The sequence below is a fragment of the Undibacterium sp. MH2W genome, from assembly GCF_049340215.1.
GTDB lineage: Bacteria > Pseudomonadota > Gammaproteobacteria > Burkholderiales > Burkholderiaceae_D > Undibacterium.
Genome location: NZ_JBMPPA010000006.1, coordinates 115,344 through 230,686 on the forward strand (window position 1 = coordinate 115,344; position 115,343 = coordinate 230,686).

Annotated in this window: 87 protein-coding genes (2 of these 87 cut by a window edge); 41 read left to right on the forward strand and 46 right to left on the reverse strand. The window is 47.9% G+C overall.

The window, feature by feature from the left end:
• The 3 genes from ACO0K2_RS15245 to ACO0K2_RS15255 form a co-directional block, all read right to left on the reverse strand.
• Positions 1 to 868: the 5' portion of a YncE family protein gene (locus ACO0K2_RS15245; protein ID WP_423020317.1), read on the reverse strand. 119 nt of this gene lie to the left of the window's left edge; the window shows 868 of its 987 coding nt (coding positions 1-868); its start codon is at positions 866 to 868; its stop codon lies beyond the left edge, outside the window.
• A 330-nt stretch (positions 869 to 1,198) separates the two neighbouring features.
• Positions 1,199 to 1,723, reverse strand: coding sequence for a cytochrome b (locus ACO0K2_RS15250; RefSeq protein WP_423020319.1), 525 nt, complete (start codon positions 1,721 to 1,723; stop codon positions 1,199 to 1,201).
• Positions 1,724 to 2,013: 290 nt separating this feature from the next.
• Positions 2,014 to 4,266 (reverse strand): TonB-dependent receptor, encoded by a 2,253-nt coding sequence (locus ACO0K2_RS15255; protein WP_423020321.1) that lies wholly within the window; start codon positions 4,264 to 4,266, stop codon positions 2,014 to 2,016.
• Between the two features lie 466 nt (positions 4,267 to 4,732).
• Here ACO0K2_RS15255 and ACO0K2_RS15260 point away from each other — a divergent pair, with 466 nt between their 5' ends.
• Both ACO0K2_RS15260 and ACO0K2_RS15265 read left to right on the forward strand, forming a co-directional pair.
• Complete coding sequence (locus ACO0K2_RS15260) at positions 4,733 to 5,401, forward strand: response regulator (protein ID WP_423020323.1); 669 nt, start codon at positions 4,733 to 4,735, stop codon at positions 5,399 to 5,401.
• Positions 5,398 to 6,720, forward strand: coding sequence for an ATP-binding protein (locus tag ACO0K2_RS15265; RefSeq protein WP_423020325.1), 1,323 nt, complete (start codon positions 5,398 to 5,400; stop codon positions 6,718 to 6,720). The genes ACO0K2_RS15260 and ACO0K2_RS15265 overlap by 4 nt, the downstream gene beginning before the upstream one ends.
• Positions 6,721 to 6,724: 4 nt before the next feature.
• Here ACO0K2_RS15265 and ACO0K2_RS15270 read toward each other — a convergent pair whose 3' ends face one another.
• The 5 genes from ACO0K2_RS15270 to ACO0K2_RS15290 form a co-directional block, all read right to left on the reverse strand.
• Complete coding sequence (locus ACO0K2_RS15270; protein ID WP_423020327.1) at positions 6,725 to 7,336, reverse strand: sensor histidine kinase; 612 nt, start codon at positions 7,334 to 7,336, stop codon at positions 6,725 to 6,727.
• Positions 7,333 to 8,958: a response regulator gene (locus ACO0K2_RS15275; protein ID WP_423020329.1), complete on the reverse strand. Its 1,626-nt coding sequence runs from the start codon at positions 8,956 to 8,958 to the stop codon at positions 7,333 to 7,335. The genes ACO0K2_RS15270 and ACO0K2_RS15275 overlap by 4 nt, the downstream gene beginning before the upstream one ends.
• A gap of 190 nt (positions 8,959 to 9,148) precedes the next feature.
• Entirely contained in the window at positions 9,149 to 9,682 is a 534-nt protein-coding gene (locus ACO0K2_RS15280; RefSeq protein ID WP_423020331.1) for a GNAT family N-acetyltransferase, read from the reverse strand.
• 87 nt (positions 9,683 to 9,769) lie between these two features.
• Complete coding sequence (locus tag ACO0K2_RS15285) at positions 9,770 to 10,801, reverse strand: Leu/Phe/Val dehydrogenase (protein ID WP_423020333.1); 1,032 nt, start codon at positions 10,799 to 10,801, stop codon at positions 9,770 to 9,772.
• Between the two features lie 304 nt (positions 10,802 to 11,105).
• Positions 11,106 to 11,732 (reverse strand): hypothetical protein, encoded by a 627-nt coding sequence (locus tag ACO0K2_RS15290; protein ID WP_423020335.1) that lies wholly within the window; start codon positions 11,730 to 11,732, stop codon positions 11,106 to 11,108.
• 312 nt (positions 11,733 to 12,044) lie between these two features.
• Here ACO0K2_RS15290 and ACO0K2_RS15295 point away from each other — a divergent pair, with 312 nt between their 5' ends.
• The 10 genes from ACO0K2_RS15295 to ACO0K2_RS15340 all read left to right on the forward strand — a co-directional run bounded on the left by ACO0K2_RS15295 (position 12,045) and on the right by ACO0K2_RS15340 (position 28,639).
• On the forward strand, positions 12,045 to 13,217 hold the full coding sequence (locus ACO0K2_RS15295) for an efflux RND transporter periplasmic adaptor subunit (RefSeq protein WP_423020337.1): 1,173 nt from the start codon (positions 12,045 to 12,047) through the stop codon (positions 13,215 to 13,217).
• A 3-nt stretch (positions 13,218 to 13,220) separates the two neighbouring features.
• The gene (locus ACO0K2_RS15300; protein ID WP_423020339.1) at positions 13,221 to 16,415 is read left to right on the forward strand and encodes an efflux RND transporter permease subunit; all 3,195 of its coding nucleotides are present in this window, start codon (positions 13,221 to 13,223) and stop codon (positions 16,413 to 16,415) included.
• 234 nt (positions 16,416 to 16,649) lie between these two features.
• Positions 16,650 to 18,206, forward strand: a complete 1,557-nt coding sequence (locus tag ACO0K2_RS15305) for an oligopeptide:H+ symporter (protein WP_423020341.1) — start codon at positions 16,650 to 16,652, stop codon at positions 18,204 to 18,206.
• 439 nt (positions 18,207 to 18,645) lie between these two features.
• Positions 18,646 to 20,400: a methyl-accepting chemotaxis protein gene (locus ACO0K2_RS15310; RefSeq protein WP_423020343.1), complete on the forward strand. Its 1,755-nt coding sequence runs from the start codon at positions 18,646 to 18,648 to the stop codon at positions 20,398 to 20,400.
• 430 nt (positions 20,401 to 20,830) lie between these two features.
• Positions 20,831 to 22,555 carry a methyl-accepting chemotaxis protein gene (locus ACO0K2_RS15315; RefSeq protein WP_423020345.1) on the forward strand — a complete coding sequence of 575 codons (1,725 nt, stop codon included), beginning with the start codon at positions 20,831 to 20,833 and terminating at the stop codon, positions 22,553 to 22,555.
• 306 nt (positions 22,556 to 22,861) lie between these two features.
• The gene (locus ACO0K2_RS15320; RefSeq protein ID WP_423020347.1) at positions 22,862 to 24,616 is read left to right on the forward strand and encodes a methyl-accepting chemotaxis protein; all 1,755 of its coding nucleotides are present in this window, start codon (positions 22,862 to 22,864) and stop codon (positions 24,614 to 24,616) included.
• 169 nt (positions 24,617 to 24,785) lie between these two features.
• Positions 24,786 to 26,060 (forward strand): sensor domain-containing diguanylate cyclase, encoded by a 1,275-nt coding sequence (locus ACO0K2_RS15325; RefSeq protein WP_423020349.1) that lies wholly within the window; start codon positions 24,786 to 24,788, stop codon positions 26,058 to 26,060.
• 220 nt (positions 26,061 to 26,280) lie between these two features.
• Positions 26,281 to 26,658: a TraR/DksA family transcriptional regulator gene (locus tag ACO0K2_RS15330; RefSeq protein ID WP_423020351.1), complete on the forward strand. Its 378-nt coding sequence runs from the start codon at positions 26,281 to 26,283 to the stop codon at positions 26,656 to 26,658.
• Positions 26,659 to 26,844: 186 nt separating this feature from the next.
• Positions 26,845 to 28,071: an NO-inducible flavohemoprotein gene (gene hmpA, locus ACO0K2_RS15335; protein ID WP_423020353.1), complete on the forward strand. Its 1,227-nt coding sequence runs from the start codon at positions 26,845 to 26,847 to the stop codon at positions 28,069 to 28,071.
• Between the two features lie 115 nt (positions 28,072 to 28,186).
• Positions 28,187 to 28,639, forward strand: a complete 453-nt coding sequence (locus ACO0K2_RS15340) for an RrF2 family transcriptional regulator (RefSeq protein ID WP_423020355.1) — start codon at positions 28,187 to 28,189, stop codon at positions 28,637 to 28,639.
• Here the strand turns inward: ACO0K2_RS15340 and ACO0K2_RS15345 are convergent.
• From ACO0K2_RS15345 to ACO0K2_RS15365, 5 genes are all read right to left on the reverse strand, one after another.
• On the reverse strand, positions 28,636 to 29,784 hold the full coding sequence (locus ACO0K2_RS15345; RefSeq protein WP_423020357.1) for a DUF3667 domain-containing protein: 1,149 nt from the start codon (positions 29,782 to 29,784) through the stop codon (positions 28,636 to 28,638). The two genes, ACO0K2_RS15340 and ACO0K2_RS15345, sit on opposite strands and share 4 nt — an antisense overlap.
• 88 nt (positions 29,785 to 29,872) lie before the next feature.
• Positions 29,873 to 31,294 carry a DHA2 family efflux MFS transporter permease subunit gene (locus tag ACO0K2_RS15350; RefSeq protein ID WP_423020359.1) on the reverse strand — a complete coding sequence of 474 codons (1,422 nt, stop codon included), beginning with the start codon at positions 31,292 to 31,294 and terminating at the stop codon, positions 29,873 to 29,875.
• Between the two features lie 187 nt (positions 31,295 to 31,481).
• Positions 31,482 to 34,307, reverse strand: coding sequence for an ATP-binding protein (locus ACO0K2_RS15355; protein ID WP_423020361.1), 2,826 nt, complete (start codon positions 34,305 to 34,307; stop codon positions 31,482 to 31,484).
• Positions 34,308 to 34,362: 55 nt separating this feature from the next.
• Positions 34,363 to 35,094, reverse strand: a complete 732-nt coding sequence (locus ACO0K2_RS15360) for a hypothetical protein (protein WP_423020364.1) — start codon at positions 35,092 to 35,094, stop codon at positions 34,363 to 34,365.
• Positions 35,091 to 36,443: a hypothetical protein gene (locus tag ACO0K2_RS15365; protein ID WP_423020366.1), complete on the reverse strand. Its 1,353-nt coding sequence runs from the start codon at positions 36,441 to 36,443 to the stop codon at positions 35,091 to 35,093. Before ACO0K2_RS15365 ends, ACO0K2_RS15360 begins: the two co-directional genes overlap by 4 nt.
• A 485-nt stretch (positions 36,444 to 36,928) precedes the next feature.
• Between ACO0K2_RS15365 and ACO0K2_RS15370 the strand changes: the two genes are divergently transcribed.
• Both ACO0K2_RS15370 and ACO0K2_RS15375 read left to right on the forward strand, forming a co-directional pair.
• Positions 36,929 to 37,078, forward strand: a complete 150-nt coding sequence (locus ACO0K2_RS15370; RefSeq protein WP_423020368.1) for a hypothetical protein — start codon at positions 36,929 to 36,931, stop codon at positions 37,076 to 37,078.
• A gap of 951 nt (positions 37,079 to 38,029) precedes the next feature.
• Positions 38,030 to 38,389, forward strand: coding sequence for a CZB domain-containing protein (locus ACO0K2_RS15375; protein ID WP_423020370.1), 360 nt, complete (start codon positions 38,030 to 38,032; stop codon positions 38,387 to 38,389).
• A gap of 309 nt (positions 38,390 to 38,698) precedes the next feature.
• Here ACO0K2_RS15375 and ACO0K2_RS15380 read toward each other — a convergent pair whose 3' ends face one another.
• The 4 genes from ACO0K2_RS15380 to ACO0K2_RS15395 form a co-directional block, all read right to left on the reverse strand.
• Positions 38,699 to 39,478, reverse strand: a complete 780-nt coding sequence (locus ACO0K2_RS15380) for a CPBP family intramembrane glutamic endopeptidase (protein WP_423020372.1) — start codon at positions 39,476 to 39,478, stop codon at positions 38,699 to 38,701.
• 462 nt (positions 39,479 to 39,940) lie between these two features.
• Positions 39,941 to 40,636, reverse strand: coding sequence for a type 1 glutamine amidotransferase domain-containing protein (locus ACO0K2_RS15385; protein WP_423020374.1), 696 nt, complete (start codon positions 40,634 to 40,636; stop codon positions 39,941 to 39,943).
• Between the two features lie 580 nt (positions 40,637 to 41,216).
• On the reverse strand, positions 41,217 to 42,971 hold the full coding sequence (locus ACO0K2_RS15390; protein ID WP_423020376.1) for a S41 family peptidase: 1,755 nt from the start codon (positions 42,969 to 42,971) through the stop codon (positions 41,217 to 41,219).
• Positions 42,972 to 43,249: 278 nt separating this feature from the next.
• Positions 43,250 to 44,092 (reverse strand): cupin domain-containing protein, encoded by an 843-nt coding sequence (locus ACO0K2_RS15395; RefSeq protein ID WP_423020378.1) that lies wholly within the window; start codon positions 44,090 to 44,092, stop codon positions 43,250 to 43,252.
• 172 nt (positions 44,093 to 44,264) lie between these two features.
• Here ACO0K2_RS15395 and ACO0K2_RS15400 point away from each other — a divergent pair, with 172 nt between their 5' ends.
• From ACO0K2_RS15400 to ACO0K2_RS15410, 3 genes are all read left to right on the forward strand, one after another.
• Positions 44,265 to 45,242 carry an alpha/beta hydrolase gene (locus tag ACO0K2_RS15400; protein ID WP_423020501.1) on the forward strand — a complete coding sequence of 326 codons (978 nt, stop codon included), beginning with the start codon at positions 44,265 to 44,267 and terminating at the stop codon, positions 45,240 to 45,242.
• A gap of 284 nt (positions 45,243 to 45,526) precedes the next feature.
• The gene (locus ACO0K2_RS15405; RefSeq protein ID WP_423020380.1) at positions 45,527 to 46,069 is read left to right on the forward strand and encodes a hypothetical protein; all 543 of its coding nucleotides are present in this window, start codon (positions 45,527 to 45,529) and stop codon (positions 46,067 to 46,069) included.
• A 241-nt stretch (positions 46,070 to 46,310) separates the two neighbouring features.
• Positions 46,311 to 46,700 (forward strand): GFA family protein, encoded by a 390-nt coding sequence (locus ACO0K2_RS15410; RefSeq protein ID WP_423020382.1) that lies wholly within the window; start codon positions 46,311 to 46,313, stop codon positions 46,698 to 46,700.
• 64 nt (positions 46,701 to 46,764) lie between these two features.
• On the opposite strand, the gene ACO0K2_RS15415 is transcribed toward ACO0K2_RS15410, so the two are convergent.
• Both ACO0K2_RS15415 and ACO0K2_RS15420 read right to left on the reverse strand, forming a co-directional pair.
• Positions 46,765 to 47,352, reverse strand: a complete 588-nt coding sequence (locus ACO0K2_RS15415) for a TetR/AcrR family transcriptional regulator (protein ID WP_423020384.1) — start codon at positions 47,350 to 47,352, stop codon at positions 46,765 to 46,767.
• Between the two features lie 17 nt (positions 47,353 to 47,369).
• On the reverse strand, positions 47,370 to 48,035 hold the full coding sequence (locus ACO0K2_RS15420) for a cupin domain-containing protein (protein ID WP_423020386.1): 666 nt from the start codon (positions 48,033 to 48,035) through the stop codon (positions 47,370 to 47,372).
• Between the two features lie 318 nt (positions 48,036 to 48,353).
• Here ACO0K2_RS15420 and ACO0K2_RS15425 point away from each other — a divergent pair, with 318 nt between their 5' ends.
• A complete protein-coding gene (locus ACO0K2_RS15425; RefSeq protein WP_423020388.1) occupies positions 48,354 to 49,406 on the forward strand; it encodes a hypothetical protein in 1,053 nt (350 codons plus the stop codon).
• A gap of 29 nt (positions 49,407 to 49,435) precedes the next feature.
• Here ACO0K2_RS15425 and ACO0K2_RS15430 read toward each other — a convergent pair whose 3' ends face one another.
• The 4 genes from ACO0K2_RS15430 to ACO0K2_RS15445 all read right to left on the reverse strand — a co-directional run bounded on the left by ACO0K2_RS15430 (position 49,436) and on the right by ACO0K2_RS15445 (position 52,480).
• Entirely contained in the window at positions 49,436 to 49,915 is a 480-nt protein-coding gene (locus tag ACO0K2_RS15430; protein ID WP_423020390.1) for a hypothetical protein, read from the reverse strand.
• Positions 49,908 to 51,062 carry an MGDG synthase family glycosyltransferase gene (locus tag ACO0K2_RS15435; RefSeq protein ID WP_423020392.1) on the reverse strand — a complete coding sequence of 385 codons (1,155 nt, stop codon included), beginning with the start codon at positions 51,060 to 51,062 and terminating at the stop codon, positions 49,908 to 49,910. Before ACO0K2_RS15435 ends, ACO0K2_RS15430 begins: the two co-directional genes overlap by 8 nt.
• Positions 51,063 to 51,263: 201 nt before the next feature.
• Positions 51,264 to 51,899, reverse strand: a complete 636-nt coding sequence (gene pdxH / locus ACO0K2_RS15440; RefSeq protein WP_423020394.1) for a pyridoxamine 5'-phosphate oxidase — start codon at positions 51,897 to 51,899, stop codon at positions 51,264 to 51,266.
• A 47-nt stretch (positions 51,900 to 51,946) separates the two neighbouring features.
• On the reverse strand, positions 51,947 to 52,480 hold the full coding sequence (locus ACO0K2_RS15445; RefSeq protein ID WP_423020396.1) for a hemerythrin domain-containing protein: 534 nt from the start codon (positions 52,478 to 52,480) through the stop codon (positions 51,947 to 51,949).
• Positions 52,481 to 52,593: 113 nt separating this feature from the next.
• Here ACO0K2_RS15445 and ACO0K2_RS15450 point away from each other — a divergent pair, with 113 nt between their 5' ends.
• Both ACO0K2_RS15450 and ACO0K2_RS15455 read left to right on the forward strand, forming a co-directional pair.
• The gene (locus ACO0K2_RS15450; protein WP_423020398.1) at positions 52,594 to 53,442 is read left to right on the forward strand and encodes a tRNA threonylcarbamoyladenosine dehydratase; all 849 of its coding nucleotides are present in this window, start codon (positions 52,594 to 52,596) and stop codon (positions 53,440 to 53,442) included.
• 247 nt (positions 53,443 to 53,689) lie between these two features.
• The gene (locus ACO0K2_RS15455) at positions 53,690 to 54,193 is read left to right on the forward strand and encodes a chemotaxis protein CheW (RefSeq protein ID WP_423020400.1); all 504 of its coding nucleotides are present in this window, start codon (positions 53,690 to 53,692) and stop codon (positions 54,191 to 54,193) included.
• A gap of 122 nt (positions 54,194 to 54,315) precedes the next feature.
• On the opposite strand, the gene ACO0K2_RS15460 is transcribed toward ACO0K2_RS15455, so the two are convergent.
• The 6 genes from ACO0K2_RS15460 to ACO0K2_RS15485 form a co-directional block, all read right to left on the reverse strand.
• Positions 54,316 to 55,080: an energy transducer TonB gene (locus tag ACO0K2_RS15460; protein WP_423020402.1), complete on the reverse strand. Its 765-nt coding sequence runs from the start codon at positions 55,078 to 55,080 to the stop codon at positions 54,316 to 54,318.
• Positions 55,081 to 55,562: 482 nt separating this feature from the next.
• The gene (locus ACO0K2_RS15465) at positions 55,563 to 56,603 is read right to left on the reverse strand and encodes a GMP reductase (protein WP_423020404.1); all 1,041 of its coding nucleotides are present in this window, start codon (positions 56,601 to 56,603) and stop codon (positions 55,563 to 55,565) included.
• 173 nt (positions 56,604 to 56,776) lie between these two features.
• The gene (locus ACO0K2_RS15470; protein ID WP_423020406.1) at positions 56,777 to 57,709 is read right to left on the reverse strand and encodes a metallophosphoesterase family protein; all 933 of its coding nucleotides are present in this window, start codon (positions 57,707 to 57,709) and stop codon (positions 56,777 to 56,779) included.
• A 162-nt stretch (positions 57,710 to 57,871) separates the two neighbouring features.
• Positions 57,872 to 60,493: a heavy metal translocating P-type ATPase gene (locus tag ACO0K2_RS15475; protein WP_423020408.1), complete on the reverse strand. Its 2,622-nt coding sequence runs from the start codon at positions 60,491 to 60,493 to the stop codon at positions 57,872 to 57,874.
• 199 nt (positions 60,494 to 60,692) lie between these two features.
• Positions 60,693 to 61,802 (reverse strand): alkene reductase, encoded by a 1,110-nt coding sequence (locus ACO0K2_RS15480; RefSeq protein WP_423020411.1) that lies wholly within the window; start codon positions 61,800 to 61,802, stop codon positions 60,693 to 60,695.
• Positions 61,803 to 61,906: 104 nt separating this feature from the next.
• Positions 61,907 to 62,509, reverse strand: a complete 603-nt coding sequence (locus ACO0K2_RS15485; RefSeq protein WP_423020413.1) for a TetR/AcrR family transcriptional regulator — start codon at positions 62,507 to 62,509, stop codon at positions 61,907 to 61,909.
• Between the two features lie 326 nt (positions 62,510 to 62,835).
• Between ACO0K2_RS15485 and ACO0K2_RS15490 the strand changes: the two genes are divergently transcribed.
• From ACO0K2_RS15490 to ACO0K2_RS15510, 5 genes are all read left to right on the forward strand, one after another.
• Entirely contained in the window at positions 62,836 to 65,133 is a 2,298-nt protein-coding gene (locus ACO0K2_RS15490) for a putative bifunctional diguanylate cyclase/phosphodiesterase (protein ID WP_423020415.1), read from the forward strand.
• Positions 65,134 to 65,460: 327 nt separating this feature from the next.
• Positions 65,461 to 67,383, forward strand: a complete 1,923-nt coding sequence (locus ACO0K2_RS15495) for a PrkA family serine protein kinase (RefSeq protein WP_423020417.1) — start codon at positions 65,461 to 65,463, stop codon at positions 67,381 to 67,383.
• Between the two features lie 126 nt (positions 67,384 to 67,509).
• Positions 67,510 to 68,781 (forward strand): YeaH/YhbH family protein, encoded by a 1,272-nt coding sequence (locus ACO0K2_RS15500; protein ID WP_423020503.1) that lies wholly within the window; start codon positions 67,510 to 67,512, stop codon positions 68,779 to 68,781.
• Positions 68,782 to 68,789: 8 nt separating this feature from the next.
• Positions 68,790 to 70,328, forward strand: a complete 1,539-nt coding sequence (locus ACO0K2_RS15505) for a SpoVR family protein (protein WP_423020419.1) — start codon at positions 68,790 to 68,792, stop codon at positions 70,326 to 70,328.
• A 51-nt stretch (positions 70,329 to 70,379) separates the two neighbouring features.
• The gene (locus ACO0K2_RS15510) at positions 70,380 to 70,703 is read left to right on the forward strand and encodes a hypothetical protein (RefSeq protein ID WP_423020421.1); all 324 of its coding nucleotides are present in this window, start codon (positions 70,380 to 70,382) and stop codon (positions 70,701 to 70,703) included.
• On the opposite strand, the gene ACO0K2_RS15515 is transcribed toward ACO0K2_RS15510, so the two are convergent.
• The gene (locus tag ACO0K2_RS15515) at positions 70,670 to 73,051 is read right to left on the reverse strand and encodes a heavy metal translocating P-type ATPase (RefSeq protein ID WP_423020423.1); all 2,382 of its coding nucleotides are present in this window, start codon (positions 73,049 to 73,051) and stop codon (positions 70,670 to 70,672) included. The two genes, ACO0K2_RS15510 and ACO0K2_RS15515, sit on opposite strands and share 34 nt — an antisense overlap.
• 130 nt (positions 73,052 to 73,181) lie before the next feature.
• On the opposite strand from ACO0K2_RS15515, the gene cadR reads away from it, so the two are divergent.
• Positions 73,182 to 73,613, forward strand: coding sequence for a Cd(II)/Pb(II)-responsive transcriptional regulator (cadR, locus tag ACO0K2_RS15520; protein WP_423020425.1), 432 nt, complete (start codon positions 73,182 to 73,184; stop codon positions 73,611 to 73,613).
• Positions 73,614 to 73,616: 3 nt separating this feature from the next.
• Here cadR and ACO0K2_RS15525 read toward each other — a convergent pair whose 3' ends face one another.
• Positions 73,617 to 74,300 carry a MarC family protein gene (locus ACO0K2_RS15525; protein ID WP_423020427.1) on the reverse strand — a complete coding sequence of 228 codons (684 nt, stop codon included), beginning with the start codon at positions 74,298 to 74,300 and terminating at the stop codon, positions 73,617 to 73,619.
• A 360-nt stretch (positions 74,301 to 74,660) separates the two neighbouring features.
• Between ACO0K2_RS15525 and ACO0K2_RS15530 the strand changes: the two genes are divergently transcribed.
• The gene (locus ACO0K2_RS15530; protein ID WP_423020429.1) at positions 74,661 to 75,743 is read left to right on the forward strand and encodes a calcium:proton antiporter; all 1,083 of its coding nucleotides are present in this window, start codon (positions 74,661 to 74,663) and stop codon (positions 75,741 to 75,743) included.
• A gap of 98 nt (positions 75,744 to 75,841) precedes the next feature.
• On the opposite strand, the gene ACO0K2_RS15535 is transcribed toward ACO0K2_RS15530, so the two are convergent.
• Positions 75,842 to 76,432 (reverse strand): response regulator transcription factor, encoded by a 591-nt coding sequence (locus ACO0K2_RS15535; protein ID WP_423020431.1) that lies wholly within the window; start codon positions 76,430 to 76,432, stop codon positions 75,842 to 75,844.
• Positions 76,433 to 76,569: 137 nt separating this feature from the next.
• Positions 76,570 to 78,555 carry an ATP-binding protein gene (locus tag ACO0K2_RS15540; RefSeq protein ID WP_423020433.1) on the reverse strand — a complete coding sequence of 662 codons (1,986 nt, stop codon included), beginning with the start codon at positions 78,553 to 78,555 and terminating at the stop codon, positions 76,570 to 76,572.
• A gap of 182 nt (positions 78,556 to 78,737) precedes the next feature.
• On the opposite strand from ACO0K2_RS15540, the gene ACO0K2_RS15545 reads away from it, so the two are divergent.
• From ACO0K2_RS15545 to xerD, 4 genes are all read left to right on the forward strand, one after another.
• Positions 78,738 to 79,730, forward strand: a complete 993-nt coding sequence (locus tag ACO0K2_RS15545) for a TRAP transporter substrate-binding protein (RefSeq protein WP_423020505.1) — start codon at positions 78,738 to 78,740, stop codon at positions 79,728 to 79,730.
• Between the two features lie 817 nt (positions 79,731 to 80,547).
• Entirely contained in the window at positions 80,548 to 80,727 is a 180-nt protein-coding gene (locus ACO0K2_RS15550) for a hypothetical protein (RefSeq protein WP_423020435.1), read from the forward strand.
• A gap of 340 nt (positions 80,728 to 81,067) precedes the next feature.
• Positions 81,068 to 81,565 (forward strand): methylated-DNA--[protein]-cysteine S-methyltransferase, encoded by a 498-nt coding sequence (locus ACO0K2_RS15555; RefSeq protein ID WP_423020507.1) that lies wholly within the window; start codon positions 81,068 to 81,070, stop codon positions 81,563 to 81,565.
• A gap of 29 nt (positions 81,566 to 81,594) precedes the next feature.
• On the forward strand, positions 81,595 to 82,524 hold the full coding sequence (gene xerD, locus ACO0K2_RS15560) for a site-specific tyrosine recombinase XerD (RefSeq protein WP_423020437.1): 930 nt from the start codon (positions 81,595 to 81,597) through the stop codon (positions 82,522 to 82,524).
• An 87-nt stretch (positions 82,525 to 82,611) separates the two neighbouring features.
• Here the strand turns inward: xerD and ACO0K2_RS15565 are convergent, their stop codons facing one another.
• The gene (locus ACO0K2_RS15565) at positions 82,612 to 85,350 is read right to left on the reverse strand and encodes a TonB-dependent receptor (RefSeq protein ID WP_423020439.1); all 2,739 of its coding nucleotides are present in this window, start codon (positions 85,348 to 85,350) and stop codon (positions 82,612 to 82,614) included.
• Positions 85,351 to 85,720: 370 nt separating this feature from the next.
• Between ACO0K2_RS15565 and ybaK the strand changes: the two genes are divergently transcribed.
• Together ybaK and plsY are read left to right on the forward strand one after the other, a co-directional pair.
• Positions 85,721 to 86,215 (forward strand): Cys-tRNA(Pro) deacylase, encoded by a 495-nt coding sequence (gene ybaK, locus ACO0K2_RS15570; RefSeq protein WP_423020509.1) that lies wholly within the window; start codon positions 85,721 to 85,723, stop codon positions 86,213 to 86,215.
• A gap of 153 nt (positions 86,216 to 86,368) precedes the next feature.
• Positions 86,369 to 86,974 (forward strand): glycerol-3-phosphate 1-O-acyltransferase PlsY, encoded by a 606-nt coding sequence (gene plsY / locus ACO0K2_RS15575; RefSeq protein WP_423020441.1) that lies wholly within the window; start codon positions 86,369 to 86,371, stop codon positions 86,972 to 86,974.
• A gap of 76 nt (positions 86,975 to 87,050) precedes the next feature.
• On the opposite strand, the gene tsaD is transcribed toward plsY, so the two are convergent.
• The 4 genes from tsaD to ACO0K2_RS15595 all read right to left on the reverse strand — a co-directional run bounded on the left by tsaD (position 87,051) and on the right by ACO0K2_RS15595 (position 95,088).
• Positions 87,051 to 88,079 (reverse strand): tRNA (adenosine(37)-N6)-threonylcarbamoyltransferase complex transferase subunit TsaD, encoded by a 1,029-nt coding sequence (gene tsaD, locus ACO0K2_RS15580; protein WP_423020443.1) that lies wholly within the window; start codon positions 88,077 to 88,079, stop codon positions 87,051 to 87,053.
• An 85-nt stretch (positions 88,080 to 88,164) separates the two neighbouring features.
• Entirely contained in the window at positions 88,165 to 91,533 is a 3,369-nt protein-coding gene (locus tag ACO0K2_RS15585) for a PAS domain S-box protein (protein ID WP_423020445.1), read from the reverse strand.
• Positions 91,534 to 91,857: 324 nt separating this feature from the next.
• Positions 91,858 to 93,444 carry a DUF3369 domain-containing protein gene (locus ACO0K2_RS15590; protein WP_423020447.1) on the reverse strand — a complete coding sequence of 529 codons (1,587 nt, stop codon included), beginning with the start codon at positions 93,442 to 93,444 and terminating at the stop codon, positions 91,858 to 91,860.
• An 84-nt stretch (positions 93,445 to 93,528) separates the two neighbouring features.
• The gene (locus ACO0K2_RS15595; RefSeq protein WP_423020449.1) at positions 93,529 to 95,088 is read right to left on the reverse strand and encodes a sensor histidine kinase; all 1,560 of its coding nucleotides are present in this window, start codon (positions 95,086 to 95,088) and stop codon (positions 93,529 to 93,531) included.
• A 648-nt stretch (positions 95,089 to 95,736) separates the two neighbouring features.
• On the opposite strand from ACO0K2_RS15595, the gene ACO0K2_RS15600 reads away from it, so the two are divergent.
• Together ACO0K2_RS15600 and ACO0K2_RS15605 are read left to right on the forward strand one after the other, a co-directional pair.
• Positions 95,737 to 97,047 carry an aspartate aminotransferase family protein gene (locus tag ACO0K2_RS15600; protein ID WP_423020451.1) on the forward strand — a complete coding sequence of 437 codons (1,311 nt, stop codon included), beginning with the start codon at positions 95,737 to 95,739 and terminating at the stop codon, positions 97,045 to 97,047.
• A 141-nt stretch (positions 97,048 to 97,188) separates the two neighbouring features.
• Positions 97,189 to 97,374: a hypothetical protein gene (locus tag ACO0K2_RS15605; RefSeq protein ID WP_423020453.1), complete on the forward strand. Its 186-nt coding sequence runs from the start codon at positions 97,189 to 97,191 to the stop codon at positions 97,372 to 97,374.
• A gap of 13 nt (positions 97,375 to 97,387) precedes the next feature.
• On the opposite strand, the gene ACO0K2_RS15610 is transcribed toward ACO0K2_RS15605, so the two are convergent.
• From ACO0K2_RS15610 to ACO0K2_RS15630, 5 genes are all read right to left on the reverse strand, one after another.
• The gene (locus tag ACO0K2_RS15610; protein WP_423020455.1) at positions 97,388 to 98,026 is read right to left on the reverse strand and encodes an FMN-binding negative transcriptional regulator; all 639 of its coding nucleotides are present in this window, start codon (positions 98,024 to 98,026) and stop codon (positions 97,388 to 97,390) included.
• Between the two features lie 8 nt (positions 98,027 to 98,034).
• Complete coding sequence (locus ACO0K2_RS15615) at positions 98,035 to 98,496, reverse strand: OsmC family protein (RefSeq protein WP_423020457.1); 462 nt, start codon at positions 98,494 to 98,496, stop codon at positions 98,035 to 98,037.
• Between the two features lie 157 nt (positions 98,497 to 98,653).
• Positions 98,654 to 100,378 (reverse strand): 2-isopropylmalate synthase, encoded by a 1,725-nt coding sequence (gene leuA / locus ACO0K2_RS15620; protein ID WP_423020511.1) that lies wholly within the window; start codon positions 100,376 to 100,378, stop codon positions 98,654 to 98,656.
• A gap of 110 nt (positions 100,379 to 100,488) precedes the next feature.
• Positions 100,489 to 100,629 (reverse strand): hypothetical protein, encoded by a 141-nt coding sequence (locus ACO0K2_RS15625; protein WP_423020459.1) that lies wholly within the window; start codon positions 100,627 to 100,629, stop codon positions 100,489 to 100,491.
• 370 nt (positions 100,630 to 100,999) lie between these two features.
• Entirely contained in the window at positions 101,000 to 102,850 is a 1,851-nt protein-coding gene (locus ACO0K2_RS15630) for a glycoside hydrolase family 13 protein (RefSeq protein ID WP_423020461.1), read from the reverse strand.
• A gap of 818 nt (positions 102,851 to 103,668) precedes the next feature.
• On the opposite strand from ACO0K2_RS15630, the gene ACO0K2_RS15635 reads away from it, so the two are divergent.
• The gene (locus ACO0K2_RS15635) at positions 103,669 to 106,509 is read left to right on the forward strand and encodes a TonB-dependent receptor (RefSeq protein WP_423020463.1); all 2,841 of its coding nucleotides are present in this window, start codon (positions 103,669 to 103,671) and stop codon (positions 106,507 to 106,509) included.
• Between the two features lie 104 nt (positions 106,510 to 106,613).
• Entirely contained in the window at positions 106,614 to 108,146 is a 1,533-nt protein-coding gene (locus ACO0K2_RS15640) for a tryptophan halogenase family protein (RefSeq protein ID WP_423020465.1), read from the forward strand.
• 144 nt (positions 108,147 to 108,290) lie between these two features.
• Here ACO0K2_RS15640 and ACO0K2_RS15645 read toward each other — a convergent pair whose 3' ends face one another.
• Both ACO0K2_RS15645 and ACO0K2_RS15650 read right to left on the reverse strand, forming a co-directional pair.
• On the reverse strand, positions 108,291 to 108,764 hold the full coding sequence (locus ACO0K2_RS15645; protein ID WP_423020467.1) for a hypothetical protein: 474 nt from the start codon (positions 108,762 to 108,764) through the stop codon (positions 108,291 to 108,293).
• A gap of 82 nt (positions 108,765 to 108,846) precedes the next feature.
• Positions 108,847 to 110,172 carry an alpha-amylase family glycosyl hydrolase gene (locus tag ACO0K2_RS15650; protein ID WP_423020469.1) on the reverse strand — a complete coding sequence of 442 codons (1,326 nt, stop codon included), beginning with the start codon at positions 110,170 to 110,172 and terminating at the stop codon, positions 108,847 to 108,849.
• 393 nt (positions 110,173 to 110,565) lie between these two features.
• Here ACO0K2_RS15650 and ACO0K2_RS15655 point away from each other — a divergent pair, with 393 nt between their 5' ends.
• From ACO0K2_RS15655 to ACO0K2_RS15670, 4 genes are all read left to right on the forward strand, one after another.
• Positions 110,566 to 111,537, forward strand: a complete 972-nt coding sequence (locus tag ACO0K2_RS15655) for a sugar ABC transporter substrate-binding protein (RefSeq protein WP_423020471.1) — start codon at positions 110,566 to 110,568, stop codon at positions 111,535 to 111,537.
• A 1-nt stretch (position 111,538) separates the two neighbouring features.
• The gene (locus ACO0K2_RS15660; RefSeq protein WP_423020473.1) at positions 111,539 to 112,534 is read left to right on the forward strand and encodes an ABC transporter permease; all 996 of its coding nucleotides are present in this window, start codon (positions 111,539 to 111,541) and stop codon (positions 112,532 to 112,534) included.
• 3 nt (positions 112,535 to 112,537) lie between these two features.
• Positions 112,538 to 113,326, forward strand: a complete 789-nt coding sequence (locus ACO0K2_RS15665; RefSeq protein ID WP_423020475.1) for an ATP-binding cassette domain-containing protein — start codon at positions 112,538 to 112,540, stop codon at positions 113,324 to 113,326.
• Between the two features lie 82 nt (positions 113,327 to 113,408).
• Positions 113,409 to 114,995 (forward strand): glycoside hydrolase family 13 protein, encoded by a 1,587-nt coding sequence (locus ACO0K2_RS15670; protein ID WP_423020477.1) that lies wholly within the window; start codon positions 113,409 to 113,411, stop codon positions 114,993 to 114,995.
• A gap of 119 nt (positions 114,996 to 115,114) precedes the next feature.
• On the opposite strand, the gene ACO0K2_RS15675 is transcribed toward ACO0K2_RS15670, so the two are convergent.
• Positions 115,115 to 115,343, reverse strand: the 3' portion of a protein-coding gene (locus ACO0K2_RS15675) for a hypothetical protein (RefSeq protein ID WP_423020479.1). 233 nt of this gene lie beyond the right edge of the window; the window shows 229 of its 462 coding nt (coding positions 234-462); the start codon falls outside the window, past its right edge; it ends in the stop codon at positions 115,115 to 115,117.

Consider the following 115,343-nt stretch of genomic DNA (forward strand, 5'->3'; position numbering starts at 1 on the left):
CTACCGGCGCATAATGATCGGCATCGATTTGCTTTATCACCGATAACGACCCCTCACCATTCGACGAATACACCATGCCATTCGTTGCGTCATAAATCACCGCATCTGGACGACCACCAATCGCGGCAGTCGCGACTTCCTTACCAGTTTCAGCATCAGTGACAACCATCGTTTTGTTCTGACACACGGAAAACAGTCGTTGATTTTTTTTATCGATCGCCAGACCGGTCGGCTCTTCACAATGTGTTAGTGGCCATTGGGCGATGAGTTTGTTTGTTTTGACATCGATCACGTGTACTTGTGATTTGTCTTCGACATTGAAATAAATCTTGCCAGTGTCATTACTTGCTGCGAACTCAGGCTTTCCGGTCGTTGCGATCGTGCCTGTGACTTGCAATGTTTTTGCATCGATGACGGTGACGTTTGCTGTTTTACCGTTAAAGGTATAGAGCTGTTGAGAAAAAGCATCATACAAAATGGCATCAGGGTTGACCCCAGTGACTTTGATTTCTTGTTTCACTGCGAGTGTATCGAGGTCAAATACTGTGACTGTATTGGCTTTGCCATTACTCGTAAATCCCAGCTTTAGATCCTGCGCAAACGCAATACCATGTACCCCCAGCGTATTGGTAATCTCACCGACAGGCTGACCAGAGGGGAGATCGAGCACTTGTACATGATCCCCGCGGCTGAGAAACAAACGATGACGAACTGGATCGATATCAATATAATCCCAATGGCTTGGCGCACCTAATTGCCAATTTTGCAGAAAAACCGGTGCGTTTTCGGCAGCTAATGAGACGGAAGTGATCGCGCCGAAGCCAATACTGAGACCGAGGACAATAGCGGCTTTTTTTAAGTTCATCATGATGTCATGACCTTTACTGTTGCTAGTAACGTTTAAAATAATAAAAATTCGTTCGCTGAAATGACAAAAAACTGAGATGCCTGATCCACAAAAAAAACAATCTTCTTGCCTGCAATGCGTCCATTACTACATCACGCATGATGTGCACTTTATGTATGGATGTCGGATGTTTCAGATTAAAAGCAAGCGTCAACCTGTCTTAGAGGTCATCGAGGCGTCTGGCGAGTCATGTCATGGTTTCAAGGCTAAACCACAACGCCAGTAGCAGGCTTAAAATCGGATTAACCTTCATAGATAAAAGCGTGCTACCGGGTGTAAAAATGGTGACGCTTACTTTTTTGTTGGCAGCATGCGCGCTAAGACTGTGTCTTTCAAAATAAAATGATGTGCCAATCCAGCCGCCGAATGCAACGCTGCTAGCACCAGCAATATATTCGCTGCGAGGCCATGTAAATCTTCTACTTCATGACGTAAGTCTTTATTCCCCGGTGCAAATTCTGGAAGGCGGAATAGGTCAAATAAGTTATCACCTCTGACCCATGTATTGAATAAGCCGAGCAACACGGTGGCGAGAATAACCAGGTAGAGCATGTGCTGCATGGATACAGCGAGCGTTTGTTGCCATCCCGTAGTTGCAGGCGGAAGCTTCGTGCTACCTGTTAATTTCCACCAGAGGCGGTAGACGATCGTGATGGCCAGTAGCGTACCGAACAGGATGTGCAAACTACGGACCCAGACACGCGCCGATCCTTTCGGAAACCAATCGATACTCTGACCGGCACACCAAAGGCCAATAATCAATAACGCAGAGAGCCAATGGAGGGCGATTGTTTTTTTGTCGTACACATTATTCATAAAAATACCTAATAAAGAAGCGATATTACGTTGATGAAGGACTAGAGAAACCGATACTGTTTGAGGCTATCGCTGAAGCGGTGTTTCACGGCTTCGCTTATATTACGCCCTTTTTGTAACCTTTTTGCACACTTATTGCACCCTTATTGCGCTCTTATTGCGCCGTTTTTTATAGCACATTCTAAAAAATAAAAAAGCACCGGGGTAAATTGCTATCCCGATGCTTTTTCTATGAACGGTCGGTGATATCTTGCTTTAGGCAGACATCACAACGGTCTCAGAAGGTTGAATTAAAAATAGCCTTTGACTGACACCATGTAGCTACGTGGTGCCTGCCATTGGTATTGGTCCAAGCTTGCGTTCGAGCCAGTGGAGATCGACGTTACTTTTTGGCTATTCGTCACGTTATAGGCACTCACCTGAACTTTGACCTTTTTGAGGAATGTCTTGGAGACGTCGCCCAAAGTATAAGAAACGTTCAAGTCGGTATTGCCATACGCCTCAATTTTGTATGCTGCTGGCTCATTGTTGACAGCGTATTGTTCACCAACCTGTTTGTAGATCAGAGACGCATTCCAAGGACCTTGGTTAAACAGCAGACCCAATGCTGCAGTCGATTTTGGCGCTTTTGCAATCGTTCCCACACCTGCAGCATTACCCGACTTGAATTTTGCGCTATTCAAGGAGTAGTTCGCATACACCGCAAAGCCACCATCAACTAAATAAGTACCTTCTGCTTCAAACCCTTTATAGGTCGTGCCACCTTGGTTGACGAAAACAGTTTGACCTGCAACGACGGTGGAAGCGATTTGGTTGTTGAAGTCAATATAGTAAATATCAGCAGCGACTTGGAAACGATCGGATTTATGAACGCCACCGAATTGATAGTTCGTTGTCGTCTGTGGATCTGGCGTATTCGCAGGTGTCGCTACCTGGAGTGCTGTACCTAACACTGGTACTTGCATCCCTTTTGCATATTGGGCATACAGCGAATCGTTTTGACCAATCATTTGGTTCACTGTCAGGTATGGCAAACTTGCTGTGAATGTTTCAGAGAAGTGCGCTGCCACGCTTGATCCCTGATTTTTGACAGCATCAACACTCCGTGTGAAGTGCATGTACTTAAAGCCAGGTGTGACGGTGGTCGATTCAGTCGCTGCCCATTCAAATTCGGCGAATGGTTGATATTGCTTCCAGCTTGAACCCTGGTTGAATTTAGTACCGGTTCCAGACATCGTTGGATCGAGCAATGTCATTGTCGTTAAATCCAAGCCAAACTGATGACGGGACGTATTAGCGTCTTCCAACCAAATACCTGTACGCAGCAAACCAGCAGAGAATTCTTTAGTTGCTTTGAAAATATCACCATTGACACGGTATTCATTGAGCTTGTCATAGCCAGGTACGTCGCCTGCACGCACTTTAGCACCGGCGTAGGAACTGGTGTTCGTGCTTGATCCTGTCGCGATAACACCATGACCTAAGTAACCTGTTGCATCAAGTCCGGCGATGGTTTTATTGTTATAGAAATAGGTGTAGAGATTGTTATCAGTCTGGAAGCCATCACCCCATTTGGTTTGAAGGCGGATATATTCAAAGTCGGTTTCTTTATGAACCGTGTTGTAGCCGTAATAGCCTTGGCTTGATGGGTCGTTATTCAGACTGTAGTTTTTTCCAAATAGGGAAGCTTGTGCCAATGTCGCGCCGGAGGTCGAATCAGGCAATGCCGTTTTGATGTCGTTATAGGTCGCAAACAAGGTGAGGCGGGAATCACTGCCTACTTTTTGCTGGTATTTGGCGACAAAATTTGAGCCATTCATGGTGTTGTACGTCAGGTAGCCATCGCTCTTGATTTGTTGTGCATTCAATTGCAATGTCGCGTCGTTCGGACCGTACTTACCGGTCTCTAATGCCATACCGTACAGGTTAGTGTTCCAGTTACCGTGCGATAAATAGAGCTCAGCGCCGGCTTTTGCTGCAGGTGCCTTAGAGAACAAATTGATGCTACCGCCATAAGTAGCTTGGCCGAGGTTACTTGCGTTACCTGGACCGCGCTCTACAACGACGCCACCAATGACCGCCGCTGGGAAGTACGCTGTCGAATGATGGGTTGGGTCATTTGTGTCGCCGAAAGGGATACCGTCCCAAGTGACGTTATATTGTGCATCCTGAAAACCGCGCAACACTGTTTTGGTGTCGGCTGCACCAGGACCATTTGAGGACGGCTGTGTCGATGCGCCTGGTGCAATACCAGCGATGGTATTGAAGTTACCTGTTGGTGCAACAGATTGTTCGATAAAGGCGCGGGAGATAACAGACTGTGGTTCTGTCGCTGTCAGGTTAGCCTGTGTTGGCGCGACGGCGGCAACTGTATCTTTTTTCGCAGTGACTTCGACAATTTGTCCAGCGCCAGTTTGCGCACCGACGGCACCAAGATCAACCGTTTCTTGAGCGAATACGGCACCTGGGACAGCAAGAGATAACAAGGAAAGAGACAACGCATGGCTCAAATAGCGCTTAGGAAACGGAAGTGCTTTAGACATAAAAATCATCCTAGGGTTGAAATAGGTAAAAATCGAATCATCAAACATCAAAATAAAGTCGAGGTAGAAAAGCGCACTAAGGATTGGAGCGAAAAAGATTCTCCGTTGATCACTTTCAAAATGTTTTACTTAGTTTTGTTTTTCATACGATGGCTCGCATGCTAAGAAAGTTTTGTGACAAGAAAAAGACATGTGACAATATGCAAGCGTCTTGTTGTTTTTCGCTTTGATTAAGCAAGATTTAATTTTCAAGAGAAAAAAATATGCCTCAATCTGGGGGCGAAAAATTTAAGGTTTTTTTAAGCATTTAAACGGTCTTGTATCAGTGATGCTAAAAATTGCCTTGGTGAAATTATTTTGTCATTGGCGTGAATTCTGCGAAGATAGCGACCTTCGTGATTAAATTTTTGCTGGTGTTATACAACTTGTACGCGTAGAAAAACTGTCGGTGAAAGAACGGAAGTACATGAAATTATTATTGATTGAGGATGACCTGATGATTGGCGAAAGCCTGGTAGAGGGCTTGCAGAAAGAAAAATATCAGGTTGACTGGGTCAAGGATGGGCATGCGGCGCAGTCCGCGCTGATGAACGGCGATTATCACGTTGTACTGCTCGATTTAGGACTACCGAAAATGCAAGGCTTGGAAGTGCTCCGGCAATATCGACAACAGAATGGTACTGCTGCGGTATTGATCATTACTGCCAGAGATGCGACCTTTGACAGAATCAAAGGGCTCGATACGGGCGGTGATGATTATCTCGTCAAGCCATTTGATCTCGATGAGTTATATGCACGTATTCGTGCTTTGCTTCGTCGCTGTCATATTGCGCAAGACCCTGCCTTGAGCCATTGTGGCCTGACGATCAACACATCAACCCATGAGGTATTTTTTCATGGCGTGGAAATACATTTATCGCTCAATGAATTCAACCTGATGTTGGCGTTAATTGAAACGCCGGGTAAAGTGATCTCCAAAGCGAAATTAGAAGAAAAAATATATGGCTGGGATGAGGATATCGAAAGTAATACGATCGAAGTTTATATTCATATGCTACGAAAAAAATTAGGCGCAGAGTTCATTAAAAATGTCCGCGGTGTTGGCTATAAATTGATGAACCACGTTGAACAATGAGAACGATTCGACAGCAACTGTTAATCGGCCTGATGTCGGGTATGGTCGTCACGATCCTCGCAGTCGGCATAGGTAGCTATCTCAAAGTCAGACATGAAACCAATGAGTTATTTGACTACCAGTTAAAGCAAATCGTCCGCTCGTTTCCAGCAAACATGACCTTTCAGCAGAGTGAGACGGCAGATACCCATCCCGGGAAAAAAATTGTTGTGCAAGTATGGGACAAAGACCGTGCAATGGTGTTTACTTCTAATCCCAAAAAAAATCTCCCTCTCTATACTCAGCGGGGATTTTTTGAAGTGCAAGTAGCAGATAAGGCATGGCGAATATATAGCGAAGAAAATAATCGCCAAGTCGTACAGGTGGGACAGCTTATTCGTGACCGTGAAAAAATTGAATTCAGTTTGGCACTGAGATCCCTCATCCCGTTTCTTATTCTCATTCCCACCTTGGCATTGCTGATTTGGTATGTGGTAGGTCGCAGCCTGCAACCATTGACACGTTTGGCAACAGCATTGGGGGAGCGTTCAGCAGATGCATTGCAGCCGCTCGATACGCATGGTTATACCCCTGAGATGATGCCGATTGTGAATGCTATTAATGCTTTATTTTTTAGGGTGGATAGCTCAATTCAATTACAGAAAATGTTTGTCGCCGATGCCGCCCATGAGTTGCGTACACCGCTGGCCGCACTGAAATTGCAGTTACAGTTAGTGGAGCGAACAGAGAATGAAGATGAGCGTAAATCTGGAATTAAAAAGTTGCACGAGCGCCTCAATCGCGCTACCCATTTAGTGCAGCAGTTGCTCATTCTCGCTCGTCAAAGCGACATGGATGAGCAGAAGATCGATCAAACAATTTCCCTGCCAAAGCTTGCTCGTCAGGTCGTAGGTGATTTTTCATTACTCGCCGAAAATAAAGATATTGATCTGGGTGTGGAAGTGCAAGACGAAGATATCTGGATTAAAGGAAACCACGATGCATTGCGGGTGATGTTAGGTAATTTGGTCGACAACGCGATTCGCTATACACCCAAAGGAGGTTGTGTTGACGTCAGTGCGACCAAGGAGGATGGAGCACTAATATTACGCGTCAGCGATAATGGTATGGGGATCCCCTCGCAGGATAGAGAGCGTGTTTTTGATCGGTTTTATCGCTGTGAAGGAACGGGAGAATCAGGTAGTGGACTTGGATTAGCGATTGTTAAAAATGTCGCTGATCTCCATCATGCCAAGATCAGCGTTTCGGCGCCTGACGATGGGCGTGGATTGATTGTGACGATTGCATTTGAGGCTGCAGCCCGAATGACTTCTGTTTAGTTACTTACGCTGGTAGCCGCAACATAAAGACCGCGCCGTTTTCATTAAATAAATGAATGTGACCTTGGCGCTCGCCCTGCTGATGTAAAGCGGCCACGCGCTTGGCGAGCATGAGACCTAATCCTGTGCCATGTGCACTGACTGGCGCTGAGAATGCTTCGTTGGCGATGAGTTCAGACGGAAAGCCAGGACCATCGTCCTTAACGCAGATCTCTAGAAAATCACCTGTTTGCTTTGCACTGATAGCGACGCCACGGTGCGCATAACGCAGCGCATTTTGCAAGGCGTTCATCAGAATCATGCGAATTAATGCTTCATCATACATCCAGATCGCAGGTGCGTTACTGGTATCGGTACACACGACAATTTGGCGCTTTGTGTATTGGTTAATCGCAATTTCAGCGATTAAGTCTTCGGGCGTATGTGGCGCGATATTGAGTGCTAAATCATGATGTTCTGCACGGAAAAAGACCAAGAGTTGTGTCAATAATTCTGACGCATGCAACATGGCGCGTACGGTATCTTCGTCACCATGCATTTCGGCGACACCAGCGATACTTGCTAATTTATTTTTGACATCGTGAATCGTCAAACTAGCAATAGCGATCATACTCATGATACGGATTCAGAGGGATATTTAGTTTGAATTTTCAGTAAAAACTGGGCAATTTCCTTGAGCTTTGGATGATCTTTGTTGGTTTTTCTGATGGTGTTGGTGAAGAGTTTTGACTGTTCAATTTTATCGATATCAAATTCATTCATCAGTACATCAACAAGCAAAGCCAAGGAGGCGTTGGCGAGAATATGAAGGTTGTTTGGTAGTCGAAGCGCTGCGTCAGTCAACATGCGCGCAGCTTCTGAATACGCACCCGCTTTCGCTTTGAGAACCGCGTCATTATTGAGTTTGACGACTTCTTGTGCGGATTGCTCAATCAATGCTTTTGTCGCCTCTTCACCACCGTAATCTTTGTATACGTGAGAGATCGCGTTGATAATGACCTCCGATTCGGGATTGTTCTGCAAGAGGTGTTTCATCATGCTGGCTGCTTGCGCCGTTTCACCATTAACGAGGCATGCTTTTGCTATTGTTAATGCCAAATCATCAGAGATACCGTTGGTGCCACCTTCCAGCGCTTGTTGTAGTGCTTGAGCGGCAAGATCTGGTTTTCCTATTTTATGCATCACTTGCGCCTCCACCGCTGATAAGGCGCGCATTTTTGAGGATTCTTTAAAAAACGTTTTACCCTCATCAATTGTGGCGGCTGCTTTTTGAATGTCGTCCTGTTCCAAATATGCGTTACTGAGCTTTGCGTAATCAGACGGATTGCGAAGGGGGGAATTTTTTGTTTTTTTGACGACGGATGTCAGAATCGACTCGACACGCTTGAAGTCGCCTGTCCGTTCCGCTAACTCGACGATAGACCGCTGTCGCTTTAAGGAGTTAGGAGCGATATCACTCGCTTTTTCAAGGATCGTCATTGCATTGGCGGTGTCGCCACTGTCGTTATAAATTTTTCCGAGCAAGTCGTACGCTGACAGTAGCTGTGGTGTATCGTTGATGAGTTCATTGAGGATTTGCTTTGCGATGGCAAATTCTCCTTCCGCTTTGTTTGCGCGGGCCAGTCCTAAGCGCGCCCAAGGGAGTCGGCGATGCGAGAGCACTTCCTCATAAAAGCTAATTGCATCCTTGCTTCGATCAGCCATCAATAATGCATGACCTTTGATACGCATGGCATCGAGTAAAAACTTATCTGGCTGCTGAATCACTGCATCACAGGCGTTCGCTACCTCTGACCAGTCTGCAATATCGTAAAAATGGTCAATTTTTTGCAGACGTATTTTCTTTTCGACTAAACGCTCAAAACGGAGGCGCAGTGTTTCGGCGGTAAATGGTTTGAGTAAATAGTCATCGGGCAGACATTCTGCGGCTGTGATGATGCTGCTATATCCCGTTTCTGCTGTGATCATGATGAATACCACAGTGCGCTTAATGAGATTTTCGAGTCTCAAATATTCCAGAAACTGCTGACCATCGGTGGATCCACCGAGGTAATAGTCGCACAGAATAACGTCAAATTGCTTATGTGTAAGTAGTTCCAGTGCCTCGCGGACAGTGGCGATAACATTGACCTGCGTAATTTCTAGCGCGCTCATCTGGCTGCGCAATGAGTTTCGCATGTCTGCCATGTCATCAATGATGAGGATGCGTTTGTCGCGGTATGAAATTGGTTTTTTCATTGCTGTCGATGCCGCAGTACTCTTTTTCTGACGTTGTATTCAAAAGGATCAGGGAGTCTGGCGTGCTTGTTATGTCTCTATTAATGGAATGACTCTGACCATAATTGAGGCATGTAGCGGTGTACATCGCTAGGATTAGCGATAGTTGATTAGAGTGGCGGAGTAAGAGGGTGTTGGGGCGCTTTTTCGGCTATTTCTGTGCGGAACGTTTTTTCCAATTCTCTCTGGAAATAGTATAGACGGCCGTGTCTTTCTCATGCCAGCGTTCCATCCCCTTATACGTCATGCCTAGTTTTTGCATGACATGGGATGAGGCGGTATTTTCAGGTAAACAAATCGCGCAAAGAAGCGGCGCGTGGAGGTCGTCAAATGCAAAGCGTGCCATCGCGTAGGCAGCCTCAGTGGCATAGCCTTGGCCCCATTTGTCGGTACTTAGACGCCATCCAATCTCTAGGGGATTGGCGCGGTCGCGACCGAGATGTTGAATGCAGCCAGCACCGATGAGATCCTCGGTCTGCGCATCAATAAAGGCCCACCATGAATAGCCAAATTCAGCCCAACGGTCTTTGACTCGGACAATCATTTCCATGGTTTGCTCGCGTGTTTCAGGGACACCAGAAATAAAGCGCATGACTAACGGATCGCTATTTAAACGACACAGTCCCTCCAGATGATGGTCATTGATGGGCTCTAAACGCAAACGTTGTGTGATGAGGATGGTCATGAGGAAGTCCTTTCCATACTGCGAACATACCAAAAAAAATGCCACCTGTTTTGCACAGGTGGCGTCATAGCAGTCGCAGTGTCGTGCTTAGCGTTTGAACTTCAGCTCAGCGATACGATCCGCAACAACACTTGTTGCTTGACCCTCAGCATCAGCACGAGCAAAGATTTCGGCTAACGTGTCGCCAATACGACGGACATGCGCATCCATGCCATCTTCTGGTGTATTGAGGTATTCGTAGCAAACCTTGATAATGCCGCCTGCATTAATGACGAAATCTGGAGCGTACAAAATGCCCTTTTGACGGCAAGCTTCACCGATCTCTGGTGTTGCTAACTGGTTGTTGGCGGCACCAGCGACGATTTTTGCTTTCAGTCGTGACAGGGTATTGTCGTTTAACGTTGCACCCAGTGCACATGGCGCGTAGATGTCAGCGTCAACATCGTAAATCGCATCGATGCCAACGACTTCTGCATGTAATTCTTCTTGCGCACGTTTGAGTGCTGCCTGATCAATATCTGCAACGATTAATCGCGCACCCGCTTCTTTCAAGCGGCGGGCATAGTCGTAGCCAACGTGTCCCAGACCTTGAAGTGCAACAGTCAGGCCTTCCATTGAGTCACGTTTCAATTGATGTTTAACGGCTGCTTGGGCACCAACAAAGCAACCTAGGGCGGTAAATGGCGATGGGTCACCACGATCACCGAGGCCGGCCACATACTTTGTCTTGCTCGCAACGCTCGCCATATCGGCTGGGCTGGTGCCGACGTCTTCGGCTGTCACATAACGACCACCGAGACGCTCTAGTGCTTCACCCAATGCTTCAAACAAAGCAGGGGTTTTATCTGTTTTTGGATTGCCGATGATGACGCTTTTTCCGCCACCAATGGGCAGGCCAGCAACGGCATTTTTATAGGTCATACCGCGGGAAAGGCGCAGCACGTCACGGACTGCTTCGGCTTCGCTTGCATAGTTCCACATCCGGCATCCGCCCATAGCAGGGCCAAGATTGGTGTTGTGAACGGCAATAATTGCTTTCAGGCCAGATTTCGCTTCGGACGCGAAAACGACTTGTTCGTGGTTGTCAAAATTAATTTCGTTAAATACAAAAGCGGTCATGCTTATGGCTCCGCGCGGAAGGCTGACTCACCATGCCGGGTAAGGCTGAATCGTATTCCGCAAAAAGTGAATGAAAGTAGAGGCAATGGGTAAAAACACTGAAACAAACAATAGTGACTGGTTGTTGTCAATATTGCTACTGCTTGGTGATTGTGTCACGCGCGGCGAAGTATAAAGGAGGACAGGGCTTTTACTCAAATATAATTGTTAATTTGATATTTAATTGGTGTGTACAAACCATTGCTTTGCGGTTTCTTATTGGGCGTGTCATCGACGAGGGTGTGCCGCTGGTCAGGCAGCGCTCTTAGGCGGCAGCCTTGTTATTGGTGGCGTTTAACCAGTGAACGAGCTCTGCCGTCAGCTTTGTTTGCGATTTGACGCAATAGCCGCGTGAGTAGGCATTCATAAAACCGTGTTTTGTGCCTTTCACAAGCTCTGCCTGATGGCCACGTTGATGGAGGTCACTTACCAGTTCTTGGACGGAGAAGGCAGCTTCTTGTTCTGCAAAAATCAACCGTGTTGGGAATGCTGGTGTGATGTCGCGATAGTCACGGATCCGTGAGCCGTAAAACAATACTGCGCTGTGAATGTGCTGCATGCCTTCCGATACGCTATTGATCCAGAGCGCACTCGCGCCGGCGCTAAAGCCAATGACAAACTGGAGGGAAGGGTGTTGCTGGCAAACGGTGCGCAGCTTTTCTGCATACCGCGCGATGCCGCCATGGATGATGAAGGCTTGATAGGCATCTTGCTCTGTTCTAAATACTGTTTCTTCACTCTCCCACGGACTGACGACGATGGCATCGACGCCGAGTTGGCGCACCAGTCCAGAGACTGACGGCGTATGACCGAAGACATCTGTCGCAATTAAGAGGGTCGCTTGAGAGGGAGACGGACGTGAAGAGGTAGAAGCGTTAATAGAGGCAGACACAAACATAGACAGAAAAGCAAAGGAGGGCGGAGACTACCGGACTTAGACTGAATTTGCAAGTGCTATCAACGTGAGACGGTGGCGCGGCGCGGGTTGTTTATGTTGTATAAATCGGCATTCCAATCGGTTGCAGGCCGCTTGATTTTTGAATATATCAATGCTTGATTGACAAGGTATTCCGCTCTCAGTGATACTGCTTAGTTATCAAAAGGCAAGCCAAATATATTTATTTATTTTCTGATGATGCCGGCAATACAGCATGCCTCACGCCGCTTATCAATGAACACCTCATCTCAATTTCGGAGACTTACCATGTTACGACTAAGTTTGATTGCGTTAGCCATGACCATCGCACTGGCGGGGTGCAGCAAGGAGGCACCAAAAGAAGCGAAGGCGAGTGCCACTGCCACGATCAGCGATCAGCCTTTATTAGTGACAAAGGAGGACCTCCTCCTGATTCATAGTAATGCCTTATCCTCGGGACCAGTCATTACCGGTTCCGTTGAACCTGAGCGCAAAGCCGATTTACGCGCGGAGCTCTCATCGGTTGTCCTCCAGGTGTTTAAAGAAAACGGCGAAACCGTCAAACGTGGAGATTTATTAGTCCGTCTTGATGACACGTCAATCAAAGATAGCTTGCATTCTGCCGAGGAGGCTGAGCGCGCCGCAGTGCAGACCTTCGACCAGGCAGAACGACAGTTTCAACGTCTGAAGACCTTGCGCGCTTCGGGTATGACGTCGACACAACAACTTGAAGACGCAGAAATCCGTCGCAATAATACCCAAAGCGATTTGGTTGCCGCAAAGGCGCGAACCGTACAAGCACGTCAGCAACTGCAACGTACCGAGATTCGCGCTCCATTTGATGGCGTGGTCAGTGAGCGTAAGGTATCCCCAGGTGATACGGCGCAACTCGGTAAAGAACTGGTGAAGGTCATTGACCCGACTAGCTTGCGATTTGAAGGCTTGGTCTCGGCGGATAAAGTTAATAAAGTCCGCATCGGCCAAGTGGTCAGATTCCATATCAATGGTTACGGCGACCAGGAGTTTAGCGGTAAAGTGAAACGGATTGATCTCGCTGCCAACGCCACAACGCGCCAAGTCGAGGTGCTTGTCAGTTTCGACGCCAATACGTTGCCCCGCGTCTCTGGTCTTTATGCAGAGGGCATGATTGAAGAAACGAGTACGCAGTCCTTGACGATTGCAAGTTCAGCATTGGTGAGAGAAGGCGATAAATCGTTCGCTTGGTTAGCGAAAGACGGACACATCAATAAAGTCGCATTGCACATCGGTCAGCGTGATGCGCGCCACGGTGAATATGCCATTTTGGCTGGGTTAAAAGAGGGCGATCAGGTGATCCGTAATCCGATTTCTACGCTCAAAGAAGGCCAGAAACTATCGATGGTGGCCTCAGCAGCAAGTCAAGTACCGCAAGCTACACCAGAAATCGCACCGCAAACTGTGACCAATCCTGCAGGGAAATAAACCATGTTCCTCTCCGATTTCAGTATTAAACGCCCAATTGCGATGATCGTGATCATCATTGCATTGATGGCGCTCGGTTTACTGGCACTCAAAAAGCTCAAAGTAAATCAAATTCCCGACGTACAGCAACCTGTGTTGGTGGTCAGCATTCCTTACCCTGGCGCATCACCAGATACCGTTGAACGCGAGATTATCAATCGCGTTGAAAAGGCGATGCAGAGTATTACCGGTGTGTATCAGTTACGATCTACGGCCAATGAAGGCTCGGCGACCATCGTCCTGATCTTTAATTTCGGCAAAAACATGGTCGAAGCCTCGGATGAGGTACGTAACTCGATTGCCTCTGTGCGCTATAAGTTACCGGTAGAAATGCGTGAACCCGTTTTAGAGCGCGTTGATCCTTCTGCACAACCAATTATGCAACTGGCGCTCTCCTCAGATTCATTGAGCCATGCGGAGATTTCTCGCAAAGCAGAAGATGAGCTGGCAGATAAATTCCGGGCCATTGACGGCGTCGCGACAGTAACCGTCGACGGTGCTTTGCGTCGAGAACTGAGCGTCTTACTTCATGCGCAAAAACTGCGCGAATACAATGTCTCCGTATCCGAAGTTGTGAATGCGGTACGTAATCAAAATACGACAGCGCCTGTCGGTAAAGTGACAGGACATTTGACCGAGCAGAGTATTCGTTTGATTGGGCGTATCGAGTCCCCCCAAGAGTTTCAGTCTATCGTTGTCAAAAAGCGTGGTAACGAAGTGATCCGACTGGCACAAGTCGCTGATATCGCCGATGGCTTTGCTGAAATCGGTGGTTTTAGTATGCATAACGGTCATCCCAACGTGGGGATTTCGATTACACGTTCCCGCGATGCGAGTACGGTATCCGTGGCGAAGCGTGTGCGTGATCTTGTTGATGAGATGAACAAAAACCTGCCTGCTGGTACAAAATTGGAAGTCACACAGGATGGTGGTAAGGATGCGGAAAGTAGTCTGGACAACGTCATTGAGTCCTTAATGTTTGGCGCGGTACTGACGATTTTCGTTGTCTATGTTTTCTTAAATTCATGGCGCTCCACCTTGATTACCGCACTGAGTTTACCGACTTCCGTGATTGCTGCTTTTATCGCGATTTGGTTAAGTGGATTTACGCTGAACTTCATGACCCTTTTGGGCTTGTCGCTGGCCATTGGTGTTTTAATTGATGATGCGATCGTGGTTCGTGAAAACATCGTTCGCCATATGGAAATGGGTGTCGACCGTCGTACGGCGGCGAGCAACGGTACCAAAGAAATTGGCTTAGCCGTCGCTGCGACAACATTTTCAATTATTGCGGTATTTATCCCCGTGGCCTTCATGCCTGGCATCTCTGGCGAGTGGTTCCGCCCATTTGCATTAACGGTGGCAAGTTCGGTGCTGGTGAGTTTGTTCATCTCTTTTACGCTGGATCCTATGTTATCCGCCTACTGGGGCGATCCAGTGGGACATCATCTCGCGCCAAAAAAGGGCATCAGCTTAGCCTTATCAAAGTTTAACGACTGGTTTGATCACCAAGCAGACCGTTACGGTAATGTGATTGCTTGGGCATTGCATCATCGTCGATGGATGGCTGTGATTGCTGGAGCGACCTTTGTTGGTGCGATTGCATTGCATGCGAAGTTTGGTGGATCGAGCTTCTTGCCGAGTGCTGACAATGGCACGATCTTTATTGACATCCGCACACCATCGTCGTCGAGCTTGGAATATTCTCGCCTCAAAGTAGAAAAAGCGGCTGAACTGGCGAGAACAATGAAAGTCACAAAGGCAACCAATAGTACGGTCAATAGCGGTGGTGGCCGTGTTTATGTCGATATCGGTAAAAGTACAGAACGTAAGCAGTCGGCTGCTGAGGTTGCCGTTGATTTACGTAAGTTGCTGGCGCAGATTATTGGTGCTGAATATATCGTTCAGGATGATTTGGGCAATGGCGGTGGGAAACCGGTACAGATTAATTTCTCTGGTCCTGACGCGCGTAAACTCCTGACGATTGCGAATGAGTTTATGGATAAGCTACGTAAGGTCAATGGTGCAGTGGATGTCGGTCTATCGCAGCAAGAACCGAAAGATGAATTGCAGATTGAGCTCAATCGCGGTCTCGCTAATTCATTGGGTATTTCTGTGAATGACGCTGCGCAGGCTTTGCGCGTTGCCTTTGCCGGCGTCGAGGTTGGTGACTGGGTTGATCCAACGGGCGAAGCAAGGGATGTGGCCGTACGTTTGCATCCTGACGATCGGATTAATGCTGAAAACATTGAACGTCTGCCGATTGCTGTCAACAATAGCGACACCATGATCCCATTGGAGCAGATTGCGACGATTACCATGGGTAAAGGTCCGTCTCAAATCAAGCATACGGATGGCAAACGGATGATGGCGGTCTCTGCGAATACACAAGGTCGCTCGCCCGGTGAAGTCACTGCGGATGCCTTGAAGATTGCCAAAGCGATGAGCTTCCCACCGGGGTATGCGCTTGACCTTGGTGGCGCTGCTCGCGATCAGAAAGAGTTATTTACCGAGATGACGATTGCGCTTGTGATGGGTATCGGATTGATGTATCTAATTCTGGTCATGCAATTTGGCTCGTTCACGGCGCCAGTGGCTGTCATGCTCTCCCTCCCCTTGAGTCTCATTGGTGTGGTGGTCGCGCTGTTGTTAACGCACGGTACACTGAATCTGATGAGCTTTATCGGCATCATTATGCTCATGGGCCTTGTCGCGAAAAATGCGATTTTGCTCCTTGACTGTGCACGCAAGCGTGAGGAAGAAGGCTTTGACCGCGAAGAGTCGCTCATGTATGCCGGTCGCAAGCGTTTGCGTCCGATTCTGATGACGACGTTTGCGCTGATTGCGGGGATGTTACCGGTAGCGATTGGCTTGGGAGAGGGCGGTGAGTTTTATCGTCCGTTGGCGATCGCCATTATTGGCGGCACGATCACATCCACCTTACTGACGTTATTGGTGGTGCCGACATTTTATGACAGCATTGAAATTGCGCGTGATCATATGGTGGCGAAATATCGTTATCGTGAAGAGAAATGGAACGCGGTCATTGCCGTTGTGCTGACGGCCTTAGAGGCGCTCTTAACGCTGGTTTTCATTCGCTTTATCTACCGCATTCCATTCCGCTTTTTTCGTAAAAATAAATCATCAGTAGTGATTTAAATGGGGTGTGACTAGGTGGCGTGGTTCTGCCGTCTGGACGAGTGAGGTACTTGGGGCGTATTGCTTGACTTGCTTGTCTAGAATCTGGATACTGCGTCGCCTTTCCCGATCGGGGCAACGGCATGCAAATTGCTATGAACATGTCTGAGAGCATCGTCTCAGATCGATGAATAAGCGGCCTTACTCGGGCCGTTTGTTCATTATTCAACAACAATAAATGAAATGGAGAGACCTATGAGTCAGACAACCGCTTCTGTCGCGGCACCAAAAATGCCATCGCAGATACCTTACATCATTGCCAACGAGGGATGCGAGCGATTTAGTTTTTATGGCATGCGGAATATTCTCACCGTCTTTTTGATCAGTAGCCTTCTACTATCCATGCCTGAAAGTGCGCGCGCTGGGATGGCGAAAGAAATTTTCCATACATTCGTCATTGGAGTCTATTTTTTTCCATTGCTTGGTGGCTGGCTGGCAGATCGTTTCTTTGGTAAGTACAACACGGTCTTTTGGCTGAGCCTCGTCTACTGCGCAGGTCATGCTTGTTTGGCGATGTTTGATGATAATCCGCGAGGATTTTATGTGGGTCTTTTTCTGATCGCATTGGGTTCGGGTGGTATCAAACCCTTAGTTTCATCGTTTGTTGGTGATCAGTTTAACCAGAGCAACCGAAGTCTTGCGCAAAAAGTGTTTGATGCATTCTATTGGATCATTAACTTTGGTTCCTTTTTCGCGTCGCTCTTGATGCCGATTTTCTTGAAAGAATTAGGCGCGAGTGTTGCCTTTGGTATTCCGGGCATATTGATGTTGATTGCGACGATTGTTTTTTGGAGTGGTCGTACAAAATACGTTCACGTTGCACCGGCAGCCAAAGACCCGCATTCTTTTCTGAATGTCGTACGCACGGCATTATTAGCGAAAGCCGAAGGCAAACCACGCTCTGGACTGATGATCGCTGTGATCGGCGTGGTGGCAGCGGTGATTGCTTTGGCGCAGACGCCGACGCTCGGTCTGGTACCCGCATTCTGTCTTGCGCTTGTGACCTTGCTTGGTTTTGGTGGTGTTGGCACATGGATGCAATTAGATCGTGCCTATGGTAGTCATCCTGATGTGACGGTGGATGGTGTGCGCTCTGTCCTCCGAGTGTTGGTGATTTTTGCCTTAGTGACCCCTTTCTGGTCCTTGTTTGATCAAAAAGCATCCACCTGGGTTGTGCAAGCGAACTCCATGACGAAACCGTCTTGGTTCCAATCGTCACAGATGCAAGCGTTGAATCCGATGCTGGTGATGCTGCTGATTCCATTTAATAACCTGATTCTTTATCCATTGTGCAAACGGTTGGGATTTGAATTGACGGCATTACGCCGCATGGGGTTGGGGATTGCTTTCTCTGGCGTTGCATGGATTGTGGTCGGCTTCATGCAATTGAGTATGGATGGTGGCAACGCCTTGTCGATCACGTGGCAAGTGCTGCCTTATGCCATTCTCACGATGGGTGAAGTGTTGGTATCGACGACTGGTCTGGAGTTCGCGTATGGTCAGGCACCTTTAGCGATGAAGGGTGTCATTATGAGTTTCTGGAGCCTGTCAGTGACGATCGGTAATTTATGGGTGTTATTGGCCGATGCCAGTGTCAAGAGCCCTGCTGTCTTAGAACAGATCAAATCCACTGGGATGAGCTCGAACGCATTTCTCATGTTTTTCTTTGCCGCTTTTGCCCTCTTGGCAGCATTGATTTTTGGCATTTATGCGAAAAGTTACAAAATGCTTAATAACTATAGACCCACCTAAAAATAGGTGACATTGGTCGCATAAAACAAGTGATAGGCAGCGAGTTGCCGTGTCGATATGATCTACATAAGAGATAAGTACGCTTATCTCTTATTTTTTTTGACCGTTGTATGTATCCATTGCTGTTACGAAAATTATCCTCAAGTAGCGATTCTTTTCTTTGGTTCTCACAATTTTTAGCTAAAGTAACAAAGACAGCTTAAGCCTTTATGTCTTTCAATGATGTTCAATGATCGCATCGAGATGTTGCTCGATATGTTGCCGATGAGGTGGTCGCCGTAAGGATTGTGTCTTTGTATTAAAAATAACATTATTTATCTATTTCCGTATGGAAAATGATTTACTGTTCTTTCTGTTAGTGTCATCGCCGGAAAAGTACGCCGCTTTTTCGCCCACACCGCACCAACGTTGTAATACCAATATTTGAGAGGATGGAAAAATGACCATAGCAAAACGACTTTATCTGCTGATTATTTTTGTCGGCATCATGATGAGTGTATTGGCGGGTGTGGGGATCTACCAGGCAAATCGTGTTTTCACCGCTGCAAACTTTTCTACCGTCAACACAGTACCGAGTATTCTCGATCTCGATGTCGCCGTGGTCGCTGTGTGGGATATCCGTCGCTCGTATTGGCAAAGTATTGCAAATGCTGATCCAGAACAAAAGAAAGAAGCGCAAAAAAGAATCGCAGAGAATAAAGTTAAATTAACAAATGCTTTAAATAAATACGAAAAAGATGATCTTGTTGACGATAAAGACAAGGCGATGCTTGAGGCAGATAGAAAGACATTCGCTACATTTGGTGCTGTTGTTGATCATGTCATGGCGCTGGATTTCGACGGCAAGTCTGACGAAGCACGTGCGGAACTGAGTAAAGGACAACCGGCTGTTGATGCTTTGTTTGCAGCATTGGATACGCATCGAGATTATAACTTGCAACTAGGAAACGCTGGCTCAGAGGACGCTCAAAAGACATTGAGCAGCGCCGATTGGACCGCAGGTCTCATTGGTCTTCTATCATTGATGGCGGTTGCGATCATGGGCATCACCTTGATCAAGAAAATTGTCGGTTCCTTGAATGAGGCAATTCGCGTGACCACGGCAGTTGCTGCGGGCGATCTTACCCAACATATTGACGTTACAGGCACTGACGAAATTGCACAGCTGATGGGGTCCATCAAGACCATGGCAAGTAGTCTAGAGGTGATCTGTACTGAGATTCGTCATGGCACAGATGCGATTGCCACAGCATCATCTCAAATTGCGACGGGTAATATGGATTTATCTTCCCGTACCGAGCAACAGGCCGGGGCCTTGGAAGAAACAGCGTCTTCCATGGAAGAGCTCACGAGCACCGTACGACAGAACTCTGACAACGCCCGCCAAGCAAATACACTGGCTAGCTCAGCATCAACCGTTGCAGTAGAAGGCGGTGCGGTCGTGTCGCAAGTCGTTGAAACGATGGCTGCTATCAATGATTCATCGAAAAAAATCGTTGATATTATTAGTGTCATTGACGGTATTGCGTTCCAGACAAATATTCTGGCATTGAACGCGGCGGTCGAAGCAGCAAGGGCAGGTGAACAAGGGCGTGGTTTTGCGGTTGTTGCTGCAGAGGTCAGAAATTTGGCACAACGTTCCGCTTCGGCGGCAAAAGAAATTAAAACACTCATCGATAATTCTGTAGAGAAAGTCGATTCAGGAACGCGCCTCGTTGACCAGGCTGGCGTAGCGATGACTAATATTGTGACGAGTATTCAGAAGGTGAGTGACGTCGTCAATGAAATCAGCAATGCGAGCCACGAACAAAGCTCGGGTATTGATCAGATCAATCACGCTGTGATTCAGATGGACGAAAGTACCCAGCAGAATGCGGCGTTAGTTGAGGAAGCAGCGGCGGCGGCATCATCGTTACTGGATCAGGCGAACCGCCTGACTCAGGTTGTTTCTGTGTTTAAATTAAACAATAACCTAATGGGTAGCGGTCCGACGCCCCAGTCACGTCAAGCACAACGTCAGCCCTCTAAAGTGAGCTCTACGGCAAGTGCCGGTCGTTCTCACACGCCGTTAATCAGTACAAACACAAGAAAAGCAACGACAAAGTCGAGTCCAAAGTTTGAAACTCCTTCTGCATCTTCATCAAATCCAAGTAGCCAAAGCGCGAGTGGAAAAGACGATTGGGAAGAGTTTTAAAATGGCTTGATCGCGGCTTTACAGAGCTCGCCTCTGATTGATTGCTTGCTTTAATGCATGATGAAGGAATGTTCTTCATCATGCATTTTTGTTTTACGGCCTCCATGTTTTGTTCATGTTGAGGAAGTGATGCATCACCTCCTCAGATATTGGTAACGTTCTGTTGGCTCGCTCGGTTCACTCACTCCATCATCGCTTTTCTTAGCGATATGCCAAATTTTTAATCCTCTCTATAGTCAAATTCATCTTTCTCTTGATCCACGTCATTCGATCATCTGATGAATGCTGTCAAGAGGGGCATTTGTCAATGTCGATGATGACTGTCAGTCATTTTTCCTGTCGCCATCACATAGGTAAAAGCGCGGTGCTCAACAGATCGCATCAAGAGATACAGCTGTTTCTTTTTATAATCACTTTATTGGAGTAAGTGATGACTATCGCAAAACGGATTTATCTGCTCATTATATTTGTTGGCGTCATGATGACGTTGCTGTTAAGCGTTGAGCTGTATCAGACAACACAGGTCTTCAAAGCATCGAGTGTTTCATCTGAAAACGTTATTCCCAGCATGAAACATCTTAATGTGGCCATGACGGGTATAGGGGATATTCGGAGAACCTATTGGCACAGTCTTGCGGTTTCTGATCCGACAAAAAAACAAAAATTACATGAAGATATTTTAGTGAGTAGATCAGTCATCGCCGATGCATTAGACGCTTATGAAAAGCATGATGTCTACGATGAAAAAGATAGATCACTGTTAGAAGAAGACCGCGCACAAATCGCTCTTTTTCATACGATCGTCGATAAGGTGCTTCTACTTGATAGCCAAGGTAAAACGGAAGAGGCGATTAATGAAATTGCGAACCAACAGCCGATATTGAAAAAAATATACCGTACGTTTGAAATCCATATTGATTACAACGTCGATCTCAATCAACGTATTGCAGTAGAAGCACAATCAACCCTCGCAGCGGCATATTGGGTCGGTGGTGGTATCGGGTTACTCACACTAATCGGAATGGCACTCATTGGTATTAATCTAGCCCGACAATTGGTGGCTGCACTCAATGATGCTATTAAAGTGACCGTTGCGGTGGCAGAAGGTGATTTAACGCAAAATATCGTTGTTACTGGTCACGATGAAATTAGTCAGTTGATGGGCTCCGTCAAAAGCATGGCGACTAATCTCGAAACGATTTGCATGGAAATCCGTCAAGGAACGAACGCTATTGCCAGCGCCTCCGCGGAGATCGCTTCAGGAAATGTTGATCTTTCTGATCGAACCGAACAACAGGCAGGTGCATTAGAAACAACAGCATCTTCAATGGAAGAGTTAACGAGCACCGTCAAGCAAAATTCAGAAAATGCACGTCAGGCGAATGCTTTAGCCAATGCGGCATCGGAAGTCGCAGTTGAGGGTGGGGCCGTGGTTTCTAAAGTGGTCGATACAATGGCAGCGATTAATGATTCATCGAGAAAAATCGTGGATATTATCAGCGTCATCGATGGCATCGCTTTTCAGACGAATATCCTTGCACTGAATGCCGCTGTTGAGGCGGCACGAGCAGGTGAGCAAGGACGTGGCTTTGCAGTGGTTGCTGCCGAAGTCAGAAATCTTGCCCAGCGTTCAGGCTCAGCGGCGAAAGAAATCAAAGCACTGATCGATAATTCTGTTGAAAAAGTAGATTCAGGGACGAAGCTCGTCGATCAGGCGGGCGAGGCCATGGTGAAGATTGTGAATAGTATTCAAAAAGTGAGTGACGTTGTTGGTGAGATTAGTAGCGCCAGTCATGAGCAAAGTGCAGGTATCGATCAGATCCATCAAGCGGTGATCCAGATGGACGAGGCAACACAACAAAATGCGGCATTGGTGGAAGAGGCTGCCGCTGGCGCTTTGGCATTAAAAGACCAGGCGGCTCGCCTAACGGATGTTGTTTCCGTGTTTAAACTCAGAGATTCGACGAATTTGATCCCCGAAAAAAATAGTTATTCGTCCTCCCCACAGGAGCATAGTCGCCATCCATCCACACATCGTCATCAAGGCCAACATAAATCAAAAACGGTGATTAAACCTGCTCCACAAAAAAATTCACCGCCACATCATGAGGCACTGCCATTGCAAATATTTAAAGCCAATGATGTGCAGGAGTAAGGGGAAGAGTGGCGCTTGATACGCTCTCCTTTCGTTACTTGGTTCTACTAACCAAATAGACCTTTTTATCCGGTTCTCCCAGTCGACATGGCAGGGAGATTCCATTCAACGATGTGGCGATCATGGGTGATCACATCGCTTATCTTAGCGATATGCCGATGTGATAAATGTCCTTAAAGTTAATCTTGTAGTTCTTTTTCAAACAACACTCGCTGCTCATCGGCGTAGGTTCAATCATTTGCAATGGGATTGCGACGACCTTGATGTCGTATTTCACTGCCAGTACAAAAATCAATGGAGTGGAAAATGAGTATAGCAAAACGTCTTTATATGCTTGCCTTATTCGTGACTTTCGCGATGGTCGTCGGCGCAGCGATCAATATTTTCCAGATCAATCGTGTCTACGGTGTACTAAATTTTATTAGTACGAATACCGTCACAAGTCTTAACCAATTAGACAAAATTGCGGACTCGATTGCTACAATCCGTGTGAAAGTCTGGCAAAGTTTGCTCGTCAAAGACGAGGCGCAAAAACATAACTTACGCCTTGAAATTAATCAAGAGCGCCAACGTGTGAACGTCGATCTTGATGTCTACGAAAAAAAATTTATTGCGGATGCTAAAGATTTAGCTTTATTTCGTGACGCAAAAAAATCGATCGTTACCTATGATCAGTTCATTGATCACTTATTAGCAACCGATTCAACTGGGAAGAACGAATTAGCCGTTCAGGACATTTTTTCGCATCAGGATATCATTGTCAATATGATGAACGCGATTTGGGCCCACCGAGAATACAATATTCAAATGGGCGAAAAATCGTCCGTTGAAGCTAGAAAAATTGAGTTTGAAAGTGCAATCATCACGAGTATTCTCAACGTGGTCTCCATTATCGTTGTCGTCTCGGTGTTGTTGGCCTTGCGACATAAAATGATCAGGTCGATGAGATTGGCGATTACCGCTGCACAGTCTGTCTCAGCGGGTGATCTCACGCTTCAGATTAACATTGATGGGACCGATGAATTTGCACAACTCACGCGCGCGATCAAAGACATGGCTACCAGTCTTGAAAGTGTCTGCACGCAAATACGCCATGGTACAGATGCAATTTTGGTGGCGTCGGGAGAAATTGCTGTTGGTAATATGGATCTGTCCGTCCGTACGGAACAGCAAGCCAGTGCATTGCAAGACACGACGGGGTCGATGGATAAACTGACCAGCATCATTAAGCAAAATTCTGATAATGCAAGACAGGCAAATACCTTAGCAAATACCGCATCCCTTGTCGCTGTCGAGGGTGGTGCGGTTGTGTCTCAAGTGGTAGAGACGATGGCTGCGATCAATGATTCCTCTCGAAAAGTGGTTGATATCATTAGCGTGATTGATAGTATCGCTTTTCAGACCAATATCCTTGCGTTGAATGCTGCTGTTGAAGCGGCACGTGCAGGTGAGCAAGGGCGTGGTTTTGCAGTCGTTGCGGCAGAGGTCCGAAACCTTGCCCAACGTTCAGCGTCTGCTGCGAAAGAAATTAAAACGCTCATCGATAATTCTGTTGATAAGGTAGACTCAGGGGCTCGTTTGGTCGATCAAGCGGGTATCGCAATGAACAATATCGTAACGAGTATTCAAAAAGTAAACGATGTTGTTGGCGAAATTAGCAGTGCAAGTCAGGAACAAAGTTCTGGTATTGAAGAGTTGAATCGCGCTATCTTTCAGATCGATGAAAGTACGCAGAAAAATGCAGCGTTAGTCGAAGAGGCCGCTGCGGCATCGACGTCACTTGAACAACAGGCGAATCGTTTAACAAGTGTCGTTTCTATCTTTAAATTAAAGTCTGTGGTGCGTGACAACGTCGCCAAGGTGCATCCTCAACCACCCGTGAACAAAGTATCTCGTGGGATGAAATCCCCACGACCAATATCTAGCGCTGAGAGCATACAGTCAGTACCGGTGGCGAAGCAAAACGTGTCGAAAAATCTCGATGTAGCCACCCTCCCAAAAAGTAAATCGATTGATCATGAAGAGCCAAGTGCACATGGCAATGATTGGGATGAATTTTGATGTGGACACATCCTTGGCGCTGATGTGATATCGAGAAAAATAAAGAAGCGAAAAAATAGTTGTTGAATTTGTCAAGCAAGGCGAATCTGCTCGTACCGACGTTTTTTACGTTCAGTGGCCGTCCTTGTTCGATGTTCTTAGTAACCTGGGCGAGGTCAGCTGTTGTTTAATGTTAAAGCCCCCTGAAGGTATTTCGGTGAATAGTATTTCAGACCCCTCTTTAAATATCGATATCCTCCCGTCTGCCGTATTGATCATAGGAGAAGGTTGTATATTGGATGTGAATTCGGTGGCCATCAAAATGTTTGAGGCTGACTCAAAAGCGCAGCTCATCGGCGTGATGTTGAATGATCTAGTTTTTCAGCTCGATTATTCTTTATCACCAGATAGTCCTGACTTCGCACTCGAACAATGGTGCCACGCACCAGCAAAAATTCGCGTCCGGACACTGAAAGATACGTTTCGTGTGCTGCTGGTCTCGGCAGCCTTGAAGCGTGTTGACGGGCGAAACGCGATGCTTCTTCTTGCACTCGATATGACGGAGCTCAGTACCATCGAAGACAGCTTGCGTCGAAGTGAAATGGATTTCCGTCGATTATTTGAAAATATGCAGGATGTGTATTTTCGAATCAACAACCAAGGTGCGTTGACAAAGATCAGTCCTGCGGTAAAGCGTATGCTTGGGTATGAGATCGTTGAAGTCGAAAAGCTGATGGAGAAGTCATTTTTCCCTGAAGAAAACGATAGCAAGCTCTTCGTTGCGACCAGCTTGGTGAACGGTAGCGTGAGTAATTTTCCTGGTGTGTTGCGGTGTAAAGACGGAAGTTTTATCGATATTTCGATCAATAGTCAGGCGCTCTACGATGACAAAGGCGAGTTTTTTGGTGTTGAGGGCATTTTTCGTGATGTGACGCACCATAAAGTCATGGAGCGTGAGTTGAAGCGGCTGGCAAGTACGGATTCGCTCACGGGGATAGATAATCGTCGGGCGTTTCTTGAGCACGGTCTGCATATTTTTAAAACGTCACAACGCTACCAATATCCAATGAGCCTTCTCATGCTCGATCTGGATTTTTTTAAATCCATTAATGATAAGTACGGGCATGCCACAGGCGACCGTGTTTTGGTTGATTTTGCAGCGGCAGTGAAATGCGACATGCGGCAAATCGATTTGTTTGGACGCTTAGGCGGGGAAGAATTCTGTCTTTTATTGCAGCAGACAAATCGACGTGATGCGATCTCTGTTGCAGATCGAATACGTCAGCGCGTACAAAATATGACCCTTTTCGAGGCCAATGCTGAACCATTGAATGTCACGGTAAGTATTGGCGTGGCTGTGATCGAAGATCACGACTTAACGCTCGAAAATGTTATAGAGCGCGCAGATAAGGCACTCTATAAAGCGAAAACGAGCGGTCGCAATTGCGTCGTATCGTTACCCTGATCGTTGCTGCTTCGTCTAAGTATTGCGTTGAATCAAAGCCTTTCATCATGGTTGGCGTAGTCTGATCTTCATCGCCAATGATCGTCTGAGTCGCTGTACTGGCAACTTATGATCGTCATGTGGTCACTTCTGGGGCTCAGCGTCACCTGCTATCCGTCGACTCCAATGACTGGATTGATGTTTCTGTTGAGCCCTTTTCGACAGAATAGACGGAGAAATCATGCATCTCACCCTTGCCCAACAAGCCCTTTTAAAATCAAAACTTGACGCGATGAAGCAGGATATCCAAGCCGAATTACGTCAGCATAACCCCCAGCAATTTGCCCAGGATGGCGGCGCGGGTGATGGCGTTGTAACGGATGTTTTACATCATGATGCGATGTCGCAATACCTACACCACCATGCAGAATGGCAAGCCTTGCAGCGCGCTCAAGCCAGGCTAAGCGAAAATATCGCTGATATCTGTCGTGAATGCGGTGCGCCTATTCCCTTTGCCCGCTTGGAAGTGGAACCGACTGCGGAGCGATGCATTCAATGTCAGGCCGCCATCGAATCCGATGATCAACGTTTACACCTGCATCCGCATTCCAGCATGTAGGACTTTTTAAATCGAGAGGGCGTCAGAGAGATCTGTTTCGCTCTCACTTTAAAAATGCATTGCAAATACATGTTTAAAGCAGTATGATGTTTTCGCGCCATTAATGGCACAAGACAAAGTAAAGAATGCACACGTGATGTGCTGCATTTAAAAATGTATTTAAAATATATCTTAATAGGTGATCTGATGTTAGACAATGCAGCCCGTGAGTTAGTGAAAGCCACTGTCCCCGTATTACAGCAACACGGCGTGACACTGACACGCCATTTTTATGCCCGTATGTTTGCGCATCATCCAGAACTGATGCCAGTGTTTAATCAAACAAGCCAAAAAACAGGCAGCCAGCAGCAAGCCTTGGCGATGGCCGTTCTGGCTTATGCCGAACACATTGATCACCCCGAGGTACTACTTCCGGTATTGAAACTGATCGCCAATAAGCATGTCAGTCTGGGCATTCGCGCGGAACACTACGCAATTGTTGGGAAGCACCTACTCGCTTCGATCAAAGAGGTGCTCGGTGACGCCGCCAGCGATGCCTTAATTGATGCTTGGGCTGCTGCCTATACGCAATTAGCAGATATCTTGATCGCGCAGGAGCAACAGTTGTATCAGCATGCCGTCAATCAAGAAGGTGGTTGGAGTGGATGGCGCTCATTTATTGTGGAAAAAAAGGTCAAGGAGAGCGATGAAATAACCTCGTTTTACTTGAAACCCCGAGATGGTGGCAAAGTGCCACTGTATGCAGCCGGCCAGTATATTTCGGTCAAGTTACCTGTTCCCTCGATGGAAATGACGCAGACACGTCAATACAGTCTGTCTGCTGCGCCAGGGAAAGCGACATTACGTATTTCGGTTAAGAATGAACGTGGGACAACATCGCGTCCTCGCGGCGTGGTGTCATCTTTATTGCACGACTCGGTCGAGGAAGGGAATCTGATCGATGTTGCGCCACCGATGGGCGATTATTATCTGCATGAAGACCGCGACACCCCTGTGGTATTGATCAGCGCTGGCGTCGGGATTACACCACATTGGGCGATGTTAGAGCGACTCATCGAGACCCGTTCCCCACGTCAGATTTTGTTGATTCATGCGTGCCGCCATGGTGGTGTGCATGGCTTTAAGCAGCAACTTCAACAATGGCGGCAAGCGCCTATCGCCTCGTGTGCGCTCAATACCATCGTCTATTATGAAAACCCAAGAGATAGCGACCGATTAGCAAGTGACTATGATCGTTCGGGTCGTCTCCAGCTCGATGAGATTGCGTCATCACACCTGCCTCCTGATGCGGATTATTATCTCTGCGGTCCAGTCGCTTTTATGCAAGAGCAAATCGGGAATCTCAAACGCCTAGGCATTGATCCACTAAAAATTTACTCTGAAGCTTTTGGGAGCGGTGGCGTTGTCGCCTAATGCCTGTCAGCAACGATCTGTTGATGATTAGCGGAAAGCGTATCGGCTTGCTGCGGTGAGCGATTTTAATGAGACAATGTCGCACTAGTGCCTTGAACCTGAAGAATCCTCATCTATGCAACTGACACACTTTACCGATTTAGGTCTGCGCGTTCTGATTTATTTGACCTACCCAGATCGTACCGAGCCAGTGACAATTACTGAGATTGCCACGCAATTCGCTATTTCGCGGAATCACTTAGTGAAGGTCGTTCACTTTTTGGCGCAGCAGGGATGGATTGTGACCGCACGGGGAAAAGGCGGCGGTATGGCCCTATCACAGCCGATAGAGACGTATCGCCTCGGGCACTTGATTTCAACCTTAGAGGGGCACACCGAGCTGATTGATTGCGCCAAACCAGCCTGTGGGCTCAAAGGTCAATGTCAGCTCAAACACATTTTAGATCAAGCGCAAAAGAGTTTTTATGCCGTGCTCGATTCATACACGCTGCGGGATGCCGTGGCAACGCCAACCCGCGAAGCGATTATCAGTTTGCATCAATTACGATTGCAAGCGACCGTTTCTTAAGTGCTAAGTCCAGCGACGATCAACGCATATAAAATCAGCGAGATCATTGCAATAAACAGCAGCGCGACTGTGCGCCACAATGCTTCCATATTGGTCAGATCATACGTGCCTCGGAGTTGAATAAACATGTGCACTGGCGGCACAAGCACGGTGATCAATCCAGCAATCGCAGTCAAATTGAATTTTCCTAGCACGGTAATTAACATCATTAAGATCGCCATAAAACACAGCGAATACAGTGAGAACACGGCGTGATCAAACATCACATATTTGCGTTTCAATGCAAACATGAGCCACAAAAATGGCAGAGAGATAGGCATGAGTAAAAATGCAAACTTTGACGCCGCGCTCTTCATTTTGTAGAGCGTCAATTCAGGGTTTTCAGCGGCATGGCGGAGTCTCTTTTCTATCCATGGAACTGAGGAACTCATGTTTTTATCATCGATATTGAGGTCGAATGTCGATTGTCCCTCTTGATCCGTCTCTTTATTCTCGGCAGAGACGGTCTGATCGTTGGACTTATTTTTCGCCAGAGAGGTTTTGTCACCATTGGCTTTACCCGCCATTTCGATGGCGGTGATTTCTATCACTGTTGAATTGATTTCGTCATTGATATCTTCCAGCGCTTGATCTCCCTCCGGCAAGCTCGCGCGCTTTTGCGTGAGAACTTGAAGTTTTTCTTTAGCAAGCTTGAGATCCTTATTGAGATCCGCTTTTTCGGCGACCAAGTCTTTACTTGCTGTAGTGCTGCTATGGTCACTGGTCAGTGAAAAAACAAAAAACATCAGAAAGATTAAAAACAAAAACAACGCCAGCGGCGAGACATACCGTGTTCGCTGTCCTGCGATGTAATTACGGGTGAGCTTGCCTGGCGTCAGAATGAGCGCAGGGATTGTTTTCCATGCTTTTGTTTCAAAGTGGAATATGCCATGCAGGAGTTCTTCCACCATGTGCAGCAACGAACGATGGATATGGGCCGATTGCCCACAGACATGACAATATGCCCCTGTCAGTGGTGTCTCACAGTTGGCACAGATTCCGTGGTCTTCTGGTGCGTAGTGCGGGTCGCGCTGATCGCCACTTTTTTCAGACACAATGACTGCTTCGGCCAGCGCATCTGTTCCCATTCCTGCATCGACGTTCATCGTTTCTTCCTGTAAAAATATAGTCTGGATTGTGCCTGATCCCGAACTACATCTCAAGAAATTGCCCGACTGTCATCCATTTTTGTTGCTAAGCGGTCCCTTTACTGACACTTTCACCGTCCTCTGGACGGAGAGTCCAGAAGGTAATGGATGAAATTAATGTCATGACGCCGAGCGTCAGAAAAGCATTGTGAAGTGCACTGGTCACCGCAATTTTGTCAGATTGGGGCAAACCGCTCAGATACCATGCAGTGACGAGTGAGCCACACGCCAGACCAAAACTCATCGACATTTGCTGTAAGGTGCTTGCAATGGTGCTTGCCATACTGGAGTCGACGGGCTTGATATCCGCGTAGGCCATCGAATTCATGCTGGTAAATTGCAAAGAATTAAAAAAGCCTTGGGTCAGACTCAAACACACAATCATGGTCCAATGCGTTGATGGCGTGACCAGCGAGAAGCTACAAATCGTGACACCGATCATCAAGGTATTGACGATCAATACTTGTCGATAACCAAACCGGCGCAAGACGCGGCTGGCAATCAACTTCATGAACATCGCCGCCGCAGCGGCAGGCATCATCAATAACCCAGACTGCCAGGCCGGAAGATTAAGCCCTAATTGGTAAAGTAGCGGTAGCAAGAATGGCAAACCGCCGAGCCCTAAACGAGTGATAAAACCACCAACCACCGATACCCGGAAGGTTCGCACTGCGAATAGTTGGAGTTTTAATAAAGGTGTCGGCGTGTGCTGTGAATGCCAGCCATACCAGCCAAGCAAGCTCAGGGCGAGAGCGAATAAGGCGATGGTTAATGTTGCTGAAATAGAATGTTCACCAAAGATTTCCAACAACCACGACAACAGCGCTGCGCCTGTGCCGAATAAGATCAAACCTTTGACATCTAGCGGGCGCGCCACCTCACCGACATAATCTGGCATATGTCGATGAATCAGGTATTGCGCTGCCAGACCAACGGGCACGTTGACAAAGAAGATGACCCGCCAAGAAAGCCAGTGGACAATAAGACCGCCGACGGTGGGGCCTAGCAAGGGACCAATTAATGCCGGAATAATCACAAAATTCATGGCATTGAGGAGTTCCGATTTCGGAAACGTACGCACAATCGTCAATCGCCCGACAGGCATCATCATTGCCGCGCCCATCCCTTGCAGTACGCGAGCGGCAACAAGCATCGGTAAATTGAGTGACAAGCCGCATAGCACCGATGACAAGGTAAAGATCGCCACTGCCAAACTAAATACCTTGCGCGTTCCAAATCTGTCTGCAATCCAGCCGCTGACCGGTATGCCCACCGCCAGACTCAAAATATAACTCGTGACGACGGCTTTCAAACTAAGAGGGGTCACCTGCAGGCTCTGCGCCATCGCTGGAACGGCCGTATTGATAATCGTGGAGTCGAGTTGCTCCATAAAGAGGGCAATCGCGACGACCCAGGGCAGGTACTTTTTAACGGAGGCAGTTTGCTCGACGATAGCTGGACTTGGCATAGGCACAATAAGGTAACGAGGCAATGCAGAATCGATGAAGAGCCTGCATGATAACACTGCTACGGTAACAAGTTGGCGACCAGAAAAAAATGGCGTGGGGCAAAGTCCTCCGCCGAGGCGGAGGGGGAACGAGCAGGGATGAGCAGGAACGGGGAGAGAGCAGACCGAAAAGCAAGCAACGAAGCGACTAAGCGCGTTCTTTTGCTTTTTCAGTTTTTCGTTGTAGCACAAAGATTGGCTGTGCCCATTCCATCTCTTTTTTCTTCTTACTGGTGATTAAGGTCAATTCAGACGGATCATAGACGTCGGTGTTATGCGTTAATGGCGTCGTCATCAGGTACTGTGCATCGGTATTCTTGAGGAACTCACCCACGAGTTGAATATTGCGGATATCCAGATGGGCGAAGGGTTCGTCAATAAACACAAAGCCACCAGAGCCATCTTCAGATTTCAACAAGCCAATGAGTAGAATCAGCGATTTCATCACCTGTTGACCGCCCGACGCTTCACCGTCGTTCATGCCAATAGGACCTTTTCCGTCGAATTTGAAGCGGACATGCAAACCAGCTTGTGCCAGTTGGATATCATCATTCTCTAATTTCACAGGATCGGTATGCACTTCGATTCCCGCTAATTCGCCCAGCTGCTTGATATTTTTGCTATACGACTTAATGGTAAAGCGCAGTCGATCCATGTAAGCGGCGCGGGCATTGACGGTGGCTTCGATCGCACGGTTATTCTGATAGCGACGTTCGTCGGTTTCTGCCTGACGCCCTTGTAATAGGGTATTTAAGCGGGTGTACTGATCCACTACCGTGGCATCGGTTTCCCAATCATCACGTGCCAAGTTGTTGCTCAGGCTACGGATACGCAGTTCGATCTGGTGCACGTTTTCGTGTTCAGCGACCAACTCCTTACGGTGCGAGCTCCGCTTCCAGTTGGACGGCAATGTTTGCCACGTGGTTCGCATCGCACGCAATGTTTCAAACTGCGCTTGCCGCTCTTCGGCATGCCGTTTTTCTGCTGTACGCAATTGGTTCTCTGCGTCCGCAATGGCTGCTTTGGCTTGTTCCCATTTCAGATGAGCGATAGAACGTTGCTCAGTCGCCGCTTTGAGCAACGGTGATAACTCGCCAAGACGGCTACCAACTTCAATCCGCTGTTGTTTCAGCGGCTGGGTATTGCGGGTGGCTTCTTCAAATTCAGCATGACGGGCGCTGAGTTCTTTTGCAGCATCGACACCCGCTAAGCGCGCTTTGTATGCACTGATTTCACCGGCCAATTTGCTGATATTCATGGTCAGCACATCTTCTTGGGACTGCAAGCGTGGCAACGACTTCAACAACGCTTCGAGACGTTGCGTGCGGCCCGCATTACCAAAACGATAGCGCGAGGCCTCGACAAACAGGGAACGTCCACCACGGCGCTCAAAATGGTACGCATCCGGCGTAATCCATTCTTGCGAACGCGGCAGTTTCATTCCCGCTTCAATGGACGATACCGTATGAATCCGTTGTAACTGCTCGATCAACCAGCCCGGCGCTTGGGCGGTGAAATTGACCACTGAGAGCAAACTTTGGTCTTTGACGACCGGGGCGCTGATACGGTCTGGTACGATAAAGTGGCTGTATTTCTGCTTTTCACCAATCCGATACGCGGCGGCGGCATCGCTGGCTTTATCGAGCAAAATCACCGAGGTATAACCGCGCAACACCCCTTCGACGGCACCTTGCCATGTCGGATCAGTGACTTCGACGATGTCAGGTAACATGCAATGATCGATGTGTGCCTCGGTCAGTGCACGGCGCATTTGGCGAACGTTTTCAGGATCAGGTAGGCTCGATTTGCCTTGCAGCGCGGCGATGGTGTCCATTTCAGCCGCGATACGCTGACTTAAGCTATCGCGTTCTGCTTTTTGACGTGAGAGCTCCGCTTCTTTTTTCTCCAAATCATCAGCGATGGTTGCGACATCGGCGTCGGCCTCTGCGGCCAGCTTCTGCAGACGTGCTTTTTGTTCTAACAAACTTTCTTGCGGTTTGAGTTTGGCATTGATGTGCGAGAGTTTTTCGCGCAATGCCGACTCTTCTGACTCCAGCGCCGCTTCCGCTTGTTTGGCTTCCGTTACCAGTTGTGCCTGATGGGCAAGATGCTGACGTCGTTCAGACAAGGCTTCATCTTGCGTTTTCAGAAAACGTTTAGAAGCGCGTAACGCATGGCTCGTCGCGTTCGCTTTTTCCAAATCTTCGTGGTACTGCAGGGTAGGTAAAATCTCTTCCTGCAGATCGCGTTTTTCTTTGCTCAGACTTTCATACTGATGGTAGTTCGCGACTTTGAGGCGCAATCCTTCCAGATTGGCTTTTGCTGCTTCGAGTTCGGTTTCAAACCGTTGTAACTCTGTCTCGGTATCGCGTTGATGACGCTTTGCATCGTCATAGGCATCGAGGACTTCTTTATCGCCAAATACCTGAAACACCAGATCAAGCAACTGGCGTGGTGCGTATTCGCAGAGCTTATCGGTTTCACCTTGTTCAAGCGCGAGCACTTTGCCCATGGCGTTAGAGAGACCGGCATGCGATAGACGTTTGCGATAGCTTTCCACACCCAGCCAATCATTGGCATCGGTCACTTCTTCGATCTCTACTTTGCCACCACGCATCAAATATTGGCGCTTCCAATCGCCGCCATTTTTTTCGATTTTACAAAAAAGCGTGACTTCATCGTCGTACAAGCCGGACATGCGGAAAGGGCGATTCGAGATTTGCGGTCCAACGGCGCTGTTATCCACCACAGAGCGAATCCATGCTGTCTGTTGACCAGAATGGCGCGCATAGTGTTTGTACGAACGCCCCATCGAACATTCGAGACCAAACAAGGTGCGCAAGGCATCGAGCAGGGTCGTTTTACCAGAACCATTTTGACCTGCAATGGTGATGATCTTGGCATCGAGCGGAATATTTTTAATCCGCTGCCAGTAATCCCAATGAACCAACTCTAACGATTTAATATGAAACATGGTGTGTATTCTTTTGTCTGGTGAACGTTGCTAGGCACAGAGAAGCAATGGCGCGTCAGTCGTGATCGGACGCTTCTTCTTCATCGCTTTCCGTTGCCGTCGCCTCTGTGATCGCCGTCTCGGTGGCAGTCGTTTCGGAAGCGATGATGGCTGGCGTACGCGGTGCAGGGATATGGAAGATATCGGACAGCGCACCGTTGATGATCCGATCTTTCAGCGTATCGGTATCCATCAAAAGATCGAGTAACGGCCCCTCTAAAATCATGTCGCCTTTACGCTCAATAAAACCGACCCGTGCTAGTTGACCGAGGTTCATGTCCATCCGGGTTTTTTTCCCAAGCTTGTCACCAAAATCCGCCAACAACGCGCGATAGGAAATACCAATCGACGTATCCTCGGCACGTGGCAACGGTTTCTCTTTGCCAAACATGTCGTTCTGATCTTCTTCCGCCAGTTGATGGGCTTCTTGTCGCTCACGCTTCGGTAAAATAATTAATGACCACAACACCACCAAGAGCGCGACGCCATCCCGTGCCAGCCCAAAATTATTGTTCTGCCAGGTTTCTTTGGTGCCGAATACTTTGGATTCACTATCGCGAGTTAAGGCCAATGTGACGTAGTCAGCGTAGACGTTATCAACAAACTTCATGCCACAGGCTTTGAGTCGCGTATCGAGATCAGTGCGGAAGTTTTCATCTGACAAGGCACGCTTAACGAGCTTATCCTCGCGGCGCAGCGTTTGGTGCGCCAACAGGCGGGCGATCAGAATTTGTGCATCTTCAGTCATGGTGTTTCACTATTTGGTATGGAGGACGCGGCGAGCGCCGGGTCATTGTCATGGCGATTGCTGATACTCAGGCTGGCAATGGACATCGCGGCAATATGCGGGTCATTGATTTTTTGCATTTTGTCTTTAGACTGAAAGACGAGCGGCAGTCGTGCCAGCGTGCCTGTCGCGCCTTGCAATGCCGATTCATTGGCATCACCAAGAAGCGGCAACATAGAAGCGCGATAAGAGGCAATGGCAAAGCTTGCAGGGAGCAAAATGTCTTGCAGCGCAACCGGTTTTTCTTTCACATCGGTTTGATGCAATAATCCCAGCCAGTGGTCAAGCTCATGTAACGCGTCACTATCGTCATTGGCAACCGAAATCGCGTTTTCACCGACAGGCAGAGCGCCAGCAATCGCCGATACACGATGGCTTAGTAATTCACTTTCCGCCACGTCAATCATTTCAGATGGCGTAATAAATAACGGGGTAACCGGTTGAGCTAAAGCATCGTCGGCCAAGGCAGCGAGATCTTCTTTTTGCAGCAACCAGGTCTTAATATCCGTCGTGGATAACCCAGATTGGCCAAGGTGAACGCGTTGGCGCTCAATTTGGTTCAATGCACGAGAAAACATCCCTTGCATGTTCAGCAGGGCACTCTGCGCCCGACCAATGGCTTGTGCCGCACGGTGTGTGGCAGCATCTGCACGCTCATCATGTGTAATGGCATGAATAATCTGCGATCCTTTTTCCACCCAGTCACATGCCGTATGCCACTTTTGTTGTGCGGTGCGCAATTGAAACTCAGAACCCGAGGCAATCGCATCAGAAAATTCTTCGGTCAGCTCAATCAAACGCCCCAAAAGATGATGCAATTGCTCAACCGACACGCCGCCCACCGCCTGTGCCCCCGCAACCTGGGTCAGCATGTAGCTCATTTCGGCTTGGTCGTTGTTTTCTTCGACTTGCAACAAAGATTCGACCGCAGACAGCACATTCCTTGCCGTTGGTGCAATCCGATAGACCGATTGACTGGCATCCCAGATTAATAATCCTGTAGAGCGCAAGCGTGCCAGTACCGTTTCGAGTGCTTCTGGCTCCAGATAGCCGAGTTTGGTATTGATATCAGCGCGGGTTAGCGAGGGGGAATCCACATCCGCTGTCAGTTCGCGTAAAACCAACAAGCGCAACAATACCCCGTTCAATCCCCCATGAAACAACGCCGTAAACGCCTGCAATACAGGCTGGCCGCGCCTCAACGGGAAGATGGCAGAAACGTCATCAGGGCTAATACCGGTTTTAAAGTACGTCTGCAGAGCAAGGTCTTCCTCATTCTGCACGTGGGAGTCGTCACTAAAATTTTGCATGCACTTTTATCGAATACCTTACACTTGCTATTTTAATAATTATATAAATCTACAAGCACATTATACCTGCATCAAAATCGTGGGCAAAACGTAGTGTTATTTTAACAATATTTATTTTTTGATTAAAATTGAAACGGCGACGTTCATGTGCAAGGTCATCGTTACCTTGATATTCAGCATTTTTACCATCGATATTCAGAAATGAAAATCGCCTGTGCCAACACCACACTAAACTCCCATCGCAAGCGATTGAATATTTATTACAGATTGACATCAAATAAACCACCGATTGGCATTTGAAAAAGCTGCTCATTCATATGTGAAACACGGCATTAATTGGCATCTCAGGAAACGCATCCTATTGACTTTCAATACATGGGGTGTTGTCTGATAACCCTGTATTCAATAATGCTTCAAGAAATAGAGGGGTATTACTTACTACGCTTAAGTAGTCTCATATTAAGTTTTTTTAGGCAGATAAAAAAATGAACGATGTCGAGGATGAGTATGTAGGAGCTAGAGGATTTTTAGATGAATATGCGGTAGATGGTGACAAGAGTTACGGTCTGTTTATTGATCTGCTAGATCGTGCGGTTTTTGTTGATATTAAGATTGATCGTTTGTTTAAAAAATAGAAATTCTTCAAACCTGTCTTGGGACAAGTTACTCGCTTGATGGCTCTATGGTCTTGCTCGAGCATGTGATGCAGATTTTCTTCTGGCGCATTTGATTGGTAGCGCCGGTGTACGCGATGATATTGAGGATGGTTACGCTCTTATCGCCGCCTTTGCCAATCGCGTTTGAATTAGGTAAATCGCGTTGTCTACTGGCATGTCCAAATACGCGACGCGCAGTGGCTAAATTTCATTTAGCTGTAAGCGAAAAATCGAAGATTTGTCCCTCTCGGTCAGCGGCGCGATACAAATATTTCTATTGCACCCTCAACTTGATCAATGTCTCATCCCTTCGTTTACGCTGACTTACGGACCGCTTACGTGAACGAAACATCTAGCTTGCGCAGGCGATATCTTCTCGGCCTATCGACGTACTGTGGCGTGATCAACGATAACGCCACATTCGTGCATCGTTTCGTCGTTATGACGAAAACTCAATGGGATTGCACTTGCCGAACGCCAATTGTTTCATCAACCTCAAACTCTAGTGAGACCAAGTACTGATTAGAAGAGCATTACAAAAGGTACATAGTTTTTTGTTTTCACGCTGATATTTTTTATTTGGCTTAGATATATATCAAGCAGAGAAAAAATATAGATATATATCTTAATCATTATGGTAAGGTTTCCATAAATTATCAGTAATGCAAGAAGATTGCTATCTTTACTGACCTAGATTCATTAATAGTTACATGGTTAGTGTCGGTTGCAGATATCAAATTTAGGCGCATTTTTATAAAAATTTATCTCCCATTTGATAGATGTTATGAACATGTGAGCAATCTATTTGTCTTTTCTGAAACTTGAAAATATTTATATTTTTTGTAATTCGATTTTATTGAATAAACAATTTTTATAGATAGAAATTACGATTATTTTGACGTTAAATTTTTAACTACTTGAAAGCGAGAGATGATGATGAATTTGGAAAATGCAGTAGCCAAGCATGCAGAATGGAAGACAAAATTCAGAGGAGCAATTTCAAAGCAAGAGCAAATGGATGTATCCACAATAAGTAGAGATAACTGTTGTGACCTTGGGAAATGGCTACATGGAGAGGCAAAATCCAAATATGGAGCCATGAGTAGTTACAAGGACTGTTTAGCGAAACATGCAGTATTTCACACTGAAGCTGGGAAAGTTGCCAAGGCGATTAATGCAAAAAAATTCGTTGAGGCAGAAGCAATGATTAGTGCCGGCACAACGTATACCATTGCCTCTAGCTCTGTCGGAGTAGCAATTATGAAATTAAAAAAGGAAGTTAATATTTAATTTTGCTATTCAAAATGAGATAGAAGTGTCGTGATTCTAATTTTAATTACATAGATGTCCTTGTCTCTATCGCGAATTATGTAAGCATAAATAATCGTGTCTACATGTTAAGTGGACACTTCTCCATAATGGAAGACGGAATCAATACGCCAAGACGGCGTGGACAACTTGGTGCCGAATTCATGTCTCCAAACAATCGGTATTTAACTGCAGTCTCTCGCTTTGTGTTACCAGTCAAGCGTCAATGAGATGTGTAAGCATCCCGTAAAATCAAGCCGTACATAGCTATAATTCTTGACGCAAACTTATCTATCGAAAGTTAACAGAAATGCGTTCGTCAGGCCCATGCCCGCTGATCAGTTTTGATGCAAGAATTGGATTGTCCTGCAGCGGTTTGTACATCCAGAGCATTTTCACATCCATGAGTATATGGAGCAGAATCGGTATCAGGAGGCTTCCCGTCATGATCGCTAACACGCCCAAGGCCATGCCAATCAATAGCGATGACAACATGCCTTGCCAGCCTTGATATAGATGGCTGGATCCGAAGGACAGGGACGTGAGAATCAATGCCGCAATCGCGCCTAATTGCATGCCTATTGGTGGTGCGCTGTGGAGGAAATTGAACAGAAAACCGCGAAACAGGATTTCTTCGCACACACCTGCTGAAACGCTAACGACGATCCACCAGCGTCGCTCAATGATTGAAACCGGCAGTACAAATTGCATTGAGGCCAAAGCCGGCGCGATGCGTTGTCTGATAGTATCGTTCCAGAGGCATTGGAGGCCCGATAAGGAAGACAGCAAGAGCAGCGCGCTTGCCGCAGTGAATGCAATGCCCGATGAAACTGGATGAGCAAGCATCCAGTCTGATTCCGTGGTATCGAGTTGTACTCGTACCAAACTTGATAAAGGAGAAGTGAAGAACGCTGCGGCCACCGCGAGCCACAAAGAGGCGATGATTTTTCGGTACCAGTTGATGCGCCTCATGCAGGAAGTGAACGTTCGCATCAAGCGCGTTTCTTTCAGATCCAGAATCGGAAAAATGACTACCACCAACAATGCCAACAGGATTTGCCACGGGTTCATGGTGTAGTCCTCAGTCAATATGTGAATATCTATTAACATTCGCATACTAGGGCCGATTTGTCTATTATTGAATGCATCCCTGATCACAAATTGGAGAGCAGTGCATTTCTTTCGTGAATTCTGTTAATCATGTGGGCTGGTCTGTGAAGCCTATCCTTTACGTATGGTGTAGGTCGCAACAGAAGCGACAAACCACAAAAATGGAGTAATGGACTGCCCTATAACGGTCTCTGTGACGCTGGATGAATTTCAGTAAGACGCGTTTGCTGTTGGGGATCCCACAGTGGTATTGTCAATCGCGGGAGCGTGTTTGGTCTTGGTGTTGACTGCTTTCTACATCTTTAAAAAGTAGCCCAACTTATCGATTTATTCGGCCCATGAAGGGCGCGGGTGCCGTCGCATTCACTGAAAAAACGAACTCAGATTTGCTTAGCACCTTACCCTCCATCCATCGGAGACCGATCAAGCCAATAGGGCGTCGCGCAAGACTTCGCCCAAGTGCGCGGCGGACTGAGGGTTCTGTCCCGTAATGAGTCGGCCATCGACGACGACGTTGTTTGACCAGTTTGGTGTGTTCTGATGATGTGCACCGCGTTCGTTGAGCGTGGATGCCAACAGGAAGGGGACAATGTGCGTGGACTGTACTTCTTCCTCTTCTCCGTCGCTAAAGGCTGCGACCCGCTTTCCTGCTACCAACAAGCTGCCGTCGATGCGGCGCGCATTGATCAATGCCGCTGGTCCGTGGCACACCGCAGAGACGATTCCACCCGCCGCATCAATTTCTCGAATGGCCTTTTGCGCGGACTGGTTATCCGGAAAGTCCCACATCGTACCGTGACCTCCGGCAAACATGATGGCGGAGTAACGTGAGGGATCCACATCATCCAAGCACAATGTATGGGAGATGGCATGGCGGAAGTCTGTATCGGCCCAGTAGCGGGCAATAACTGGATCTTTCATGTCTTCTAACCCGTCCAATGGAGCGTCGCCGCCCTTAGGCGAGGCAAACTCTACCTGAATGCCTGCTTCTTGCAATTTCTCTAGTGGGTGCGTGACTTCAGCAAGATTGAAGCCGGTTGGAATACCTGTTGCCCCCTTTACAGCGTTGCTTGTGACAACGAAAAGGACGGGCTTGAGTTGATTGGCGTTTTTGGTCATGATTGTCTTTTTAAAGGTTTAGTGGGCGGTCAACAGCGCGATTTTGCCAAGGGTCAGTAGCTGAATAGGGCCAAAAACGGCCCAATGTTTCTCGCCGTACTTTCCCGCTTTCAATGACATCGGCATGGTAAGTTAAAAAAAGACCGTCTCATGTAGAGATTTATTCCCGCTATTGAAGCTAAAATTTCGCCAATACATTCGGTTGCTACTATCTCGTAGCGAGAGAAGTGATGCGATGGTATTACTGGCTTTGTGGAGGTCGTACGTTCAACCGGCTTTGCTCGTATGCAGGACATCTGGGTCTGACGCATTCGCCGGCGTGCAGTGAGATGGCGCGGTTAGATCATGAAGGGCGGTTCGCCTGCCAACAGTTGACCTCGAATGTGTGATTGCATCCGAACCAAATAAAATGGTATTTACAGCTCAACCAGAGCATTTCAATTTGAGTGGAGTACTCATCACTGACGGGATCGCAAGAGATTGATCGGCAGGCCTGGTCCCTTTTTTTTGCGGAGGGACTGCCGATTTTTACTGAAATACGTAGTGCCAAGGTAATATAAAAAGTGAGGGCAGATGGTGTTTAGTCACGTAATAATTCGAGCGCATGCTCAAGCACCGTATCACGCGCCGACCTAATTCCGCTTACCGTTGGGGCCACGCTAATATCCGGTTGAATTCCCTTACCAACGAATTCTCGGCCGTCTGGAAACAGATCCCGTTTCACACAGATGCGGGCTTTACCGCCTCCTGGCAGTGCAAAGAGTAGTGGTTGGCCCGTGCTGCCTCCGGTAGGTTCCCCTATCGTCTTCCCGCGCTTCATGGTCTGAAATGCGACGACAAAATCTTCTCCCGCAGAATACGTCTGCGCGCTGGTCAGCACCTCAACCTTGCCTGTAAAGATGTGTTCGTGCTTTGGAGATTGAAACGGTTGACTGTTGCCAGTTAACGGTGCCCATTTCACGAATGCTCCAAGCCGCGCGCGCATCACCGCGTCCTCAGAACGCTGATAGCTAGTCTCCGTATAAATCGGCTTATCACTCAAATAGCTCAGTATGTCGTAGCCGTAATTGCTTGATCCGCCGCCATTTTGGCGCATGTCGATGATTAATGACTTGGCCTTCATGATCTGGGGTAATGCCCGCTCGAAAGCTTTAACACTCTCATCTGATTCGAAATGATCTAACGCGAAATAAGCAACGTCGTTTGGCAGCATCTTGAAAGTGAATACTTCAGGAGTTTGAATGTCAGTATATCCAGACCTTTTCACTGTCGCCGAATATTCCTTGCCCATACTGTCACGCATACGTAGCGTGAGCGGCTGGTTGGCATCACCGTCGAGCAATTGATATCCAAACATGCGCAAGCGGCGGTCCTGCGACGTCGAGCTACTGACATAGGGAGCAATTTTCTCTTCGGCATAACGCTGTACATCTATGCCATCAATCGAGATGATTTCGTCACCAGTTTTCACGAGCTTGGCAAGCGAGTCACTCTCTACCGATAGTACCAAGACCTTGTCTTCGATCATGGCGGTCGTCATTGGTGGCTTTGAATAAAATGAATCAATCAACTCTTGCGGCGGGTAGATGTTGGTGTGGCCATCATGTAACTGCGCAGCAATCTGGATCATAACGTTGTAATAGTCACTGGTTTTCTCCGTCGCCATCACCTTTGTCAGATACTCCATATAGAGCTTGTCCCATTCCAGTGTTGGTACGTGGTCAAAGTAGACGAAATTTTGCCTTGCTTCGGCCCAAAACAACGAGAGGCCAGCTACTCTTTCTTCTATGCTCAGGGTTGGCTTGAATGGTGTCGCGATCGAGGGTACATTCCAGAGGTGGTCTGGTAGTCTCGCGTTTGCGATTACTGCTTGAAAACGGGGTTCGTCCTTGAGTTGTGCCAATATTGGATCTTTGAGTATCAATTCACCAAGCGGTGGCACCCAAACGAATTTCTGCATTGCTTCAAGCTCGGTCATCGCTTTATCCTTCATCCCCAATTGCATGTAGATGCTTGCAAGATCAAATCGTACGTCATGCCCTCGCGAATAAAGTGAAATATTGCCAGTAGATTTCGCATAAACATCGGGCTGCGCCAAATAGGCCAGCGCAGATTCCAGCTTGTCAGCAGCCTGGTGCAACTTGGTCTTGTCTGAACCATCGCCAGCCAACTCGCGCGCCTCAGAGCGCATTTTTTGGGCATGCGTATATTCCGTTTCTACTGATGAGCAGCTCGTGTCCGGTGCAGCATGCACTGTTGAAATCATCGGTGCAAGGACCAACACTGAAAGAAATAGCCAACGCATTGCCTGATTCGAAGAAACGAGTCGTTGCATAGATTTTTATCTCCATCAAATGGTCAGGAAAAATTACGGATTTGCATTAAGAAGGCGTTAACTAGGACTGTCCGGTGTGCACCATAATTTGTCATTATTATAATAACCCATATTGCAGCATTTTCCTTAGACGATCGGTCGAGGTTATACGTAAATGACATTGACCTGCAATTTGATGGAGAAGAGGGCGCTGTATGCTGCAGATTTGCAGCATACGCATTAAGCGATCGACATCGGCAACTACTGATCTATGCGTGTCGTATGCTTGTCCAATATTCTCAAGCTCCCAAGTGTTCGTTTCTCCATTCACGAGGAGTCGTTCCGCATTGTGCCTTAAACGCTCTTGATAGCGCTGCTTCGCTGCCATAGCCAACTTCAAACGCGATAGTTTTTAGTTGCTTCCCTTGTTTTAAGTGTTGTTGCGCTAAGCGCACGCGCCATCCCTGTAGATAGACACCCGGCGTGCATCCTACAACATGATGGAAAGTGCCTGCAAAAACGCTGCGTGACATTCCAGAGATGTCAGCAAGTGCATCCAATGACCAATTTTGGCTGGGTTGTTCGTGCATCGCAATAAGGGATTTTCTTAATTTGGGATGTGAAAGTCCTGCCAACATCCCAGTTTCAATTTTTTCAGATTCCATTAATTGACGGAGAACTAAAATTAGCACTACCTCGAACAATCGGTCTACGAGCGCATGTCTGCCGCACTTGTCACTAAATGCCTCACCAAAGAGCAGTGCCAACGTTTCACTTGCACCGTCAATCCGTGACAGTGGTAGGCAAACTATCTTGGGCAAGGCGCTCACTATCGGGTTTGCATTACCGCCATCGAACTCAATCTCGGCACAGACGGATGTTGCGACCTCAATGCCATCGGTAACAAATTGACGAGCAATAGGCCGGGGGTAGAGCAGCAAACTCGGTTCTCTTACTTCTATTGTTTCGCCGGAGGAGTGAGTAACGTTAATCTTTCCTTCTTTGATCAAATGTAATTGGCCGTTTTTATTTGACGAATGGTCATCAATGCTCCCACACAGCGATCCAGCGTGAAATGTGCGCGCTCTGACGGGAAAGTGAACAAGCAACGCTTCTAGACGATCAGTACAAACTTCGCTCATTTGATACTCCTAATCAAGTTAATGATATTTTACGTGATATTTAGTATTTTTTCTGCGGTTAGAATTCTACTTGCGGGTTGTAAGAGTGCTGCCGCATTAAACATCAACTTCTAAATCGCCTAAAAGGATCAACATCATGAAATTTGCACAAAAACTCATTGCCACATCAGTTATGGCCCTCGCTTCCTCCTTCGCCGCTGCCCAATCAAGCCCTGGCGTTGAGCATCAAACCCAAGCTTTTCTTGACGCTTTGGCGAAAGGTGGCGGAAAGCCGATCGAAACGCTTAGTATCGCAGACGCACGCCAGGTTCTTATTGGCGCACAAAAAGGTGCAAAATTGCCAGATGCTGATGTGAGCGAGAAGACCATTCATGTTGATGGTAAAAATATCGTACTTCATATCGTACGTCCCGCTGGTGTGAAGGGAACATTACCAGGTTTCGTTTTCGTTCATGGTGGAGGTTGGATTTTGGGAGATTTCCAGACGCATGAGCGTTTCGTACGCGATTTAGTTGCGCAATCTGGTGCCGTCGCCATTTTTGTGAACTACACACCTTCCCCAGAAGCGCGCTACCCAGTGGCGATCAATGAGATTTATGCGACGACGAAGTGGGTTGCCGAAAATGGTAGCCAAATTGATGTCGATGGAAAACGATTGGCAATTGTTGGTAACAGTGTCGGTGGCAACATGGCGACGGTTGTAGCGCTGATGGCGAAAGCCAAAGGGGCTCCAGCTCTGAAGGCGCAAGTACTATTTTGGCCTGTCACTAATGCTAACTTTGAAGACTCTTCCTACAACGACTATGCAAATGGACACTTCCTTACTAAAGACATGATGAAGTGGTTTTGGGATGCATACACGACCGATCCAGTCCAGCGCCAAGAAATCACTGCGTCTCCACTCTTAGCGACGACCGCGCAGCTGAAAGGACTTCCTCCAACGCTTATTCAAACCGCCGAAAAAGACGTATTGCGTGATGAAGGCGAAGCTTATGCACGCAAACTTGATGCTGCGGGTGTGAGCGTTGTTTCTACACGGTATAACGGCATGATTCATGACTTTGGCCTACTTAATGTTCTCGCAGACCTCCCAACAACACGGGCTGCCTTACATCAAGCAGCTGAAGAGTTGAAGTTGCGACTGAAATAAAAAGGGGAAGCCCCCCGTAAGGACGTGAATCAATAAAGCACGCGTCCACCTCGACGACACCTCCCCCACATGCTGTAAGTTGGGGGAGATTTTTGTTGGTACGGTCACGTTCGCTTTCAATTGGCTATTTTGTACACAGCTTTAATGTCATTCTGAGCAATAGATACATCAACATAACTTGACAAGCCCCCACCAGACGACTAGTATATCTACCAACTAGTCGGTCGATAACATTTAATATAAAAGCACACCCACACCGTCATCATTTCAGGAGAATGAAGATCATGAATGAACATAGCCATCATGCGCTGCAGCGTTTTGCTGCGATTCAACAAACAATGCACCGTGCGCCAGCGTTGACGATGCTTCATATTGGTGACGAAGAGAGTGTGATTGTCAGTGGGGCGCTTCAACGTGACAGTGATGAGCCGCCTGTGCTCATGACGATGTCTATCGGTGCAGTCAAATCGGCGCGTGAGTTGCTGCGGCATACGCCTCCTCGGCCTCGTGAGTTTGAATTGGCGATCGAGCCCATTGAGGACGAGATCACGCGACACCATCGGGCGGTGAGGCAGCCATCATTACTGGTGACGGAGAGCCGAGAGATCAAAGCGATTGCACTACTTGCTGGGGTGCCGGAATCACGAGAGATGGTGCTATCGATTGATGCGATGGAGGGTGTTTTTAGCCGTCTTGCGGCGGTGATTCAAGGTCAGCCAGCCCACACGCAAGGGATTCCAGAGGACAATGTGTTTGCGATGCGCTTACTGATTTTGCGCGAATTCATGCACCACGTGCACTTTGAAAAAATTCTCATTCTGACTTGAATTACCGTCGGTTACTAAGGCGGTTTCTGATCGGGTGTAAGAAATGAGCTTGACGTTCTGTGGCACCCAGCTCAGAATCAAATGAACATAAATAGCACGTTCAGCGCGCCGTTTTATGGTGCGACATCTTGTGAAGATGGAGGATGCGCGCTGAAGGTGAGATGTTCATTTTTTTGCGTTGCTTCACTGGTGATCGTGCGATCACCAGTCTTCAATGCATTTGTGAGGATGGGAGACATGAATGACTGAAGAACAAGCTGAACGCAATCTGTTGACGGGCTCGTGCCATTGTGGCGCGTTACGTATAACGCTGCCAGTGATGCCAACGGTGGCGACAAAATGTAATTGTTCGATATGCCGACGATTAGGTGGAATCTGGGCCTATTTTGAATTGGGCACGGTGCAATTCGAAGGGCATCCGGAACATACGACTGACTATATCTGGGGAGATAAAACACTCAGAACAATTCGGTGCCGCCATTGTGGTTGTGCAACACATTGGGAGCCGCTGGATGGTGTGCTAGGAGCCCGGCATGGCGTCAATCTCAATAACTTTGATCCAGCATTACAAGCGCGCGTCAAAATACGCCATTTCGATGGTGCGGAAACATGGACGTTCATCGATACCTGAATAGCCGTTTCACATTATCGCTGTTGGCGGTCGTGCAGGGATACCGCAGTATCCTCGCCTTTGTTTATGGTTTGACCAGCGTTTTCAGAAAATGACTGGCGATCTGCGATGGACCGCTTCCTTTTTGCATGCCGCGTCCTACAACCATCGCACCTTCCAACATCGCGAGAAAAGTCTCTGCCATACTTTGCGCAGGAATGATCGTTGTTAAGTGCCCTGCACGCTGTCCTTCTTCGATCACTTCGGTGAGCCATTGCAGATTAACCTCAAAGAAGCGGTCGACCTCGTGATTCACGATATCAGGCAGAGAGCTCATTTCAGCGCCAAGCATGCCACACACGCAGAGGTGTTTATCGACACTGTAGGTTTTTTCAAAGAGACCTGCATAGGCCGATAAGCGGTCATCTGCTTTGACAAATCGTCCTTCAATCTGTAGCAGGGATTCTTTAAAACGGTGTGTATACCGTTGTGCAATGACAGCGGCCAGTTCGCTTTTTGTGGCGAAATGATGGTGGATACTCGGCTTTTTGATACCGACCAGTTTGGCGACATCGTCATAAGAGAATCCGTTGTAGCCGCGTTCCTGAATCAGGCCTTCTGCGGCATCGACAACACGTTCTGCCGTTGGAGAAATTTCTGAAAAATGTTTCATAGGTTAATGCATATCAGTTAAAGATCAGTCGAGGGGAGATGTCCCACCTTGACGAGAATCAGACAGCCTTGTTCACTGTAGGGAACATGGGCGCTCATGTGGGGACTCCGGATCCAGGTACCTGCTGGATAGTTGCCCAAGTCATCTTGGAACATGCCTTCGAGTACAAAAATTTCTTCGCCGCCGAAATGTCGGTGCATTTTAAATTGTGTACCAGGCTGCCACCGTACCAACGCTGTGTGGCTGGTGCCAAATTCCGATAACGGTAATACCGAGAGACCAGGCGCGGTACCAGGGTACCATTCGGCCGTGTTGGTATCGATGACAACCCGCTCAGTGTCGTCGATTGAGAGATGGCGCAGTTTGACGAGGATGGTGCAACCGTGCACCGTGAACGGTGTATGCGATGAGCCGGATGGATTTTTGACATACGTACCCGGGCCATAAGTCCCGAACTCATCGTTAAAATCGCCCTCCAGCACCAGAAACTCTTCGCCGAGAGCATGTTGGTGGGCAAAAAATTGCATGCCAGCCGCATAGCGGACGATGGATGTCGCACGGGCAACCTCATCGCCATCGCGTTCAATAAGTTTGCGCTCAACCCCAGCCACAGGAGAGGCCGTCCAGGGTAAGTCGTTGGTTTGCACGACAGCGCGAAGTGAGTAATCTGCATGTAAATTCATGATTGTGTAATTGTACCAACTAATTGGTAGATATCCTAGTTGCTTAGTTAATCCTTGTCAATATGGTTGAGGAAAAAATAGGGCTGAGCTTGGTTCAAGACGGCACTTGGTTTGCTCTTTCCTCGTCGTCAAATGCCTACATATTTTGCAATAATACTAACCTCATTAGACCATTTTTGGTACTATGTGCGACGAAAAAGCCATCGTATCATTGGTCTGAGAGAGATGGTTATTGGCGGCGCGGCGTATCGTGGTAGAGGAGTGGGTTTCTTTGTCTAGTCTAGGGTGAATGGACCAACTACAAAATAGAAAGAATGTATGAAACTGCAATGCAAAACGGGGTGCGTCTATGTTTCTTTTTTTGTCGCGATGTGGTCGTTGTTGCTGTCCCTTCACGGTGCCCATGCTGCGACGCCGGTATTGACGGCAAATAATGATGTCGTTTCACTCCGAATCAATGCGCCGTTTACCATCGGCAATGCCGAGATCTGTCGCCAGTTTTCTAGTGATCAATTGATGCAACTGAGTTTGCGCATCAATGGGATATTGACTCCCCTGAAAGCGAATGATTGCAATGGAATCGTCAACAACGAACAGCGAACTGGATTGATCTATTTTTTACCTTCGCTCGATACGCCGGACATGGCGCATGTTCGTGAATCGTTATCGGGCTTTCCATGGCGAGATGCGCGGCAACATTTCCAGCGTGAGGTGATGTATGCCGTGTCGTTCAATGATGGACATAGCGAACAGACGCTTGCCGTAGGTACGATGCGATACCAAATGTTCGAGACGTCTAATGTCATTCTTGGCTTTATTTTTGTTGCTATCGTTACTGCACTGCTGCTGCGTCTAGGGCGCTTTTCTGCATTGCTTCGCGATGCTCCATCTGGAAATTCGGCGATACCAGTCGGCTCACGTTCATTTAGCATGGCGCGCGTACAAATGGCGTGGTGGTTCTTTATCGTCTTGATTTCGTATGTGTGGTTGTGGATTGTTGTTCAGGGAATTCCGGCGATGTCGGTCAATGCACTGGGCCTGATGGGGATTGGTAGCGCAACGTACTTGATGGCAGCTGGGGTGGATGCGAGTAAGCAAGTGGATGTTTGTCAAAGTCAGGGATTATGGCGCGACATTCTGAGTGATGCCCATGGCTTGACCTTGTATCGCTTTCAGTTACTCGTCTTTAATGTGTTGTTTGGTTTCTTATTCTTAGTCTATGTGGTGCAACATGTCACCATGCCCGAGTTTGACACCAATATCTTGGCGTTGCTCGGCATCAGTGCTGGCACTTATGCAGGATTTAAGATCCCAGAAAAACAAAGCCAGAGCACGCCCGGTACGGATGCGGCAGCATCAGGTCAGTCCTGATGCGTCCATGGTTGATCGCCGCAACAGCATTATCGTTGCGGACGGAATGAATAGCGGAACAAAAAGGCTGCCACAACGCCGCCGATCCAGTAATCGATCGGCGTGCCCCACATCCAGTGATGATGCCATGTGACGATGTCGGGATTAAACCGTTCTAAACCATAAGCAGGGTTAAGAACAAACCACAGAAAGTCTTCTAAAATCCAAAATTGAATCACGCAAGCCACGACTCGCGCTTGCAGTTTTCCTGTCCATGGCTCACCAAAGAAAAATGGAAAATGAAAGAACATGGCAATGAATGGGAACACCCACGCGTGGTAGCCCGTCATGGCTCTTCCGCCCCAAAATAAATCAAGTAGCCAATGTTTTTCGATACGCCATGTCGGGAGATTGGCTCCCCAGCCTGCTGCACCTTCAATCTGAATTTCTACTTCGGAAAAGAAAAATGCAAGAAGAGCGACCCAAATAAACGTGAGTAAAAAAGCGCGGATGGGATGTGGTTTAGACATGAGGATGATCTTTAGGTGTGATAGGGGTATGGAGCACAATCGAGATCACATCGGCTGCAGCATTGGGCTTGCCGAGCGCGATGGCGGCTGATCGTAGCGAGCGTAGTTTTTCGGGACGAGACAAAAGCAATTCAAGCCGATAAGCGAGACTCATGTCGTCGTAGGCCTTGAGTGCTGCACCTTGCTCTAGCAGATAATCGGCATTGCGTTCTTCTTGGCCGGGGATCGGCGAATTAACGATCATCGGCAATCCCATTGCGAGACATTCCGAGGTAGTCAGGCCACCAGGTTTGGTGATGACCAAATCAGAGCATGCCATTAAGCGCTCTACTTGATTGGTAAAACCGAGTGCCACGAGGCGACCCGGCAGTTGTTGCATCATCTCTTGTAATGCGTGGAGCGCGGATAGATTTTTACCCGCTAATACAATCAATTGAAAATCGACGTTCAACGATAAAAGGCGTCGTGCCACCTCATCAAGCCCACCCAACCCAGCACCACCCCCCATTAACAAAACGGTTGGTTTATCCGGATCAAGACCGATCTCTGATGCGCAATCGGCTCTGGATGGATGGCGCGTAAATGCCGGCATGACGGGGATACCTGTGATATGAATGCAATCATGTGGAATACCACTTAAGCGCATACGATGGGCGATCTCTTCGTTGGCAGCAAAATAGCCGGACATATGATCGTGAATCCACATGCGGTGTAAGTCGAAATCTGTCACCTGAACCCAGACAGGGCAATGCAGTCGGTTTTTGTAGATGAGGCGAGACAGCATTTCTGCGGGCAAAAAATGGGTGCAAATAATGGCATCGGGAGCGAATGCTGCAATGGCGCGCAGCAATGGTCTCGCATTGAGCCGCTCGATACTGCGTCGCAAACGCTCCATCGTACCGTCTGGTTGCGCCTCGTTGGTCGCATGATATAAGTAGCCCCACAAGGTAGGCGCTTTATTGACGAGCTTGATATAAAAATCGGTATAGATTTTACGAAATCCTGCTGTCACAAAATCCATCACATCGAGATGGCATACCTCGAGTTCTTCACTGTGTTGCAAGGCGCTGAGATGTAGCGCTTCAGCAGCCCGCTTGTGGCCTGACCCTGCTGAAACACTCAATAACAAGATTCTGCGTTTATCCATGACATGTTGGTCAGTACGTAAAGCGCAGAGAATAACATGATGTCTATGTGACGTTACGTTGGCTTTCGTAACAGGGAGTTTCTGAAAAATGACGGCTGTATGACACACGAAGGCGACAGATACTTTTTCTGCCGCAAAAAAATACCGCCCGGTGTCCATCGACTCGGGCGGTATCCAGAAACATTACTGAGGAGTAGGGTGTTATGGTTGTAAGCGACCAATCGACCAAGTGCCGTCGGTATTCTTGGTATAGACGATACGGTCATGCAGGCGTGAACTACGTCCTTGCCAGAATTCGATCTTTTCGGGGACTAAACGGTAGCCACCCCAATGTTCAGGACGTGGTGGTTGATCGCCATATTTTTCAAGGACAGCGGCCAATTGTTCTTCTAAGACACCACGGTGGGGAATCGGCTGACTTTGCTTCGACGCGAGGGCACCCTGACGGCTGCCGAGAGGGCGGCTGTGGAAGTAAGCATCATTTTCTTCTGCGGTAATTTTTTCCACTTTACCTTCAATGCGGACCTGACGTTCAAGCGCCGTCCAGAAAAAGAGCAACGAAGCGTAAGGGTTTGTCGCGAGATCATTTCCTTTTGCACTATCGTAGTTAGTGAACCAGCAAAAGCCGCGTTGATCGAACTCTTTAATCAACACGATACGTGAAGAAGGACGGCCCGCAGCATTGACGGTTGATAAGCTCATGGCGTTGGCTTCAGCAACATCGGCTTTGAGTGCTTGGTCGAACCACGTGCCAAACTGCTGCATAGGATCTGCAGCCACATCCGTTTCGGAGAGACTCGCTTGTTGATAATCTTTACGTATATCAGCGATAGACATAGATTTCCTTTACTTTTTTACTTACATTCTCGTCAATCTGCGGCGATCTACGCGGTAATACCACGACGTGCTTGCATCGCCGCACCTAATTTTTTCATTTGCGCTTCATTTAAGATCCGCGATGCCATCGGCGCAATATGGGTTTCTTCGATATGCAAATGAGCTTCGTAGAGCGCCGTAAATTCGTCGACATCCGCAGCGGATAAATCAGCAGCTTCACCATCTTCAATGTCTTGTAATTGTGCTTCCAATACCTTCCACTGCTGCCCCATTTGTTGATGATGTTCAAGGATCTGGGCAGTCAAGGATTTCAAAAGCACAGCATCTTCACCAACGGCTGTTGACGCCAACTCTGGCAGCAAATCAATCTCCTCATCGTCATGATGCTGAGGCGCCGCTTTGCGGAAATAGCGCAACACCGCTTTCGCTGCGTGTTGGGCGTCCTCATCAATGCCAATGTCATTGAGATGGTTCACCAGCTTCTCCATCGTCGCCAATTGCTTACGAATACGTTCATGACAATGTTTTAATACTGCCAACGGCTGGTCAAAGCCTGGTGCACTGTCGAATAAGCTATTCATGCTGACTCCCTTTGGAGAGGTTGATCACATTATGCTATACGCATTTTAACGCTACTTGCGACACATCAATCGGCGTCTTGTAAAATGACGCATAATTTTCAAATAAGCTCATTATGCAACAAAATTCAGATATCGATTTTGAACGACGTTTTGGTGGCGTCGCCCGTTTGTATGGCGCTGCAGCGCTAGAACGCTTCAAAGGCGCCCATGTTGGCGTGATTGGTGTTGGTGGTGTCGGGTCATGGGTGGTGGAAGCATTAGCGCGTAGTGCTATTGGCCACATTACCATGATCGATCTTGATAACGTGGCGGAGTCGAATATTAACCGTCAGATTCAGGCCAATAGCGACACCCTTGGTAAAGCAAAGGTGACCGCGTTATCGGAGCGTATCGCATTGATTAACCCGTATTGTCAGGTGACCGAAGTTGAGGATTTTGTCACTCCTGATAACTTAGAGGAGATGATCGGGACGGACCGTTTTGATTATGTCATTGATGCGATTGACAATGTCAAAGCGAAAACGGCACTGATTGCGTACTGCCGCCAACATGCGGTGCCTTTAATTACCATTGGCGCAGCCGGTGGACAGACAGATCCCGGAAAAATTGAAATCCGCGATCTCTCGCGTACGGAACAAGAGCCACTGCTGGCGCTGGTGCGCAAACGGTTACGACAAAATCATGGCTTTCCACGCGGTGCCAAAAGCAAATTTGGGATTGATGCGGTGTTTTCGATGGAAGTGCTGACGATGCCTGAAACGGCGGAGGTGTGTGAAGTCCCCCCTAACACAGACAGCACAGACAGCACAGATAACACAGGCAGCGGCGATGTAGCGACGACGCCAACGCAAGGCGTTACGGGCCTCAACTGCGCGGGTTTCGGGTCATCGATTGTCGTGACAGCTTCGTTTGGCATGATGGCTGCTGCTTATGTCTTACGCCGTTTGGCAGGACTAAAGTAGCACGGTCTTCATGGGAAAAGAGCGTGGTCATTGTGATACGGAAATGTTGCAAATTGAAAATAAATCGGTTTATCGCTCGCTAACTGTGAGCGAATGTTTCCTGACGGCATGTATTGTGTCGTCTTTATGCTAAATTGATCGCAACAGAAACCCGTTCATTGTTGGCGCCTGCAGCAGCATGTGCGTGACAATGGGGCATCTGACATTATTCGCTATCACCTGATTTCATCATTGAGGAGCAGTCGCCATGAGTGAGTTTGATCTCGCCACCCCCGTTGCAGATACGTCACATCCACTTCAAAGTGAGATTGATCAGGAGTTTCTCGCATTTCGTCTCGGCACAGAGGAATATGGGATCCATATTCTGCAAACACAAGAAATTCGCAATTACGAAGCATTAACGCGGATTGCCAACGCACCGGATTACCTGAAAGGCGTCATGAACCTGCGGGGTGTTATTGTTCCAGTCATCGATATGCGTCTGCGCTTTAATACCGGGACGGACCACTTTGACGAATCCACCGTTGTGATCGTCCTCAACATCAAAGGGCGCGTCATTGGGATGATTGTTGATAGCGTATCGGATGTGGTGACATTGTCGCCATCGACCATCAAGCCAGCACCTGAATTGGGATCCACGTTTTCGACAGATTATTTGATCGGCTTGGGCGATATTGATGGTCGCATGATTATTTTGCTCGACATCGAAAAATTAATGTCGGGACCAGAACTGGGACTGATCGCCGCTTAACTCTCGCTGTGGGTTGAAGTAGCGAGTAGCCATTAGCATTGGCATGCTATATTCAGCGCGATGTGCTCACTGCTCTTAAAGAGCTATGTTGGGGCATCATCGTGCTGAAGAGAGATCGCTGCTTATTGTTCACTCTTAAAGCTGAACTCCAGCACGGCGGTCTGTGGTGTTGGAACCGGTGCATACTTCCATTGCGATACCGCACTGATGACCTCTTTTTCAAAGGTTCGTGTTGGATTCGCTTTCAAGATTTCCACCTTTGATACTTTGCCGTCGGTTTCGATATGTACGCGGGCACTGACCATTCCCTCCGTCACACCTGCTTTTGCCGCACTGATTGGAAACTTTGGCTGAACATTGTTGACTAATTTCAGAACGACTCGTTCAGGTGTTGCGTTCGCCTTTGGTGCTGGTGCGGCGCTGGCAACAGGAGGCGGCGTGCTAACTGCAACGGGTGTGGGTTCGGCAGGTTTTGTTTCTATTGTTTTGGGCGCGGGGGGCGGTGCCGTCGCAACGGCGGAGCTCGCCTCGTTTTTGAGGTTTTGCGGCTTACTTTCCGCTAAACGTTTTGCATCAAGTAACTGTTTTTCTTTCGCATCTTTTTTTTCTTTTGCAAGTTTTTCCTCTTGCGCTATCTGAGCCGCCGTTTTTGTTGACGCTTGGTCCATCCACTGCGTCACATCAACGACCTTGCTATTTTTCACTGGGTTTTTGACCAGACCCGTTGGCTGTGCTGTAGGCACGGATGCGCTGCTTGCGGCGGATGCTTCTTTGGATTCTTCGACGGGGGCATTTTTAGAGCATCCGCTCATCAATGATCCAACGCACAACAGGCTGATCGTGACTGAAAAAACCTGAAACCAATGATTCTTAACTACCTTATTCATATCTCTCCACATATAAATCGGTTGCTACGCAAATTTTTAACGGTTTTTGAACAGTGCATGACAAGTCGTTGTCGTGTCATGTCTGTTTTTTGTGTCTTTTGTACCTTTTGTGTTTTGTGCTTTGATAGCGATTTGTTAGCACTTTTTCTGAAACAGAATATTCATGCTGCCATGGATAGTGATGGGTCGCAATATATTAAGCACTAAAATGGACAGTAGACGCCTGTTTTGTTGTATGCACTGCAAAAAACATGCCACGTAGGGCAATTGCTATTGGCGTATAAGTTAGCGTATGAGTTGCTGTGTTAGTTGCCGTATTGATCGCTGTGTTGATCCGTAGCTTGGATCGCAATGGAGAGGGGCGGAGGGAAGACCCTACGTCATCTAGTCGACGACATGAGTAGGGCTAATCGCGTTGTAACACTGGATTAGCCCTGATGGTAGAACAGCAAAGGCCTCAACGCGGAGGCCTTGAGTGTCAATTAAGACTTACCAAATACTTCGTTCAGTTGCTGTGTCACGCGGATGAACGTGGTGCGCTTGGTCAGTTCTTTGAGTTTGTGTGCGCCGACATAAGTACATGCAGAACGTACGCCACCTAAGATATCCTGCATACTATGATCAACAGGACCGCGATAGGGGATCAGCACTTCTTTTCCTTCTGATGCGCGGTATTTCGCGACGCCGCCTGCGTATTTATCCATGGCGGCACGGCTGCTCATGCCATAGAACCGTTTGAATTTTTCGCCGTTACGCTCAACCAGATCACCAGCGCATTCGTCATGCCCTGCCAGCATACCGCCGAGCATAATGAAATCAGCACCGCCACCAAATGCTTTGGCGAGGTCACCCGGAACAACGCACCCGCCGTCTGCACAGATCTGACCGCCAAGCCCGTGCGCTGCATCCGCACACTCAATGATCGCTGACAATTGCGGATAGCCAACGCCCGTCATTTTGCGTGTGGTACAAACAGAGCCAGGACCAATCCCTACTTTCACGATATCGGCACCAGCGAGTATTAATTCTTCAGTAATATCACCTGTGACAACGTTACCTGCCATGATGGTCAAATGGGGATACGCAGTGCGGACTTTTTTTACAAAGTTAATAAAGCCTTCGGTGTAGCCATTAGCAACGTCGATACAGACGTATTCGATCGCATTGTGCGCGCGAGCCATGACCGCAGAAAATTTTTCGAAGTCCGATTGGGTAATGCCCATTGAATAGAACGCCGTCGATTTTCGTTGCAAACCAGTAAAGTAATTGACGAGCGTCTCTTCATCGTAATGCTTGTGCAATGCGACAGATAATTGATGGGCTTCCAGGGCGCTCGCCATTTCCATGGTACCGGTTGAGTCCATGTTGGCTGCGATGATCGGGATGCCGCGATACGTTTTGCGTGAATGGTGAAAAACAAATTCACGCTCTAAATCGACTTGGGAACGGGAGGTAAGGGTAGAACGCTTGGGACGGATTAACACGTCTTTAAAATCAAGCCTCAGGGTTTCTTCGATATGCATAACGACTCCGTAATGCGTCTGGCGGACGCGGAAAGGAACAACTTAGGCGAAAAGACGCACTAAGCTGTTGAGCCGTAGTTGATTATAGTCTTAAAAAAACACGGTGCTTCCATTGAATTCGGAATGTGCAACATCATTGAATCCATATGAAGGGACCTTGCCCTTCCGATAACTCAATGGCAGCTACCGGCACCTTTGTCGGTAAAAGTCACACCCTGAACTGGTACAAACTCCCATTCATACGATTTGTCATGCAGACTTAGTTTCAGTACGCCGTTGGCAGAATTGCTTCGGATTTCGGTCGTTAATTTGGGTAAAAACATCGGCGTTAATTGTGCACCGCCGGTACCGACAACAAAACTTCGGATACCGTTTTTGTCATCGCGGTCTCCGTTTTCATTCATCGGCACAAACCGTTCGTAATCGTGATCATGCCCGCTGAGGACAACGTCTGCTTTGGCTTGTACCAGGATTTTCCAGATCGGCTTCATATTGTCATTGTTGCCGTGTCCACCGGAGCTGTAAGCAGGGTGGTGCCAAAAAGCGAGCGTACATGCTTGTTTGTTGCTGCTCAATTCGGTTTGCAGCCACGCAATTTGTTTCTGCATATCTTGTTTATTGAGATTGCTATTGAGCGAAAGAATGCGCCATGACCCCAACGTGGTCGCATAGTAGCCGCGACGATCTGGTCCAGCGATGTCACCAAAATAGTTGAAATACCCTAAGGCTTTTGGCATGCCGTAATCATGGTTGCCCGGAGAGGGTAAGGTGCGCTCTTTAAATCGGCCCCAAGTAGGATCGTAGCAATGACTGAATTCTTCTGGTTGACCAACGGGATAGGTGTTGTCACCGAGCGTCACGGCCATCGCATTTTTATCGGCGTCTAAACCGTGCACAATGATGTCGGATGTGCGTGCCGCCATACTTTTTTCTGCGGGTATTTTTTTGCACTCAGCGATGTCACCTGCGGCGTAAAGGGTGTAGGTAGGGTTGCTGTGAGACTTATTGAGACTATTCTTTGACGCCGTTGTCGCATCTGTTGCCTGACCCAGTGGGGTGAGTAGTACAGTCGCCGCGGCGAAAATAAAAGAAATGGGCTTACGCATAGAGGTCTTTATAAAAGGAAAAACCAACAAAAAGTGTCTGTTGACGTCGAGGTTGCTTTGAGGATGAGGTCGTCATTTTACCGCCTTAGCAGACATTGTGCGTTGCGGCATGTGCGTCGTCTATTCGGCGTCTCGCCACGTCTGTCTCCGCCTTATTCTGCCTTATGTGGTGTATCTCCCCCCCAGTTTGACCGAACGAAGTCGGAGAGCGTTAGTGATCACCGACACGGAACTCAAGCTCATCGCTGCACTGGCGATCATGGGGCTCAATACCACCCCAAACCATGGATAGAGAATGCCAGCGGCAACGGGGACACCAATGAGGTTATAGGCAAAGGCAAAAAATAAGTTTTGCCGAATATTGTTCATCGTGGCGATACTGAGTTGTCGTGCTTTGGCAATCCCCCGCAAGTCTCCCTTGACGAGAATCACTTGGGCGCTGTTCATCGCAATGTCGGTGCCTGTTCCCATGGCAATGCCAACGCTCGCTTGCGCCAAGGCAGGGGCGTCATTGATACCATCGCCCGCCATCGCTACGCGATGTCCTTGTTGCTGTAGCGTGGTGATCAAGCGGAATTTATCCTCCGGTAACATCCCTGCATGGACGTCATCGATATGGAGTTCTCGCGCTACTGTTTCTGCCGCATGGCGGTGATCTCCGGTCAGTAACACGACGCGAATCCCAAGTGCTTGCAGCTGACGGATCGCACTTGCACTGGTTTCTTTGAGTTGATCGGCGATACCAAACAAGGCCACACTGCGCTGGTCGATTGCCATCATGATGATACTGTGGCCTTGCTCTTCTAGCGTGGTGAGTGCTGGTTGGAACTCGGTGATGGCGACTCCTGCTTCACGCATCAAAGTGGGTGTGCCAAGCAGGACTTTGGCGCCATTGACGATGGCTTCGACACCTTTACCCGTGATGGCGTGGAAGTTGTTCACGTTGACTGCGACGGACGAACTTTCTGTGGATGTTTCTCGCACAAACGTCAGTATCGCCTGCGCCAGTGGATGCTCACTTTGTCGCTCAATCGCCTGTGCAATGGCTAAGATCTTGGTGATGTCCTCATCATGGGCTAAATGAAATGCCCGCACCGTTGGCTTGCCTTCGGTGAGGGTTCCCGTTTTGTCGACGACGAGGGTATCGATGCGGGCTAATGCTTCAAGGGCTTCGGCATTTTTAATCAATACACCTTCGATCGCACCGCGACCGATTCCGCCTGTCACTGACATCGGTGTTGCTAACCCCAAGGCGCACGGGCATGCAATGATTAATACTGAAACTGCTGCCATCAGACCATTTCCTAACGCAGGTGCTGGGCCGAACCACGCCCACACGCCAAATGCCACCAATGCTGTGACGAAAACACCAGGGACAAACCAAGCAGCAACACGATCGGCAAGTTGCTGCACTGGGGCGCGGGAACGGCTTGCTTGATTCACCAAATCAATGATTTTTGCGAGCAGCGTTTCTTTACCCACTTTGTCTGCGCGCATGGTCAGGCTGCCATGTTGATTGATGGTTCCTGCATGTACGCGTTCACCTATTGATTTTTCAATGGCGATGGGTTCGCCGGTGAGCATCGATTCATCGATCGATGAATGCCCATCCAACACCGAACCATCGACGGGAACATGGGTGCCCGGTTGAATGCGTAATACGTCGCCCTTCATCACATCGGCGACGGGTATTTCTTTTTCTGTTCCATCTGCGCTGACACGGATCGTCGTGGTGGGTGTTAATCCTAAGAGTGACTTGATGGCCGAATTTGTTTTGGAGCGTGCTGTTAATTCCATGACTTGTCCCACGAGGACAAGGCTAATAATCACCGCAGCAGCTTCAAAATACAAAGGTGCCATGCCATCGACCTTGAATGCTTCGGGCAATAACCCAGGGAAGAGTAGTGAAAATGTGCTGAACAGGTAGGCCGTTCCTGTGCCAACGCCAATGAGGCTAAACATATTGAAATTGCGACTCTTGAACGAAGCAATAGCCCGTTCAAAAAACGGTTGTCCTAGCCATAGCACGACCGGCGTTGCTAGGCCCCATTGCAACCAGTTCAGTACTCCCATCCCCAGCCATTTATGGAAGGATACTCCCGGCATCATGTCGCCCATACTGAGAATGAGTAATGGGATGCAAAATGGGAGACTGCGTTGAAAGCGTCGACGCATGTCATCGAGTTCGCTCGTATCTTCTTCGGTGCTGGCTTCTTTGGGTTCAAGTGCCATGCCACAGATAGGGCAGATGCCCGGACCGACCTGTTCGATTTGCGGATCCATGGGACACATGAAGATCGCGTCTTTCGCTACTGGCTTTGGTGCAGGACGTTGTGTGGGATCGAGCCACGCGACGGGATCTGCTTTAAATTTGTTCAGGCACGATGCACAACAAAAGTAATAAGACGTCCCCGCATGGTCGGTGTGATGAGGGCTGTTCTCGTTAACACGCATGCCACACACCTGATCGGTGTAGCTTCCTTTCTTATCCTCTTGCATGGCTTCGCCCGCCGCTGTCTTACTAGCCATCGCCGGTGCCGCGCTGAGACCAATTACACGTTTTGCCTTGACATAGGTCGTGGGCGACGCATTGAATTTGTTGACGCAGGAAGTGCTGCAAAAGTAATAGGCAACACCTTGAAAACGGCTGGCTTTCTCATCATTTTTACTGACTTGCATACCGCAGACCGGATCAGTGTATGTTTTTCCTTTCACCGTGTCAGCGCCTGCTGTTGGTTGACAGCAATCGCCAGTGTGGGAGGACTTTTGATGAGATTCGTTCATGATGTGCGCTTTCTGATGTTGACTGAGCATCGCTCGGGTACCTGACTGCAGAAGGCTGCAGTTTAACCGCAATGGGCTATGAGTATCTGATAGTGATCAATCGTCGATGACGAAAAAAAAGCATCTTGCCATGTCTGCTGGAAAGATGCTTTTTTATCGCTGGGGGAGCAGCGATCTGGGGTGCTACCGAGTTACTGCATTACGCTGCTGCTTGTGCCAGCGTTGGGTAGTCGGTGTAGCCTTTTTCTTCGCCACCGTAGAAGGTTGTGCGATCAGGTGTATTCAATGCGGCACCTGCTGCAAAACGCTCGACGAGGTCTGGATTGGCGATGTATGGACGACCAAATGCCACTGCATCGGCGAGGCCGCTTTGGATCAGGGCCTCTGCTTCTTCCGCTGTGTAGCCACCGCAGCAAATCAAGGTACCTGGGAACGCTTGACGCAATTGCTCACGGAATGCCGTGGTCAATTCTGCACCGCCAGCCCAATCTGGTTCTGCGATGTGCAGGTAAGCAATGCCGCGTTTTGTGAACTCTTTTGCCAGGTAAAGCGCAATCGCTTCAGCTTCGGTGTCATGAATGCCATGGGCAACAAAGTTCGGTGACATCCGCACGCCCACACGGTCTGCGCCGATTTCAGCAATCGCTGCGTCAACAGCTTCGAGCGTCAATCGTGCACGGTTTTCGAGGCTGCCACCGTAGGCATCTGTTCGCACATTGCTATTGGTGGACATGAATTGTTGCAACAAATAGCCATTCGCTGCATGCACTTCGACCAAATCAAAGCCGGCATTTTTTGCACGGATAGTTGCTTGACGATATTGGTCAACGATACCAGGAATTTCTTCTAACAACAGAGCACGTGGTTCTGCTGTCTGTACGTTGGCTGGCGTGCCATCTTTTTGAATGACGAAACATTGGCTGTTTGCTGCAGTAATCGCTGAAGCGGAGACCGGTGCTGCTTCGTTTTCTTGCAGCAGGTTATGGGAGATACGACCCACATGCCACAATTGCAATGCAATTTTGCCGCCCTTCGCATGCACCGCGTCAACAACTGTTTTCCAGCCAGCTTGCTGCGCATCGGTGTAAATACCTGGTGTCCACGCGTAACCTTGGCCTTGGCGAGAAATTTGGCTCGCTTCCGTCACGATCAGACCTGCACTCGCACGTTGCACATAGTATTCAACGTTCAAAGCGCGGGGTACGTCGCCAGGTTGGCCTGCACGAGAGCGTGTCAACGGAGCCATTACAACGCGGTTATTCAGGTGTACGCTACCTGCCTGAACGGGGGAGAGTAACTTGCTATACATAGAGTTTCCTTTAAATTAGACCGGTCGTCTAGTTAATGCTTCAAAAAAATGGGCAATTGCCCATGTCCTTCATTCAATCCTGTGTGCTGCGCTATCACTAGCGACTAGGATTGGAGTAATGCTTCTGTTTGTGCGTAAGCGAGTTGCAAAGGGCGCATCTGACGATTTACTTTGGTCAGCAACGATGCCCCAACCCACATGCTGTACAACGACTCAGCGGTGTCTTCTGGATTGAGTTGCCCGGACACACTGCCTTCGGCTTGTGCAGCACGAATCGCTGCTGCAATCTGACCGACGATGCCCTGCATTCCCACCGCTAACGCTGCCCGCATCGGTTCTGAGAGGTCAGCGACTTCGGCTGCTAACTTCACGGCCAAACAGAGTTTATGACATTCACTGGTTTCTGTTGTCACTCGCCAATGATTGAAATACGTCAATAAACGCTGGAGTGCGGGCGTACGGTTATCTTCAAATAACGTGGTCAGCCGTTCTTGGTATTCGGTGAAATAACGTTCCAGCATCGCAACGCCAAATCCTTCCTTGGATTGGAAATAGTGGTAGAAGGAACCTTTCGGTACTTCTGCCGCGCCAAGGATTTCACTCAGCCCTAACGCTGTGAAACCACGACCGGAAATCAGGTCTTCACCTGTTGCCAGAATGCGTTCACGTGTGTCTTGATGTTGAGGGCGAGGGGATATTTGATTCATGGAGACAAATTTTAGTAGACCAGTCGTCTAGTGTCAAGCATAATTCTGTGTTACGGATGTAACATACCGCAGTTATCTGCTGCATTTTGTAGAAAAAAATGTAAGAATCTAGGGCGCGTAAACCTATGTAAGATGGTCTAGACTCGAGATGATCCTCCTGTCAGCGATAACTTGAGTGTCGAAAGACCGACTTGATAGTACTGATAAAGACAAATTTCCAAAAAGAAATATTGTAGGTGTCATGGATGGCCGTTTTTATTATGAAAGACGATACCGTTCATTGGTATATTGTTGTTTCCTCGTTTTTATATTGATAAACAGAACCTATGTTTCGCTGGCTTTTCCTCAATGAGACTGCTCTCACGCCCGCCGAACATGCTGCCTGGAAAATCAGTGCCTTGCGGATTATTCTCGTCTCCAGTTTTCTTCTGGAGGCGTCGATTGCAATTCACAGTGCAATGGATGCGGCTGCTCAGGGGTTCTATCGGGTCATTGGGGTTGTCGCGCTGTTATATGGCCTGAAATCTTCCGCACTCCTTGCTTCCCGCCGTTCCGTCAAATTAGGTGCCAGCCTGTTGATTGCCAATGTGTATGCAACGGCGGCAGTGGTGGTATTGGCGGTTCAAGATCCTTCGGTTGCGCGATTAGGATTCATTCTGGCCTATATCACTCCGATTCTTGCGAGGGTATTTTTTGGAACACGTTTGGCACTGGTTCTCATGCTACTCAATAGCGCAGGATGTCTGATCGCGCTGTCTGATGTGTCGATTCCCCATTTGATTGAATTGAAAACGTCCACACTGTATGCTCCGCAATACATACACGCTGTGCTGTTCTTGTTCATCAATGTGTGTATGCCGCTAGCAGTGTTCCGTGTCTTAAACGCGTTCGATCTCTCGTTAGCGCGTTATCGCGATGCGAGCGATGCCCTCTCGGTGAGTTATACCCAATATCAAGAAATTTTTGAAAACGCCGGGACAGCGCTGTTGCTGACAGATGCTTTTGGTCAAATTTTACAGGCGAACCGGCAGGCAAATTCCCTACTTGGCCGCGATCCCCACAACGATGATGAGCTCGCGCTGTTTAATTGGCTCTCGCTAGAAGACAGTGTCCGCATCCACCCCGGTGAGGTCGATGACGAAGGGCAATTGCGCTTGTCCGCTTACCGCACGCGCGACGGCAAAATGGTTGCGTTGGACAATATTTCACAGACATCGGCGGACCATTACATCGTCGCCTTGCGTGACGTATCCAATTTGCACAGCATGCAGCACGAGTTGAAACTCAGTCAAGAGCGGCAGGATTACCTTAGTAACCACGATGCACTGACCGATCTCCCTAACCGCGGCATGTTGAAACAGTATTTGCAGGCGTTACTGATTAATCCAGATCCCGCGCAACTCAATGTCACCGCTGTTGTGTCGTTCAGGCTGAATAGTATTCGTCATGCCAATCAACAATATGGCGCACAGACGGGCGACGTTTTGTTGCGACGCTTCGCCGATGAACTGACACAAGTCCTCCCCAAAAACTGTTTCTGTGCACGCTTACGCAGTATTGTTTTTTCGTTTGTTGTTGATCATTTACGTACACCACAAGACGTGATCCAGTTTGTCGATCAGGTACGTCAGCGCTTACCGACAGAAGTTGAACTTAATGGTGAAATTTTATTAGTGCAGTTTTCTGCCGGTATCGCTATTGTGCGGCCGGAAGATGATGATCCGGATGATGTGTTACGCCGCAGCGAAGTGGCGTTGGACACGGCACGTCGTTCAAATGACCAAAGCGTCACGCTGTTTGATGAAGATGATGCGCTTCAAATTTTACGTGGAGTAGAAATTGAGGTAGGAATCGTCAATGGTCTGCGGCAGAACGATTTTTACATGATGTATCAACCCAAGGTCACCCATGATGGCACGGTGGTGGGTGTTGAAGCACTGTTGCGTTGGAAATCACCAACATTGGGCAAGGTGTCGCCGGCAGAATTTGTTCCGATTGCCGAGCGTTCGGGCTTGATACAACAAATCAGTGAATTTGTTTTACAACAAGCGTGTGCCCAGGTGCGTAGTTGGCTGGATGAATTTGGCGAGAGTCCAGTGATTGCGCTGAATCTCGCAGCAAGTGATATCGCGCAACCGGGCTTGTTGGCGTTAATTGCGAAGACGTGCCAGGACTACGATGTCCAACCGCAATACCTTGAATTTGAAATTACCGAAACCGGGTTAAGTGCAAACGAGGCTTTGTCGATTCAGCATCTACATGCATTAAAAAACCACGGATACCGTATTGCTATTGACGACTTTGGAACAGGCTATTCATCCTTATCTAAACTCAGCCATTTCCCTGCGCACACCGTCAAAATCGATCGTTCTTTCGTTGCACAAATCGGCTATAACCGTAAGAGTGAAATGATCATTAAAGCGATTGTATCACTGGCAAAAATTCTTGCATGCACAACGGTTGCAGAAGGTGTAGAAAACGAGAGTCAGGAACTGTTCCTGAAGGAAGTGGGTTGCGATTTATTCCAAGGTTACTACTACCATCGTCCGCTCGACATTCAGCATATGAACACGCTGTTGCGTGCATCCCACTTCAAAGCGAACCAGCTCGGACAGGTCGCCTAATCACCGCTTCCTATGTCGTTCTTCAACGACACAATATAGATGAATTCCAACCAAGAAAATACGTGTTTTGTTCTGTTGAGCAGCACATGATGTGACACATCTTTTGACGCATTTTTGATAAAAGCGCATCACATTATTATGCATTTTTTATCCTCCTTGTCGTTGTCTTTTACGTTGCATTAAAAAAAGAAAATATTTAATCAACATAAATTTCAATTTTCATCTACACTAAAACTGTAGTGTGCTGGCAGGCATGCCAAATTAAGTAGATCTGTGTCGCCAGTACGATCGGTATTCGCATGTGATTGCTTAACCAAGGAGGTCGAGATGAACATCTTTGACAACTACGCCGCAAGGTACGAACGGACTCGTGAAGAAGAATATTCTATGCAGGAATATCTTGAGCTCTGTAAAAAAGACAAGCTTGCCTACGCAAGTGCATCTGAACGTTTGCTGGCAGCGATCGGTGAACCGGAATTGGTGGATACACGGCACGATCCTCGGCTATCCCGCATTTTTTCCAATAAAATCATCAAAATTTATCCTGCCTTCCGTGAGTTTTACGGCATGGAAGAAGTGATCGAGCAAGTCGTATCCTATTTTCGGCATGCGGCGCAGGGACTCGAAGAGCGCAAGCAAATCCTCTATCTACTGGGCCCTGTGGGTGGCGGTAAATCCTCCATCGCTGAAAAGCTTAAAGCATTAACGGAAAAAATTCCGTTTTATGCGATTAAAGGTTCGCCCGTGAACGAATCTCCCCTTGGATTATTTAACGAGGAAGAAGATGGTGTATTGCTTGAAGAAGATTTCGGCATTCCACGTCGGTATCTGAAAGGCATTCCTAGCCCATGGGCAGTGAAGCGCTTGCATGAATTTAACGGTGACATTAATCAGTTCCGCGTGGTGCGGCGGTATCCTTCCGTACTCAAACAGGTCGCCATTTCCAAAACCGAACCTGGTGATGAAAACAATCAGGATATTTCTTCGCTCGTTGGGAAAGTAGATATTCGCAAGCTAGAAGAATATGCACAGGATGACCCTGATGCGTACAGCTATTCGGGCGGACTCTGTCTTGCTAATCAGGGTCTGATGGAATTTGTCGAGATGTTTAAAGCACCGATTAAAGTGCTACATCCCTTGCTGACCGCCACACAGGAAGGAAACTTCAAAGGAACGGAAGGCTTTGGTGCGATTCCATTTGAAGGTGTGATCTTGGCGCACTCCAATGAGTCTGAATGGAAAACCTTTAAAAACAACAAAAATAATGAGGCTTTTTTAGATCGGATTTATATCGTGAAGGTACCGTATTGCTTACGTATCAGCGATGAAATCAAAATCTATGAAAAGTTAGTAAGGACATCCTCTCTGTCTGCTGCGCCGTGCGCACCGGGGACATTGAAAATGATGGCGCAGTTTGCTGTCTTATCGCGCCTAAAAGAGCCTGAAAACTCCAGCATTTTTAGCAAAATGCTCGTCTACGATGGAGAAAATCTCAAAGATACCGATCCCAAAGCAAAATCGCATCAAGAATATGCCGATTATGCGGGTGTTGACGAAGGGATGAATGGCTTGTCGACGCGGTTTGCGTTCAAAATTTTATCGAAAGTATTTAACTTCGATAATACCGAGGTAGCAGCCAACCCTGTGCACTTGCTGTACGTGCTGGAACAGCAAATCGAGCGCGAGCAATTTGCTCCTGAGATTGAACAAAAATATGTGTCCTATCTCAAAGAATATCTCGCTCAGCGGTACGCCGAGTTTATTGGTAAAGAGATTCAAACAGCGTACCTAGAGAGCTATTCCGAATATGGACAAAATATTTTTGATCGCTATGTGACCTTCGCTGATTTTTGGATTCAGGATCAAGAGTTCCGAGATCCAGATACCGGTGAGAGCTTTGACCGTGATGCGCTTAATAATGAACTGGAGAAAATTGAGAAGCCAGCAGGCATTTCTAATCCGAAAGATTTTCGGAATGAGATCGTCAATTTTGTGTTACGTGCCAGAGCACAGAATGCCGGTAAAAATCCTGCTTGGACGAGTTACGAAAAATTACGGACCGTGATTGAGAAGAAAATGTTCTCGAATACGGAAGAACTGTTGCCAGTCATTTCGTTTAACGCAAAAGCCAGCGCCGATGATGCTAATAAACATCAGGCATTTGTCGATCGCATGGTCAGCAAAGGCTATACAGCGAAACAAGTGCGATTGCTGTGCGAATGGTATTTACGTGTACGGAAATCGTCGTAGCGCAGAAGAGCATGATGCAACGGTGATTGCTACGAAGACAGCGATATGCTGGAGTCCTATGGACACCGTTGCAGTGTAAGTTGCAGTGATATTGGTAGTGACATTCAGGGCAAACGGGAGAGCATTTTGGTTCATCTGATTGACCGACGTATTCAAGGTAAAAATAAATCTGCCCCCAATCGCGAGCGATTTTTACGACGCTATAAAGGGCAGATTAAAGAGGCGGTTGCGCGGGCAGTAAAAGGGCGTTCGATTACGGATATCGAAAGCGGAGAACGTATTTCTATTCCGGTCAAGGATGTCAATGAGCCCAATTTTGGTCATGCCCATGGTGGTGTGTGGGAGGGAGTGCAGCCGGGGAATGAGGAATATCAAAAAGGCGACCAGATTGCGCGTCCTAAAGGGGGCGGAGGGGGAAGTGGTAAAGGGCAGGGTGGTAATAGCGAGGATCCAGCGGAAGACGATTTTGTCTTTCAGCTGAGTCGCGAAGAATTTATGAACTATTTCTTCGAAGACCTCGAATTACCGAATATGGTGAAAACACAACTGACATCAACCACCGATTTTAAAAGCCAACGTGCTGGCTATAAGACATCGGGAACGGCCTCTAGTTTGCATGTATTGCGTTCCTTACGTGGTGCCATGGGGCGTCGGATTGCGGTCGGTGGTAAGTCGTCACGGCGCTTGAAAGAGGCAGAATCCGAGCTCACTGCATTGCTGGATACAGGCGCAACGTTCACTGATCCTCGTGTCGTTGAATTGAAACATGAAATACATCATCTTCGTACGCGGCTGTTGGCGATTCCATTTCTAGATCCGTTAGATCTCCGCTACAGTAACCGGATCAAGGTGCCCAAACCTGCAAGCCAGTGTGTCATGTTTTGCTTGCTTGACGTGTCCGGCTCGATGGATGAACAAAAAAAAGATATCGCAAAACGCTTCTTTATTTTGCTGTATTTGTTCCTTACTCGCGCCTATGAAAAAATTGAGGTCGTTTTTATCCGACATCATACGACGGCACAAGAAGTCGATGAAGATGCGTTTTTTCATTCGCGCGAATCCGGTGGCACGATCGTGTCGTCTGCGTTGAATTTGCTGACGCAAACCATTCAAGATCGTTACGCTGCCAGCGATTGGAACGTGTATGTTGCACAGGCATCGGATGGTGATAATTGGGACAACGACTCAATTCAATGCCGCGAATTATTGGTGAGCAAAGTAATGCCACTTGTGCAGTATTACGCCTATGTTGAAATCACCGAAGGCGAACCGCAAAACTTATGGCTTGAATACGAGCAAGTGGCGGCGCGACATGCGCACTTTGCGATGCAAAAAATAGAGTCCCCCGCCGATATTTATCCTGTATTTAGAGAACTCTTCAAAAAACAGCCGAATTGAGGTTCATCATGGAAACCGTACATGACACGCCTAAGCTTAGACATCCGCGTGCATTACCAGAGCAATCGGAATGGACGTTTGAACTGATCGAGCAGGCGCATGAAGAAATTCGTCGGGTCGCAGAGCAATTCGGCCTTGATACCTACCCCAATCAACTCGAAATCATTACCGCCGAACAGATGATGGACGCGTATGCCTCGGTAGGCATGCCCGTCTCCTACAACCACTGGTCGTTTGGTAAGCATTTTTTATCCACCGAAAAAAGTTATCGACGTGGTCAAATGGGCTTGGCCTATGAGATTGTGATTAATTCCAATCCTTGCATTTCGTATCTGATGGAAGAGAATAGTCTTACGATGCAGGCCTTGGTGATCGCCCATGCCGCTTATGGGCACAATTCGTTTTTTAAAGGCAATTATCTTTTTCGTACATGGACCGATGCGGATGCCATTATCGACTATATGGTATTTGCAAAAAACTACATCGCTGATTGCGAGCAGCGACATGGCGCTGAAGCAGTAGAACTGATCATCGATTCCTGCCATGCATTACAAAATTATGGCGTCGATCGCTACAAACGTCCTGCGCGGATTTCATTGACGGAAGAACGTGAGCGTCAGGCCGAGCGCGAAAATTATTTGCAATCCCAAGTCAATGACCTGTGGCGGACCTTGCCTCGGCGGCCGGAAGTTGTAGAAAGCGTCCAGGAGCGGCGCTTTCCGCAAGAGCCGCAAGAAAATTTACTGTATTTTATTGAAAAATATTCGCCGCTCTTAGAACCGTGGCAGCGTGAAATCGTGCGCATCATCCGGAAAATTTCGCAGTATTTTTATCCGCAACGACAAACGCAAGTGATGAATGAAGGATGGGCGACTTTTTGGCATTACACCATTCTCAATCAGCTCTATGATGAAGGCATTGTCGGTGATGGCTTTATGATGGAATTTTTACAGAGCCATACCAATGTTGTCTACCAGCCGCCAGTGAGCAGTCGTTATTTTAACGGGATCAATCCTTACGCCTTAGGGTTTGCCATGATGCGGGATATCCGTCGCATCTGTGAAGAACCGACGGCTGAAGATCGCGAATGGTTTCCTGATCTGGCAGGGAGTGATTGGCGGCAGACCTTGCAGTTTGCGATGCGAAACTTTAAAGACGAGAGTTTCATCGCTCAGTACTTATCGCCGAAGCTGATTCGCGATTTTCATTTCTTTGCGATTCTCGATGACGACAGCAAGGACAAGTTGCAGATTTCTGCCATTCATGACGAGAGCGGTTATCGCTATATTCGTCAACAGCTCGCTGGGCAATACAATCTGGGAAACCGTGAACCGAATATCCAGGTCTGGTCGGTGGATATGCAAGGGGATCGTTCATTGACGCTGCGACACATGCAATACCTGCGTCGTCCACTCAATGCCCAAACGGGTGAAATGCTCAAGCATGTCGCACGCTTGTGGGGGTTTGATGTGTTTTTAGAAACTGTCGATACGCAAAATAAAGTGTTGGCACGCCAGGAATGCAAATGGGAAAAACGTAGCCGTTAAGGACTGCTTCAGATAGAATGAAGCGGATACCAACACGATGGAGAAAGCATTATGTTTTTGGATTACCCGAAGATTTCTGCAACGAACAGCGAAACCGAGCCAGATCGTATTGAGCGTCTCAGCCGCGTGTATGGTTATGCGGCCGGCTTAGCCGATCTGGACGGCAATACCACATGTATCGAAAAGCTCGCAAAGCTTCATGATCACAAAGGGACGCTGATGGTGATCTGGCATGTAGCACCGACTTCCCAAGAAATCGGCTACTTTTTGCGCGCTTGGCAGAGCCGCATCGGTGACGAATCGACCCAGGTCGAACATGCCTTGATGATCAGTGAATCCGCTCAGCGTGCTGGAGATGCGAGCGAATCCGAGTAAGTCAGAAGCCGCACACCATTGAGCACCACCAACAAGCTGGTGCCGGTGTCGGCGAAGACCGCCATCCACAGGCTCGCGTGACCACTTAACGCCAGCGCAAAGAAAATAAATTTCACTACCAAGGCAAAGCCAATGTTTTGCCACAGGATGGCGCTGGTTTTTTGAGAAATCCGAATAAACTCTGGCAGCTTTCGCAAATCATTTTGCATCAGCGCCACGTCGGCGGTTTCTAATGCAGTGTCGCTTCCTGCTGCCATCGCAAAACCAATATGCGCACGAGCCAAGGCGGGCGCATCGTTAATCCCGTCTCCTGTCATGCCAGTCACACCCTGATCCGCAAGTTGTTTCACGGCATCGAGCTTATCCTGTGGCAACAACTGACTGCGTACATCCGTAATGCCCGTCTGCGCAGCAATGGCTTGCGCGGTGTGATCGTTATCGCCAGTCAACATCAGCGTTGAAATACCAAGAGCATGCAATTCTTCAATGGCTTGCTTGCTGGTAGCTCTGACTTGATCTGCAATGGCGAGCAACCCCAGTAAGGATTGATTGCTGCATAGGAAAATAATGGTGTTACCTAATTTCTCTAAGGCAGCGACTTCCCGGTCCAATAATTGCTGCTGATCCGTGCTTATATTGATCGCTAAGGCTTCCACCAAAGCACGATTGCCTAATTGATAATGAATGCCATCGATGGTGCCGCTGATACCGCGACCACGACCTTGTTCCACGAGGGTGATTTCTGATGCGGGTAAGAGCCCCGTTGTGCAGGCTTCAACCAGCGCATGCGCCAAAGGATGACTTGAATTCGCATCCAGACTTGCCGCCAGTTGCAGGAGAGTGGCTTCACTTTCATTGCCCAAGCTGATGGTTTTTGTGAGCCGCGGTTTGCCTTCGGTCAGCGTGCCTGTTTTATCAAAAGCCAGCGTTTTCAGTTGCCGCCCATGTTCTAAAAATAACCCCCCTTTCACCACAATACCGCGCCGCGCTGCAAGCGCAAGACCACTGACCACCGTGACGGGAGTCGAGATTACCAGGGCGCAAGGACAAGCGATCACCAGTAATACCAGAGCGCGATAGAGACTCTCATGCCAGCTATGGTGTAAAGCAAGGGGTGGTACGAGGGCCATCAGGACAGCAAAGAGAAAAACACTGGGTGTGTAGACGGCTGCAAATTTGTCGACAAACCCTTGCATCGGGGCACGTTGGCTTTGTGCATCTTGCACGGACTGGGCGATACGGGCGAGCATCGTTGCATTGGCAGCAGCGGAAACGCGAATCTGGATCGCACCCGATTGATTCAGGCTTCCCGCATAAACGATATCACCGATACGTTTCTCAACGGGAATACTTTCACCAGTGATGGCTGCTTGATTGACATGCGATTGACCCGCTTCAATGGTGCCATCTAATGCGATACGATCACCGGGACGACACTGCACCAAGGCACCTACTGCAACCTCGTTAGTGGGAATCGCTTGCCAGCTAGCATCGACTTGCTGCACAAGGGCGGTCTCAGGTGCATGGGCTAGCAAACCACTGATGGCGTCACGGGCACGTAAGAGACTGGCCGCTTCGATCATTTCTGCCACCGCAAATAAGCAAATGACCATCGCTGCTTCTGGCCATTGTCCGATCGCCAGCGCACCCATCACGGCGGCTGTCATGAGTAAGTGAATGTTGAGCGTGAAATGGCGCAATGCAATCCACCCTTTTTTGAGCGTCGGCATACCGCAAGCCAAGATCGCTGTGACTGCTAACAGGGCAACCGGCAGCGAGGTATCGTTGCCTGTCATCCAAGCAGTGATTTCTGCGGCCGCGGCAGTAATGACGCCAACTGCCACTTTCCAATACTGCGCTTTGGATGGCGTTGCGGGAGCAGCGGCTTTCTCACCTTCAGCTAATTCGGTACCAGACATGCCTAACGCTTTGAGCTTAGCGTGGATTTCAGCGGGTTCCTGCTGGTAGTGATGCACCGTCAGAATGCGGTTGAGTAAATCGAAATCTAACCCTAGCACATGAGGCATTCCCGTCATTGTGCGACGAATTAAGGCTTCCTCGGTCGGGCAATCCATATCAGCGATGTGCAGTCGAAGCCGTTTGGCATCGGCTGGCACGACGGCTTTCTCTGACGCAGACGGCGCGGCGTGTGAATGGTCATGACTACATGCGTGACCGTGCTTGTGATCATGCCCATGGTGATCGTGATGTTCATGATGTTCATGTTTCTTCTCGTGACTGTGACCATGATGATGCGCATGACCATCGTGATGATGATCATGTGTAGGAGCGAGAGGATGGTCGACAAGCCCGTGATCGTGGCCGCAGCAGGAGGAGTCTTGCGTCATGGTAGTTCCAATTCAGAGAAGTTAAAACTAGTGTAGACTCTGGAGTCACTACAGGGTCAAGGAAATTGTTTGTCGCGTTGTTAGGAGGATGTTGTCATGTGCTTAATGATAGAACTACAGAGAAAACACCATGCGTATCAGTGAATTAGCCAGTGCGACAGGCGTTGATCTTGAAACGATCCGCTACTATGAAAAGCAAGCGCTCCTGCCGGCTCCTGCCAGGGAAGAAAATGGTTATCGCAGTTACACCGCGGAGCATTTAGAGCGTTTATCGTTTATCCGGCACTGTCGGGCACTCGATATTCCGTTAGCGGATATCCGGCGGCTGGTGTCGTTTATCCAAAGCCCGGCAGAAGATTGCGGCGATATTAATCATTTGATTGATCAACAGATCGCCCGTGTGAAAGCACGTCTTAAAAGTATGAAGGCACTAGAGAAGCAGTTGAGCCAACTGCGGGCGCGGTGTGATGACCGTCACCACGGGAAAGAATGTGGGATATTGCACGAATTAGTGTCGGCCGCGCATGGCGAGGCGTGCGCCTGCCATGCGGAGAGCAAATAAACCTTACTGTGCAGCGAGTTCAGCGAACAAATCGGAAATACCCGCCCAGCCGATAGCGATGCCGATACACAACAAAATAAACGCCGATAAGCGCATTAAGACCGTTGCACCCACGTCGCCCAAGAATTTTTCCATATTACGGGCAAAGCGATAGCACAGATAAATCACCAGCGTCGTCAACAACACACCAATCGCGGACGCGAGGCTGGTCAGCAAAAAATCGACGGGTTTATGCGGCATTTGTGCGCCCAGCGTGATGGAGGCCGCGATGGTCCCCGGACCAACGGTGAGCGGAAAGCTAAAAGGATAGAAACTACGGCGACGTAATTCATTCTGGCTCCAGGTGCCACCATGACTGGCTGCAACCGAGTTGAGCAATTTATCCTCACTTTGGTCGTTGAGCAGTTTCCAGCCTGCCATCCCGACAACAATACCGCCAGCGACACGCACGATAGGAATCGAGATGCCAAAAAAATCGAGCACATAAGAACCAATAAAGACCGCACCCATCAACAAGAAAAAGCAATTAAGCGCAATCCGTTTTGCGAGGCGATTAGACAAGGCAGGATCGATTGGCCCTGTCATCGATAGAAAGATAGGCGCTACGGCAATAGGATTTAAAATAGGCAAGACCGTGATCGGCACGACGACTAATGCTTTTAAGAATGCGTTGATCGCAACACTCATGAATGACTCCAGAAAACGCTTAGCGTGTGATTATAAAGTCCGCGTCGGTACTCGTGTTCATCTTTGCAACGTGTATCGCTTTAAATTGGCAAATTCCTCGGTATTATCTTCATTTTCGTTGTGCTGACGGTGGCGCGCTCTGGATCGATGAGCGATCATGGCATGCGTTGCGGTGCCGGTGACTGGGTGTATTGATCGACGATTCATTGAACAAAACGCAACTAAAAAGGTCTGATAACAAGGGAAGCCAGCTAGAATTGGCGGCATTGTTTGGCAAATAGTGCCAATATCACGGTTGAATTTGCCGTAGTTTTGCGCAGTGTTTCTGTGCATTCCATCTCATGACAAAAGGAAGTAACGATGACAATTACCCCCGTTTTGCCGCGCTGGTCAGTATTGATTCCGGTGTTCTCCTGGCTTGCATTGGCTGGCAATATGCTGCATCTGGGCTCAGTGTACGCCGTGGTGCTTACGATTGCCCTCTTTGGTGGCGTATTGACTGCGGTTTATCATGCTGAGGTTGTCGCTCATAAAATTGGCGAGCCATTTGGCACATTATTGCTGGCGCTCGCAGTGACCCTGATTGAGGTGGCGTTGATTGTTTCGCTGATGTTATCGGGCGGTGCCACGACGGCGGGTCTCGCGCGCGATACGGTATTTGCGGCCATTATGATTATTCTCACTGGAATCATCGGCCTGTGCCTGTTATTTGGTGGCCTTCGTCACCGCGAGCAAAGTTTTGGCTTGCAGGGCGCGAGTACGTCTCTGGCAACACTTGCTGCACTCGCTGTGCTGACCTTGGTGTTGCCCAATTTCACGTCTACGGTGACGGGGCCTTTTTATAGTCCTAGCCAGTTAGCGTTTATCGCCATCGTTTCTGTCGTCCTGTACGGTACCTTTGTGTTGATCCAGACAGTAAGACATCGCGATTACTTTTTACCAGAAGTGGCTGTCAGTGATGAAGAAGTGCATGCACCCAAACCATCGAACAAGGTTGCGTGGTGCAGCGCAGGCCTGTTGATTGTGTGTTTGGTCGCGGTGGTGCTGTTGGCCAAATCGCTCGCCCCCGATTTAGAGTTCGCTGTGGCCGCAGTGGGCGCGCCAAAAGAATTGGTCGGTATTATTATTGCGATGATCGTCTTGTTGCCTGAGGGAATTGCGGCCCTGAGTGCAGCACGCGCTAACCGGCTGCAAACCAGTATTAATTTGGCGTTGGGATCGGCGTTGGCCAGCATTGGCTTAACCATTCCTGCTGTAGCGATTATTTCCTTGATCACTGGCTGGCAGTTAAGTCTCGGGATCGATGCGAAATCGACCGTGTTATTGTTGCTCTCACTGATGATCACGACGCTGTCGCTCGGCACCGGGCGTACAACGATTATGCAAGGAACGATTCACCTTGTGATTTTTGCGGTCTATCTGTTCACAACGATTGTGCCGTAGCCTAAGGATGCACAACGCTCCCGATGGGTCCCATGTGTGCTATGTGTGCTATGGGTTAGCCATCGCCTGACCAGACATTTTCAATGAAAGCGAATGGCTTATTTGAGGATGCCTGCGAGTTCTACGGCTGTCTTGACTTGCATTTTGTCAAAAATATGTGCCCGATGTACTTCAACGGTTCGCATACTAATGCCAAGGTGATCGGCGATCACTTTGTTCATTTTTCCTTGCAAAATCAGGTCGAGCACTTCTTTTTCACGGGCTGACAGGCTGGCTAGTCTGTCGTGTACAGCCGCCGCTAAACCAGCCTCACGTGACAAAGCGAGTGCTTCTTGTACGCGATCCATGAGTTTGTTGTCATTGAACGGCTTTTCAAAAAAATCGAATGCACCGCGTTTTAAGCTATCAACCGCCATCGGCACATCACCATGCCCTGTCAGAAAAATGACCGGTAATCGTTTGGTGAGTTTTTTTTCAGAGAGAATGTCAAATAGTCCAATACCGCTGAGTTGAGGCATGCGCACATCGAGCAATAGGCAGTCGCCAGCCTGATCAAAGCGTAAAGGCTGGGCAAGGGCTGTCAGAAATTGCTCGCCGCTGCTGTAGCCAACGGCAGCGATCTGGCGTGAACGTGCCAGCCATGACAGCGAGTCACGGATGACATCTTCATCGTCAATAATGTGTAGCATGGTGTCTCCCCAACTTCTTTGAATTTCAATACTTTGTGGTGTGAAAGCTTGCTATTGTATGCCGCGAAGGCCCGCGCCCGCTCACCCTGTTGCCGTGGCGCGTCTGGACCTTGGCTAGCCGCGGCATTACCGCATCGTTAATCGCGATATGCCGGTAAGGCAAAGCGGAAGATAGTACCACCAGCAGGGTTATCGCTGTGCGTGAGTTTACCACCATGAAATTCTATCGCAGTACGACAGATATTGAGTCCCATGCCCATTCCCGACGCTTTTGTCGAAAAGAAAGGCGAAAATAAGCGTTCTGCAATGGCTTCTGAAATACCAGAACCGCGGTCAACAACCTCGACCACGACTTGATCGACCTCTTTATCCAGACTTGCCTGAATCCGCAGATTGCGCTGTCCGGCAGGTGTTTCGTGCATTGCTTCGATGGCATTGCGGGTGAGATTTAAGAGAACTTGCTCAATGAGCACTTTGTCGGCGAGTACTTTGGGTAAATTTTTTGTCGGTAGCCATTGCAGAGAGATATGCGATGCCTGCCCTTGTAATTCTATTAATGGCATCGTGTTTTGTATCAGCTCGCAGATATCGACTTGCTCGCGGGTAGGTTCCCGTTTTTTAACGAATTCGTGCACGCTACGAATAATCTGCCCGGCGCGCTGGGCTTGGTTGTTGACTTTGCTCAGTGCACCGATGAGCAGATTATTGTCTGCATTCTCGGTCTCGAGGATATTCATCGCCCCAGTGGTGTAGCTAGAAATGGCGGCCAAAGGCTGGTTCAGCTCGTGGGCGAGCATCGAGGCAATTTCTCCCATGGTGGCAAGACGTGCGCTCGCATGCAATTTTTCTTCTTGTTGGCGGGTCAGTTCTTGTGCGCGTTTGAGTTCAGAAATGTCGAGAATGGAGCTCATCCATCCCGTCTGATTGCCAGTTTCATCAATCAGCGCTGATTCGTAAATCAAAACGGAAATTTTGGTACCGTTGGCGTGCTGGTAAATGGTTTCAAAGCCATTGGATGGAACGGTGCCAGCAAGGAGCTCAGTAAAGCGCTGTTTGTACTCCGCAAAGGCTTCAGGTGCCCAGTAGGGCATGGGGGGGAGACGACCGATAATTTCTTCCGCAGGGAAGCCGACCATTGTGCAAAACGCGGGATTGACGTACGTCAGACGACCTTGCATGTCACGCGCGCGCAAGCCTGTGACAAGCGAGTTTTCCATGGCGGTACGGAAAATCACCTGTTGTCGGAGTGCCCCCTCAGTGGCTAAGCGACGATTAATATCGCGCCAAAGCGCAGCGAGGCTCCAGATGAGGCCCAGCGACAAAACAATCACCACCGAGACCAGCAGATTTGCTAGGAGCTTCGGTTCGCTTTTGTTGCTGTTGGTATGCAAAACAAGCGGCAGATCGGGTAGATCTAACGTGCGGTTATGGGTATAGACGTTTTTCCCCAAGCCAGCAGAGGCGCGTGTTGCATAGACTTTATCATCGATATCCACCAACGAGATTTGGTTGTCTTGCGCAAACCACCAAGGAACCAGCTCTTCTAAAATGCCATTGGCGCGATACGTAATGATAATGCGACCAAAGTGCTTGCTGCCTTTAATGAGGGGAATTTGGCAGTTGATGATGTAGGAATTTTTCTCCGCTTTAGCAAATTGATCATCTAATGTTGGTGTAAAGCAACGAGTACGGATATCAAATTCTAAGGTCCCAGATTCTTGGTATGGCAGATCAGGCACGTGCTTTCCCGAGGGGCCATCCTCGGTACTAGCGGTCACAAGCGCGTTATGATGGTTAAACCACGCAAGACTAGAAATTTCGTGATTGCTGTTACGCAAACGCTCAAAACGTTCAAGGACTTCTGCCGGTTTTAAACCAATACCCATAATGTCAGCACCAATTTGGCGTAACATTTCGTCGTTGCGGTCTATTTGAAACTGAATTGCATGCTCGACCCACAAGGTGTCCGCAATGAGTTGCTCTTGGCGCTCATTGGCTTCCATCCTTTGTGCTTGTAATGGTAACCAGATCAGGGTGGCAAGAAAAAGTGAAATGAGCAGGATCGGAATGATCCAACGCCATTTTTCTCTTGACCAGGTACGCGTAATGTCGAAAATCTTCATGCGTTACAGTGTAATGGACAAGTGCGGTGAGCACTAGCGACAAACGACCGCTGTCTCCGGCATGCGCTTGTGGTTTTCCACACTTGTTGGTTAAACTTTATTTCTGAATAATGAATCAGCCAATGTACTTGGCAATTACATTGGAGACAGTTGTGAAAATCAAATACGCTTTCTTATGTTTCATCACTGCGTTCACCACTCACATCTCCGCCTATGCGCAATCGATACCGTCTGCGCAGTCACCACTTGTCATTAAATTCAGTCACGTTGTCGCCAGCAATACGCCTAAGGGTGAAGCAGCGCAGCGGTTTAAAGAACTCGCCGAAAAAGCCACCCACGGTCGCGTCAGAGTAGATATCTTTCCCAATAGTAGCTTATACAAAGATAAAGAAGAATTAGAAGCGCTGCAGTTAGGGGCGGTTCAGATGCTGGCGCCGTCGCTGGCGAAATTCGGCCCGCTGGGGATTAAAGAGTTTGAAGTATTTGATGTGCCTTACATTTTTCCTTCCAAGGAAGTGTTGTACAGCGTGACACAGGGGCCGATTGGGCGCAGTCTGTTAAGCAAATTAGAGCCCAAAGGGATCACGGGACTCGCGTTTTGGGATAATGGTTTTAAAGATATTTCTGCAAACCGCCCAGTGCACTCGCCAACCGATATGAAGGGCTTGAAGGTTCGTATTCAATCTTCCAAAGTGATTGACGTACAAATGCGGACCCTCGGTGCCGTGCCGCAAGTGTTGGCGTTTTCCGAGGCGTATCAAGCGCTGCAAAGTGGGTTCGTCAATGCCACCGAAAACCCACCCTCCAATTTTTATACCCAAAAAATGTATGAAGTCCAAAAACACATGACCTTAACGGGCCATGGGTATCTTGGCTACGCCGTCATTGTGAACAAAAAATTCTGGGATGGGTTACCAACAGACATTCGTGATGAACTCAACACGGCGATGGCAGAGGCAACGACCTACGCTAACACGATCGCGCAGCAGGAAAATGACCGCGCCTTAGAGGCCATTAAGAAGACAGGGAAAACAAAGGTCTATGCGCTGACGCCGCAGGAGAAGAATGCGTGGCGAAAGGAACTATTGCCTGTGCAGAAAGAATTTGAGCAACGGATTGGCAAAGAACTCGTGAGTAGTATCAACAAAGAAGCTGCTAAATTTGGATACCAATAACATTGTTAAAGGAACCCTTTTTTAACGGAGCGATGTTTACCAAGGTGTTTCTATATGGCAATCGATGAAAGTGCGCCCGTATTTCAGATGGTTGAGAGTCGTGTGAAGCATTGATTTCACTTGATAAGGATCGATAGATCACCTAAAGTTGATTTAACGCAATAAAATGAAAATCGAAAAATGTTTACCACATTTTCTGGGTTTTTTAATGCGTTTTACATATATGCAACACATGCGTGTTTTTACTTAGTTTTTTTGTGTCACTGGTATTAGGTCGTGCTATATTCTGCGCAGATTTGAAATTTGCAGTTGATCAAAAGACAGGATTAAAAGGCGGTAGTGCGAAAAAACGGTACTCATACCGTACACTGAGGAGACGCGCGTTTTTATTACAAGCTGAGTTGATGTGGTACCACATCAAACTAAACAGCCGAAAACGCGAGATAAATTTTAAGGGCGCATCGATGATGCGCCTTTTTTTCTTTTTGGGCTGTTTTTTCATTATTCCTACCGCTTCCGCCTCGACTTTCCCAACTACAGCGCCGCTATCACGTCGCTTACGCCGTCCTTCTCCTCACTTCCGCTCTCGACCTCTTCGCTCACTCCGTCATTTTCGTTGATTTCTCCATCACTTTCGTCACTTTCGCAGTTATTTTCGTCGCTCCCGCGTAGGCGGGAGCCCAGTGGCGCGGTAGCGCCTTTTCGTGATTAGCGCCTGCAAAAGTGGCAAAGCGCGTTCGCGCACTGGATCCTCCGCTTTCGCGGAGGATGACGAAAGAAATAGAGGTGGAGGGTGACGAGAAAATAGATGTAGAGGATGACGAAAGAAATAGAGGTGGAGGATAACGAATCGATAGAGGCAGAAGATGATGAAAAGATAGAGATGGAGGATGACTTTTTCGCTCCCTCTGGCACTTTCGTTGATTCCCCCATCAATTTCGTTACTCTCGCAGTTATTTTCCTCGCTCCCGCACATATTTTCGTCGCTCCCGCGTAGGCGGGAGCCCAGTGGCGCGGTAGCGCCTTTTCGTGATTAGCACCTGCAAAAGTGACAAAGCGCGTTCGCGCACTGGATCCTCCGCTTTCGCGGAGGATGACGAGAAAAATAGAGGTGGAGGATGACGAAAAGATGCAGGCAGGGGATGACGAAAGAAATAGAGGCGGAGGATGACGAGAAAATACAGGTGGAGGATGACGAGAAAATAGAGGTAGAAGATGACGAAAAGATAGAGGCTGAGAATGACGGGATAATAGAAATCCCTTCACAGGTCGTTGCGCGATTCCCTTTTTTCACAATGATCCGCTATGCTGTGAGCTTTGATACGCTGAAATACACTATGTCAGACCAGGAAGCCGCCATTTTTTCTGCAGTGATCCATGCCCCGTTCGGCGCGATGGGAATTCGGACAGAAGAGCAGTTCATCACTGAGTTGGTCTATTTGCCACCTCGGTTTAATGAAAAGGCACCGAGAGATCCCGTTGCGGAGGAGGCGGCTCGTCAAATTTTGGCTTATTTTGCAGATCCTGATTTCCGATTCACATTACCCTTAAAGCCGGCAGGCACTGCTTTTCAAGCGCGGGTGTGGCAGGCGATCTCTGCGGTTCCAAGGGGGCAGGTTGCTACTTATGGACAAATTGCGAAACATATCCGATCTGCGCCGCGGGCTGTTGGTCAGGCGTGTGGTGCTAACTGGTATCCTCTGGTCATCCCTTGCCATCGCGTGACGGCGGCTGGAGGCTTGGGGGGATTTGCGCACCATGACGATGAAACTGGTTTTCATCTGGGCGTGAAGCGCTGGCTATTGGCACATGAGGGTGTCACGGCGTATCTTTGAACAATGCTTTCACCATAACGCCTACCTCGATGACTCAAGTTCAACAACCCTTACCCATTCTTTTGCCCGACAAGGTCACTGCGCAGATTGACCAGTTTTGTGATCTATTATGGCTGGAGGATGGTTTAGCGAAAAATACGGTCGATGCTTATCGGCGTGATATGCGCTTATTTGCTGAGTGGCTGCACATTAACGCAGAGAAAGATCTGTACCAAGTTCTTGCCACTGATATCGCCGACTATATGACCTCAAAACATGCCACGTCGAAGGCAACATCAGCCAATCGACGTTTAAGTGTTCTCAAGCGGTTTTATTTGCAGGCACTAAGGCAACGTCTGATCGCGGTGAATCCCTGCAGCAAACTGAAATCAGCAAAGCAGGCAACCCGTCTTCCTAAGTCACTGAGCGAAAGCCAAGTGGAGGCATTGTTGGCGGCACCCGATGATAGCCCGCTTGGTATACGTGATCGCACGATGCTGGAATTACTCTATGCATGTGGCTTGCGGGTGTCGGAGTTGGTGAATCTGCAGTCTGTCGAGGTGGGTTTAAATGAGGGTGTATTGCGTGTCACAGGTAAAGGCGACAAAACGCGTTTGGTGCCCTTTGGTGAGGTGGCGCGTGTCTGGCTTGAAAAGTATCTGAAGCAAGCGCGTCCTGTTATTTTGCAGGGACAAGTGGACGATGCATTGTTTGTGACCGCGCGCGGTGGTGCGATGACGCGGCAAATGTTTTGGGTCTTGATTAAGAAATACGCGGCACAAGCGGGGATTACACTACATTTATCGCCTCACACCTTGCGTCATGCGTTTGCGACCCATCTACTGAATCATGGTGCGGATTTGCGGGTGGTTCAGTTGTTGTTGGGGCATGCAGATATTTCAACGACCCAGATTTATACGTATGTGGCAAAAGAACGTTTGAAGAAACTCCATGCAGACCATCATCCGCGAGGGTTGTAAAGAAAAAATGGCCATCCGTCGATGGCCATTTTTTTGGTCAGTAGAACGTTGTTCAAATCAATTTAAATTAAAGTAAATTAAATTAAATTAGAACTTATATTTACCAGTCACGTAGAGCGTACGCAAGAACGAATCAGTGTAGCGCGCATCGTAACCCGCCTGCTGACCACCACCTGCGGATTGCAATGACATCGGTGGTACGCGGTTAAACAAGTTTTTGATGCCGGCACGCAGTTCCACTTTTTTGCTGTACTCGTAACGACCTTGCCAATCCACCGTGGTGTAGGAAGGAACGTGTAAGGTAATGCTTTCGTCCTTACCTGTGCCAAGATTGCGGACGGTCGCCGGTGCATCTTGATAGCCAGAACGGTAATTGAAACTCAGAGAGTTCGTGAATTTACCGGTTTCGAGCGTCGTCGTTGCACTCATGATGTTACGGAAGCCGACACTGTTGTAGATACTGAATTTACCCAAATCGGTATCCCATTGGTTGTCCGTACCTGGTTTCGTAAAGTTAGACACCAGCATATACGTTCCGCTGATATTGCCTGTTAATGTGCCGAAACCCAGCTTTTGACGGCCAGTCAGGTCCCAGTCGATACCACGGTTATGTGCTTTACCGATGTTGATCGCCAGATCCTTGAATGCCCAGTAGCTGTTTCCTGTCGCCACTTCTTTCGAGAGGGTGAACAGTTGCGCATACTTGGCTGGATCACCAAAAGCTAATTGCTGACTGACGGACGATACCTGATCACGCATCTCTACGTCCCAAAGATCGAAGCCAACAGAGAAATCAGCGGTTGGCTCATAGCGTGTACCGATACTGAATTGTTTGGATTTTTCTGGTTTCAATTCCGCATTGCCACCGGTTAAGCGGTCATATTGCGCAATACCTGGTTTGCAATAATCCGTTCCTGGGAATGGACATGCCCAGTTATTGGTAACACCTGCGGATACGAGCGGTTGCGCAATCGCGAGCATGGAAGGTGCTTTAAAGCCTGTGCCGTATGAACCACGAATCAGCCAAGTATTGGTTGGCTGGTAACGCAAAGACAATTTATAGGTCGTTGCATTTTTACCTTCACCAACTGATTTATTGTTCACGCTATCAGTGATCGATGAATACTGATCAAAACGGGTCGCAGCAGTGAATTCGACTTTGTCCAAAACAGGTGCCAAGAACTCGGCGAATACGCCAGATGTTTTGCGCGATAAATCATACGTTGGTGGAACGGCTAAGTTATAAACCGCGCCTGCTGCAACGCTATCAGACGGTGTTTGCTGAAAATTGTATTCACGATAGTCACCGCCAACACCCAAGCTAGCATTACCGCCTGGTAATGCAAACAATTCACGTGAGCCGCGTACGTCGATGCCTTTCAGTGTGGTCGATGCGGTGCGGATCGATCCATTGAAGAGGGAGCTTTGAATTGCTTGCTTTACGGCATCGGATTGCTGCCCAGCTGGCAAGAAGGGGTTGAAACTGCCCGCTTTGAGCATGCCACGGAAGGTGCTATCTAAAACGTAGCCACCAGTGTATCGCTCGTCAATCGCATTTTTGGAATACGTTGCGCCACTGTTGACAGACCATCCCAGATATTCACCCTCGACACCGACAACAAAGTGCTTGGTGTCTGTGATGGTATTGTCATCACGTGTTCCCCAGTCGGACATACGATAGCTCGCAGACACGGTTTTGATTGATGCTGCTTGGGCCGCTGTCAAGTAAGGCAACACATAGGAGTTGTAATACGCGGAGCCTGGTGTGATCGTCACTGGGACTGGATTTGGTGCAATACGTGCTGTTAAGTTCACGCGCGACAGGGCGATGTCGGTGAACAATGTCCAGTCGTTGTTGAGCTTATAGCGCGCTGTCGTGAACAAGCTATCACGTTGAGATACAGGCACAATCTCCAAAGTGGACGCATAGTCAAACGTACAGCCTTTTGGGTTGTTCAGATTGACGACGTGGTTTGCTGGGCAAGTGCCATTGGCGAGCAGGTATGGATTAAACGTAATGCCTGGCAAGTTTTTGTCTTTAAAGCTCGCAGTGACGTTCGCAGGAACCGTTGAGCCACTTGTACGATCAAATACATACTTGTTGCCGTTGGCAGAGAAAGGCAGGTAAGCCGTTTTGGCGAAGTCGCGATCAGTTGCTTTGAGTTGTTGTTGATCGTCATGACGGTAGCTGACCAATACGTTGTAGCCTTTTTCGACTAGATCACCAAAACCATAGGTCAAGCTTGCGTTATAAGACTGGCCGCCACCTTCTAATGGCGCATTGTAGCCGGCCTCGACCGTGCCACCTTGTTCATTTTTCTTCAGAATAAAGTTAACAACCCCAGCAATGGCGTCCGAGCCATAGAGAGCGGACGCGCCATCTGTCAGAATTTCAACGCGTTCAACGGCGCTCATTGGAATGGCGTTCAGATTGACCGAGCTTCCGGAGCCTTGTGGAGCAACACGGCGACCATTGAGCAAAACCAGTGTGTAATCTTCGCCAATGTTGTGGATGGAGGCGCTCACGCGACCACCAGAGTTGGTACCGACGGCAGTCGATTGCGTTGTAAAGCCTTGCATCGCTGGTAACTTCTGGATCAAGTCCGCAACAGTCGTCGCACCAGTACGGGCAATGGCTTCTTTATTGAGTTGTTGCACAGGCAGCGCGCCTTCTTTGTAGATGCGCTTGATACTGGAGCCAGTAATTTCAATTTTTTGAACGGTTTCGGTTGCTTCTTGAGCGAAACTCACGGCACACATGCTGCCTGCAAGGAGGCTTAATGCCAATTTGACTGAGGTTACGACGGTTTTTTGCTTCAGGACCATTACTACTTCTCCAAAGAATTTATTTATTTTTCATTTATTTTTTGCATGTAACTGAACAGAAAAGCGGTGGCAATGTGCTGTTCGTTATCTTTTGTGTGCATTACTCGCCGAAATGAATAGATACAAATTGAAATATAAAAGCGAGTTGCGTTACATTATGCCCACAAATGAACTTCAAAGAAACAATAAGTTACTTACAGTGATTTTATTGTTGCATTCGTGTGACATGAAAAGTAAATTTATTTTCAATTTTGATTATTGCTGCAACATATTTGTGCAAGAAGGTCAGCGATATGCTGCGCAAATGTCGCTGCTGCCGCAGGAGTGAAGCTATAATTCGTCTTCGTTTTTTGAGTTTTGACGGGGAAACATTTTGGCAAAAAAAGAACATGTTTCAGAAACACCTGCAACGCAATGGCTGAAAAAAAACAAGGTGGCGTTTTCTGAGCATCCTTACGCGTACGAAGAGCATGGTGGAACGTCGGTCTCGGCGCGTGAACTTGGGGTGGATGAGCACAGCGTCGTCAAAACGCTCGTGATGCAAGATGAACTCGCCAAACCATTGATTGTGCTGATGCATGGTGACCGTAAAGTGTCGACCAAGAATTTAGCTCGTCAGATTCCCTGCAAGTCAGTCGAACCTTGCAAACCCGATGTTGCACAAAAACATTCGGGATACTTGGTCGGGGGGACATCGCCGTTTGGTACCAAAAAAACCATGCCTGTGTATGTCGAGCGAAGTATTTTGGAGATTCCCACCATCTATATTAATGGTGGTCGCAGGGGTTACCTTGTTGGCATCGCACCCACCGTCTTGGTGGAAGTGCTGCAAGCACGAGCCGTTGATTGCGCGATAGAAGAATAAGAACCGCAAGCAGCAACTGAATTAGTTGTTTTCTTCAGTTCATCGCACGATCGAGCTTGTGTGTGATTAAATCTGCCTATGCTCATTCGATCAATGAGATAGTTAACATGACTGAAGGGAAACGAACATCCCTTCGCAGCTTATAGGATAAAAATGAATACGATTCTGGCAGCGGTAATTGCTTATTTGATTGGATCAGTGTCTTTCGCAGTGGTAGTGAGCAAGTTATTCGGGTTATCTGATCCGCGTACTTATGGCTCTAAAAATCCTGGCGCGACGAATGTATTGCGCAGCGGTAATAAAGCAGCTGCTGTGCTGACCCTCCTTGGGGATGCGGTCAAAGGTTGGTTTGCCGTTTGGTTAGCGATGAAATTTGAGGCGCAATTTAACCTCGACGATGGCAGTATCGCTGTCGTTGCGATTGCTGTTTTTCTGGGGCACTTATGGCCTGTATTCTTTAAGTTTGTGGGCGGTAAAGGTGTAGCGACGGCAGCGGGTGTGCTTATCGGTATCAATCCATGGCTGGGGCTCGCAACCTTGGTGACATGGATCGTGATTGCGTACGCGTTCCGCTATTCCTCGCTGGCAGCGCTGGTGGCTGCGGTCTTTGCGCCACTGTATTACGGTTTATTGTTTGGCCCAGACATCAAGCTGCTGGCTGTGTTCGTGATGAGTGGCTTGTTAGTGTATCGTCACCGTCAGAATATTGCTAATCTGATGGCAGGAAAAGAAAGCCGTTTGGGAAGTAAGAAGACGTAAGCTTGCCATCGCTAGGCGATGTGTTTCGATCAGTGAGCGACCAGAAAAGTCCGCTCACTGGTCAAGACCTCATCGCTTAGGCTGCGTCAAGCTCATGCAATGGCCAACGTGGTCGCACATTAAAAGCATAATCCCGTGTCGCTAGCGCGGGATTTTTTTTGAGCCGCATCGCACCAGCAAAGGCAATCATTGCTCCATTATCGGTGCAGAATTCCAGCTCTGGGTAGTAGACCTGAAAGCGTTTTTTTGCTGCTGTCGCGTTTAATGCTTGCCGTAGCTGTCGGTTAGCGCCGACGCCACCTGCGATCACCAGACGTTTTAATCCGCTTTGTTTGATAGCAGTGGCGCATTTCGCGACGAGCACATCCACAATCGCATCGACAAACCCGCGGGCCACATTGGCTTTGTCGATTTCGCTCATTTCATTGGGATATTTTTTGACGGCAGTGAGTACCGCCGTTTTTAATCCAGAAAAACTAAAATTAAAATCTTTCGAATGCAGCATCGGGCGCGGGAACTGATGCACCGTCGGGTCACCGCGCTCTGCTAGCAGGGAGATGGCCGGACCGCCAGGGTACGATAACCCCAAGAGTTTTGCCGATTTGTCAAAGGCTTCTCCAGCGGCATCGTCTAGCGTCTCTCCCAAGAGTTGGTACTGCCCGATCCCATCGACGCGCATCAATTGCGTATGACCACCAGATACCAATAATGCAATAAATGGAAACTCTGGCGGCTGACTGGCGAGTAAGGGCGACAATAAATGTCCTTCGAGGTGGTGTACGCCGAGGACGGGGCGATCAAGCGCCAGACCGAGACCACAAGCAAATGAGGCACCCACCAGCAAGGCACCTGCCAAGCCTGGACCTTGCGTAAATGCAATGGCGTCGATCGCTTCCTTTTGAACGCCCGCCTGTTGAATGACTTGATTCAGCAATGGCAAGGCGCGACGAATATGGTCCCGTGACGCCAGTTCAGGGACAACACCACCGTACTCTTGATGCATTGCAATTTGTGAATGCAAGGCATGCGACAGCAAACCACGGTCGGTGTCATATAAGGCTAGTCCTGTTTCGTCACAGGAAGATTCAACGCCAAGAACTATCATGAAGCTACTTTAAAAAAAGGGAGAGGTACCGATTGGGCACAAGGACAAGGCGTGATTATAACTTTCCTTGGCGATTCAGGGCGATTCAGGGCGATACGGCGATGTCTGATACCAAAGGCAATTCAATATAGAAACTCGCACCGGCGCCATCAACCGACTCAAAACCGATGCTACCCCGCATACTTTCTATTAATTCTCTGGAAATCGCCAGACCGAGGCCCGTTCCGCCTTTTTCACGGGTATCCGATGAATCGGCCTGCGCAAATTTCTGAAAAATACGGTCTCTGAACTGAGCCGGTATTCCTTTGCCTTGATCAGTGACCGTAATCCGGACGCGCATCTCCAATACCATGGCATGAATATCAACAGTCTCATTGGCAGGAGAATACTTAATGGCATTGGAGAGCAAGTTCGAAATGACTTGCATGAAACGTTGGATATCAATCGAAATCGTCACCTCCGGCACCGGCTGATGCAAACGGAGAGTCACGCCACGCTCCGCACCAAATGTCACATTGGTGTCGATTGCTTGTTGAAGCAGAGGGGCGAGGGCATAGTCCTGCATGTCAAAATGCATTTTGCCCGCGCTGAGTTTTTCCATATCCAGCAGATCATTGATCAGGAAAGTCAGGCGTTGGCTATTTTTGCTGGCAATATTCAGAAGCGGTTTCAGGTTGTCTGGTAGCGCACCTGTTGCACCGCCAAGAATCAAGCCCAATGCACCAGAGATCGAGGTGAGCGGCGTTCTTAGTTCGTGACTGACGGTGGAAATAAACTCATTTTTGATCCGCTCGACACGTTTTCTTTCGGTAATGTCACGCACCAGTCCAATGTACAGCGCGCGACCTTGGCGTTTCACGGCAGATACCGACAGGTCCAGTGGGAACACGGTTCCATTTTTTCTTCGTGCTTCAATCTCTTGCGCAATGCCGATCATGGATGAGACATTGTCTGCTCTGAGTGGAAACGATGTGTTGGGGCCATCTTCGCCCTCTGGCAGCAGTATGGTGTAGTGTTTCCCGATGAGTTCTTCTTTGTAATAGCCAAAGATCTTGGCCGCGGCGAAGTTAAACGCATCAATAAAACCCAAATGATCAACGGTAATGATCCCGTCTAACACGTTATCAATGATTGCTTGTGTGTGGGCGGCCTGATCTCTTAAGGCCTGGGCACTTGCCTTGCTGTCGCTGATATCCTGAAGTGTGCCGTAGATACCGCGTATTTGCCCTTCTTTCATCTGCGGTAAGCCAATGATGCGCACCCAACGTTCATGTTTTTTTGCGGTAATGATTTTAAATTCCGCATCAAAACGTGTTCCTTTTGTTCCGGCCTCGGTCAACAGGTGGTGGATGTGTTCTCTGCTATCTCTTCCTTTAAAAAACGAGAGGGCAAGTTCCGCGTTGCACTCAAAGTCTGCATCGACCTCATGAATTTGTCTGGTAACAGAACTCCAGTTGATTTCTCTGCTGGTGAGGTCGTATTCCCACGTGCCGATACGTGCGGCGGCATTGGACTGCTCAAGTAATTCGTAAGCATGCGCCAGTTTTTCCTCGGCGATTCGTTCTTGCGTGACATCCTGATGGCTACCAGACATGACAAGCGGCTGACCGTTATCATCCCAGCTGACGACGCAACCGCGATCTCTGATCCAGATCCAGCTTCCGTCTTTATGGCGCATACGACTGACAAGATCAACGTAGGGTATTTCACCCTTAAAGTGTTTGTCGATCAAATCAGCGGTGATTTTTGCGTCATCTGGATGGCATAAATCAATCCACGTCTGGACATTGGTGGGGCTAAGTTCGTCGAGGGTATACCCCAACATTTCCGCCCATCTTTCGTTGAAAATCGTCATGCCGGAGGGGACGTGGCACTCCCATGTGCCAATATTCGTTCCCTCGATGATGTTGGCGAGACGTTGTTCGCTTTGTGCATGCTGGCGCTGGATTCTCGCGGCGTTCACCAATTGACCTACCGCAATTGTCACGGGTTGCAAAAAGTCGACCGTCATTTTGTCAAAAGAGGAGGGACTATTTGCTATTCCCATCATCGCGACAATCTCCCCATCATATTCGACAGGTAGTGCCAGAAAGTGTCGTAAGGGCGGATGGTCTGGTGGTAAATCGCCTACATGGCGCTCAAAAGCGAGATTATTCGAAATAATCGGTAACCGCTTCTCTGATCGCAGATCAAATAACGAATTCAGATCAAAGAAGTCGATACCGTTTTGAACGTTCTTTTTATTGAGTTCAACCGTTTTCTCATCCCAGCCGAGATCGAGGATAGAGCACACTTTGAGATAAGGCACGTTATCTCGATTTTGGAGCACTTCGCAGATGAAGCCATATTCACTCTGCGTCAATCGCAAGCTGTTTGAGAGCAAGGTATCGAAACCCTTGCCACGGTCTTTTCCTTTAATAAATTGCGATTGCGCTTTGGCAACAGCATCGTTGAGCTGTTGTTGTCGCTGTAAGCTCAGATTCAAATATTGTCGTTTGATCGTGCCATTGACCCAGTCACCCAGCACATTGATAAACTCGATCTCAATATCTGTGAATCGGTTAGATCGTGCATGTGGGTCTGAAAAACCGAGGGTACCAAATCGTTTTCCTTCTACGAATAAAGGCAGGCCGATATAGGTTTCCTGTGAAAACTGTTGATAACTTGGGTGGTTGGCAAAGCTACTTTGGCTTAAATGTGTTTCACAGAAGACGTCGTGTTCTTTATTGAGTAAATCGGAAAACGTCGTTTCTTTACGAAAGCGCTGTCCTTCTTTAATCAATCCTGTGTTTGAATGGCATACCTGAATGACCGTTTCGTTTTCTTGGATCTGCGATATCACGCCAGTCGAGACCTGCAGATATTGGCAACCAAGTGCCAGGGCTTCACGGAGCAAAATCTGCGGATCTTGAAAAGTGAGGGAGGTGATTCTGGTTAAGGTCAGTAGCGCATTGCGTTGTCGTTGTGATTGCGTGTTACTGATTTCGTGTTCGATACAATCTGCCAAATGCCGCAGGAGGTCTTGCTCTTCGGCGTTCAGTGTTCTAGGGGTGGGGTCAATGATACAGAGCGTGCCGATTCGCTGTCCATTCTGTGCATGGAGTGGTGCCCCTGCGTAAAAACGGATATGCGGTGCACCGACCACCAGCGGATTGTCAAAAAAGCGTAAATCTTGGCTGGCATCCGAGACATGCAAAATGTCATCGGAGAGAATAGCGTGTCCGCAAAAGGAAATATCTCTGCCTGTTTCAGCGACATCGAGACCCTGGCGGGACTTAAACCATTGGCGATCACTATCGATCAAGGAAATTAATACAATTTCCGTTTGAAAGATTTTTTGAGCAAGTAGTGTTAACCGGTCAAATCGCTGTTCAAATGGCGTGTCGAGAAGCCCGCATTCCTGGAGGGTTGATAGCCGAAAATCTTCTTCATCCGGGCGCCGTGGCGATTGCATAGAGAGTATTTCTTCGTAAAAGAGAACAAACAGCATCGGTGTCGATTGGGGTACTGCTCACCGCTCAAGGAAGATGTCCATTTCGGTCAGACACTTGTTCGGTCAATCCCGCTATTTTTATCATTTTGCGCTAATGAATTAAATGCCGCAAAGCGAAAAGTTCTATATTACTATTTTTCTCAAAATAAAACTTTATCAACGCTATTTTAAATTGATCTCATTTCCGATGCAGAGATACGCCATGACAGCCCCAATAACATATCTTAAAAGCAAATTATTCTTGGGCTGGCTGCCTATGCTGTGCTTGGATGCAGTATTGGTCAATTAATGCCCGTCAGTCTGAATCCAGTCTGGATTTTTTGTGCTGACGAAATGCGTGATAGCCCACACAATATCTGGATCAAATTGCTTGCCGCTACGTTCTTGAAGATAGGTCAATACTTCGTCTAGCGGCCATGGCTCTTTGTAGGGGCGCGCGTGCAGCAAAGCGTCGAAGACGTCGACGACAGCAACGATACGTGCTGCAAAAGGAATCTCGTTGCCTTTTAATCGCCGAGGGTAACCGTTGCCATCGTAGTGCTCGTGGTGACAGCCAGCGATTTGTGCGCCAATACTGAGGCTACTGATCCCCTCGACCATTTTTGCCGCTCTTTCGAGGACGGTTTCCCCAATATGCGTATGCCCCTCCATAATCACACGTTCTTCTGGCGTATGTTTCCCCGGTTTGAGCAAAACCACATCAGGAATCCCCACTTTGCCGACATCATGCAAAATACTGGCAATCCCGACAAAGGCTAAAAAATGCGCGTCTGCTTCAGGGGGTAACTTATTCGCCGTTTTGAGCTCTTGTGCGATCGCCTCGGTGAGTCTGCACACCCGCCGAACGTGACCACCCGTCGTTGCATCTCTTGATTCAGCGAGATCAGCGAGCGCAACGACTGTTGCTTCTTGTGTTTTTTTAAGCAATTCAAACATGTGAAGATTATCAAATGCCGCTGCAATTCTGTCGCAAAAGATCGTGAGAAGACTGCGCTCTATATCGTTTAAAGGCCTAATTGACCGGAACGCCACAGCAAACTGACGTCCATGGGTTGTATGAATAATCAGTACGTCAACATCGTTCAAATAAATGCTTTTCTCTTCTCTGAATGCCGCCAAAATGGGTTTGGCCCACGGATGACTCTCATCCAGAAACTTTTGTGCCAGTAAGTCGGTTGATTCTCCTGACGTAGCGACAATCAATGGCATACGTTGAGAAGTGGAATCTGAAATAGAATCGAGAAGACATAAAACGCCGTCTTTTCCGACGTTCAGAATCGCATCGATTTGAGTCAACACGCCCGATGCCAATTCCTTTAATGAGTCAAGTTGATATAAGTTACTTGTTGCCTCAAGAATTTTATCGAGTCCGCGTCGACTGGTTTCGATGATCTTAAGTCCCTCATAAGAACGTAACGAGGAGATGACCGTCGTGAACATCTTTTGCGATGTGAGCTCGGTTTTTAGTTTGTAATCATTGATGTCGTAATCGACGATCACGCTCTGCTCTGGGGCCTGACCAGGTTGACCCGTGCGTAAAATAATCCGCACTAAATCATTTTTTAACTCTTCACGAATTCTTCTCGCAAGAATTAGTCCAGCGTCTTCTGTTTCCATCACGACGTCGAGTAAAATCATCGCAACATCCGGTTGTTTGCATAACACTTCGAATGCTTCTTTTCCAGAATACGCTGAGACGATCTCTAATTCGCGCCCTTTGTATTTCACCTTATTGAGTGCAAGTCGTGTGACAGCATGGATATCAGGCTCATCATCAACGATGAGAATGCGCCAATAAACAGCCGAGTATTGATTGCCGATATGCTCGTCATCACTGAGCCAGTTTTCGTCATCGTCCATCATTTTTTCCATGTTAACCTCTATCAATGCTCTATTTTTACGGACATATAGGAAAGGTCGACCAGTGTCGTCGAGCTGCCTAGTACGCTCCTCACTTTACGTGTCAGATTGTTTTGTTATACGAGGGATCTGTATGTGAAAAATGGCACCACCATCCGGATGGTTTTGCGCTTTGATCGATCCACTCAATTGCTTAGTGATAATATTGAAAACAATATTGAGGCCAAGACCTGTACCGCCCTGACCACGTTTTGTGGTGAAGAAGGGCTCAAAAATTTTATCCAGAAACTCTTCTGGAATGCCTTGGCCGTTATCACGAAAGTGGAGATGGACGTCGTTGTTTGATAAAGAAAATTGAATCAATATTTTTCCACTGCTCCCAATTGGAAATGCATGTGCGACCGCATTCATCGTCAAATTGGTGATCACTTGTGCGATCAGACCAGGGTAACTATCCAGGATAAGTTTTTCTTGTGATTCAATCTCAATGCTGACAGATGATTTACGCAAGGTTGGATTGAGGCTCGCAATGACATCGTTAAGAAATTGTTCAAAATCAAATTCACGCCGCTGCTCACTGGTTTGATCGACGGCGACTTGCTTAAAGCTCTGAATTAAATTCGCGGCACGATCGGCATTACTTAAAATTAAGCGCGCACTTTCTTTGGCCACCGACAGAAAAGTGGTGATGTCTGATTTTTTTATTGCACCACTTGCTACCTGTTTGTTTATCGTCAGAGTTGCATCATCAAGAACAGATGCACTTGTGACGATCACTCCCACAGGCGTATTGATCTCGTGTGCTATCCCCGCGACAAGACTGCCGAGGCTTGCCCACTTTTCCGATTGCACTAATGATTTTTGTGCGATCTTAAGATTGTTGTACGCCTCTTCTGCTTGCTGTGCTGATATACGTGCCAGTGCTTCTGCTTCACGCTGTGATTGAATCACTAGTTTTAAATTACGTAACACCAAATTAAAGCTACGAATGACTTTTCCAAACTCGAGGCTTTTGGGTTCAATGAGTTCTGCCGCTAATTCACCTTCATTCGAAGCAAGTTCAGCAAGCGCTTGTTTTAGACGTTCGATGGGATCGAAGACCACCTTTAAACTCAGAATTAATGCGATGGTGAGAACCAGATCAAGCGTTAATATTTGTAGAAACGAAACAAGGAGACTCTCGCCAAGTAACTTTTCAATGTAGTCACGGGAGAAGGAGATCACAACAGTACCAACGAGCACACTTCGAAGCGAATTTTCTGCATTCTTTTTGGTCACTGCATCGGCCAATAAACTCGCTCTGACTTCGAATGGAGGGGAGGCGTGGTGGGTGATAAAAGTATGTGATTGATTTTCTTGTTTCTTCGCTTGTGCAAAGACGGCGGTTGGTGTTTCTGCAAAATAGACCACGATTTGACTAATATCAGCGCTCAGCATCTCCGCTTTAATAATTTTGTTCGCGGTTGCCTCATCTAAGTTCCATAAGGTTGGTGGTAATGAAGTCGTCAGACGTGTAATGACTTCGTTTTGATGCGCATCAAAATTTTTTTCTAATTCAGCAGAGAGACGTATGTATCGATAAAATCCGAAACTCGCGAGTGTTGCTGTCACGATGAAAATAAATAACGAAATTAGTCGAAAGCGGAGTGAATACATCGTGCTCTTTTTCTCGTATTGTTTGACGTAAATAAACAGTCAGAATTTTTTTTCATCACTCATTGTTGATTTCAAAAATAATGAATTCAACGATGATCAGCTGGTGCCGAATGACCTACTTTTGTATAACATCATACATTGGTTTTTTACTGATTAATGCATATCAGTGTCGTGTCGTGCTTCTTTTTTTTTATACTTTTTACTAGGGGAAAAGATATTTGAGGATTGGAATTTTTTTTGATTTTTATTTTTTGGGAGAAGGAAAAATGCAATGGTATATCGCAAAAAAAGAGAAAAAAATGACGTACATCCATCAGATTTTTTTTTGAAATTGTTGCGTGTCGTATTTCGACATTGATATGCACGAAGTACAGGTAAGAAAAAAATACAGCCAAAAAATATAATTAATTATTGGATTAGCTAACGAAACTGTCGCTGTCAAAAGTACGACAGCGATTGCTTTGTTGTGGCAGCGAAATGTGTTTGAAAAGATGCATTGAGCGATGTTTTGTTGTATCGAAACAGTGCTGAAAGAAAAATTATCCTCCTAGAGAATATTTTGCTAGCTGTCTACGCCATCCTTGCATATGCTTGTCGTTGATTTTAAGATAGTTTTACCGCTTGGTAATTCGCTTTAGGAGAAAATACATGCTTAGCAAAAAACAGCTGGATTCATATTGGATGCCATTTACCGCTAATCGCGATTATAAAGATGCACCTCGTGTCGTCGCTTCTGCCTCTGGAATGTATTATCGCGATCAACAAGGGCGCGAGATATTAGATGGTACAGCTGGGCTATGGTGTGTACCATTGGGCCACTCGCATCCAACCATTGTCCGAGCGGTTCAAGATGCGGTGGCGACATTAGATTATGCCCCTGCTTTTCAGATGGGACATCCGGCTGCCTTTGAGCTAGCAGAACAATTGATTGACTATAGCGGACATCAATTTGGTCAAGTGTTTTATACCAATTCAGGATCAGAAGCGGTAGATACGGCACTGAAGATGGTGCTCGCTTATCACCGCGCAAATGGTCAATCGCAACGCACGCGCTTTATCAGCCGCGAGCGTGGATATCATGGTGTTGGTTTCGGTGGCATGTCGATTGGCGGCTTGCCGGCTAACCGTAAGCAGTTTGGTACCTTATTGGCTGGCGTTGATTATTTACCGCATACCCATCAACTCGAAAAAAATGCATTCACTCGTGGATTGCCAGAGTACGGCACACACCTTGCCGATGAACTGGAACGATTGGTTGCGTTACATGATGCGTCCACGATTGCAGCGGTGATCGTTGAGCCGCTTTCTGGATCAGCCGGCGTTATCCTTCCATCTAAGGGATATCTGAAGCGCTTGCGTGAGCTTTGTGATAAACACGGTATCCTGCTCATTTTTGATGAAGTCATTACTGGTTTTGGCAGGATGGCGACGCCTTTTGCCGCTGATTTCTTTGATGTCAGACCCGATCTGATGACAACAGCGAAGGGATTGACGAATGGCGTTGTCCCGATGGGGGCGGTATTTAGTCATGCCAAAATCTACGAGACGCTCATGGAGAGTCCAGCGGGAATCGAATTTTTTCACGGCTATACCTACTCTGGTCATCCATTAGCGTGTGCAGCAGGTCTCGCGTCATTGAAAGTGTTTAAAGAGGAAAAAATTCTTGAGCACGCGCAAAGCATGACGGCCTACTGGGAGGATGCTTTGCATTCACTGAAAGGCTTACCGCATATTATTGATCTTCGTAACGTAGGGCTCATCGGTGCCATCGAGCTTGAATCGATTCCGGGTAAAGTGGGCGCACGGGCAATGGCTGTCTATAAAAAAGCGTTTGCTGAAGGCGTGTTGGTTCGGACCACCGGAGACATTATTGCGTTGTCTCCACCACTGATTTTGGAGAAACACCATATCGATCACTTGTTTGGGAAACTGACGGAGATCCTCAAAGCAGCCGATTAATCGTGGTTGGTCTCGCCTGCATCAAGGCGAGACCATTCACACATGGTTGCGGCGTTTAAAAAAACATCTATCTTTTATTTAATTTTTATTTATTTTTATATAACGACTTGATATGCTGTCTACCTTTTATAAGGAAAAAAGATGTCAGAAAATATCGTTATTGCGCTTGAAATCGCGTCATTCATCGGACTGGTTTTTGGTTATACCCGTAAAAATCGGAATGTGATGCTACTCGCCGCCTTGGCGTTGTGGTTTGTTGGCTCACATGGTTTGAGTGACGCTATCCAAGGATTTATGGATGGTTGGCAGTCAGTCGCGAATGCTTGAAACTGATCTCACCTTATTCCTCAAATAACTGACGTTCCATGATATCTGCCATTGCTTCGTTGCGGTGCTGCTGATCATCGCGCAATTGCACCGCAATGTGACTGCGATTAGTGGCAGATTTATTTTGGCTTGTTTTCCATTTTCCAACGAGGCGCGAGATCGTAATCTCAATACCGACAATGTGTTCCATGAGGTTGTGAATGTACTCAGGGGGCGCATCAGCAACCGCCCAAGGCGATCCACGTGTTGATTCAAAACGATCGGTTAGTTGCGTCAGTAGATCGAGAAACTGTGTCGTGTCATCGACTGTGGCGATGGTGCCATGTGCGTGGACAACCGCATAGTTATACGTCGGCACGACCGCACCCGTTTGTTTTTTTTCTTCATACCAACTTGGCGTGATGTAAGAAGAGGGACCTTGAAAAATCAGCAAAACAGGATCTTTGTTCTGCCAGACTGGATTCGCACGAGCGACGTGTCCGCGTAATGTGCCGAACGGCGCATCGTGCGTTGGTGGCGTCATGATGAAGGGAATGTGGTTCGCCGTCATGCCCTCTGCCTCCATGGTAATGAGGCTGGCAAGTGGGTGATCATGGATCAACTGATGTAATACATCGAGACGTTCTTCCGAAAAATGCGATGGGATGTACATGTCGTCATTTACTCCTGAATGATGGTGACTGAAGCACGTAATGAATTGGCGATATAACAGCTGTCGTGAGATAGGTGGTGCAAGGCATCGATTTGTTCTTTGGTGGGTACCTGCTCGCCAGAGAAAATCACGCGTGGATGTAATTCAATGTGGGCGATAAAGAGACGTCCTTCCTCATTTTTCGCCATAAAGCCAATAGCGTGGTCTTGATAGTCGTCGACGACATATCCCTGCTTTTGCGCAAAGCTTAAGAAAAAAAGCATGTGACAGCTCGCGAGCGCGGCGACTAGCGCCTCTTCCGGGTCGACATTGGCTGCCACGGACATCGGCAAAGGCACTGAACTCGGTGCCGACGAAGCAGGCACGCTCAGTCCTCCATCAAAACTCCAGACGTGACCTCGGCTATAGCGATTGTCGATGAATACTTGGTTACCACGATGCCAAGCGACGTGTGCTTCATATTGACTCATCGAATGTCCTTTTTAGCGCGCAAAATGAGCAATGAGTGTACGACAAACTGGCGAGGATGCAATACGGTTTTGTCTGCAAAAATAAACAAGAAAGAGAAAAAGGTCGGTGGTGATCCCCACCGAACCCTTTTTCTCTTTGACGCGATGGATTGCCTTGTTAAGCAGCAACCGCGATTGTATTGTTGGTTGATGGGTGCTGCTGTCGGCGATATCGGTTCACTACACTACAAAGTGTCTGTAAATAGGCGCTTTCCGCTTCAGTGGCGATGCCAGCACCAAAATGACGTTCCCCATGGACGCGTGCTTCGATGATGCATTGATACTGTGTGCGGCCCTGATGATCAATGATCGTTTGTTCTGTCATGTCGATCATCTCTATCTGTATTCCTTGTTGCGCAAATGCGGCAATCCCTGTTGAATGAATACCATGCCCTGTTGCCTGGACGACTCGTGATTGTCCGTTGAACAGCAACTCCAGATGCAACGATATATGCGCTGGCGTTGATGGTGATGTTCCCTGTTTGAGAACGTGGTGTGCGTGATAAGCGAAACCGTGTTCGGCATCCAAAAATGCCTGTTTAAAAATCGTATATAAATCACTTGCTTGTACCTCCAGCCCACTACGATCAGCGTACTGTTGTACCGCATGACTAAACTCAATCTGCATGCGCCGTGGCATGCTAATGCCATATTCTTGTTCTAATAAATACGTCATACCACCTTTGCCGGATTGACTATTTACGCGAATAACCGCGTCATAATTACGGCCGATATCGTGCGGGTCGATCGGCAGGTATGGCACTTCCCACATTGCATCCGGCGCTTGCTGCGCAAAGCCTTTTTTGATTGCATCTTGATGCGATCCCGAGAAAGCCGTATGGACCAAGTCGCCCACATAAGGATGACGCGGGTGGACAGGGATCTGATTACATTCCTCAACGCACTGACGTACTGCATCGATATCAGAAAAATCAAGCTCTGGAGAAATACCTTGTGTGTAGAGATTCAATGCCAGTGTGACTAAATCGACGTTGCCGGTGCGCTCCCCATTACCGAACAAGCAGCCCTCAATGCGATCAGCTCCCGCCATGACAGCCAACTCTGCTGCGGCAATGGCAGTGCCACGGTCGTTGTGCGGATGCACGCTCAGTATCGTTGCCTCACGGTGTGCAAGATGGCGATGCATCCACTCAATTTGATCAGCGTAAATGTTTGGTGTCGTGCATTCGACAGTGGAAGGAAGATTAATAATGATTTTGCGTTCAGGCGTCGCTTGCCAAACTTCGGTTACCGCATCGCAAATCTCTTTTGCAACCTCGAGCTCGGTCATGCTGAAGGTCTCTGGTGAGTATTGAAATGTCCATGCGGTTTCGGGACGTGCATCGGTGAGCGTTTTGATCAAACGCGTACTGTCGACGGCGAGCTGTTTGACTTCGTCGATAGATTTGGCAAAGACAATGCGACGGAAAGCAGGAGAAACAGGGTTATACAAATGGATAATCGCACGCTTCGCGCCTTGCACTGCATCGATTGTGCGTCGGATAAGATCCTCACGCGCTGGGGTTAATACCTCAATCGTGACGTCCTCAGGAATGTGGTGCTCAGTAATTAATTGTCGGACAAAATCGAAATCCGTATCGGATGCAGACGGAAACGCGACTTCAATTTCTTTGATACCGATGTTGACCAACATCTGAAAAAAACGCATTTTTTTGCTGGCGTTCATTGGCTCAATCAATGCCTGATTGCCGTCGCGTAAATCCGTACTCATCCAGATGGGCGCTTTCTCGATGTGACGGGAAGGCCATTGGCGATCCGTGAGCGGAGACGTGGCAAATGGATTGAATGCACGGTATTTCGTGGACGGTTGCGTGAGCATGATAAACCTTTAAAAAAAGAGAGGTCCTTCACCATCGAGATGGCGATGTCAGAAAAAGTATCAGGGGAGGTGGTGAGAGGCTAACTGGCTTCCACCGGCATACGCGCGGCCAGTTAACCGATCGGTAGTCGGCGTAGTGAAACGTGGATGGAGACGTAAGTGTGTTGATCGGTGTAAGCAAGTCGCAAGACGTCCCCGTACGCCGCCATTGTGACGGTCGCTACGGTGATAATGGTGGTCTTGCGTGGGTACATGTTGATCATCCTTCGCGGCCTATCTCGGGCCTAGTAATACACTGTGGGTGGTAAAACTGGTGGCGATTACTTCAAGGGTCTTGTGAGGTAATGCCTGCAACGAACGCTAATTACTTAGCTAGTTGTAGAGATAGTAGTGCTAGTAGGGATAGCAGCATCAAAGCGGAACCTGTGAGCAACAGAACTGGTCTGTGCGCAGCAGTGTGTTTCGCGGCAGTGATGTGTTTTTGGGATGTCATGGGATCTAATGTAAATCGAGACCATGTTGGTCGTCAAGTGTTTATTTTGATTTGTTAATCCCCAAAAAAAATGCTGCTTGTGGAGACCGTAAGGTTCCACAAGCAGCGTAGGTCGGGATCGCTGCCGACCTTTATTTGACGTTTAAGATAAGTGCAGATTCAGGGGGAATGCTGATGGTATGTGCGATATCGATGTCCTTCTCATTGATCACATCGATCGCACTTACATGGCCTTTTAATATTTCCTCAAACCGTTGTGTATCGATGGTCGTTGCTGTTTTATTTTTGTTGAGTAACACCATGACGATCTGTTGATCGTTGTATCTGAAGTAGGTGTACACGCCATGTTCTGGCAGGTAATGCAACATTTTTCCATGATGAATGGCCGTTTGTGTTTTTCTCCATTGCAGCAATTTTTTCATGAAGCTTTGGGTTTTTATTTGTTCGTCATTTAACCCTTTTCCAGTAAACGCGTTCACGGTATCGCCTGGCCATCCACCCGGAAAATCTTTGCGTGCTTCACCGTCATCTTTTCCTTTTGCACTTGTCATGAGTACTTCGGTACCGTAATAGAATTGCGGAATACGCGGCGCCGTCGCGACGTAGGCGATTGCGAGACGTACCAAGCCCGGATCGTCGTTAAAGATCGTGTAGAGACGGCTTAAATCATGGTTACCTTCAAAGAGGACGAGATTGGTTGGATTCGGATATTCTTCATCGTTACCGAGGGCCTGATACAGTTTGACCAGTCCCGAAAAATCGGTCTCTGGTTCGCTGAGGGCCGTGCGCAATCCATCTTGCAAAGGGAAATCCATCAGGCTTGGTAAGTAGGAGGTATACCCGTTGCGATGGACTTTGCCGCGTTGCCAGTACGCGACCGTCGCTGGATTGAGACTCCATTCTTCACCGACCATGTTCAAGTTAGGATATTCCTCGGTGAGGCGACGCGACCATTGCGATAAAAAATCAGTATCAGAGTAACCGTAGGTATCGATGCGTAGTCCAGCCAGACCTGCATATTCCACCCACCAGATTGAATTCTGGATTTCATAGGTCGCCACCAGCGGGTTCTTCTGATTGACATCAGGCATGGTGTCGCTGAACCAGCCTTGGGTAAAATTTTGCTTATCCGCTGCTGAGGCATAGGGATCGCCCACGACGCTATGCGCATGGCGGGTTGGAACGAATTGGCCGTCAAAGCTAATCCAATCTTTGGCGGGCATATCTTTCATCCACCAATGATCGTTCCCGATATGATTTAAAACGATATCTTGAATCACGCCGATGCCTTTTTGTTTGGCGAGACGGACCATGTTTTTGTAATCCTCATTGCTACCAAAGCGCGCATCGACCTTATAAAAATCAGTCGCTGCATAGCCGTGGTAAGAATAGGCTTTTTGGTTGTTTTCAACGAGAGGGGTTGGCCAGATCATGGTGTAGCCAAGACCCGCAATATAGTCCAGATGATCGACAATCCCTTTGATGTCACCGCCGTGACGACCTTTGCTGTTGCTGCTACGGTTTGCTTGATCAAGGAATCCCGGCATGTTGTCATTGTTGGGATTGCCATTGGCAAATCGGTCTGGCATAAGATTGAGAATGACATCCTCATTGCCGAAGCTACGCCGCATTGCTGAGCCTGGCTCGCGTTGTTGTAGCTGATAGGGGTAAGTGATGACGGTGTTTCCTTGGCGGAACCGGAGCGGCAATGTGCCCGGTCTGGCGTCCGGCCTAATTCTGACATCGACAAACAGATAGTTGTGATTACTGACTCTTGTGACCGATTCAATCGAGACATTCGGGTAGGTCAGTTCTGGCGTGCTATCCGCGATATCTTTTCCATGAATCATTAACTGGAGATGTTCCGATTGCATACCCGTCCACCAATGACCAGGTTCGATTCTTTCGATGACGGGCGCTGCTGCGTTGACTGCGATGGACGTGAACGACAATGTCAGCATCCCTATGATGTGTTTCAACATAATTTCTATCCTTGATGTGTGTCGCTGACAGATCGTCGATGTCTGTTTGTCGCGGCGAAAGATGCATTCTTTTTCATTGTAGACCTGTGGTCATGAGATGTGTTTTGCGTCTGCACCATTGACGTGCGGCGTATTTTTATTGCGCAACATTGGTGCAATGCAGCATTGCTGACCCCTTCTTTTCTGCCATGTATTTCATTAAAACAGCACGAAATCACTGAATTAAGCGTTGAAATTGAACAGATTATTGAGCAATGACAAGGCTAAATGTAGCGAAACTACAGTTAATTAACAACTATTTTTGTGAAATAACACTACGCTGAGTTTTTGTTTGTATTTTTTCAATAAATTACAAATAGAACACGTATATGACGCTATTTGATCGCTGTTTTATAGCTGAAATGGCGAGAACGAGGGTAAAAGTGTTGCATGCTTTTTGAGCAATAATTTGTTCATATTGCCATGCTTTTCCGTCTCAATGTGTCGGTTTTTTGGGCGCATTTTTTTGAGTGCAGGCAGACTACAAGAGGATTGAGTGTGAAACATCGACTCGGCTATGTAGTAATCATGTAGTTTTTCTGTAGTCTGACTACAAAAAAATGAGTGGTATGTCTGAAAAAAGCAACAACGCCCTGAATGTATTTCCTAGGGAACGTGTAGTTTTGCACCAAAATGTAATTGAAATACATTGACTGAGGAAATATATCTGGTTCAAACTACACCTGCAGCATTTGCTTTTGGGGAGGTTTGATACGTCAAATTTCAAGTTGTGTTGCCACGCTATATTTCTGCGCAAAAAAAAACCAAGGAGACGGGTAATGAGTAAAAAAGAAAAAATACGAGACGATGCGGCATTGAATTTTCAATTCAAAGTAACGCCAATCGCAGCGGCATGCGTCATCATGCTGTCAATTTCTGCAAACAATGCTTCTGCACAGCAAGCAACGCCAGCGGCGGGTAATTCCACGGTGACGAGCACCGTTGAAGTGGTCGGTATTCGCAAAGGTATTGAAGATGCGATTTCGGTCAAAAAAGAAAATACTTCCATCGTTGAAGCGATTTCTGCTGAAGATATCGGTAAGTTGCCAGATACAACAATCGCCGAGTCTCTGGCACGTCTGCCAGGTTTGACAACACAGCGCGACAAGAACGGTAATGCAACGACGATTAGTATTCGTGGTTTGAGCCCAGACTTCGCTGGTTATTTATTGAATGGTCGTGAGCAAACAAGTACAGCTGACAGCCGTGCTGTCGATCTGAGTGTTTATCCAGCAGAATTGATCAGCGGTGCTGTTGTCTATAAAACGAATGATGCTGAAGTGGTCGGTCAGGGCTTGTCTGGTACGATCGATCAGAAGCTGATTGATCCGTTGGCATTTCCAAAGCGGACAGTGAGTGTTGGTGTTCAACAAACAAAAAATGGCGTTAGTTTGCAAGTACAAGGTACAGGCAAGCGTGAAACGTTCACTTATATCGACCAATTCGCAGACCGTACTATCGGTGTGGCATTGGGCGTTGTGCATCAAACGAGTGATTCAGGCCACAATGATTTCGGTACTTGGGGTGACTACAAAGGCAACGTGGTAGATACGAACGGTAATACCGTTTCTGGCGTGACCGTACCGGGCGGCGGTGGCTTCAATATCGATACGCAAACTGTGAGCGATAAGCGTACAGGTGTTGCAGGTATTCTTGCATTCAAACCAAACAAAAACTTCAATAGCCAATTGGATGTGTTCTACTCCAAAATTGAAGATTATACAAAAATCAGTGAATTGCAGATTCCTGGTACCGGCGCTTTCACGAAAACGACCATTGTTGGCGGTGTTGCGACAGGTACAACAATGACAGGCGTTAACTTGATCGACCGTAACGAGGGCTTGTTAGAGAACGATACGATCAAATCTGTCGGTTGGAAAAATACATTGAAGGTCAACAATGACTGGACGGCAGTCGTTGATCTGAGCTACAACTCCGCACAAAGCGTGCAGCGTGATGATGAGTACTATGCTGGTCTGGCTACACCACAGACATTGACAATGAATGGTCTTAATGGCGGTGTACCACAGATGGCCTACGGCGCTAGCTTGACTGACCCAAGCACCATGGCGATCCGCAACCAATGCGGCTGGAGTGGCATCAGCAGCCCACTGGTACCACAAGATCCATCTTGCAGTTCTGTATCACAAGCTGGTTACGCTAAAGGCCCGACAATCACAGATAAAGTGAAAGCTGTTCGCGTCGATCTGAAAAAAGAATTTAGCGAGGGTATGTTCACCAATCTGAAATTCGGCTTGAACTACACAGACCGTACAAAAACAGCGATTACAGACGAAGGTTTGATTATCTCTGCTGCGCAAAATGGTTATGCGCGTGTGCCAATGCCATCCGGTGCTTCTGTGATTTCGAACGTGGGTGGCACAGGTATCAACATGCTGGGCTTTGACCCAACAGTGGACCTTGTTCCTGGTACTGTATTGCAACGCAAATATAACAACGATATTCTGTCAAAAACCTGGGGCGTTGAAGAAAAAGTCACCACGGTCTACGGAAAACTGGATCTTGAATCGAAGGTCGCAAATATTCCAGTCAGAGGTAACGTTGGTCTGCAAATCGTTAATACAACCCAGTCTGGCTCTGGTTACCAAGCAAGTGTTGGCTCAACACCAGTGCTGAATAACCCAGCTGTTGGTGGTTCGATGACGACAGAGCAAACTTCTTATACGAACGTATTGCCGTCATTAAATCTGAATGGTGACTTGGGTAATGATCTGGCTCTCCGTTTGGGATTGGCTCGTCAAATCGCACGTCCAAACATGACAGATATGCGTGGCTCCTTCTCATTTGCAGTCAATAGCAATCCAGCGGCAGTCAATGGTGTTGCACAGCCAGCGCGTTTTGAAGGTTCAGCAGGTAATCCATTCTTGAAGCCTTTCTTGGCAGATGCGTTTGACGTATCTCTGGAGAAATACTTCGCTAAAAAAGGTTATATCAGTGCTGCAGCGTTCTACAAGAAGCTCGATACATACATCGTGCCAATGACAAACTCCAGCTTTGACTACACACCGTATCTGAGCACGTTTGGTTTGCAATCATTGCCAGGTGGTAATAAGGGTATCTACACAACGACAGTCAATGGCTCTGGCGGTGCGTTATATGGTACTGAGTTGACCGCTTCCGTGCCTCTGAACATGGCATCGAAATATCTGGATGGTTTCGGTGTAACAGCAAGTTACTCCTACACTGACAGTGATGTCTCTTTGCCTAACAGCATCGGACAAAATCCAGATCAAGCGCCAAACGCTGGTAGCATTCCATTGCCAGGCTTGTCTAAAGTCAATGAGAAGTTGATGGTGTACTTCGAGAAAAATGGCTTTAGCGCCTTTGTTGCAACTAACATGCGTTCGAAATATGTTGGTAGCGTTGGTAATACGACAGTCGGTGGTTACCCATCACTGATGTACATCCAGCCGCAACGTTGGGTTTCTGCTCAGATCGGTTACGAAATCCAATCGGGTCCAGTAAAAGGTTTGTCTGTACGTTTTGAAGGTAACAACCTGAATCATCCTTTCTACCAGTTGAATAATGGCGATGGTTCTGTCAATACTAAAACACAGACTGGCGCGACTTACTTCCTGAGCCTGAGCTACAAGCTGTAATGTAGTTATTGGGAATTGTGTCTCAAATATGCCCCTGTCCACTATCCGTGGCAGGGGTTTTTTTATAGAGTATTCAATAATCATTTTATTTCGTGATGGGTTTTATGAAACAAGATAACGCTCCGGTCTCAAATAAGTGCCAGCGCATCGTCATCGTTGGTGGTGGAACTGCGGGATGGATGAGTGCATCCGCGTTAGCGAAAACACTGAAAGGCCAATACAGCATTACGCTGGTTGAATCAGATCAGATTGGCACCATTGGTGTTGGTGAGGCGACGATCCCGATGATTCGTCACTTCAACCATATTCTGGGAGTGAATGAGGTTGATTTTTTACGTGCAACCCAAGGGACATTTAAATTAGGAATTGAATTTGTCAATTGGGGGCAGATTGGTGACCGTTACATTCACGGTTTTGGCACCATTGGGCAAGAAACCTTTACGGTCGATTTTTATCAGTATTGGCTCAAGCATTTCATGGCGGGCAAAGTGCCAGCACTCGATCATTTTTCGATTAATACAGCAGCCTGTTTGCAAAACAAGTTTATCACTGCGCAAACGGATATGCCCAACTCGCCATTAGGACAAATTTCGCATGCCTATCATTTTGATGCCGGGATGTATGCGAAGTTTTTACGTCAGTATAGCGAAGCGCTCGGTGTCGTTAGGCGTGAAGGGAAGATCGCACGTGTGACCACGCATCCAGCTGACGGCCATATTCGTAGTGTTGTGCTGGAAAACGATGAAGAAATCGTTGGTGATTTGTTTATTGATTGTTCGGGCTTTAGAGCATTACTGATCGAAGAGACTTTGCACACCGGTTACGAAGACTGGTCGCATTGGCTGCCTTGCGATACTGCCGTCGCAGTACCTTGTGCATCCGCACCAGAGCTGACACCTTACACACGATCCACCGCGCATAGCGCTGGATGGCAATGGCGGATTCCATTGCAGCATCGGATTGGCAATGGTCATGTATTCTGCAGTAAGTACATGAGTGAAGACGAGGCGACGTCCATTCTATTAGCGAATCTTGATGGTGTTGCGCTGGCAGAGCCACGTCCTGTCCGGTTTAAAACCGGTATGCGTCAACAAGCATGGAATAAAAACTGCGTTGCTGTTGGATTGTCATGCGGGTTTATCGAGCCACTAGAATCCACAAGTATTCATCTGATTCAACAATCGATTATCCACTTAATCAGTCATTTCCCGTCGGCTGGATTCGATGCGGCGGATCGTTCTCACTACAATGAAGTGATGAGTAACGAATACGCATGGGCACGTGATTTCATCATCCTTCACTACAAGGCAACGGAGCGTTCTGATTCACCTTTCTGGGACTACTGCCGCGAAATGGACATTCCCGCGTCATTGCAACAGAAAATGGCGTTATTCCGCAGTCACGGCAGAATCTATCGTGAAGGAAATGAGTTGTTTACTAAGCCAAGCTGGTTGCAGGTCATGCATGGACAAGGTTTGCGCCCACGCTCCTACAATCCTTTAGTGGACCTGATTCGTGAAGATGAAACGCAGCAGTATCTAAGTGATGTCAGTGGATTGATTGGTAAGTGCGTTGATGCCATGCCGACGCACGCAGCATTCATTGCAGACTATTGCGCAGCACAGCCTCCAATGTAAAACGCTATCCCCCATTGCCTTCGGGAGTAGGAGGCAAGGGGGATACAAGGGAGAAAACGAAACGGCTTGATTTTAAAATAGTAAATAAGCCGGATGATCGTTCAAGACGATCACCTTCTGTGGATACCTCAAAGAGACAACAAATTAAAAGCAATCAACGGTGCTGGTTGCGCCAGTTCGCGTCTCATTCGCACAGCGTGCTGAGCCACGTGCCAGATCGTGTGCATCACTCTCTTTTTTACGCTGGGCATCTTTCGCCGCTGCATCAATAATGGCTTGTGCATTCGCCAAATCTTGCTCTAAACCCGGTGCCTTTTCTGGGCGATTAATCTTCGCATTCAAATCGGCATGAATTGGCAGGTAGGTCCAATAAGTCGCTTTGGCGCCACTTGGCCATACCGCTGTTACTTCGGGTGTTTCCAGTGTGGTCGTGTTTTCAGGGAAGGTGTAAGTCCGTGTGACAGGAGCAACGCCTAATACCGTTTTTCCCTCGTACAGGGTCGCGCCTTCGGGTTTGGTTTCAAAGGTCAGCATGGCAGTGTTGCGCACGTCGGTGGCACAACCGGCCAGGGTAAATGAGAGAATGAGCCCTGACAATATCGCGCTATGTTTTTTCATGTGTGTTCCTCCAATTGGATCAACGATAATACGTCGATCGTGATGATGGTTATGATTATGGTTATGGTTATGATGATACAGCTTACTTCACTAACAACTTATATTCCCACGCTTTCAATTCTTGCGGCACTACTGTCGGTTGGCCATCGAGAGGATTGATGAACGTTCCTTTGAGTGCAGGATCCGTCGAGCTGAATGTACGTGGTTTGTCTGAAAGATTAAAAATCCCAACGATTTGATCTTGATCTTTGCTGCGGACGAAAGCAAAAATATGTTCATCGTCACTCGTCTTGATCATTTGTGGCTGTCCACCATCAAGGCCGTTCCATAGCGCATGATTGGTTTGTTTTAAATGGAACAGTTTTGTGTAGAGCGCTTTGTAAGGATGATCTTTCCATACAATCGGATCACGCTCAAAGAAATCTAAGGCTTTGGTATTGCCTGCTTCCTGTCCCTCGTATAACAAAGGCATCCCTTTGAGTGTATTCGATAAGACTAAGAATGTTTCTACGGCGTCACCAAGACGAACAAACTCCGTGCCTTCCCATGAATTGAGATCATGGTTAGAGGTGTGAAGCATCCGGTAAGAGTTAGGGTTATACGTTGTGTCGTCGGTATGGAGGTAGGCAGCCATGTCTGCGGCATTTTTCTTGCCCTTAGCAATCTCACCAAAAATATCTTTGAATTGCCAGCCATACGTCATATCAAACGCATGCTCTTGCAGGTCGGGTTCGACTGCCTCGGCCAGCATGAATACTGGCTTTATTTTATCTAATTGCTGACGCGCTTCGTTCCAGAAATCGGTTGGCACCATGGCAGCGACGTCGCAGCGGAACCCGTCTAGATCATAGTTAGTCACCCAGTAAGAGAGCGCGCTGATCATTTCTTTGCGTAATTGCGGATTGCTGTAATCGAGTTTGATCACGTCAAACCAATCTGGCACCGGTGCAACGAATTGACCTTTGGCATCATGAACATAGTAATCCGGATGCTCTTTCACCCAAGGATGATCCCATGCAGTATGGTTGGCAACCCAGTCAATAATGACTTTCATGCCTTGCGCATGGATGGCGTCGACTAAATGATGAAAGTCTTCCGGTGTACCGAATTCAGGATTGACGGCGGTGTAATCAGCGACAGAGTAGTAGCTGCCAAGCGTCCCTTTGCGATTGACTTTACCAATCGGATTAATCGGCATGATCCAGATGATGCCAACTCCCATTTTTTTTAATTCTGGCAAATACCCTTCAAACTTTTTAAAACTTCCCTCTGCAGAAAATTGGCGGATATTGGCTTCATAAATGGCCGCATTCTTACTCCAAGCTGGATGAACGACTGTACTGACACTCTGCGCCATTGCAAAACTGGTCGCCAACGCGCATGACAGCGCTAACATTATTTTTTTCATCAGAATCCCTATATTAAAAGAGGAAAATCGTTTTCGTCGCTTTTTGTAGTATTAGTTCAGAATAATTATGCAAATGTAAAAATGACGGCTTTTTTTGGGAAAAATGTGACATTATTGTGCCATAGATCATGCCGGAAGACATTTTTCTCGTGTATTAAAACTACATTTTCAGATATTTTACTTTCTTTAACCTTATAAGGAAAGGACGATTTTTTGTATGTCGCTCAGCTATAGAAAAAGGGAAAAGGACGTCCTACTTTGCGTCCTTTTGTAGGTGGTTAACGTCAACGAGATGCCTTGCTTTAACAATTTCATCCCCCTATATTTCGCTTAACCCGTTCGCGACCCATCGTAGGTAACGCGGTGACTCATCAAATTATTCAGGAGATGAACATGAAGTTGAGCAATGTGGTAGTAGGTACGGCCTTTGTATGGATGTCGACGATAGCAGTAGCTGCAGAGCAACCAGTGATTGGATTGATTACGAAGACCGATACCAATCCTTTTTTCGTCAAAATGAAAGAAGGAGCGCAACAAGCGGCACAGGCAGGTGGTGTCATATTACTGACAGCTGCCGGGAAATTCGATGGCGATAATGCTGGCCAAGTGTCGGCGATTGAGAACATGATTGCCGCCGGCGCGAAAACAATTTTGATTGTTCCAAGTGATGCCAAAGCGATTGTCCCTTCGTTAAAAAAGGCGCGAGACAAGGGTGTGCAACTGATTGCCTTGGATAGTTCCACTGAGCCAAAAGACGCCGTGGATGCCTTGTTTGCCACCGATAACTACCAAGCCGGAAAACTCATCGGACAATACGCCAAGGCGGTCATGGGCGGCAAATCAGCCAAAATCGCGACGCTAGATCTGTTCCCGGGGCATCCCGTTGGCATTGCTCGGCATACAGGCTTTTTGGATGGCTTTGGTGTGAAGGCGAATGATCCCTCCGTGGTGTGTATGCAAGATGCGTTTGGCGATCAGGCGAAGGGGCAGACAGCGATGGAAAATTGTCTTCAAAAAAATCCCCAAATTAACTTGGTCTACGCGATCAACGAGCCTGTTGCAGCAGGGGCATATAAAGCTTTGAAAGCCATCGGCAAAGAAAAGAGCGTGATGATCGTGACAGTGGATGGTGGTTGTACGGGCGTGAGAGATATCAAGGCGGGCGCGATCGCTGCGACGTCCCAGCAATATCCATTAAAAATGGCATCGCTGGGTGTCGAGGCAGGGATTGCCTATGCGAAAACTGGCAAGAAAGCGATGGGCTACATCGATACGGGGGTCCATTTGATTACCGATCATCCTGTCGCAGGTGTCGAGAGTAAGGATAGTCAATTTGGTCTTGATGCGTGCTGGGGGAAGAAGTGAAATGAGTAATAGCATTGGCAAAGATGAGGCAGGGGTGTCGCATTTTTTTCATCGGTTGAAATTGCCAGCCGTATCGGTATTGGGGCCTATTCTCGCGCTACTCGTCGCGTCCATTTTTTTTGCGAGTCAATCTGATCGTTTTTTGAGTGGGCAAAATTTTTCGTTGATTCTGCAGCAGGTCATGGTCGTGGGGGTGCTTGCGATCGGACAAACCTTGATCATCCTTACCGCAGGCATCGACTTGTCTTGCGGCATGTCGATGGCGCTGGGCTCAGTCGTGATGTCAAAACTTGCTGTTGAACATGGATTGCCAGCCAGCGCAGCGATTGCTGTTGGGGTGTTGTGTTGTGCATTGATTGGTGTCATCAATGGCGCGTTAGTTACGCGGATTCGCTTACCGGCATTTATCGTCACACTCGGGACGATGAATATCACGTTTGCGATAACGCAGATTTATTCACAAGCGCAAACAGTAACTGATTTGCCCGAGTCGATGCAAACCTTAGGCGCAACTTTTCAACTGGGTGAAACAACCATCACTTATGGCACCGTGTTAATGCTTCTACTCTACGTGTTGACCTGGTTGTTTTTGCGAGAAACAGCGCCTGGTCGACATTTATACGCGGTAGGTAATCATCCTGAAGCCGCTCGTTTGACCGGTATTCGGACGCAAACCGTGTTGTGTACTGTGTATATCGTCGCAGGTGTGCTTTATGGTGTCGCAGCGATGCTGTCTGTTGCACGGATGGGGGTCGGTGATCCGCAAGCGGGCTCGACGGATAATCTCGACAGTATTACTGCCGTTGTTCTGGGTGGTACCAGTCTTTTTGGTGGGCGTGGGTCCGTCCTTGGTACCTTGATTGGCGTGCTCATCGTTGGGGTATTCAGGAATGGTCTGACGTTGATGGGGGTTCCGTCTGTGTATCAAGTTCTTGCTACCGGTATCCTCGTTATTTTGGCCGTGGCAACTGATCAGCTCACGCACAAGAAAGCATAAGACATGGAAAATCATTCCCTTGTATTGCAAGCATCGGGCTTGACCAAACGCTATGGCAATGTGACGGCTCTTGATGGGGCAGATTTTGAACTTCGTGCTGGTGAAATTCTTGCCGTGATTGGTGATAACGGAGCGGGTAAATCGAGCCTAATCAAGGCACTCTCTGGTGCACTGATTCCAGATCAGGGTGAATTACTTCTCGACGGCAACCAAGTGCAGTTTCATTCGCCGGCCGATGCTAGATCGCATGGCATCGAGACTGTCTATCAGGATTTGGCGGTGGCGCCAGCAATGACGATCGCTGAAAACTTATTCTTAGGAAGAGAAATTCTTCGTCCCGGCATTCTTGGAAAGTGGCTACGCCTCATCGACAAGGAAACCATGCTGAATGAGGCTATCCGTTACATGCAGGATCTAAAAATTGGTATTCGCTCGATGAGTCAAGCGGTCGAGACATTATCGGGCGGACAGCGTCAGGCGGTTGCGGTGGCGCGTGCGACTGCGTTTGCGCGGCATGTTGTGATTCTCGATGAGCCAACAGCGGCGCTGGGTGTGAAGGAAGGAAATATGGTGTTGGAACTGATACGCCGTGTTCGCGACCGAGGCCTTGCTGTGATTTTGATTAGTCATAATATGCCGCACGTTTTTGAGATCGCTGACCGCTTTCACATTCAACGACTCGGAAAAAGAATTGCCGTCGTCGATCCCAAAAAGATCAGTATGTCGGATGCGGTTGCGGTGATGACGGGAGCGAGAGATCCCTCGACTTTGTCTGCAGAGGAGAACGCATAAATCAAAAATTTAAATGAAGTCAATGAAGTCAGTAAGAAGAAGTTAACCATAAAAATAAACATCCACACACGGGACATCTGTTATGCCATTTTTACGTAAAAAAATACTCCTCGCTTGTCTACTTGGGGCGAGCGCTACCGCATCCATTGCTGGTACGCCAGCGACAAAATCTGAGTCGACCTACGACAAGCGCGAGCTGGATTGGCGGAACGGAGCCATTGTCTACCAAGTGCTGGTCGATCGCTTTGTGCCCTCGAACCATTTGGACGCGAAACGTCAGCTTTATCCTGCACCGAAGGTATTGCATGACTGGTCTGAGCCTGCAAAGCCGGGCGTCTATCTGCCAGAAGGAAAGCTCAATAGCGCGGAGTTGGATTTTTGGGGTGGTGATTTACAGAGTTTGTCGACGCAGTTGGATTACATCAAGCAACTGGGTGCGGATGTGCTTTACCTTAACCCGATCCATTTGGCATATACCAACCACAAATATGATGCCCTCGATTTTATGGCGATCTCGCCAGAATACGGAACGCGGGCCGAGTTCAAGACTCTTGCTGTCGATGTTCATCAACGTGGCATGAAGTTGGTGCTGGATGGCGTTTTTAACCACATGGGGCGTAATTCTGAGAAATTTCAAGATGCTTTCCGCAATCCTACTAGCCCATGGAGAAATTGGTTTGCGATTGGGCCGCAATATGAGGGTGGGGCGCGTGTTTGGACGGGTTTTCAAAATTTACCGGAGCTTAACCTCGATAATGCTGCCGTCCGCGATTACATCTACGCATCACCAAACTCTGTTGTTCAAAGCTACCTCAGAGACGGTGCTGACGGATGGCGTTTGGACACGGCATTTGAGCTCGGACCTCGCTATCTCCGTGATTTAACCGATGCAGCCCATAGGCAAAAACCAGGTTCGCTTGTTGTCGGTGAGATAGTGAATTATCCCGGAAAATGGTTGCAGTCCATTGATGCGGTAATGAATTTTGGTTTGCGGCAAATTGTGTTGGGATTGGCGAGTGAACAACTGAGCGTGACGAAGAGTGCGCGAATGACAGAGCGTCTGATTCAGGACGCAGGTATCGAACCGATGCTCAAGTCTTGGATGATTATCGATAATCATGATTTGCCACGTATTGCCAATCAGTTTCCTGAGAAGTCCCAACGACGCATGGTGCAAGCAATGCAATTCACGCTTCCTGGGGCGCCGAATATTTACTATGGTGCCGAGTTGGGAATGAACGGTGGACCTGACCCTGAAAATAGAAGCCCCATGCGATGGGACTTGATGAATGCCCAAAATCCAGAGTTGATCTGGATGAAGCAATTAATCAACTTGCGAAAAACAAATAGGGCATTACGTGTTGGCGATTTCAGATTGGTAGAATCAGAGAAGCTTTTTGCTTACGAGCGATACACCGACAAAGTGCTTGAGACAGTCATCGTCGTGGTCAATCCTGCTGATCACGAGGTCACCGAACGCGTCATGATTGCTAATCCTTTTCTGATGGACCAGACGCCGCTCGTGGATGCATTTGATCCAACGGGAAAAGAACGCATGACGATTGAATCTGGATTTTTGACAGTGACTGTCCCTGCGCGGACAACATTGGTGCTCAAGCCGACGGAACATAACTTTGGTGGTTATAGCCGCTATAAGCATGTGAGTTGATGCGATGCGCGGTGGTCCGTCCGCCATCGAGATCAGCGGGTCAGGTGGAGATGGTGGCGGGATGCAATGCAAGACGATGATGGGATAATCTCGTTATCCCATCATGATGATGAGGCGTGTTAGTTTTTCTTTGTATTGGCGTCGATATCCGCGAGGCATTCTAAGCCGCGTGCACTAATGGCGGTTTTGCCTGTTTCGGGATCGATTTCAATGTGGCCTTTTTTGCCCAAGAATGTTGCCACTGGCCCGCTTAATGGTGCTTCTGGGTTACTTGCGATAGCGCGCAGGCCGTCGATACATTGTTTGATGAACAAAACTTGACGACCCATTTCGGTCAGTTCGAGGCTG

Excerpts from the sequence above, each read along its gene's own strand:
- ACO0K2_RS15250 (WP_423020319.1), bottom strand. The coding sequence starts at position 1,723 with ATGAATAATGTGTACGACAAAAAAACAATCGCCCTCCATTGGCTCTCT.
- ACO0K2_RS15255 (WP_423020321.1), bottom strand. The coding sequence starts at position 4,266 with ATGTCTAAAGCACTTCCGTTTCCTAAGCGCTATTTGAGCCATGCGTTG.
- ACO0K2_RS15260 (WP_423020323.1), top strand. The coding sequence starts at position 4,733 with ATGAAATTATTATTGATTGAGGATGACCTGATGATTGGCGAAAGCCTG.
- ACO0K2_RS15265 (WP_423020325.1), top strand. The coding sequence starts at position 5,398 with ATGAGAACGATTCGACAGCAACTGTTAATCGGCCTGATGTCGGGTATG.
- ACO0K2_RS15270 (WP_423020327.1), bottom strand. The coding sequence starts at position 7,336 with ATGAGTATGATCGCTATTGCTAGTTTGACGATTCACGATGTCAAAAAT.
- ACO0K2_RS15275 (WP_423020329.1), bottom strand. The coding sequence starts at position 8,958 with ATGAAAAAACCAATTTCATACCGCGACAAACGCATCCTCATCATTGAT.
- ACO0K2_RS15280 (WP_423020331.1), bottom strand. The coding sequence starts at position 9,682 with ATGACCATCCTCATCACACAACGTTTGCGTTTAGAGCCCATCAATGAC.
- ACO0K2_RS15285 (WP_423020333.1), bottom strand. The coding sequence starts at position 10,801 with ATGACCGCTTTTGTATTTAACGAAATTAATTTTGACAACCACGAACAA.
- ACO0K2_RS15295 (WP_423020337.1), top strand. The coding sequence starts at position 12,045 with ATGTTACGACTAAGTTTGATTGCGTTAGCCATGACCATCGCACTGGCG.
- ACO0K2_RS15300 (WP_423020339.1), top strand. The coding sequence starts at position 13,221 with ATGTTCCTCTCCGATTTCAGTATTAAACGCCCAATTGCGATGATCGTG.
- ACO0K2_RS15305 (WP_423020341.1), top strand. The coding sequence starts at position 16,650 with ATGAGTCAGACAACCGCTTCTGTCGCGGCACCAAAAATGCCATCGCAG.
- ACO0K2_RS15310 (WP_423020343.1), top strand. The coding sequence starts at position 18,646 with ATGACCATAGCAAAACGACTTTATCTGCTGATTATTTTTGTCGGCATC.
- ACO0K2_RS15315 (WP_423020345.1), top strand. The coding sequence starts at position 20,831 with ATGACTATCGCAAAACGGATTTATCTGCTCATTATATTTGTTGGCGTC.
- ACO0K2_RS15320 (WP_423020347.1), top strand. The coding sequence starts at position 22,862 with ATGAGTATAGCAAAACGTCTTTATATGCTTGCCTTATTCGTGACTTTC.
- ACO0K2_RS15325 (WP_423020349.1), top strand. The coding sequence starts at position 24,786 with ATGTTAAAGCCCCCTGAAGGTATTTCGGTGAATAGTATTTCAGACCCC.
- ACO0K2_RS15330 (WP_423020351.1), top strand. The coding sequence starts at position 26,281 with ATGCATCTCACCCTTGCCCAACAAGCCCTTTTAAAATCAAAACTTGAC.
- hmpA (WP_423020353.1), top strand. The coding sequence starts at position 26,845 with ATGTTAGACAATGCAGCCCGTGAGTTAGTGAAAGCCACTGTCCCCGTA.
- ACO0K2_RS15340 (WP_423020355.1), top strand. The coding sequence starts at position 28,187 with ATGCAACTGACACACTTTACCGATTTAGGTCTGCGCGTTCTGATTTAT.
- ACO0K2_RS15345 (WP_423020357.1), bottom strand. The coding sequence starts at position 29,784 with ATGAACGTCGATGCAGGAATGGGAACAGATGCGCTGGCCGAAGCAGTC.
- ACO0K2_RS15350 (WP_423020359.1), bottom strand. The coding sequence starts at position 31,294 with ATGCCAAGTCCAGCTATCGTCGAGCAAACTGCCTCCGTTAAAAAGTAC.
- ACO0K2_RS15355 (WP_423020361.1), bottom strand. The coding sequence starts at position 34,307 with ATGTTTCATATTAAATCGTTAGAGTTGGTTCATTGGGATTACTGGCAG.
- ACO0K2_RS15360 (WP_423020364.1), bottom strand. The coding sequence starts at position 35,094 with ATGACTGAAGATGCACAAATTCTGATCGCCCGCCTGTTGGCGCACCAA.
- ACO0K2_RS15365 (WP_423020366.1), bottom strand. The coding sequence starts at position 36,443 with ATGCAAAATTTTAGTGACGACTCCCACGTGCAGAATGAGGAAGACCTT.
- ACO0K2_RS15370 (WP_423020368.1), top strand. The coding sequence starts at position 36,929 with ATGAACGATGTCGAGGATGAGTATGTAGGAGCTAGAGGATTTTTAGAT.
- ACO0K2_RS15375 (WP_423020370.1), top strand. The coding sequence starts at position 38,030 with ATGATGATGAATTTGGAAAATGCAGTAGCCAAGCATGCAGAATGGAAG.
- ACO0K2_RS15380 (WP_423020372.1), bottom strand. The coding sequence starts at position 39,478 with ATGAACCCGTGGCAAATCCTGTTGGCATTGTTGGTGGTAGTCATTTTT.
- ACO0K2_RS15385 (WP_423020374.1), bottom strand. The coding sequence starts at position 40,636 with ATGACCAAAAACGCCAATCAACTCAAGCCCGTCCTTTTCGTTGTCACA.
- ACO0K2_RS15390 (WP_423020376.1), bottom strand. The coding sequence starts at position 42,971 with ATGCAACGACTCGTTTCTTCGAATCAGGCAATGCGTTGGCTATTTCTT.
- ACO0K2_RS15395 (WP_423020378.1), bottom strand. The coding sequence starts at position 44,092 with ATGAGCGAAGTTTGTACTGATCGTCTAGAAGCGTTGCTTGTTCACTTT.
- ACO0K2_RS15400 (WP_423020501.1), top strand. The coding sequence starts at position 44,265 with ATGGCCCTCGCTTCCTCCTTCGCCGCTGCCCAATCAAGCCCTGGCGTT.
- ACO0K2_RS15405 (WP_423020380.1), top strand. The coding sequence starts at position 45,527 with ATGAATGAACATAGCCATCATGCGCTGCAGCGTTTTGCTGCGATTCAA.
- ACO0K2_RS15410 (WP_423020382.1), top strand. The coding sequence starts at position 46,311 with ATGACTGAAGAACAAGCTGAACGCAATCTGTTGACGGGCTCGTGCCAT.
- ACO0K2_RS15415 (WP_423020384.1), bottom strand. The coding sequence starts at position 47,352 with ATGAAACATTTTTCAGAAATTTCTCCAACGGCAGAACGTGTTGTCGAT.
- ACO0K2_RS15420 (WP_423020386.1), bottom strand. The coding sequence starts at position 48,035 with ATGAATTTACATGCAGATTACTCACTTCGCGCTGTCGTGCAAACCAAC.
- ACO0K2_RS15425 (WP_423020388.1), top strand. The coding sequence starts at position 48,354 with ATGAAACTGCAATGCAAAACGGGGTGCGTCTATGTTTCTTTTTTTGTC.
- ACO0K2_RS15430 (WP_423020390.1), bottom strand. The coding sequence starts at position 49,915 with ATGTCTAAACCACATCCCATCCGCGCTTTTTTACTCACGTTTATTTGG.
- ACO0K2_RS15435 (WP_423020392.1), bottom strand. The coding sequence starts at position 51,062 with ATGGATAAACGCAGAATCTTGTTATTGAGTGTTTCAGCAGGGTCAGGC.
- pdxH (WP_423020394.1), bottom strand. The coding sequence starts at position 51,899 with ATGTCTATCGCTGATATACGTAAAGATTATCAACAAGCGAGTCTCTCC.
- ACO0K2_RS15445 (WP_423020396.1), bottom strand. The coding sequence starts at position 52,480 with ATGAATAGCTTATTCGACAGTGCACCAGGCTTTGACCAGCCGTTGGCA.
- ACO0K2_RS15450 (WP_423020398.1), top strand. The coding sequence starts at position 52,594 with ATGCAACAAAATTCAGATATCGATTTTGAACGACGTTTTGGTGGCGTC.
- ACO0K2_RS15455 (WP_423020400.1), top strand. The coding sequence starts at position 53,690 with ATGAGTGAGTTTGATCTCGCCACCCCCGTTGCAGATACGTCACATCCA.
- ACO0K2_RS15460 (WP_423020402.1), bottom strand. The coding sequence starts at position 55,080 with ATGAATAAGGTAGTTAAGAATCATTGGTTTCAGGTTTTTTCAGTCACG.
- ACO0K2_RS15465 (WP_423020404.1), bottom strand. The coding sequence starts at position 56,603 with ATGCATATCGAAGAAACCCTGAGGCTTGATTTTAAAGACGTGTTAATC.
- ACO0K2_RS15470 (WP_423020406.1), bottom strand. The coding sequence starts at position 57,709 with ATGCGTAAGCCCATTTCTTTTATTTTCGCCGCGGCGACTGTACTACTC.
- ACO0K2_RS15475 (WP_423020408.1), bottom strand. The coding sequence starts at position 60,493 with ATGAACGAATCTCATCAAAAGTCCTCCCACACTGGCGATTGCTGTCAA.
- ACO0K2_RS15480 (WP_423020411.1), bottom strand. The coding sequence starts at position 61,802 with ATGTATAGCAAGTTACTCTCCCCCGTTCAGGCAGGTAGCGTACACCTG.
- ACO0K2_RS15485 (WP_423020413.1), bottom strand. The coding sequence starts at position 62,509 with ATGAATCAAATATCCCCTCGCCCTCAACATCAAGACACACGTGAACGC.
- ACO0K2_RS15490 (WP_423020415.1), top strand. The coding sequence starts at position 62,836 with ATGTTTCGCTGGCTTTTCCTCAATGAGACTGCTCTCACGCCCGCCGAA.
- ACO0K2_RS15495 (WP_423020417.1), top strand. The coding sequence starts at position 65,461 with ATGAACATCTTTGACAACTACGCCGCAAGGTACGAACGGACTCGTGAA.
- ACO0K2_RS15505 (WP_423020419.1), top strand. The coding sequence starts at position 68,790 with ATGGAAACCGTACATGACACGCCTAAGCTTAGACATCCGCGTGCATTA.
- ACO0K2_RS15510 (WP_423020421.1), top strand. The coding sequence starts at position 70,380 with ATGTTTTTGGATTACCCGAAGATTTCTGCAACGAACAGCGAAACCGAG.
- ACO0K2_RS15515 (WP_423020423.1), bottom strand. The coding sequence starts at position 73,051 with ATGACGCAAGACTCCTCCTGCTGCGGCCACGATCACGGGCTTGTCGAC.
- cadR (WP_423020425.1), top strand. The coding sequence starts at position 73,182 with ATGCGTATCAGTGAATTAGCCAGTGCGACAGGCGTTGATCTTGAAACG.
- ACO0K2_RS15525 (WP_423020427.1), bottom strand. The coding sequence starts at position 74,300 with ATGAGTGTTGCGATCAACGCATTCTTAAAAGCATTAGTCGTCGTGCCG.
- ACO0K2_RS15530 (WP_423020429.1), top strand. The coding sequence starts at position 74,661 with ATGACAATTACCCCCGTTTTGCCGCGCTGGTCAGTATTGATTCCGGTG.
- ACO0K2_RS15535 (WP_423020431.1), bottom strand. The coding sequence starts at position 76,432 with ATGCTACACATTATTGACGATGAAGATGTCATCCGTGACTCGCTGTCA.
- ACO0K2_RS15540 (WP_423020433.1), bottom strand. The coding sequence starts at position 78,555 with ATGAAGATTTTCGACATTACGCGTACCTGGTCAAGAGAAAAATGGCGT.
- ACO0K2_RS15550 (WP_423020435.1), top strand. The coding sequence starts at position 80,548 with ATGACGAAAGAAATAGAGGTGGAGGATAACGAATCGATAGAGGCAGAA.
- ACO0K2_RS15555 (WP_423020507.1), top strand. The coding sequence starts at position 81,068 with ATGTCAGACCAGGAAGCCGCCATTTTTTCTGCAGTGATCCATGCCCCG.
- xerD (WP_423020437.1), top strand. The coding sequence starts at position 81,595 with ATGACTCAAGTTCAACAACCCTTACCCATTCTTTTGCCCGACAAGGTC.
- ACO0K2_RS15565 (WP_423020439.1), bottom strand. The coding sequence starts at position 85,350 with ATGGTCCTGAAGCAAAAAACCGTCGTAACCTCAGTCAAATTGGCATTA.
- plsY (WP_423020441.1), top strand. The coding sequence starts at position 86,369 with ATGAATACGATTCTGGCAGCGGTAATTGCTTATTTGATTGGATCAGTG.
- tsaD (WP_423020443.1), bottom strand. The coding sequence starts at position 88,079 with ATGATAGTTCTTGGCGTTGAATCTTCCTGTGACGAAACAGGACTAGCC.
- ACO0K2_RS15585 (WP_423020445.1), bottom strand. The coding sequence starts at position 91,533 with ATGCAATCGCCACGGCGCCCGGATGAAGAAGATTTTCGGCTATCAACC.
- ACO0K2_RS15590 (WP_423020447.1), bottom strand. The coding sequence starts at position 93,444 with ATGGAAAAAATGATGGACGATGACGAAAACTGGCTCAGTGATGACGAG.
- ACO0K2_RS15595 (WP_423020449.1), bottom strand. The coding sequence starts at position 95,088 with ATGTATTCACTCCGCTTTCGACTAATTTCGTTATTTATTTTCATCGTG.
- ACO0K2_RS15600 (WP_423020451.1), top strand. The coding sequence starts at position 95,737 with ATGCTTAGCAAAAAACAGCTGGATTCATATTGGATGCCATTTACCGCT.
- ACO0K2_RS15605 (WP_423020453.1), top strand. The coding sequence starts at position 97,189 with ATGTCAGAAAATATCGTTATTGCGCTTGAAATCGCGTCATTCATCGGA.
- ACO0K2_RS15610 (WP_423020455.1), bottom strand. The coding sequence starts at position 98,026 with ATGTACATCCCATCGCATTTTTCGGAAGAACGTCTCGATGTATTACAT.
- ACO0K2_RS15615 (WP_423020457.1), bottom strand. The coding sequence starts at position 98,496 with ATGAGTCAATATGAAGCACACGTCGCTTGGCATCGTGGTAACCAAGTA.
- ACO0K2_RS15625 (WP_423020459.1), bottom strand. The coding sequence starts at position 100,629 with ATGTACCCACGCAAGACCACCATTATCACCGTAGCGACCGTCACAATG.
- ACO0K2_RS15630 (WP_423020461.1), bottom strand. The coding sequence starts at position 102,850 with ATGTTGAAACACATCATAGGGATGCTGACATTGTCGTTCACGTCCATC.
- ACO0K2_RS15635 (WP_423020463.1), top strand. The coding sequence starts at position 103,669 with ATGAGTAAAAAAGAAAAAATACGAGACGATGCGGCATTGAATTTTCAA.
- ACO0K2_RS15640 (WP_423020465.1), top strand. The coding sequence starts at position 106,614 with ATGAAACAAGATAACGCTCCGGTCTCAAATAAGTGCCAGCGCATCGTC.
- ACO0K2_RS15645 (WP_423020467.1), bottom strand. The coding sequence starts at position 108,764 with ATGAAAAAACATAGCGCGATATTGTCAGGGCTCATTCTCTCATTTACC.
- ACO0K2_RS15650 (WP_423020469.1), bottom strand. The coding sequence starts at position 110,172 with ATGAAAAAAATAATGTTAGCGCTGTCATGCGCGTTGGCGACCAGTTTT.
- ACO0K2_RS15655 (WP_423020471.1), top strand. The coding sequence starts at position 110,566 with ATGAAGTTGAGCAATGTGGTAGTAGGTACGGCCTTTGTATGGATGTCG.
- ACO0K2_RS15660 (WP_423020473.1), top strand. The coding sequence starts at position 111,539 with ATGAGTAATAGCATTGGCAAAGATGAGGCAGGGGTGTCGCATTTTTTT.
- ACO0K2_RS15665 (WP_423020475.1), top strand. The coding sequence starts at position 112,538 with ATGGAAAATCATTCCCTTGTATTGCAAGCATCGGGCTTGACCAAACGC.
- ACO0K2_RS15670 (WP_423020477.1), top strand. The coding sequence starts at position 113,409 with ATGCCATTTTTACGTAAAAAAATACTCCTCGCTTGTCTACTTGGGGCG.